The following is a 115,343-nucleotide window of genomic DNA, read 5'->3' on the forward strand; positions in this document are numbered from 1 at the left end:
AGCGTGGATCTGCGCTTATGGGGATCGGTGAAGCGACTGGAGAGAACCGTGCAGCCGAAGCGGCACGCAAAGCCATCATGAGTCCTTTGCTTGAAACTTCCATTGAAGGCGCACGCGGCGTAATCATGAACATCACAGGTGGCGTGAATCTGTCCCTGTATGAAGTGAACGAAGCGGCAGAGATCGTAACGTCGGCTTCCGATCCGGAAGTGAATATGATCTTTGGTGCGATTATTGATGAAGATCTGAAAGAGGAGATCAAGGTTACGGTCATCGCCACTGGATTTGAGGATAAACCTTCTGCTCCGCCAGTACGTAAACCTGCTACAGCATCAGAGCCGGCAGAGACACGTTCACCGAATCTTCGTCCATTCGGAAATCAGCCAAGTAATGATCAGTTGGACATTCCGACATTTTTACGTAATCGTTCCCGCAACAATAACAACGAATAATTAGGTAGTATTATACCTGGAAAACCCGGTGCTGCTTTTGCAGTTGCCGGGTTTTTTGCTGTTTTTTTATATAGTTTAACATACAGGAATGAACAAATTCTGAACAACTCGGCTGCGTCATTCCGACAAAAATAGTTGAAGACAAGCTCCCACATTTAGACAGACTTTGAACAGGAGGCTACGTATACTTGGGAATATGCTCATGAATATCGAGACGATGAAGCATTTAGGTTAATTCAATCCGAAGCATATAGGGCGATTCAATCTGAAGCATTTAGGTTGATTCAATCTGAAGCGTTCAGGGCGATTCAATCTAAAAGCATGTGAGATTCGTTGTAGCCTTTCGTTTCGATAGGTTGGATGCAGGCAGGTGAAGAGCGTGGTTGTGTATGTCGATCTGATCTTTCTAACAAATCTATGCATGGATGGAGCGCTCATTGGACTGACGGCCTGGATGCGCCAAACGAAGCTGGTCTGGTGGAGATGGCTGCTATCGGCTATCGTTGGGGCGTTATACGTCGTGATGATGTTTGTACCACAGTTTGATTTCCTGTTCACGTTTTTGATCAAGTTTGGTTTTTCTCTTGTGATGTTGAGTATCGCGTTTGGATATAAGGGACTGCAAGCTTTTCTGAGGACGCTGGGTACATTTTACGTTATTAATTTTGTGGCGGCTGGAGGCATCCTGGGTGTGCATTATATGCTTCAGAATTCAGGAGAACTGTTCAATGGCATCTGGTTCACAGCATCTGGGGGTATGTCGTTTGATCTGAAGATTGCATTCTGGTTCACTTTCATTGTATTCTTCGCGGTGCTCATTTTATTCAAAATTGTGCAAGGAGCCAAACGTAAATCAGATCGCATGACCACTTACCTTGGTCAAGTCGAGGTTTGCATCGATGAGGTTGTTGTGTCTTGTACAGGCCTTTTGGATACAGGTAATCAGCTCACAGACCCTTTATCACGGATGCCGGTGATGGTTATGGAGGTTTCATTGTGGCAAACGATGCTGCCTGATTCATGGAACAGTAGACTGAAACACGAATCACCGGAAAATCTCATCATGGAACTAGATCAGAAACATTTTCGCTGGCAGGATCGTCTGCGATTGGTTCCTTATCGGGGGATTAATAAAGGAACAGCATTTATGATGGCGGTCAAGCCCGATCGGGTTAAGGTGACAATGGACGGAACAGATTATGTGACGACAAAAGTTCTGATTGGACTGGATGGGGGCATTTTGTCCTCGGATGGGAAATATCAGGCCGTGATTCATCCTGAACTGGTGCAAGAAGCTGCTTCTGCGCAGTCTAAGGCTCAATCCGCAGAACCCACAGAAAAGCCGCTGAATGTGGTATAGGAGGAACCTACATGCTTGTGAAATGGAAATTGGTTGCCCAACTACAATATTATCGTCTGTTATTCCTGTTTGGGCTGAAAAGTGAAGAGATCTATTACATTGGTGGAAGTGAGGCACTTCCACCTCCATTGACACGGGAAGAAGAGGAGTACTTGCTACAGAAGTTATCTTCAGGGGATTCAGCGATCCGAGCCATGTTAATTGAGCGTAACCTGCGTTTGGTGGTATACATTGCACGTAAGTTCGAGAACACAGGTATTAACATCGAGGATCTGGTATCTATAGGTGCAATTGGACTAATCAAAGCTGTAAATACCTTTGATCCAGAAAAGAAAATAAAGCTCGCAACTTACGCTTCGCGCTGTATCGAAAATGAAATTTTGATGTATCTGCGGCGTAACAGTAAAATTCGTACTGAAGTTTCTTTTGATGAACCACTGAACATTGACTGGGATGGAAATGAGCTTTTATTATCCGATGTACTCGGTACAGAAAACGATACAATCTATCGAAATATTGAGGAACAAGTAGATCGAAAGTTACTGCATAAGGCGCTGGAAAAACTGACCGATCGCGAGCGAATGATTATGGAGCTTCGTTTTGGCTTGACGGATGGTGAGGAAAAGACGCAGAAAGATGTGGCAGATCTGCTTGGAATCTCCCAATCCTATATCTCCAGACTTGAAAAAAGAATCATTAAGAGGCTGCGAAAAGAGTTCAACAAAATGGTCTGATCCAGTGGGGAAAGAAGAATGGGTATTACTGGCAAGGGTTCCAACGACGAATAAAAAAGCCTGCCCCGGAGATAATGTACATTAATGTTTCTCCTTGGGAGGTAAATCACGATGACCCGAAACAAAGTCGAGATTTGTGGCGTGGACACCGCAAAGTTGCCTGTTCTCACCAATATTGAAATGCGGGAATTATTTCATTCCCTTCAGCAGCACCATGATCGCTCAGCAAGAGAGAAATTGGTGAATGGCAATCTGCGTCTGGTACTCAGTGTCATTCAGCGTTTTAACAATCGGGGGGAGTTTGTCGATGATCTGTTCCAGGTTGGATGTATCGGCCTGATGAAAGCCATTGATAATTTTGATTTATCCCAGAATGTCAAATTTTCGACCTATGCAGTACCGATGATTATCGGTGAGATTCGCAGGTATCTGCGTGACAATAATCCGATTCGGGTATCCCGTTCCCTACGGGATATTGCCTATAAGGCGCTTCAGGTTCGTGACAGCTTGACGAATAAAAATTCACGCGAACCGACGATATTTGAAATTTCGGAGGCACTGAATGTGCCGAAGGAAGATGTTGTTTTTGCACTGGATGCCATTCAAGATCCGGTATCGCTGTTTGAGCCGATTTATCACGATGGGGGAGACCCGATCTACGTGATGGATCAGATCAGTGATGACAAAAACAAGGATGTGTCCTGGATTGAGGAGATTGCATTGCGGGAAGCGATGCACCGTCTCGGTCAACGGGAAAAGATGATTTTGTCGATGCGCTTTTTCGAAGGGAAAACCCAGATGGAAGTTGCAGATGAAATCGGGATATCTCAGGCTCAGGTTTCACGTCTGGAGAAATCAGCTATACAGCAGATGCAGAAACATGTAAAGTCGTAGGATGACATTAGACAAGAAAGGCGATCAGTCGGAGAACCATTCCATTGATCGTCTTTTTTACGTAAAAGGAAAGGAAGCCCCCTAGTCCAGTGTAATCTTGGCCGAGTTGGCTATTGTAACAAACAAGCGAAAAACAGGACATTTTTCGCCTACAGAACATATATTGGTATAGAGGCATGCTGAACGGACAGATGAGCTGTAAACAGGGGGCGGGTAGAATGAGAGTAAACACAAATGAGTCAACGTCACGAGGTATGAAAATCTCCGATTTTCAAACAAAGGATGTCATAAATATTACGGATGGCAAACGTCTTGGCCAGATCAGTGACCTGGAACTGGATCTTAAACAGGGGCGAATCGAAGCCATTGTTGTTCCAGGATATAGCCGTTTTATGGGGTTGTTTGGAGGAGGGACAGATCTGATTATACCTTGGAGAAATATCGTAAAGATTGGCTCGGATGTCATTTTGGTTAAAATGGATGAGGTGAAAGAACAAGCTTATGATGAGCGTGAGCGAGAAGCCAGATTATATGATGAGCAGCAACAGGGCCGCACGGAGCGTACCGAACGATTGGAACGGCTGGATCGGAGTCAACGGAGAACGATATAAATGAGACAGAATGCACCCGCATTTGGTAAACTGGAAGTTGTGAGGTGATGAAGAATGGAACCCTTTGTATTGAACAAAAATGTCATGAAGGATATAGAAGAGAAAACGTATCATGGTGATCAAGATCCGCTGTTATTATATATTGAACCTTGGAAACGGTTGTTTGAGCGGTTAACGGCGGGATTTACAACCAGACATGGCGGCGTTGGTCAAGAACCGTACGCTACCCTTAATTGTGCGTATCACGTTGGAGATGATGCGGAGGCAGTGCTCCGTAATCGCCGTCTGCTGACGGAGAAGCTTGCTTTTCCGCTGGAGGCATGGACTTGTGGAGAACAGGTGCATGGTAAAGCGGTGGCTGTCATTACAGCTAAAGACAAAGGCAGAGGACTGCTGGATCGTCAATCGGCATTGCAGGATACGGACGGACTGGTTACCAATGTGCCTGGTGTACTGCTGACTTCGTTTTATGCTGACTGCGTTCCCTTATATTTCTATGATCCGGTGAATCAGGCTGTAGGTCTTGCTCATGCAGGATGGAAAGGGACTGTGGCGGGTATTGCCGTCTCTGTGGTGGAAACGATGGAGCGGGAGTATGGCAGCCGGAGAGAGGACATTCGTGCGGCTATTGGTCCCTCCATTGGGGATTGCTGTTATGAAGTGGATGAGGCTGTTATGCGGCATGTTCGGGTTTGGCTGGATGAACCTCAGGGTAATGATGAATACAAGCATTCTGCTTCAAAGCGCATATATACACCTGTTGCGAACGGAAAAACGATGTTAAACTTGAAAGAATGTAATCGACACATTATGATGAAAGCAGGAATATTGCCGGATCATATCGAATGTACAACATGGTGTACAAGTTGTCATCCCGAACTATTTTTTTCCTATCGTAAGGAAAATGGGGTAACGGGGAGAATGGCAAGCTGGATTGGGCTGGAAGAGAGGTGACCCTCTGTGTCATTGGAGGAGCGTATACAACAAGTGAATCAGAAGATTGAAGATGCGTGTAAGCGCAGTAACCGCCCTTTTGAGGATGTAAATGTGATTGCGGTCACGAAATATGTCTCATTGCAAACGACGGGTGCTGTGCTGGATCATGGTCTTGAGCATATTGGAGAAAATCGCTGGCAGGATGCACAGGCGAAATGGGAAGCCTTTGGTCAGAAAGGCACGTGGCATTTTATTGGTCATTTGCAGACGAACAAGGTGAAAGACGTCATCGGCAAGTTTGCGTACATCCATTCACTGGATCGATTGTCACTTGCCAAAGAGCTGGATAAAAAAGCTGCTTCACTTGGAATTAAGGTGAACGCGTTTATGCAGGTGAACATTTCAGGTGAAGAGAGCAAGTATGGTCTGCAACCTGAACAGGCAAGTTCTTTTCTGAAGGATATTCAATCGTTCAACAACCTTAAGGTCATTGGTCTGATGACAATGGCGCCTCATGAGGAAGATCCAGAGTTGACGCGTCCTGTATTTCGAGGTTTGCGTGAGCTGAGAGATGATTTGAATGGACAAGCATTGACAGCTGAGCCCATTACCGAGTTGTCTATGGGCATGTCCAACGATTTCGAAGTGGCCATTGAAGAAGGAGCAACCTGGGTGCGGCTTGGATCAATTCTCGTAGGAAAAGAGGAGGGAACACGATGGGCGTAATGAATAAATTTATGAATTTCCTGGGACTTCAGGAAGAGGAAGAGATTGTAGAGCGGGAGCGTCTTGCTGCACAGGAAGAACACGAACCTGAACAGCAGGAAAATGAAACCTCTGCACTTGATAAACGTAGAAACCAAAGGGGTAATAATGTGGTTAGCATTCATTCCCAGAAAAATGTAAAAGTTGTCCTTTATGAGCCTCGTTCTTATGACGAAGCACAAGAGATTGCCGACCATCTGCGGTCGCATCGTACCGTTGTTGTGAATCTGCAACGAATCCGTCAGGATCAGGCTTTACGTGTTATTGATTTTCTAAGCGGTACGGTATATGCATTAGGCGGCGGTATATCTAAAATTGGCGGCAACATTTTTCTCTGTACGCCAGATACGGTTGAAATTCAGGGAACCATTACGGAGATACTGGCTGACAGCGAGCAAGATTATAACAGAATGAGGTGAGCCTTTTTTGTATCAGATGATTGAAGGTATATTGGGTACGCTATACCAGATTTATTTTTACATGGTTATTGTCTACATATTGATGTCATGGCTTCCCAATGCACGGGAGAGCTTCATCGGTGAATTGTTAGGCAAATTTGTAGAGCCTTACTTAAGTCCTTTCCGCCGGTTTATTCCGCCTCTGTTCGGTGTGCTTGATATTTCCCCGATTGTCGCGTTGCTTGTTCTTCGACTGGCGCTGGTTGGGTTACTCTCTATAGTTCAGTATTTGACATTTTAAGTTAGGGTGACATAGATGAGCGGTGATATGTACGAACATTTTAGCCATGATGAACGGGACTTTGTAGATAAAGCCAACGATTGGGTTGAACGGGCGAGCAAGGTTCATGATATGAAGCTCACCGATTTCCTTGATCCAAGACAGGTGTTTATTCTGCAATCCTTGGTCAATCGTAGCCAAGACGTTCAGGTTCGTTTCGATGGCGGATATGAAGCTGCTGAACGTAAGCGTGCATTGATTGCTCCTGATTATCGTTATCTGGATGAAGAAGATATGGGGATGCAGGTCCTCAGCATTACGTCTGACGATCAGAAAATCTCGGAACTGGAGCATGGGGACTATATGGGTTCCCTGCTCGGTCTCGGGATGAAACGAGGCAAGATTGGAGATATTCAAGTGCTGGAGGATGGCTGCCATACTGTAGTGGCAGCAGAGACCGGCGCTTTTTTATCGCTTCAATTGAATCAGGTGCATCGGTTGCACGTATTTACAGAACTACTGCCATTGAATCAGATGAAATGGTCTGCGACGAAATTGGACACTATAGATATTACCGTTGCCTCGATGCGACTGGATGGTATCTGTGCAGATGTGCACCGATTAAGCCGTAGCAAAATACTGATTCCAATTAAAGCAGGACGCTGTAAAGTGAACTGGAAAGTGGTGGAAGATCCCTCAAAGCCGCTTAAGGCAGGAGATGTGGTATCCATTCAAGGATTTGGTCGTTTTAAGGTGCTTGAACAGGAAGGAATGACCAAAAAGGGACGTTGCCGGGTAAAGATCGGTAAATTTGCTTGATGTTATTGCAGGATAATCCGAATTCTTGTCGAAATGTTAAACGTAAAGGTAAAAAAATATCCGGTGTTTCCGATATACATTAAAGTACAAGATGTGGATCTCTGCAGATCGTGAAAGCAGATTCTGCTATTTCGTAAAAAGTTACCAGTTCAGGTTTCTTTCTTACGGCCCCTTGGGTGGAACCCATATGCTGCAAACCTTCTCTATTGTGAGAAGGAATTTTTACAGGAGGTGGACAGCATGCCATTAACGCCGCTGGACATACATAACAAGGAATTCTCCCGACGCTTGCGTGGGTATGACGAGGATGAAGTCAATGAATTCCTGGATCAAGTCATCAAAGATTACGAAGGCGTCATTCGCGAGAACAAGGAGCTGAGCAATCAGTTGCTGTCCGTTCAGGAGAAGCTGGATCATTTTGCTACCATCGAGGAGACTCTTAGCAAAACGATCATCATTGCGCAGGAAGCTGCTGACGATGTGAAGAATAACGCGAAGAAGGAAGCTCAGTTAATTGTGAAGGAAGCAGAGAAAAATGCAGACCGAATCGTTAACGAAGCGCTTGGCAAGTCCCGTAAGATTGCTTTGGAAGTGGAAGAACTGAAGAAGCAGGCATCCATCTATCGTGCGCGTTTCCGTACGCTCGTTGAAGCTCAGCTTGAATTGCTGACACAGGATGGCTGGGAAGCACTGGAGAGCCGTGAGCAGGAAGTGCGTGACCGTGAGCGGGAGATGAAAGAGATTTATTAGTCTGCCGCCCGGTTGACTTTTGCGGGTAAAGAAGCTATAACTATATTCATATTGAATAGTGATTCCATGACGGGCTCAGTACGTTATGATCTCATCCCTCAGAGAGTTGGTGTCTGGTGCAAACCAACGGATGAGTTATAGCCGAATATCCTCCCGGAGAAGTGACGCTGAAGCGGTGAATGCATTGCCGTGTGTAAGCTGAACCGTAAGCCGTACGTTATAACGGTACCCTGCAGTAGTTTAGCGGGGCTTAAGCGCTGTTGATGACAGAGCATACTCGGGGTAACCTGAATGTGGTTTGTGATGAACAGAATTAGGGTGGTAACGCGAGATGAACCTCGTCCCTTTCCAGGGACGAGGTTTTTTTGTGTTCTAAAACGGTGAGCGGAATCTATGAGCTACGATGGTGTATGTTTAATGTTTTACAATCGATTCATCTTAACAACAGAAAGGAAGTCGAACAGCATGCAACGAGTTGATGTCAAAGAAAAAGCACGTGCAAGAGAACTGCGTGTGTTAGATAAATGGAAAACGGAGAATACGTTTAAACGCTCCATTGAGAACCGGGAAGGCAAGCCGAACTTCGTATTTTATGAAGGCCCACCTACAGCCAATGGTAAACCACATATCGGTCACGTGCTTGGTCGTGTAATTAAAGACTTTGTTGGACGTTACAATACGATGAAGGGTTATCGCGTTGTGCGTAAAGCGGGATGGGATACACACGGCTTACCTGTAGAGCTCGGAGTTCAGAAAAAATTGGGTATCTCCCACAAGTGGGAAATCGAAGATTATGGCGTGGAAAAGTTTATCAACGAATGTAAAGCAAGTGTTTTTGAATACGAGCAGCAATGGCGTGATTTGACGGAAGGGATCGGATACTGGACGGATATGAACAATCCGTACATCACTCTTGACAACAACTACATCGAAAGTGTGTGGAACATCCTAGCGACGATCCATGAGAAAGGTTTGTTGTACCGCGGTCACCGCGTAAGTCCATACTGCCCTTCTTGCCAAACAACATTGAGTTCGCATGAAGTTGCACAAGGATACAAGGACGTTAAAGATTTGAGTGCGACGGCAAAATTCAAGCTGGATGACAGTGGCGAATTCGTATTGGCCTGGACGACGACCCCTTGGACATTGCCTTCTCACGTTGCACTTGCTGTAAACCCGGCAATGGACTACTCTCGTGTACGTCAAAATGATGAAGTGTATATCATGGCGACGAACTTGGTGGAGAAAGTTATGAAAGATAGCAAAGGCGATTATGAGATCATTGGTGCACTGAAAGGTGCAGACTTGGTAGGTAAAACGTACAGCCCGCCATTTAACTACGTAGAGGCCGAGAAAACCAACATCATTCTGGGGGCAGGATTTGTTACAGACGCAAGTGGTACGGGTATTGTTCACATGGCTCCTGCACATGGTGAAGATGACTACCGTGTCTGCCGTGAGAATGGCATCAGTTTTGTGAACATGGTTGACCTGGAAGGCAAGTTTGTAGCACAAGTTACTGATTTTGCAGGTCGTTTTGTGAAGGACTGCGACATCGACATTGTGAGATACTTGTCTGAGCATGGCCGTCTGTTCAGTAAAGAGAAATATGAGCACAGCTACCCGTTCTGCTGGCGGTGTGATACTCCACTTCTCTACTATGCTATGGACAGCTGGTTTATCCAAACAACAGCAATCAAGGATCAGTTGATTGCAAACAATAGTGAAGTGGAATGGTATCCGGGTCATGTGCGTGAAGGACGATTTGGGAAGTTCCTTGAGGATCTCGTGGACTGGAATATCAGCCGTGACCGTTACTGGGGAACACCGCTTAACATCTGGGTGTGTGAAGAGACAGGCGAACAGTTTGCTCCTCATAGCATTGCTGAGTTACGTGCGCGTGCGGTAGGCAATGTGCCGGAAAACCTCGAGTTGCATAAGCCGTATGTAGATGAAGTGAAGGTGCTCAGCTCTTGCGGCAAATACGAAATGAAGCGTACACCTGAAGTCATCGATGTATGGTTCGACAGCGGCTCCATGCCGTTTGCGCAGCAACATTATCCTTTTGAAAATAAAGAAGTGTTTGAGCAGCAATATCCTGCAGATATGATCTGTGAAGGGATTGACCAAACGCGCGGCTGGTTCTACAGCCTGCTCGCGGTATCTACACTTTTGACAGGCAAAGCGCCTTATAAAGCTGTTATGGCAACAGGACACGTACTGGACGAAAATGGCCAAAAGATGTCCAAATCCAAAGGTAATGTTATCGATCCTTGGGAAGTTATCGAGGAGTACGGTACGGACGCATTCCGCTGGGCGTTGTTGTCTGACAGTGCACCGTGGAACAGCAAACGTTTCTCCAAAGGCATCGTAGGAGAAGCGAAGTCCAAAATGGTGGATACGCTGGTGAACACTCATGCATTCCTGACGCTGTACGCAACGATCGATGGATTCGATCCACAGGAACATCCATTCCAAGTGTCTGCTCACAAATTAGATCGCTGGATTCTGTCCAGATTGAACAGCCTGATCCTTGTGGTAGAAAAAGCATTGTCCGTGAACGACTACCTGAACTCTTCCAAAGCGATCGAAGCCTTTGTAGATGAGCTCAGTAACTGGTATATCCGCCGTTCCCGTGATCGCTTCTGGGGAAGTGGTTTGACAGAGGATAAACTGGATGCGTATCGTACCCTTACCGAAGTGCTCGTGACTACAGCGAAGCTGGTTGCGCCATTCACTCCAATGCTGGCTGAGGATATTTACCTCAACCTGACAACGGGCGAAAGTGTGCATATGGATGACTATCCTGTAGCGAATGAAGCATTAATCGATGCGGCTTTGGAGCAAGATATGGAAACAGCTCGCCGCGTTGTTGAGCTTGCTCGTAACGTTCGTAACGAGACTGGTATCAAAACTCGTCAGCCATTGTCCGAGTTGATCGTATCCCTTGACAAAGGCTTTGATCTGGCAAGTTATGAAGAGATCATCAAGGAAGAGATCAACGTCAAAGGAATTCGTACAGAGCATAACGATGCCGAGTTTGTTGATTTCACACTCAAGCTGAACCTTAAAGTCGCGGGTAAAAAATACGGCAAAAACGTAGGTTTCCTGCAAAACTTGTTCAAAGGCATGACGGCGGATGAGACCCGTAAAGTGGTAACGGAAGGTGCATTTAACGTCGTTTCTCCGGAAGGCGAGGAACTACAGGTGACGGATGAGGAGTTGCTGGTTGAGAAACAGGCTAAATCGGGCTTTGCTTCTGCATCCGGTTATGGTTTGACGGTAGCCCTCAACACAGAGATCACAACGGCGCTGGAGCAAGAAGGCTGGGTTCGTGAAGTGGTTCGTGCGGTACAGGATACTCGTAAACGTCTGGATCTGCCAATCGAGAAAAGAGTGCGCCTGACGCTGGATGTGGATGCCGATCTTCAAGCAGCTATTGAAGCATTTGACGATGTTCTGCGTGAAAATGTACTGGTGACTGACGTGACATTTGGTAAAGTGGATGGCATGGAGCAAGTAGAAGCCGGAAACAAAGGCATCGGAATCTTTATTGAAGCGTAATGAACAAGGATAAATAAGGTTAAAATAAATGAGCCGCAGTTAAGGAAGGAAGTTATTCCTGAAGCTGGGCTCATTTGTTTTTGTTTGTTTTTCCACAGATCGGGCAATGATTAAATTGTGCAGTTCTTTTTAAAAAAGTAACACGTTCGTTTGATCTATATTGATGCAAGGATTGGAGCGAAACATGAGCAAACAGGATAAGTCAGCTGAGTCCAGTGCAACAGAAACAGCGGAAATAGCTAAGGTGGACACACCGCATGATAAAATTGAAGAATTACATACGTTAACCAACCGTCTTGCCAATGAGTTGGAGCGTTCACGTATTGCCCAATATACGGAATTGCTAAATCGGCCGTGGAAGCTAATTGGGCTGAATCTCTTGTCCGGTGCAGCCAGAGGTGTAGGAATTGCCATCGGATTTACTTTTTTCGCGGCCACCATTATCTATGTGTTACAGGTTCTTGGTGCATTAAACCTCCCTATCGTCGGAGATTATATTGCTGATATTGTACGAATCGTACAAAGGCAGCTTGATATGAACACGTATTGAAAAATAAGGCCTTTAGATGGCTCACCTATACACTCAATGCGTGTCATCATCCTCTGAGTCGGGTTCAAGTAATCCTAAGCCCTCACCCTTCTCCAGGTATTGTCGGTACTGACGATTACGTACAATCGAAACATCGTGACCGTAAATATCTGTTGCGACAAAGCTTTCGTAAGCCTCAACAAAGCCGTCCAGCTCTTCCGTAGCTTCAATAGCCATCACATCATAGCTGTCGATATCACCGTTTTCCGCCATTGCCGGGGAATTCGAGTTGCCCCAACTCTCCACGATCTGCCAAGCGTCTTCGCCGTCAAAACCATTCTGATCATCCCGCTCGTCCAGACTGGTACGTCCAAATGATGGGGCGAGGAACTCTTCTTCCACAGGCCGATTTTCGGAAACGACAGTTTCCGGTTGATGCTTTTTACAGTACTTTGTATATGGAACGGCCTCCATACGCTCGTAAGGGATCGGTTGCTGGCAGACAGCGCATGTACCGTAATGACCTTCTTCAATCGAGTGCAAGGCGGAATCAATACGTTCGAGTTGAAATTCATCATGCTCCAGCAAGGAGATATCTTTTTCTCGTTCATATACCTCTGTGGCAAGATCACCAGGATGATTATCAATCGGCGACAGTTCACCTGTTTGTAGTTTTAATGAGTCTCCAAGGCCGTAGTGTTCGTTCTCTGACAACCGGTGTTCGATATCCCGTTTATCCGACAAGAGCTGGGAACGCAATGATTGCATTTGCTCGGTTGTAAAATGTGACATGGCTTTCCCCTTTCTATTCCATTTGGAATCCGGTTTTTTCTCCATTCTAGGATGTGCCTTTTGGAGCAGGATTACAGAAGGCAAATGTTATCGGTTTTTCCAATCCGCCTGAGCCAATATTGTTTCGCAAGGTTGCCACGTCATGGACGATCTCTGAATAGCTGTGCTACAATAAATAAGTCTGGCGAATGCTTGGTATCGCTGGAAAAGACAAGAACGGAGTGACAACAAACGTGGTGTATTATATCCTTGCTTTTATCGTATTTCTAGTGGATCAGGGAACAAAGTATCTGATTGCTACCCGGATGGAGCTTAGAGAAGAAATTCCGGTCATTGGTAATTTTTTTGTCATCACTTCCCATCGAAATTCAGGTGCAGCGTTTGGTATCCTGCAGGATCAACGCTGGTTCTTTATTGTGGTGACCATTATTGTGGTTGTCGCCTTGATTTGGTATTTGCAAAAAGTAAAAGATACCCCGCACAAATTGCTACCAGTAGCGCTTAGCCTAGTGCTTGGAGGAGCGATCGGTAACTTCCTTGACCGTGCGTTGACGGGGGAAGTTGTAGACTTTGTGCAGCTTAATTTTGGGAGTTACACGTTTCCGATTTTCAACATTGCTGACTCGGCCATCTGTATCGGGGTAGCTTTGATTATTGTGGAGACATTATTGGAAGGACGTCGTGAAAAAGCGGCCGCGAAGATTGAAGGGAATGAGCATCATGAGTAATTTGAATGAGGAACAACGCAATAACGATGAGCAATTTAATGGCGAGGAACGTATGGAATGGATCGTTGGCGCTGAACATAAGAAGGAACGTGTGGATAAATATATTACAGATGCTGTAGATAACGTGTCTCGCTCGCAAGTGCAACTATGGATTGCAGATGGTGCAGTTACAGTCAATGGTGCTCTGGTGAAGTCCAATGCGAAGCTGTCAGAAGGAGATCAGATCGTATTACAGATTCCCGAGCCTGCTGCGGTGGAGATTATTGCGGAAGATATCCCGCTTGAAGTGGTTTATGAAGACAGTGATCTGATTGTCATTAACAAACAACGTGGACTGGTCGTACATCCTGCACCGGGGCATACATCAGGAACACTTGTGAACGCTCTAATGTACCATTGCAAGGATCTTTCCGGTATTAACGGAGAACTGCGTCCAGGGATCGTACATCGGATTGACAAGGATACGTCAGGCTTGATTATGGCGGCCAAAAACGACCGGGCGCATGCTTCACTAGCTGCCCAGTTGAAGGAGCACAGTGTGAACAGGCGTTATATTGCACTCGTTCATGGGCATCTCAGTCATGATCAAGGTACCATCGATGCACCGATCGGACGGGACACGAATGATCGTAAAATGTACACAGTCACCGAACGTAACAGCAAACATGCAGTGACTCATTTTACAGTGACGGAGCGCATCAACGATTATACCTTGCTCGAGTTAAAGCTCGAAACAGGGCGTACCCATCAGATCCGGGTGCATATGAAATTTATCGGTCATCCTCTTGTTGGTGATCCGACGTACGGGCGGAACAAAGGTATCAAAATGAATGGACAGGCTCTGCATGCGGCAACACTTGGTTTTGTGCATCCTTCCACAGGAGAATACATGGAATTCAGTGCACCGATTCCGCAGGATATGGAAGATGTACTCGCTTCGCTGAGAAGCCGCTGACCTTTGAAGAAAGTACAAATGTTCGGATATTTTGTCCATGGTGTTGAATGCTCAAATGCTTCATATTAAAACATGAGAAATTTGCGTCAAAATGAGGAGATGAACACATTATGAGTATCGATAAATATCAGGAAACGTATATCCAAACTAATTTTGCCGACCGTATCGGCGGCTCCAACTATGGTAAAGACACGAACATCTATAAATTCGAAAAAATCAAACGTGCGAAAGCTTCGGCCAAAAAAGACTTTCCCGATGTCGAACTGATTGACCTTGGGGTTGGTGAACCCGACGAGATGGCTGACGCAGGCATCGTTGCTGCACTTGCTGCAGAAGCGGCTAAACCAGAGAACCGCGGGTATGCCGATAATGGTATTCCTGAATTCAAGACAGCCGCAGCTGCTTACCTGAAAAACGTATTTAACGTGGATGGTATTGATGCGGATACAGAAATCGTACATTCCATCGGTTCCAAACCGGCTTTGGCAATGTTACCTTCTTGCTTCATTAATCCAGGTGATGTAACGATTATGACTGTGCCTGGTTATCCTGTAATGGGCACACACACGAAATATTTGGGTGGAGAAGTATTCAATATTCAATTGACCAAAGAGAACAACTTCTTGCCTGATCTGACAGCTATTCCTGAAGATATCGCTAAACGTGCAAAATTGCTTTATCTGAACTATCCAAATAACCCGACTGGTGCAAGTGCAACAGTGGAGTTCTTTACAGAGGTCGTTGAATGGGCGAAAAAATACAATGTCGTTGTTGTGCACGATGCTCCATATGCAGCATTGACGTATGATGGCAAAAAGCCTTTCAGCTTCCTTTCTGTACCGGGTGCCAAAGATGTAGGTGTGGAACTGCATTCCCTCTCCAAATCTTACAACATGACAGGATGGAGAATTGGCTTCGTAGCCGGTAATCCTCTCGTTGTCAAAGCATTCAGTGATGTGAAGGACAACAACGATTCCGGTCAATTCATCGCGATTCAGAAGGCAGCGGCTTACGGATTGAATCATCCTGAAATTACGGAGAAAATTGCAGAAAAGTATTCCCGCCGTCACGATATGCTGGTTGCAGCACTCAACGAGCTAGGCTTCCAAGCGGAGAAACCAAAAGGTTCTTTCTTCCTTTATGTTGAAGCACCAAAAGGTGTGGTCGGTGGACGTCGCTTCGAGTCAGGAGAAGACTTCTCTCAATTCCTGATTCGTGAGAAGCTGATTTCATCCGTGCCTTGGGATGATGCAGGTAACTTTGTTCGTTTCTCCGTTACATTCATTGCGAGTGGCGAAGAAGAAGAGAAACGTGTTATTGCTGAAATCAAACGTCGTCTGAGTGACGTAGAGTTTGAATTTTAATTCAAACATGCGTTAATATAGACTATAAAGAGTAAAAAGAGACCGGAAACGGTCTCTTTTTATGTCAAAATATATCCTTTATCCTCTTTACAAAAATAACCAAGCAACTTATGATTAAGTCTTTACGTTATTTGTATAGACTAATCCGTTAGAATTGTTGTTGAAGGGAGTTATTGCTATTGTTTTCATCACGGCAAGATACCGCGTCTTCTGCTGTAGGTAATGCTGGAACCGTTTCTGGTTTATTTAAATTGCTAAGGCCAAAACAGTGGACAAAAAATTTGCTGTTATTTGCAGCATTGTTATTTTCATTTGAGGAAATCCGAACGGAGACCATTGTTTCAACAGTGATTGGCTTTCTGTTATTTAGCCTTGTTGCAGGATGTGTGTATATACTGAACGACTATGTAGATCGGGAACGGGATAGGCAACATCCGACTAAGCAATTCCGTCCAATCGCTTCAGGGCAGGTTAATCCTACACATGCAATAGTATTCGGAATGGCTCTCCTTGTGTTTTCCTTGGGAGCTGCTTTTGTGATGAATCCGTTGTTCGGTGTATTGTGCATTGTGTATTTCCTACTGAACGTATCTTATTCTTTTGTACTGAAACATCTCGTTATTCTGGATATGATGACCATTGCGGCAGGTTTTGTGCTTCGTGCAATTGCTGGTGGTGTATTGATTCATGTACCGTTCACCCCTTGGTTTCTGATTTGCACGATGTTGTTATCGCTGTTCCTTGCGATTGGTAAACGGAGAAATGAACTTACATTGCTCGAAGGCAACACAGGATCACATCGTAAAGTGCTGGATAATTACTCGATAACGTTATTGGATCAGTTCAACACGATCGTCACGACAGCAACCATCATCAGTTATTCACTGTTCACCTTTACGTCAGATCGCACTATTCATCTGATGTGGACCATTCCACTGGTGATTTATGGAATGTTCCGGTATTTGTATCTTATCCATATGAAAAATCAGGGCGGATCACCGGACCGGGTTTTATTCGAGGACAAGCCTATCCTGATTACGGTTATTTTGTATGTAGTGAGTGTGATTACGATTTTTGCCATTTTCGAATGATCATAGAGAGATTTAGTATAGAGGGGGATCAGGGTGAAACGAACGAAGGTTGCGATCTTTGATATCGATAAAACGATTATACGCAGTGACTCCATGTTTCAATTTGTATTTTATAGTGTGCGACGTTATCCTTGGCAAGTATGGCGTCTGCCTGTCATTGCATTTCATACCTTCCTATTCAAAGCGGGTATTATGACGGTTGAACGAGTTAAACGTTCCTATTTTCAAGAAATCAAACGTATGTCTGAAAAAGACCTGGAGCATTTTTTCGATACCCACCTCCGAACTTCCATATTTACGGAGGCGAGTGTAGAGATGCAACATCGGAAGGAAGCTGGATATCACGTGTTGCTCGTAACGGCTTCTCCGCATGCGTATATGAAGTATTTCAAAAATTTCCCTTGGGTCGATCATGTGATCGGAACCGAACTTGTTCGTCATGAGAATGGTTATACCTGCACCATTGAAGGTGCCAATTGTAAGGGAGAAGAAAAGGTACGCCGGATTCAAGCTTATTTGGCCGAGAAAAACATGGAAATTGATTATGAGCAATCCTGCTCCTACTCCGATTCTTTATCTGATCTTCCCGTCATGCAGCTTGTGCGTCAGCGGTATTTTGTAAATAAACGTGTTCCTGAGATGGAGGCGTTAACGTGGGGGAAATAGGTTCACGTCACACCGGCAAATGGTTGATGCTGGCTTCTGCTTTCCTGACGGCGACAGGGCAATTGTTCTGGAAGTGGGGATTGACGGAGTGGATCTACATGGGTGTGGGTTTTCTATGTTACGGCATGGGAGCCATTTTGATGATTAAGGCATTCGCACGCGAAAAGCTCTCGGTAGCTTATCCGCTGATGTGTGCCAGTTATGTGTTTGCTTTAATCTATGGATATTTCTTGCTAGGTGAAGAAATTACGGTACAAAAGCTTGCGGCTGTTGTGCTCCTGGGAATCGGGGTGACGTTAACCAGTGTGGATCGATAGTTGGATGATTGCTGTGTTAATCGTGATGACCCTATGCGGAGCAATGGGCGGGGCTGGGTTGAAATTTTACGCAACGAGTCGTAAACGACTACATGTGCTGATCGGACTTGGTTTTTATGGAACAGGTGCATTGCTTAACATTGTATTACTGAAGTTTCTGCCTTTAACCGTGGTATTGCCTGCGAACGCTTTAACCTACGTCTGGACCCTTATTATTGCAAGGTGGGCTTTTAAGGAGACGGTAGGACCAATGAGATGGATCGGCGTTATCTGTATAATGGGCGGACTATGCTTGCTGGTACTCTAGACCGGATTTTATATTTCTAATCTTTATCATTAACTATTGGATGTGAACGCATGAAATTTTTAGATTACATATTTTATGACCGTAGAGTGACTTGGACTGCTTTTGTTTTGTTCGCCGGTTTTGCTCTTTTTTATGGTTTGATGAATGGTTCTTATATTATGTATATCAGTCAAAACGCAGAGATGCTGGGAAAATATACACCGTTTAATACAGCGGTATTTCCACTTAACCTGTTTAATTTTGATCCTTCGATGTATTACGGAGATAACAGTTCTTCGGTTATTCACCCCTTAATATCTTATTTGGCGGTTACGCTCGGAGCTATTTCCAAGCTGCTGGGGGGCAATTGGTTTTTTCTGATTTTACAATCCCTTGTGAATGCAGGTTCAGTTGTTCTGGTTTTTATTTTTCTTAGCCAAAATGAAAAGAAATCTACACATACACCGTTGTTGTTCGCGTTGCTGTTTGGGTTCAGCTCGTATTTAATGTTTACGGCCTTTATCCCGGACTCGTATCCGTATGTGCAGTTTGTTATTCTTCTGTCTGTTCTATACTTGCAGTATTCGCGGGCACAGCAGGACGTCCGTTATGTCCCGAATGCACTACTTGCGACAATTAACTTTGGATTAACTTCGACTAATATCGTACCGTTTGTCGGAGCTGTCTTCTTTAATATGCAGGCATGGCGTAGTAAGGCAGGTTGGAAAAAATATATCGGCATTATGTCACTCGCCGTACTGATGATTGTGGTGTTAACAGCCATTCAGTATGTTGCATTTGGCGGCCGAAGCTGGATAAGCAACTGGTTGTTAGGTATTCAAAATGGGGGCACGAGTTATGCGACACCTTTCCAGTGGGCGGCACATTATAAAGCGTTGGTATTGCTGACCATCAATCCGATGTTATCTCCCCAAGTGTACTTGCTTGATCCGGGTATGGTCGCATTTGTCACAGACCTTACCCGCTCTAATCCGCTTTATGTTCAAATTACGGGTATATTTCTTTTGTTCCTTGCGCTAGCAGGTTTCATTCGTGGTATACGCGAGCGCAGTGTGTGGACGTTAATGCCGTACATTATATTTGCTTTCCTGCTTCACCTTGTTGTAGGATTCGGGCTGGCTGTGTATCAGTATGATATGTACCTGTATGCCGGACATTATTTGTTTGCTTTTTATCTGCTTGGTGGTATGTTTATCAGCAGTCTGCGCTCCGGGTTGGGTAAAAAAGTACTGATTGGACTGCTCGTAGCATCCTTGCTCGTCACGGTTGGCAACAACATCTATCGTCATTTCGAAACCCTGTCGACGATTAAACAATCTTATGAACAGCTGGAACAGCAACGTTCAGCACAGCGATGAGCAGATCGGGAAAGAATTGAAAGAACAGCGTGGCACAGCACATGATGATATCCTGTGTAGTAATACAAAAAGAAAAAGGCTTCTTGAACTTACGTTCAAGAGGCCTTTTTTGCGAAACTTAGGAACTGCTAAATACACAAATCAAGCAATGATTTTCGTTTTTTTCGCATTTTCAGCAGAACGTTTCGTTAAGCTGCTTAATGGTCGTTTTAACAAGAGAGCAAGAATAAGACTAAGCGCTATGAACAGACATAACCACAGGATGTCCTTTATGGCTGTTGACCATAGAATACCACCGACAGCTTCACGTAGCAGACTGATAGCATAAGTGAACGGCATGAACGGATTTAACGCTTGAAAAAAGGGCGAAGTCATGCTGATTGGGAAAGTACCACCCGAACTGGAGAACTGAAACACCATGAAGATAATAGCGATGCCTTTGCCAATATTACCGAATACAGATAAAAGCGTATATGTGATCGTGACAAACACTGCACTCACTAGCATGGCAAATACAATAAACAACCATTGATCTGCGACATACGTTCCCAGAATCCAGATGTCTCCCGCTGTAACACATATCGCCTGCAATAAACCAACGGTTAAGAAAGTAGCTAGGCGACCAAGATACAGTTCATATCCGCGGTATGCGCCCTCCGGGTTTTCTGCTTCCGCACGTAGCAGGGAAATTAACAATGTTGAACCTACCCATAGTGATAATACGGCATAGAATGGTGACATGGCTGAACCGTAATTCGGAATGGGGTACAGGTGTTGTTCCTTAATCTGTACTGGACTCGCGAGGAATGCACTTTCCTCTTCAATATCCCCCCGCAACAATTTGGCAAGTTCGGCAAACTGATTATTGCCCTCGACTTCTCTTAATTTCTCGGCAGCCTTGCGGATTGCACTTTCCAGCTCTGGCAGGTCCTTACGAACAACAGTAGCTACGCGATGTACTCCTTGTTGCACATCGGGCAGTTGATTTTGCACAAAGCTGGACGCTTTGCCAATTTGCTTCTCAGCCTGAGGCAGATCATTACGAACAAAATCGGCAGCCGCATTTAATTTATCCTCCAGCTTGGGCAGATCACGTTGAATAAGGGAAGACACCACATTCCAAGCACGGATAAAGGATTCACTCTTAGTGCCAAGGGTTTGTGAAATCTCATGTACCTTAGCCTGAATGTCGGGTAGATCACCCTGAATTTTTTCCAGCTCCGTTTGACCAAATTGAATGCCCTCCTTCGCTGTAGCGAGAATTGCTGCAATGTCGGGAAGACGCTCCTTTGCTGCTTGCAACGTGTTAGCTGACGTAGAGAGAACAGACTTTAGCTGATCGGTTGCATCCGTAAGCGCAGGAACAATCTGGCTATCAAAGGTGCTTAGGAAGCGATCGATCCCGGTCTTAATGTTTCTATTCATTTCATTTAATCGGGCAACAACATCTGCGGGAGGGATTGTATTCTCACGCAAGGCTGTACTGATGATCCCGGCCAGTTTTATTTGTTGCTGAAGTTGTTCGGATATCGTTTGTAATTGCTGTATCCTTGTTGCCAGTGGATGAGAGGGCAATAGAGCATCGATTTTGCCTAACAGATCAGACATACTGTCCATGATTTTTACTGCAGTGCCTAGACGAGAAGTAAGACGGTCGATGTCATCAGCGCTTGGCAACTTACTCCAATCGGTTCCTTTTAATTGTTCAAACATATCGCCAGCTACGTTTGTTATTTGCTGCACGAACATCAGATTTTGCCGAATCGTTGGCGTAATCGATTGGAAAGCTTCCTGACTGGAACTTGCAAATTGATTTAATCCATTAGCAAACTGCACTGCGTTATCAGAAATTTCGGACACCTTATCCAAATCCTGCTCAGCATCAGAAACGATAGCAAGAGCTTGATTGGTCTTATCCAGGGCGGTTTGAATCACTCCAGAAACTTGTCCGAAGTTGGCATCAACCTCTTTAATGCGGGCGACGGCTTGCTCTATTTCCGGTATTCGATCTTGTAAGGTTACCACCTCTGAAGCAGCCGCTTTAATCTGAGGCCAATATTGCTGTACTTTTAGTACATATCCAGCAGCTTCATTAATTTCAGGCAGTCTTTTCTCTAATTCAACAATTTTTTGAGCCTGTTTTACAATCTCCGGCATGGCTTGGTCAACTTCGAGCACTTTCTGACCAGCTGTCTGGATTTCAGGCAGATTGTTCTCCAGCAAAAAGATGCCACTTTCCATTTTGCGTAGCGTTGGCAACTGTGCATTAATCTCTACGCCAGCTTCCTTCAGCTTGGTAAGCACTGCTTCACTGACGGCTTCAGTAAAATTCTCATTAATCTGCGTTGTAATGGCGGATACGCCCGAACCGGTTATTTTGGGAGCGATGGCATTGACCTTTTCATTGACTGTGTATATGACTTCCGGCCGATCCAGTTTTCCATCCACAATGCCCGTGATCCGTGATGAAAAATCAGCAGGAATGAGCAGGCTGGCATAATACTCACCGGTCTGAACACCTCGGTTAGCTTCGGCTTGATTCACAAATGTCCATCCCAGCTTGTGGTTGTGACTTAAACTATTCATTAACTCATCGCCAATATTAATGGCAGTACCCGTAACCGTGGCACCCTTGTCTTCACTAGTTACGGCGATTTTGATGCCTTGTGTATTACTGTACGGGTCCCAAACGGATTTGACATTTACCCAGTCGTACACACCTGGCAGTAATATGATTGCGACGATCAGAAATACACCTGTGGGTACTTTGAAAATATGTAGCCAGTCTGTCTTGTAAATTTGCCATATGTGACGCATGGTGTCCTCCTTCAAAATAATGAAGGGAGCTATAACAGTGGAGGGATAAGGTCACCTTCCTTATGTTTTTACTCCCTAAGCTATATGTATATCGGAGAAAAGGCGGATTTAATAAATGAACGTGTGTATAAACTTCCCCAATTGAAAGGAGACTGATTCATCAACTTCATAGATTCAGGAGAAGTGTTTGAAAATAGGGGAAAGGTGGTGTTATTTGGATTAGAAACAGGTTGTAATTGTCTATGGATAAATATGCAGGTTTGTTGTATAATTATAAATGACGAATGACATGTGATGTGACATGGATGTTTTGTCGCCTAAATGCTGATTCTAATAAGACGAAGCAGAGGATTTGCACCTGCGATGGTGAGGTGTTGACAGAGGGTTGTCTTTCTGTCATAATTCATGAAGACAAACGGGCATATTGAGATAGAACTCTGTGAGGTTCCTCATATGCACGACATGAATAGCACCTTTAAATCAGTCCCGTGAGACTGGCAAGGTAACGTGAACGATGCATCATTTATTTGCTGCGGCAGATATAATGATGCATCCCGAGAGTAAACTTTCTTCAGCGACGTCTGAAGTTCGGAGACTCCTTGCCAATAAACACGGCAGGGAGTCTTTTTTGTTCTCCTCGTCACGGGGCCATGGTTTCGAAGGAAAATCCTGAGGAGGCTGAACGCATGAGCACAGAGACACATGTCATTATGGATGAAACGGCGATTCGCCGCGCATTGACAAGGATTGCCCATGAAATATTGGAGAAGAACAAAGGCATCGACGATTGCGTGCTGGTTGGAATCCGCACCCGCGGAGTGTATCTGGCCGAACGAATCGCCGCCAAGATCGAAGAGATTGAAGGCGCCAAAGTTCCCTGGGGAGAACTTGATGTAACCCTCTATCGTGATGACCGACTGGATGATAACCAGACGAATCGCAAGGAACTGTTGATTATGACACCTGAATCACTTTCCATTCATAACAAAAAAGTGATTTTGTTCGATGATGTGCTGTACACCGGACGCACAATACGAGCTGCGATGGATGCGCTCATGGACTGTGGAAGACCACAGAACATACAGCTGGCAGTACTTGCAGACCGTGGGCACCGGGAACTACCGATCAGACCTGATTTTATTGGCAAAAACGTGCCGACATCCAAATCAGAAGAGATCGAGGTTGCACTCATGGAGACAGACGGACAGGATGAGGTCAAAATCATACAGAACCGAGGGGAGCAGGCATGATGATTACACAGACAGCGCTGAAAGACCGAAGCTTGCTTGGATTGAAAGACATTAGCCGTGACGAGATCGAGTCGATTTTGAATCGTGCAGCCCACTGGGAAGCACAGAAGGAAAAACTCGTTCCGGTCCTTGAGTCCCGCTTTGTAGCGAACATGTTCTTCGAGAACAGTACCCGCACCCGATTTTCATTTGAAATGGCAGAGAAGCGACTGGGAGCTCAAGTGTTGAACTTCACAGCAGCTGCGTCAAGTGTAGAAAAGGGCGAGTCGATCTACGACACGGTTCGAACACTTGAATCCATGGGGATCGATGCAGGGGTCATTCGCTTGAAACCGGCTGGTGTCTTGCAACAACTGGCTCAGAAGGTCAGTGTGCCGCTAGTGAATGCGGGAGATGGGAATAATGAGCATCCAACGCAGGCGCTCCTTGATCTCTACACGATGCGGAAGGCATTTGGTGAGCTGAAAGGTTTACGTGTCTCGATCATCGGAGATATCATGCATAGCCGGGTAGCACGCTCTAACTTGTGGGCACTGCAAAAGTTTGGTGCAGATGTACGTTTCTGCGCACCGCAAACGATGCAAGCGCCAGAGCTTGCAGAGCACGCACCTTATGTAGGTCTTGAAGAAGCGCTGGATGCTGATGTAGTCATGATGCTCAGGGTTCAACTGGAACGTCATCAACATGGCCTGATCACTTCAGCTGAGGATTATCGCGAACACTACGGATTGACGGAAGAACGGGCATCACGCCTGAAGCCAAGTACGATTATTATGCACCCTGCTCCTGTGAACCGTAACGTTGAAGTGGATGATGCGGTTGTAGAGAGCGAAGCTTCACGAATTTTCCCACAGATGGCAAACGGAGTTCCGATCCGCATGGCGGTTATGGAACGTGCGATGAAGCTGTAACAGGGCCTAGCATAGAGTCATAGGCTGGCGAGACGATGTTCTTGCACACCAATGAAGAGAGAGTAGACGATAAAACATTCATCTAGCGGATCTACCCTGCTGGACAGAACCGAAGCGGAGGGCAATTATGGTACAGGTGATAAAAAACGCAAACGTCTTGAATCAACAAGGGGAACTTGAACGGAAAACCATTCTTATAGAAGAAGGTAAAATTAAAACGATCGCTGGCCCGGAAGATGAAATCGTACGGAACGCCGAGAAGTCAGCAGAGCAGGTAACCGATGCATCAGGCAAGCTGGTGATCCCTGGATTAATCGATATGCACGTGCATCTACGCGAGCCCGGATTCGAACATAAAGAGACGATCGAAACAGGAGCTCGCTCCGCTGCGCAAGGCGGGTTTACAACCATTGCCTGCATGCCAAATACAAGACCGGTAACCGACACACCTGAGGTTGTAGAACTGGTACTGAACAAAGCGAAGGAAGCAGATCTGGTTAAAGTGTTGCCATATGCGGCGATTACCAAAAACGAACTAGGCCGTGAATTGACCGACTTTGCCGCATTAAAAGAAGCGGGTGCGATTGGCTTCACGGACGACGGCGTAGGTGTACAGAATGCGCAAATGATGAAGCATGCTATGAGCCTCGCAGCCAGCATGGATATGCCCGTGATTGCCCATTGTGAGGATGATTCTCTGGTAGTTGGCGGGTATGTCACCGAAGGTGAATTCTCCAAACGCCATGGCATCAAAGGCATCCCGAACGAGTCCGAAGCCATTCACGTAGGCCGCGACATTCTGCTAGCAGAAGCAACAGGGGTACACTACCATGTGTGCCATGTCAGTACAGAACAATCGGTTCGTCTGATTCGTCTGGCGAAATCGATCGGTATCAAAGTTACCGCTGAAGTTTGTCCTCACCACCTGGTGTTGTCAGATGAAGACATTCCGGGCATGGATGCGAATTGGAAAATGAACCCACCGCTACGCTCGCCACGTGATGTGCAGGCTTGTATCGAAGGTTTGCAGGATGGAACCCTCGATATGATCGTGACCGACCATGCACCGCATAGTGAAGAAGAGAAAGCAAAGGGCATGGAGCTTGCACCATTTGGTATCGTTGGATTCGAAACGGCCTTCCCGTTGCTCTACACGAAGTTTGTTCAAACAGGATTATGGACTTTAGACTTCCTGGTAAAACGTATGACGGCTGATCCGGCTCGCGTATTCAGACTGGATACGGGCAAGCTGGAAGCAGGAGCACCTGCCGACCTGACGATGATTGATCTGAATCAGGAGAAGGCTGTTGACCCGGCAACGTTCGCAACAAAAGGCAGAAACACACCGTTCACAGGCTGGAAGCTGAAAGGCTGGCCGGTACAAACATGGGTGGATGGCAAAAGTGTATGGAATAACACGTTAGAGCAATAAAACAGCAACATGCTGACGTAACACATCGTTAAAAAGATACAATGGCACTCATAACAACTATTTTTTAACGAACTAAAAGCTTGATCAGCAAACACTTTTTATGAACAAACTCAAGGCAAGTCAAGCCTTGAGTCAAAATAGACGCAACAAAGAAAAGTTGAATCCTGCTTTTGAACATAGACGCGGGACGTAACTGCGGAGTGGGCAGAAAGAACCCGAAGAAGCGAAGCGCTCGCCTTTATCACCGAATTACTCCATTTGAAAAATGGAATTAAAGTAATTCGGGGATAACAGCGATCGCAGGGTTTTCTAACCATGAAGCTACAGCTAACGTACATCACTTATGTTCAACTCCAAGAATTCAACTTGGATAAACACAGAGGGAGTGAAATGGGATGCAGGGACAGGCAAGATTATTGTTGGAAGACGGCACGCTGTTCACCGGAAAAGCATTTGGTGCGGAAGGTGAAACGACAGGAGAGGTCGTTTTTAATACGGGAATTACAGGCTATCAAGAGGTACTTTCAGATCCTTCATACTGTGGCCAGATCGTAACGATGACGTATCCATTGATCGGTAACTACGGAATTACCCGGGATGACTTTGAGTCGATTCGTCCATACGTGCACGGTTTCGTGGTACGACGCCATGAGCCAACGCCGAGCAACTGGCGTGCAGAGTACAGCGTGGATAATCTGCTGAAAGAATACGGCATCGTAGGAATCAGCGAGATTGATACACGGATGTTGACTCGCCGGATTCGTCACCACGGTACAATGAAGGGAATTCTCACAACAGGATCGAAACCTGTCGAAGAACTGCTGGAGATGATGGGGGACACTACGATTGAGCAATTGCGTAATCAGGTGCCTATGACGTCTACAGAGCATGTGTACAACAGTCCGGGAACAGCAGAACGTATCGTTCTGGTCGACTACGGCGCAAAAACAGGGATTTTGCGTGAACTCAGCAAACGTAACTGTGATGTTGTTGTCGTGCCTCATGACGTAACGGCTGACGAGATTCGTCGCCTGAACCCGGATGGCATTCAATTGTCCAACGGCCCTGGGGACCCGAAAGACGTACCTCATGCCGTGAACATGATCAGCGAGTTGCTCGGTGAATATCCGATCTTCGGTATCTGCCTGGGTCACCAGTTGTTCGCCCTGGCAGCAGGCGCAGACACGGAAAAACTCAAGTTTGGACACCGCGGAGGCAATCACCCGGTTAAGGAACTGGAGAGTGGACGTTGCTTCATCACATCCCAAAACCACGGTTACACGGTAAACGAAGAGTCTGTGAAGAGCACAGATCTTGAAGTTACACATATCAACAATAATGACAAGACCATCGAAGGTCTGAAACATAAAAAGTATCCTGCCTTCTCCGTACAATATCACCCGGAGGCAGCGCCAGGACCTTATGATAACAGCTACCTGTTTGATCGTTTCATCGAGATGATTCGTGAGCACAAGATCACTAACCCGCAAAAGCCGCGTCAAGCCGTATTGGCAGCCGCAGTGAAAGGAGCGCAATAACATGCCGATTAACAAAGATCTCAAAAAAATCCTGGTGATTGGTTCCGGTCCAATCGTCATCGGTCAAGCAGCCGAGTTCGACTATGCCGGTACGCAAGCTTGCCAGGCTCTGAAAGAAGAAGGCGTGGAAGTTGTACTCATTAACAGTAACCCTGCAACAATCATGACGGACACCAATATGGCTGACAAAGTGTACATTGAGCCAATTACGCTGGATTTTGTAACCCAAATCATTCGTCAGGAACGTCCGGACGGCTTGTTGCCAACACTGGGCGGCCAAACAGGTCTGAACATGGCTGTTGAACTCGCACGTGCGGGTGTGCTTGAACGTGAAAACGTGAAATTGCTCGGAACACAACTGACGTCCATCGAGAAAGCGGAAGACCGCGATCTGTTCCGTGATCTGATGCGTGAACTGGAACAACCCGTACCAGAAAGTGTCATCGTTACAACGCTGGAAGAATCGCTGGAATTTGCTGGTGAGATCGGTTATCCAATCATCGTACGTCCGGCCTATACCCTTGGCGGAACAGGCGGCGGAATCTGTGCAAACGAAGAAGAACTGCGCGAAACCGTAGCAGCCGGAATTCGTTACAGCCCGATTGGTCAATGTCTGGTAGAGAAGAGCATCGCCGGTATGAAAGAAGTCGAGTACGAGGTTATGCGTGACAAAAACGATAACTGCATCGTAGTTTGCAACATGGAAAACTTTGACCCGGTAGGCGTTCATACAGGTGACAGTATCGTTGTGGCTCCAAGCCAAACGTTGTCTGACCGTGAATACCAAATGCTGCGTTCCGCTTCCCTGAAAATCATCCGTGCCCTGAATATTGAGGGAGGATGTAACGTTCAGTTCGCGCTCGATCCGCACAGCTTCCAATATTACGTAATCGAGGTTAACCCGCGTGTAAGCCGTTCATCGGCGCTGGCTTCCAAAGCAACAGGTTATCCGATTGCGAAAATGGCTGCCAAAATCGCGATGGGTTACACACTGGATGAGATCGTTAACCCGGTTACAGGCCAAACCTACGCTTGCTTTGAGCCAACACTTGACTATATCGTAAGTAAAATTCCACGCTGGCCGTTCGACAAGTTCACATCGGCGAACCGGAAACTGGGTACACAGATGAAAGCAACAGGCGAAGTGATGGCGATTGGACGTACGTTTGAAGAGTCCATTCACAAAGCGGTTCGTTCCCTGGAGATCGGTGTACACCGTCTGTACCTGAAAGGTGCAGAAACACTGGATGAAACGACGCTGAACGAACGTCTGATGAAAGCAGACGATGAGCGCATGTTCCTGATCGCGGAAGCATTCCGTAGAGGTTATACGCTGCAACAACTGCAGGATCTGACCAAGATCGACTGGTGGTTCCTGGATAAAATCGAAGGGCTCATTAAGTTCGAAGACCGTGTTCGCGCAGAATCCGAATTGACTTCCGAAACGCTCTATCAAGCGAAACGTCTTGGTTTTACGGACCGTGCTATCGCTGAATTGCGTGCCGAAGGTCAACCTGGAGGTACATTGACGACTGAAGCAGAAGTCAGAGCACGTCGTGAAGAGGAGAACCTTCGTCCGGTTTACAAAATGGTAGATACCTGTGCGGCTGAGTTCGAAGCGACAACACCTTATTACTATTCGACATATGAGACAGAAAATGAAGTGTTGCCTTCGGACAAGAAAAAAGTGGTGGTGCTTGGTTCCGGCCCGATCCGGATCGGTCAAGGTATTGAGTTCGACTACTCCACAGTACATGCAGTATGGGCTTTGCAGAAAGCAGGATACGAGGCGGTTATTATCAATAATAACCCGGAGACTGTATCCACAGACTTTAACACTTCTGACCGCTTGTACTTCGAACCGCTGTTCTTCGAGGATGTCATGAACGTCATTGAACAAGAGCAACCGGTAGGCGTTATCGTGCAGTTCGGTGGGCAAACGGCAATCAACCTGGCAGCACCGCTGCGCAATGCAGGAGTAACGATCCTCGGAACGGATCTGGAAAGCATTGATGAAGCAGAGGATCGCAAGAAGTTCGAACGCCTGCTCTCCCGTCTGGAGATTGCACAGCCAAAAGGTAAAACGGTCACTTCCGTAGATGATGCTGTGGAAACAGCTCAATCACTTGGATATCCTGTACTCGTTCGTCCTTCGTATGTCCTGGGTGGTCGTGCAATGGAGATTGTATACTCCGATGCGGAACTCTTGACTTACATGGAGCAAGCGGTAAAAATCAATCCAGAGCATCCGGTTCTGATCGACCGTTACATGCTGGGTAAAGAGGTGGAAGTAGACGCCATCTGTGACGGTGAAACGGTACTGGTTCCAGGCATCATGGAGCATATCGAACGCGCAGGGGTACACTCCGGTGACTCGATTGCGGTATATCCACCGCAGCATCTGTCGGCAGATCTGAAAGAAAAAATTGTAGAGATCACGATCAAAATTGCCAAGGAACTGAAAACCATCGGTCTGGTTAACATTCAGTTTGTTATCCACGAGGGTCAGGTTTATGTTATCGAGGTTAACCCGCGTTCTTCCCGGACGGTTCCTTTCCTGAGTAAAGTAACCAACATTCCAATGGCGAACCTGGCAACACAAGCGATCTTGGGTGTGAAACTGAAAGACCTGGGTTATGTAGATGGTCTGTGGCCGGAAGCGGATCACGTATCGGTAAAAGTACCTGTGTTCTCCTTCGCGAAGTTGCGCCGTGTTGAACCGACTCTCGGACCTGAGATGAAATCAACAGGTGAGGTTATGGGACGTGACCCGAACTATGCGAAAGCTCTGTTCAAAGGTCTGATCGGTGCGGGAATGAAAATTCCAGCAACTGGAGCCATTGTGGTCACTGTCGCAGACAAAGACAAGGACGAAGCAGTACCTTTGCTCGAAGGTTTCTACAGACTGGGATACAAAATCATGGCAACTGGCGGAACGGCAGCTGCGCTTCAAGCGGCTAACATTCCAGTAACCGTTGTGAACAAATTGAGCGAAGGCTCACCTAACATTCTCGATATGATCCGCAGTGGTGAAGCGAACTTTGTGTTCAATACCTTGACTAAAGGTAAAACGCCACAACGTGACGGATTCCGTATCCGCCGTGAAGCGGTTGAGAATGGTGTGGTATGTATGACTTCCCTGGATACCATTCGTGCGTTGCTGATTATGCTACAAACGATCAACTTCTCCTCGGAGGCTATGCCAGCCTTTGTATAATGAATAGTCACTTGATGAAGGACATCAGTCAGCCTGCGGGCTGGCGGGATGTCCTTTATATCGGGCAAAAACGGAAAAAATGAGCACGCGGAAGGGGCGCTGGGATATGAATCACCCGAATTTCAATGAAATGGCTGGACGTCTGATGGTTGCACTCGATTATCCGGGGGCAGATGAGGCACAGAAACTGGTACAGGCTCTTGAGGGTATTCCTTGTTATCTCAAGGTTGGCATGCAGTTGTTCTATGCAGCGGGTCCGGACTTTATTCGGGAATTGAAAGCGAGAGGGTACTCCGTGTTTCTTGACGTGAAAATGCATGATATTCCAAACACCGTGCGTGGCGGAGCCGAAAGCATCACACGTCTTGGAGTGGACATGTTTAATGTACATGCGGCGGGTGGGGCCAGCATGATGCGTGCAGCACGTGAAGGCGCGGAAGCTGCCCTTGCTGCAGATCCTTCGCTGAAAAGACCTGAGATTATCGCTGTGACACAATTGACCAGCACCAGTCTGGAAACGATGAATAACGAGATCGGTATCCCTGGGAGTGTAGAGCAAGCGGTAGTTCGTTATGCCGGGCTGGCTCAGGAGGCCGGGCTGGATGGTGTGGTGGCTTCTCCGCTCGAAGTGCCAGCAATCCGGGTAGCATGTGGCAGTAATTTTCGCACGGTAACCCCCGGTATTCGTCCTGCAGGCAGTGGTCTTGGCGACCAGACACGTGTCCTGACACCAGGTGAAGCTATTAGCAGAGGCAGTCATTACATCGTTGTGGGCAGACCCATTACCGGTGCACCAAACCCGCGTGAAGCGGCAGAGACCATTTTGAAGGAGATGTTGAACGTATGATCGAACTTAGCCAAATTCCAAACCATATCGCTTCTCAGTTGCTAAAAATAAAGGCGGTGGCACTGCGTCCACAGCAACCATTCACATGGACATCCGGCATCAAATCACCAATTTATTGTGATAATCGTCTGACGATGTCTTATCCTGAGATTCGTAACGATATTGCCGAAGCTTTTGCCGCAATCATTCGTGATCAATATCCAGATGCTGAAGTGATTGCAGGTACAGCGACCGCGGGCATTCCACACGCTGCATGGGTAGCTCAGAAGCTGAATCTGCCGATGGCCTATATTCGAGATAAAGCGAAAGGTCACGGCAAGGAAAATCTGATTGAAGGTTTAATCAGCGAAGGACAGAAAGTAGTCGTGATCGAGGATTTGATTTCAACCGGAGGAAGTTCGATTAAAGCGGCAGAAGCTGTACGCGTAGCAGGAGCGACACCACTCGCAGTTCTTGCTATTTTCAGCTATCAGCTGGATAAAGGTGTGAAAGCGTTCGAGGAAGCCGGCATACCTCTACAAACGCTGTCCAATTATACAGTGCTGATGGATGTTGCGTTGGCTCAAGGAACCATTCAAGAGAGCGATTTTGCACTGCTTCAATCGTGGCGTGAAGATCCTTCTTCATTTGGTAAATAATATCATCCCATCAACAATAAACTGTTGCTCAGCAAACGGTATCAAAATTGTAATGATTCCCGTAATGACGGCAAAACTATCGAATAATCAAGAGGCATCCCGTAACTTGGGGTGCTTTTTTGTTATGTTCATCAAAATATTAACTTTTTCACACTGACGTTGTAAAAAGCTTGTAACTTTTAGTGGAGAGCAGTCGTTTATAATTCAGTGTAGCATGGAACAGATTTCTAGATTTAGGGCGCATGAAGGAAATGCGCGGCATAACAAGAGAGGATGAGCGTGATTGCTGGCATGAAAAAGTTATTTTCAAGGAAAAGAACTGCCAAGAGCCAATCGGGTGATAAACGCGAACAGGAACAACCTAAGCTGGAGAAAAGGGCTACATCGGAAGAACCTTCGTACATAACGGAGCCCGAGCCTCTAAGCGCGGAAGCGCTCACGTCAGATGAGGTATCTGCTATGGAGGAGTCAGCAACGGCTATAGCCATAGAGGAAAAACCGCAGAAGACCAAAGCGAAGCCGAGAAAGGAACTGTTGCCTCCGTATGATGGACCCGTGTTGGAGGTACGCAACGTTCATCGTAGCTTTCAGACAGGCAGTCGTATCATTCATGTGCTCAAAGGCATTGATATGGAAGTAAAGCCGCAGCAGCTTGTTATGCTGAAAGGACGGTCTGGCTCAGGTAAAACAACATTGCTGAACATGCTCGGCGGACTTGACCAGCCTTCTAGTGGAGAGATTCTATTCTCCGGACAGCCTCTTCAGGATTGGGGAGATCAACGGCGAACCGCTTTGCGGCGCAGAGAGATTGGATTTATTTTTCAAGCGTATGCACTCATGCCTTTATTATCTGCTTGGGAAAATGTAGAGCTGTCGCTCCGTATGGCGGATGTACCGCGGTCGGAATGGAAAGACAGAGTAGGTCACTGTCTGGATCTAGTTGGACTGAGCAAACGTGTCAAGCACCGGCCTTTTGAGATGTCCGGGGGGGAACAGCAGCGGGTGGCCATCGCTAAAGCGATTGCACACAGGCCTCGGTTGCTGCTTGCGGATGAACCAACGGCGGAGCTGGATTCCAAAATGGGTGCACAGGTTATGGCTGTGTTCCGCAATATCATTGAAGTAGAACAAGTAACGATATGTATGACTACACACGATCCTACAATTTTGGAGGTTGCGGACCATGTTTATGAAATGGCGGACGGCAGATTTCTCACGTAAAGGTGCCGTTCCGAAGAGGGGGAAACGCACAGCGCTTATTGTACTTGGTGCAATACTCGCTGCAACGATGTCAGGCTGTTCATTGCTACCATCTGAGTCGGAGGAAGAGGTGCTCCCACCAATAACACCGCCAACGATCTCCAAAAAACCGGAATATGAAGTCCGTACGGAGACGCTGGAGAAAAAGGTGAGCGGTAGTGGCAAGATGATGAGTCAGCGTGAAGAAAAAGTATATTTTACGCTGGATGGCATGCACATTAAGGAATTGAATGTAAAAACGGGGGATAAAGTGAAGAAAGGACAGGTTCTCGCTGTCCTTGACGTAACAAGTGTGGAAAAGGAAATTCGCGGCAAGCGGCTTCAGATTCGCAAATCGGAAGTACAGATGAAGGAAACGCTGCGCAAGAAGGACGAGATGGACCCGGTGGAGTTTGAAGAAGCGACCATTGCTTTTGAAGAACTTCGTCAGGAGCTTGCTGATCTGGAAGAAAAGCTGGGACAATCCACGTTGACGGCTCCCTTTGGAGGTACCGTGATTGCGGTTCAAGTGGAGAAGGGCGCATCGGTCAAAGCGTATGATCCTATTGCGACCATTGCGGATACGTCCAACCTGGTTGTGGCGGCTACATTTGCCAAGGAGGATCTAGAGAAATTTACGTCTGGCATGAAGGCTGAAGTTGACATCAACGGTGCTGGCAAAGTGGCCGGCAAGATCAAAGCAATGCCTACGGCTGAAGCTTCAAGTAACAATAATAGCAATGGATCAGGTCAGGGCCAAGGAGGCTCACCTCCGGCGAAGGAAACGCTGGATCAATATGTCCTTGTTACTCTGGCGAAGATGCCTAAAAATGTAGAACGCGGTACGCCTTTAACGGTTTCGATCGTAACTCAGCGCACCGAGAACGCGATTGTCATTCCTGTATCTGCTTTGCGCTCCATCGGTTCCAGAACCTATGTACAGGTGATCGAGAATGATGGAAGCAAGCGTGAAGTGGACGTTGAGGTTGGACAGCAGACATCAACCGATGTCGAGATTCTGAAAGGTCTGACGGTTGGTCAGAAAGTTGTGGGACGCTAATGGGGCTGCCATTGCTTCGGCTGCTGTTCCGCAAAATGTGGAACACACGCTGGATGACTTTCAGCACATTAATCGGCTTGATTGTGGCGGTAGCGTTCACCGTCAGTATTCCAATGTATGCCGATGGTGCGTTGAAACGGGTTGTCGCGCAGACGCTGCAGGATAACAGTGAAGGTTTACCAGCAGGATCGCTGTTGATGAGTTACCAAGCACCCGGCGGTGCAAAGACCGATACCAGAGGACTGGATGAGGTGAATCGCTACATTCGCGAGGATGTTCCTCGCGACATTGGATTTCCATTTCATACGTATGTGAATTCGAGATCCATTCGCAGTACAGAGGTCAGTCCTGAAGATCCGACCAAAGTGGATGCAAGCCGTGTGCGGAGTATGACACTGGGTACGATGAGTGGACTGGATGATCAGGTGAATTACTCGGCGGGTGTCAAACCTGGGAATCAGGTCAAGGACGACATCATCGAAGCTGTGATGCTGGAAGAAGGGATGTACCGGAATGATCTTCATGTGGGGGATATTCTGGAATACCCGATCTACAGCGGTCTGAATATTACGTTGCGTGTGAAAATTACGGGTTCCTTCAAGGCCGACAATCCGAATAGTCCGTATTGGGTTCAAGGCTTCGACGGTATGATGAATGGACTTTATGTGAATGAATCGGTTTTTAATGACGTATTACTCAAAGAAAAGGGTATTCCACTACAGAATTCACGCTGGTACTATGCATTTGATCTTAAAGAGGTTCAAACCAGCCAGTTATCTGGCCTCAGCTCTGTGCTGGAACGGCTGGATATTGATCTCTATCAGCGGCTGAAAGATACCAAGGTTGATATTACCTTCGGCGATCTGCTCAAACAATTCCGTAGCCAGAGTCTGCAGCTGCAGACGATGCTGTTTACACTTGCTGCACCGATGATTGCGATGGTCTTTTATTTCATCGCAATGAATGCCAGACAATCCCTGCAAAAGCAGGAAAGTGACATCGCTGTGCTACGTAGCCGTGGAGCCTCGGCTCGTCAGATCTTCTCGCTCTATCTGCTTGAAGGCATCTTCCTGGGCGCGATTGCACTGGTTGTTGGGCCGCTACTCGGATGGTTCATGGCGAAGAGTATCGGCTCGGCAAGTGGATTCTTATCCTTTGTAGATCGAAAATCCATTCCGATTGGCGTATCCAAAGAAGCGATTCTGCTTGGCGTGGCAGCGGTACTGGTTGCTATTATTGCATCACTGATTCCGGCAATTACGTACGCACGGGCAACGATTGTATCCGCTAAAAGGCGCCAGGCACGTACCGATCGTGCGCCGCTGTGGCAACGATGGTTCCTCGATGTGGGGCTGCTCGGTCTAGCGGGATACGGATACTATCTGTTTTATGAACGTCAGATGCTGACGTTCCAGACGGGGATGACGACAGATCAGTTACAGGTGCAGCCGTTTCTGTTCTTTGTACCTGCACTAGCGATCTTTGCGCTTGGCCTGTTTTTCCTGCGTTTGTTCCCATGGATTTTGAAACTGATACAGTTGATCGGACGCAAGTTATTACCAGTTCCAATGTATCTGACGTTGACACAGTTATCCCGTTCATCTTCATCCTATTATCCGCTCATGATTCTATTAGTGCTGACGCTCGGCCTTGGAGTGTATAACTCGGCCGCAGCGCGAACCATTGATTTGAATTCAACAGAACGTACGCTTTACCGTTATGGCTCGGATGTTATTATACAAACGGTATGGGAAGGAACTCCCGAGGTGAAGCCAGGAGGTTCTGGACAAGGCGGCGGATCAGGCGGCGGTCAGCAAGGTGGAGGCAACGGAGGGGCCGGTGGTGGCGCTGGTGGAGGAAATGGCGGTGGTGGAGCTCCAGGAGGTGGCGGCGGTGGCGGTGGCGGTTCATCGCAACCAACCAAAATCATATACTCCGAGCCCCCATTTGAAGTGTTCCGCCAATTAAACGGTGTGGAGCATGCTGCACGGGTACTGCAAACGAAGGGCAACATTATTGTCTCAGGGAAATCCGGCGGACAAGGGATGCTCGTTGGTATCGATAATGTAGACTTTGCCAAAGTAGCTTGGTTCCGTAACGATCTATTCCCTGCACATCCTTACAAATATCTTGATTTGCTTGGTAAATATGAAGGGGCTGTACTGATCTCTTCGAAATTTGCTGACAAGTTCAAGCTCAAAACGGGAGACATGGTCTCCATGGGGATACAAGGTCAAGCGATAGAATTTGTAGTTTTTGGCATTATTCCATACTGGCCTTCACAATACCCGGATCAGATGCCATTCTTCGTGGCTAATCTGGATTATATTTATGATCAGGTTCCGCTAATGCCCTACGAGGTATGGTTAAAAATGAAACCGGATGCCAAGGTAGCTCCATTAATGGAGAAACTCGCGGCAGAAGGCATTGAGCTATCCTCTGTCCGTGATGTGCGGACTGAACTGGTCACTCAGGGAAAACATCCATCCAGGGGCGGGGTATTCGGCATTCTGAGTCTGGGATTCCTTGTATCGGTGATCATCTCGTTAATCGGTTACGTGCTCTATTGGTTCTTCAACCTCTCGGGACGCGTGGTACAGTTTGGTGTCCTGAGGGCTATGGGTCTATCCAGAGCACAGCTTAGCGGTATGTTATTGCTGGAGCAGGTGTTCACCGCTGGGCTTTCGATCTTGCTGGGGATTAGTATCGGTCAGGTTTCAAGCAGGCTCTTCCTGCCATTCTTGCAAACGACCGATAATGTGTCTGCGCAAGTTCCGCCATTCCGCATCGTCTTTGAACAGCAGGATATGTTGCAACTGTACGGCGTAACCGTAGTTATGCTGATTATCGGAGCATCGATGTTGCTCTGGCAGATTCGCAGGCTCAGAGTTCATCAGGCGGTCAAAATGGGAGAGGAGAGGTAAACGTGATCCAATGCGAAGGACTTGTCAAAATTTTTAAATCCAGCGATGTGGAAGTCGTTGCCCTTCAAGGTCTCAATCTGACCGTCAATCAAGGCGAAATGATGGCGATTATTGGCAACAGCGGTAGTGGTAAATCAACGCTGCTTAACATCCTTGGCGGCCTGGACCGCCCTACCGCTGGCACGGCGGTGGTTGGGGACTGGGATCTGCTTAAAATGACGGATGCTCAACTCGTGGAATACAAACGTCACACGGTTGGATTCATCTGGCAAAATAACGGTCGTAATCTGCTGCCCTATCTCACCGCACTGGAAAATGTGGAAACACCGATGATTTTGGGTGGCAAACGTGATCGTAAGTACGCTATGCAGTTACTTGAATGGGTTGGTCTGAAGGATCGTATGCATAACAAACTGCATCAACTGTCGGGCGGGGAGCAACAGCGTGTAGCGATTGCGATCTCCTTGTCCAATCGGCCAAAAATTTTGCTGGCAGATGAGCCTACAGGTTCCGTCGATTCCGAGACGTGTGATACAATCATGAACATTTTTCGCAAAATGAATAAGGAACTTGGCGTCACCATTGTCATTGTTACCCATGACTTGACGCTTGCTGGCAAGGTTGATCGGATCGTTGCGATTCGGGATGGCCTGACCAGTACTGAATTTGTGAAACGCAATCCGAATCTGGATGACGATCAGGGGCTGTCTGAAGCAGGTGCGCCTGACGTTCATGAAGCTTTTGTCATTATTGATCGTGCGGGGCGGCTTCAGGTGCCAAAAGAGTATCTGGAAGCCTTGTCCATTGATAGCCGAGCGACATTGGAGTTTGACGGTGAACGTATTGTTATTACACCGCCAAGATAATTTAAGAGGGGGAACTGGGAGATGAAAAACAGGTTGTGGGGAAAACGTGTGCTGGCCATCATGGCAACAGCAACACTGGCATTGCCACTTATCGCAGGATGTACAGCGAGTGAGAATACAGATAATGAACAGCGTGTGCTGCGTGTAGCGACACTCTGGGGAGGACAGGATGACAGCTATTTCCGTCAGCAATTTACGGATGCTTTCGAACTCACACACAAAAATGTCACGGTAGAAATCGTGCCTGCGGTTGATCAGGGCAGTATGTATGGCTTTGGGAATTCCGAACAAGCAAACGAAATGCCAGATACCATGGAGAGTTTGAAGAAAATTATGACAGGAGATAATCCGGTGGATGTCGTTGTAGCAGATACGGCTACGATCAAGTCGTTGATTCAGGAGAACATGGTTAAGCAACTTGATCCGTTAATGCAGGAAGACAAATTTGACACCAGCGACATTGTGCCAAGTGTGCTTGAAGGGATCAAAGATCTGGGTGACCAGAACATCTATGCGCTGACACCAACCTTCTCTTCTTCTGCTCTGTTTTATAACAAGGGAATGTTTGAAAAAGCGGGTGTTGAACCACCAACGGACAACATGACGTGGGACGATATCTTTAATCTGGCGACTCGCCTTACTAAAGGCGAAGGTAAAGATCATGTCTTCGGAATGTCGTTCAGCACATATAACGGCGGCTCTCCGTACTACTCTATGCAACAGTATTATAATTCGCTGCAGTTGAAAGTTTTTGACGACAAGGCAGAAAAGATGACCGTAGATTCTCCGCAATGGGAGAAAGTGTGGAGTACGGTCAGCAAGCTGGCGATTGATAAAGTCATCCCGAAAGGTGACGAGCCACAAGATCAGCAAACAGAAGGACGCTACAATCCTGTTCAGGGCGACTTGTTCCTTAGTGGCAAAACAGCAATGGCGATCGGGGATTACAATTACATCAATCAATTAATTGATGCGAATAAAAATGCAGATAAAATGAAAGATTTTACGAAAATAGATTGGGATGTAGTTACACCTCCCGTTCATCCAGAAGCTCCTGAAGTCGGAGGCAACATCTATCTTAGCAGTTTGATGGCAATCAACAGCTCCGCTCAGAACCCGGATGATGCCTGGGAACTGATTAAGTATATGAATAGCGAGGATTGGGCTAAGATCAAGGCACGTAGCAGCTATGAATTGGTATCCCGGAAAAGCTTCATTAAACCGAAAGACGGACTTGATTACAATATTCAGGCGTTCTATACGTTGAAGCCGGTGCCGCCAACCAACACGAATCTGGATAAAATGTATCAGAAAATGCCTGGACTGTGGCAGGTAAGTGACAAAGGTATGGAGTACTTTAATCAAGTGTTAGAAAATAAAAAGACACCAAAAGAAGCACTGGGTGAATGGGCAGCCAAAGGGAATGAGATGCTTGCGAAGTTGAAAAAAGATCCTAAAGCAACATTCCAATAAGTTATGCACCAGTAACATCCAAGTAATCTTCGTCTATTACAAAAAATAATGGCCGCTGGAGATTTTATCATCTCTGGCGGCTATTTTTACGAATTTGGGGTATTCTACAATTAACAGCAGTATATGAGCCCTTTGGAAAGGACGAGCAGGATGAAATGGATATATTTCAGCAAGCTGTATGCAACGAAATTTCAAGCAGGTTGCCTAGCAAAAAGACTGGAGCAGGATGGCTGGATTTACGGACACAATGAGCCTGAAGAAGTTGAAGTGTATCGTTCACGTAAAGGTCGGTATGGTGTGCGATTTATTCCCTGAGATTACCCCTTGACTTATGATGGAGTAATAGTGTATATTAATTAAGTCGCTGTTTATTAATTTTAACGACGCGGGGTGGAGCAGCCCGGTAGCTCGTCGGGCTCATAACCCGAAGGCCGCAGGTTCAAATCCTGCCCCCGCAATATAGCTTTACTGGATGGTTTACAGCGACCATCTACACTGTTATATATTATTTGTTCAGGGCCCTTAGCTCAGTTGGTTAGAGCGGTCGGCTCATAACCGATTGGTCACAGGTTCGAGTCCTGTAGGGCCCATATTTTAGAACCCTTGCGATGCAAGGGTTTTTTTCTGTTTTCATAGACTTCTATTTTCATAGATGGGAACGACGTATAGTTTAGCTAAGGAATAAAAACGGTACGATTCTATTTTTTTATTGGCTTCTATACGACTTTTTTTCAATGATGGGATGGATGTCCATGCCAGATGATCATTCTCGCATATACTATCTCAATTCCACCTATAGGAGGTAGATTTCATGACTCAGTTAATTGATGCAAGAACCTCGCAAAATGCGAGTTTGGCTAACTCCATCGCTATTCCGATTCTCGTCATTAACACACCACAGTTGTTTGGACAGATTGGATTGGTGACAACAGCCACAATCGGAGCGAACCCTCGGGTTCAATTCAAAGGAACTGTGACTCTGCAGCTTCCTTTGGCACTCGTTGGTGTAACGATCACGGTAGTTCGGGGAACCGTCTCCACAGATCCTGTCATTTATTCTGCAACGTCCACGTTTAACTTGAGCGTTCTGGCACCACAAGTTATTACATTCTCTGCGGACGATTACAACCCACCAATTACACCACAATTAACGTATACGGCTTTTATCAGCACGAACTTGCTGGGTACCGTTCGTGTAGGTCCAGAGAACTTCGACGGTGTCTTGTACTCTGACTAATGGTTACTCGCTTGTAAGAAATATAAATGCGAATCCAATCTTTTTTGATTTGCTACGAAGTTTATGGATTTCAATTTTATTTGGCGTTGTGCCTGTTTCCATGCGGAGCAGGCTTTTTTTGTAGAGAGGGTAGAAAGGAATGACGCTCTGTATTCGGGGAAGAATAAATAGAGTATAGAAAGTAAAATAAGAAGGATATGATATAATTGTTTTTCTTCATAGAATTAGATGACGTGGTCCTAATAAATAGATAGAAAGCGAGTTTGATATAAGTGATGATGAAGAACGAAGGCCGGTATGTCCGGTTTAGTGAAGCGCCGGTTTGGGATTGGCAGAGGGCTTATTATGAACAGATGGGATTGGAAGCTTGGGAGAATCACCAGGTGCCACAGTATATTACGAGCAATCCATTCATTGCAACAGCCTATGCTGAAATGATTTTCAGCTTTTTACAGGATCTGATGCTCAAAGGTGAACAGCATGAGATGGTTACCATCGTTGAACTTGGTGCAGGAGCAGGAAGACTGGCTCACCAGGTGCTCAACAAGCTGTGTGCTTTGAAGGAAATTGCGGGTATGGAGCTACCGCCTTTCCGTTATGTGATGACAGACCTGGCTATGGAGAATGTGATTGCCTGGAAAGAGCATCCTTCGATGCAAACATACATAGAGCAGGGAATACTGGATTTTGCACGTTTTGATGCGGTGCACGATACAGCGTTGAATCTGGTTATGTCCGAAAAAACAATAAGGCAAGGGGATTTACAACAACCGCTGCTACTCATTGCCAATTACTTCTTTGATAGCATTCCGCAGGACTTGATTTACATTGGGGAGGGGCAAGTGTTTGAGTGTGATCTACTTGTAGAACTTCCACAGCATGTAGCAGAACAGAACCCTGCCGAGATCCTGGAAAATATGACACTGAAATATAACTATCGTCCCGCACCCGAGTATATGGAAGAGACCTACCCATACGCCGAGCTGATTTCGCTGTACCGTGCTGAGCTAGAAGATTCGCATATTCTGCTTCCCTCCACAGGACTAGGATGTCTCGAACGATTAAGCAAGCTTTCCCGGTCAGGTTATGTGTTAATTACGGCGGATAAAGGGGATCATCGGCTGGATTACTGGAAATATGCAGAGCCGCCTGAATTCGCGTTTCATGGCAGTTTCTCGCTCTCAGCTAATTATCATGCGATAAAGGCTGTAATGGAACAGCAGGGTGCTTCTACGTATTTTACGGCACATCATTATAAGGATCTGAACGTTGGCATGATTTTAATGCTGGATGATTCAATCAGCTACGCTAATACAAGGCTGGCTTATCATCGCTTTGTTGAACGCTTTGGTCCAGACGATTTCTTTAGTCTAAAAGAATGGGCAGACCTTAAAGTGGAACAGATGGATCTTAGACAACTTCTGGCTTTCTGGCGATTGGGCGGGTACGATGCCGAGTTTCTGATGGTTGCGTGCTCTCGGTTCAAAGATCTTTTGGCGGATGCGAGCGATGAGGAGATGTTTGACCTTCACTCTGGCATCAGACGGATGTGGTCCTCCTATTATCCAATGGACCATCGGAATCAGGTTGCTTTCGTATCAGGTCAGTTATTATTGGAGATGTTTATGTATGAAGAGGCTAAAACGTTCCTGGAGGAATTGCTGACTGGTGACCTTGACGCACTGAATGCTGAATCTGATGCGCAACAGATAACGGTATTGTATGATCTGGCTGTGTGTTGTTATGAGTTGGAACTGGAACAGGAGGCACTTGTCTACGCTCGCCGTGTAATTCAAATAGATCCGAACCATGAAGAGGCGGCGGCACTTCTGGACGGTTTAGAGGGATCTCTGGATCACAACCAGTATATTAATTGAATGACGTTAAAATGAAACTCTTATCCATTTTTTTACGTATTACTAAAAGAAATTAATTCCAAATTTAAGTAATGATGAGAGGGAGGAGGGAGAGCGATGAAAAAAGTCCTATCAATTTTGTTATTTCCGTTGTTATGGCTTGTAGGGGCTCTTAGCATTCTCAGTGGAAATAGCAACAGTATGAGCGATCTGATCTCACTTAAAAAAGATTTTGACCGGGATTCTAGTAATGATGGACAAGCCATTTTCGATCAGATCGAAGGAATTAGAGGCTAGTTACATAAGACGATAAGCACCATAGTTCAAGTCATACCTGAACTAGTGGGGGATTCTGCTTTTGTTCTAGATTCAACGTACAGGCCCGACAGAAAAGCCCTTATCATTGAAGATGATACACTCCCAAGGATTGGGCGATTAGACTTGGACATTTGCCCTGTCACTTGGGGATAATACGCATATGTTATGGCATACCTTGAAATTCAAAGGAGGCCAATCAAATGAGTCATGTTGGATACGGTTGTGGCAATGTTGGTGGATTTGGCGGAGCGTGGACTTCGACTAGCGCAATTCTCGTTCTCTTCATTTTGCTCGTCATCATCACCAAATCTTTCTGGCTGTAAGATAACGGTCAGACGCGCGTGCATCAGCTCCACCAAGACTTTGGTGGGGCTTTGCTCTTGTTTTACAGTCCAATATGACATGAATGACATTTGACAACTGAAAACAATGTGCTTAAAATCACATAAGGAGACTACTAACAGAGATTGAAGGGATAGCAATGCCGTTTATACGATTCAAAGGATTTACGGGTTCAGAGCTGGAGGAAGTTGTGCCTCAAATTACCGAACAAATGGCCTTAATCACTCATATTCCGCAGGAACGAATGAAAGCAGAACGTCATGATGTACAAGCTTTGACACCTTCCCCGGCATCCATAGAGATTTTGATGTTTCAGCGTGATCAGGAGATACATGATCGAATTGCAGCATCCATGCAGTCTATTCTAGAGAAGGCTGAACTGCCGGATGTGCATATTTTTTTCAATATATTATCCCCTAATTTGTATTATAAGAAAGGCAAGCCGCTAACAGATTACCGATTGGATTAGACGGCGGGTGAGAAGTGAGAAGCTCAGGATACATTTCGGAAAAAGAAAACGAATAAGCTGCTCGAAAGAGAAGCAGCCTGGTAACCCTAAGACGAGCAGTTTTGACCATGCTCGTCTTTTTTATTTATGCAAGGGGCGTCTGATGTCCAGACTTATCGAAGTATTGGAGCGTTTATGAGTTAAGTGATGAACGGTCACGGTAAGAGCGAGTGCAACGAGTGAAAGGGCCACAGCCGCCCAAAGCACCTGTGCTCGCCCTAAATATAGGATCGCGATGATCGTCATGACGAGTCCAATACCAGCCACTGTATAGTTTGAAAATGAGAGCAGGCTACTCGCCTTAGCTATATCTTCGCCTCTCATCAGTCTTGACTGGAGTTTCTTCAGAACCAAGGCTTCCCAGCAGTTGACTATAGCGAGAAGTGCAGCCCCCAGAAACATAACGGCAATATGTAATCTCAGGTAGGGAAGAGAGGACGCGATGCCGATGAGCAACAATGTTTTGGTCACAGGAATACCGATCAGGAGTCTTGAAAATATACAGTGTTTTATCAACTTATGGAATGTGAATTTTGCTACCGCATAAGCTAGCAAGTAAACGCACAGGAGTAGCAGTGCATATCCAATCGATTCCGTTTGTTTGTAGATTAGGCAGGTCAAGGTTGTGATTGAGATCACTTGTATAAGTGAGAGCAGTGTTCTGGCCGCCCAGAACGGATAAAATGCGATGTTCATACCAATGTGTCCTTTCTGCAACGATACATCTATATCATTTATCTTACGGCGCACACTGTAGTAACACCACAAACAAAGTTATCATATTCCCGTCAGTGCATACGAAAAACCAGCTGCGCAGGAGGCAACTGGTCTTTTTACAAATGTATTGTTGTATTACGCCATAGCAAGAGTAAAAGCAGTAAGCAGCATAAACAGACTAGACATTCGCACCATAGTCATGTAAGATTTGCTGGGTTCCGTCTCACCTTGCGCAATCCAGCCATAACGAAGATACCAGCCAAATTTGGGGAAACACAGATTGATGATACACAACACCATAAATATAAAAAAGAGAGTTTTCATCGTCGATCTTCCTTCCTCGTCGGGCTATTAACGGCCCCGCCTTTAAGGTCTGCGCCTGGAAAAAATGTAGACAATCAACGCCGGACGATGATGAATAAACTTTATCTATGTGTTTTTGAGTGTAGGCAGGTTATTGTAAATGGATAAAGATTGATATGATTAAGAACTATTACCCAAGAACTACATTGTTTGAATAACTGTGGTACAATAAAATAGATTGTTTAATATCAACACATACCATCTGGAGTTAAGGATGTGAGATGGGGGAGACACAGGCATGAGTTTATATAATCAACTTCCCATGCAATGGGAATTTATTATCTCGAAATTAAAATCCTCCGTTACCGTAGTTGACGCTACCTCGCCTGAGCTTCCGCTCATGTATGTTAACGAACATTTTACCCGTCTGACGGGATATACGCACGATGAGTCGATCGGGCGGAATTGCCGATTTTTACAGGGTACAGATACAGATCCCGAAACCGTTTCACGCATTCGGGAAGCACTAAGTAAACAACAATCCATTAAGGTTGAAATATTAAATTATACCAAAAGTGGCCAGAAATTCTGGAATGAGCTGAATGTAGATCCCATTTTCAATGAATTTGGTGAGTGTATTTATTTTGTTGGTATTCAATATGACATCACTGAACGGAAATATGCGGAGCAGCAGCTGAAGACGGCAGCATCTATGGCTGAGAAAACAAGCAGGGGACAGCTGGAATTCATCGGCAAGTTGAATCATGAGCTTCGTACACCGTTAAACGGCATCATGGGCATGATCGAGCTTGCGGGAATGGGCAAGGTTACCGAAGAGCAAAAAGAATACCTGGATCTGGCACGTCAGTCCGGGGAGGCGCTCCTGAACATCGTAAACAACAGTCTGGATATGGCGAAGCTTGGCAGAGGCAAAATGGGAGTGGAGCATATTGAATTCCAGCCATTGAAGCTGATTCAGCAAATCGTGAAGACACATGAGCTGGCGGCCATAAATAAACAAATTCGTTTAGTTTGCCATGCTGATCTGAATGTTCCTGATGTGCTTTGGGGCGATCCACTGCGATTAAGGCAGGTATTGGATAATTTGCTGAGCAATGCCATCAAGTTTACGGAGCAAGGGGAAGTGCAGCTTCTCGTGGATGTCAAGCAGCAATCGCATGAGATGACCACGTTGGCTTTCTCTGTACGGGATACAGGGATCGGCATTCCGTCTCATCAGATGGACCAACTGTTTGATGCCTTTACGCAATCGGATATTTCACATGCAAGAAGGTTCGGAGGCAGCGGGCTTGGATTAACAATCTGCAAAGAGCTATTAGAGTTAATGAACGGTAGTATTACTGTAGATAGTGCTGAAGGAAAAGGAACAGAGTTTCAGGTGACAGTGCCTTTTCTAAGTACACAGAGTATTTTTAACGCAGGATAAGATATGCAGGAAGCGGCCGGATGGATCCGGCTGTTTTTTTATGTTGAATATTGTTGTGGAATGGATTGTTTTACGAACTGGCGTTCTGTTATAATGCTATGGATGTTAGTGTTACATGGGGGAGGCGCATCATGAGTAAGAGACGTAGCAGAAGAAGTAAGAGAGGAAGCCGGGGATTCAAAAGTAAAATACTGACCTTAGTCGGCATGGTTGTGATTGCTCTATATGCCTTGGCAGGAGGAGAGTGGCCGCTGGATATTCCTTCTCCGTTCAAAACAACCGACAAGAGTGTAGATCATACGATTACTTTTCCGGCAGAGCGGTATCCCGAAACAGCAAACCATATCCGAAAGGCGATTCAAGCGGGGCATTCCGATGTCTGTACAATTGACCGGAAAGGTGCTGAGGGAAACAGGGAACTGTCACTGAAAGGTGTACTGGTCAAAAAAGGCAAGGATCGGGATGAGTGGCCTATGGCAATGTGTGCAGAAGGCGGTAAGGATGCGGATATCCAGTATATTACGCCAAAGGATAATCGCGGTGCAGGCTCATGGGTAGGCAATCAACTAAGTACATATCCGGATGGTACGCGTGTTAAATTTGTTGTGAAGTAATCCGCATCATTAGTTACCATAAGAAAAACCAGACGTTGGAGGCGTCTGGTTTTTAAATATAAGTTGGCTGTAGTAGAAACACCGAGGTTCTCACCTACAGTGTATCTTTATCTATTAGTGTCTGTCTAAGTTCTCTGTAAGGAGAGCAAATGAATTGAATGTGCTTGCGCACAAGTGCCTAAACGAGTTGCATCGTGCCCAGATGGTGAGAACGAAGGGTTAACAGGCGAGTGACTTGTTCGACTTCATCAAACGGAATCCACACATTTCCCTGTACAGTTCGTAAGGAGAGAATAGAGCTGTCTGCTGAGCGCTCTGGAAAACCGGTTACGGTCTGTCCGCTTGTATTCCGAACCATAATCTGTTGATTGCGCCGAATGGCAATTTCTACCTCTTTTTTCATAAGTCATTGCTCCTGATTTATAAGATGTTCATCGATATGTCGATATTTTCAATGGTTAATTTGTCTTCTTTATCTAGTCTATCAGAACTAGGTATAGATTTCCAGTAGAGAAATGATTAAGCTGATGTAGGTGAATTGACTTAGCAAGTGAAGATACGTTACTGAACATAAACTACAGGGTTATATAAGGTATCAGGAAGAGGAGGGGAACCACATGACGAAACTGTTTGTTGGGCTTGCTCGTTCGGAGCACGAAGCAATTATTATGTTGAATGCCTTAAAGAAAGAAGGCATCCAAGATCAATATTTGGGGGCTGTAGGCAAGGAACAGCTCGATTTGGAGATGATCAGTGAAAAGACGGGGTTACCCAAACCACTAAAAGGTGCTGGAACAGATGGTGCATTTGGAGCGTTGAAAGGCATATTAGCAGGGCTCGGAAAACGAATGGATCAGACCGCATCCATCGGGAAGGCAGTGCGAAGATTAGCGGGCAATGAGATCGGAAGTGAGACGGATGATCTGGTCTTAACGCTGACTGAAGCAGGCATTCCGGAAGTTGACGCACGTTATTACGAAGACTGGCTATTGCAAGGTCATATGCTAATTTTTGTAGAGTGTAGTGAGGAGCAGGTGGAGCGTGTGAAGCCTATTTTACTTTTTTAGTTTAATTTAATGCTGATTTTAGGTTCCTTTAATGTTGGAGAGGTATTCTTATCTCACACCTCCCTTAATATAGATGGTTTACCGGAAGTCCGGGACCGCAACTCGGACTTTCTAGGCACTGTGAGCTGGCGCTTGCAGTGCCTGTTTCATTTTTTTAGGAAAAAGGGTTGCATTATTAATTTATTCATGGTAAGATATTTCTTGTCGCCAAGAAAATATTACATACGCCGGGGTGGCGGAATTGGCAGACGCACAGGACTTAAAATCCTGCGGTAGGTGACTACCGTACCGGTTCGATCCCGGTCCTCGGCATCTTACAGAAAAGATCACATTTGACTTGTTAAACAAGTTGAATGTGATCTTTTTTTTAGAATTAAAAATCAGATTCACAGGAATTTTAGGCACTTTGTCAACCGTTCATCTGACTATTTATAAAAGTTATCGGTAAAATGCCTTCTTTGTGTTTAATTTTACTCAAATATTTGAGAATAGAAACGGGTATTTTGTCGGTACGTACATCCAATATAAAATAAAAATGCAATAAATTAGATGATATTTATAGATCAGCAAGTTAATGTTTAGACATCAACGGAGGAAGATTGTATCTTAAGATCAGTTCATGAGATGGAGGAATGATTATGATAAAGTCATTTGTTAGTAAATTAGTTTTTTTGTTAGGTGCAATGTTAATTTTAACAGGCTTAGTTTTTCAATTAAATGCATCAGCAGAGGATGCTAGTTCCCTAGGGCTGTTAGATGGTAAGCCCGTTAAAACAGGTTCGAGCAATGTAAATATATTCGGTTCAACAACGGCCATTACTGACAACAATATTGAAACCTATTTTGCTTTACCTACTGAAAGAAGTGATTTGAAAGTTGCAGATACACTTGTATACACATTTGAAACACCAGTAAATATTAATAGTTACAAGTTCCATATATTAAATTATGATGGAGGCCCTGTTTCTATTTATTTTATGGATAAGAACGGTGCCGGTCTTTTAGGAAGCATTCCAAATAAATCAATTCCAGGTGACGGAGGGATATATAAGCTTTCTAATGCACTAAAAGATGTAAAACAAATAACCATTACTCAGAAGGGTACAAAAACATATAATGTAGCAGAATTAAATTTTTACAACGAAGCATCAATTCAGTTAGAGGCAACAGGTGGTGATTCCCAAGCATCATTGACATGGAGCCCAATTCAAGAAGCAACGGGGTACGTTGTAAGATATGGGATTGAGTCTGGTGAGTACACTGAAACTGTAACAGCTACAAAAGATGATTACGGTAATTTTATTATTCCTGGTTTGAAAAACGGGACTACATATTATTTTATTGTAAATGCTGTTGTCGATGGTGTTGAATCGGAATACTCCAATGAAGCATCTGCAACACCTCAAGCGCCGGTCGTTGAACCAGAAGAGCCATCAGGTAACCGAGCAATCCTTGTCGTGACTATGACCACAGGTCTTGAAAAAGAATTTGATCTTAGTATGCAAGAAGTAAATAGTTTCATTGATTGGTACGAAACAAAACAAGCAGGAAGCGGAAAAGCATCATACGCAATTGACAAGCACGATAATAACAAAGGTCCATTCAAAAGCCGCAAAGATTATATTCTATTTGATCGTGTCTTGACGTTTGAAGTAAGCGAATACTAGAAGAAGATGCTCCATCAGCTCATGTTGATGGAGCAATTTTTAATTTATGAACTTAGGTTCGTATACTGATGAGTAAAGTTAATCTAATTGTTAACGAATTATCAAAAGAATTTCCTTTGTGTCTTATATAACTTAAAGTTAGAAGCCGTAGGTCAAAACCATACATAATGACAGGAAAAAATTGGAGCCTAACTTGTCACTTTTCCCCACAGTTCATAAACACAACCCCCACATAATACATATCAGAAAGTGGATTCTGGCGTCTATTTATGAAGAGAGGTCACAATGGTGTATACTATCGATAGGCATATATTACCTTTCGCATCAACCAACACAACAATCTATGGACGGAGGACTCAAGTTTATGTTGAAACAGCTTAAGCCATATAAGGTATTACAGGAGCGTAGAATCGAAGAACTGAAATCCGATGCGTACCTGCTGGAACATCAAAAATCGGGTGCTCATATCGTACTGTTGTCCAATAGTGATGATAACAAGGTGTTCAACATCGGTTTTCGGACACCTCCTGAAGATGATACAGGGGTAGCTCATATCCTGGAACACTCCGTGCTATGTGGCTCGAAAAAGTTCCCGGCTAAAGATTCTTTTGTGGAGCTGCTCAAAGGTTCACTCAATACATTCCTCAACGCAATGACGTATCCTGACAAAACCGTCTACCCCGTTGCGAGTCGCAACGATCATGATTTCCATAACTTGATGGATGTGTACCTGGATGCGGTATTAAATACGAATATTTATGAGAATGAAAAAATATTTTTGCAGGAAGGTTGGAATTACAACCTGACTTCACCAGAAGACGAACTGACATACAACGGCGTAGTGTATAACGAGATGAAGGGTGCCTTTTCTTCGCCGGAACGGTTAGTTCGACGAGAGGTGCTGAATTCTCTTTTCCCGGATACAACATACTCCTGTGAATCTGGGGGCTTCCCGGAGGCGATTCTGGATCTCACTTATGAAGGATTGCTTGATTTCCACAAACGGTACTATCATCCGTCCAACAGTTACATCTATCTATACGGGGATATGGATATGGAAGAAAAGCTGCAGTGGCTGGATGAAAATTACTTAGGCAACTATGATCGGATCGAGATTGACTCCGAGATTAAACTGCAATCTTCTTTCCCGAAACGGGTGGATACGGTGAAGTCCTACTCTGCGGGAAGTACGGAATCCGAAGTAGACAATAGCTTTTTGACCTATAATGCGGTGATTGGCACAAGTCTGGATAAGGAATTGAACATTGCGTTTCAGATTTTGTTATACGCACTGCTCAATGCACCGGGAGCTGTTCTGAAGCAAGCCTTGCTGGATAAAGGCATCGCGAAGGATGTCTACGGCTCTTATGATGATAGCTTGTATCAACCCGTGTTCACGGTGGGACTGAAGAAGAGCAACTTGTCCAGTAAGGACGAATTTCTCGGGACGATCAAGGAAGTGCTGGAGCGCGTTGTGAAAGAAGGCTTTGACCCGAAAGCATTGCTTGCCGGAATCAACTCTTATGAGTTCAATCACCGGGAAGCGGACTTTGGCCGGATGCCGAAAGGACTGATCTACGGACTCTCCTCCCTCCAAAGCTGGCTGTATGATAAGGAAGCGCCTTTCACGTATTTTGAAGCGAATGATGTATTTGCAGAACTTCGGTCCAAAATGAAAGACAGTTATTTCGAACAACTGATTGAGAAGTATTTATTACAAAACACACATACATCATTTGTTGCGCTCACGCCGGACAAAGGCTTGAACGCACGCAAGGAAGAGGCGCTGAAGGAGCGGTTGAAGTCAGTGCAGGCTGGACTTCGTCCAGAAGAGGTGCAGGATATGATTAAGCGCACCGAAGCGCTCGCCGAGTACCAGAATACCCCTTCAACCAAGGAACAGCAGCAGGTAATCCCGACGTTGTCCATTGAGGACATTGATACGAAGGCGTCTAAACTGTACCAAACACTGAACAACGTGGATGGCACAACGATTTTGCATCATAACTTGTATACGAACGGTATTGGTTATCTGAGACTGTTGTTTGATATCAAGGAAGTACCGCGCCGCTTGTTGCCTTATGTGGGATTGCTCAAAAACGTACTTGGTTACGTGGACACTCAAAACTACTTGTTTAACGAGTTATCGAATGAAATTCATATCCATTCTGGTGGCATCAACAGCGGGGTTGGTTCGTATGCGAATGCGCATCAGCTTCATGATTTCAAAGCAACCTATGAGTTCAATGCGAAGGTGCTGTATGACAAACTGGGATTTGCTTTTGATATGATCAAGGAGATCGTGTTTACGTCCCGTTTTGACAACTCGAAGCGACTTTTCGAGATTATTTCTCAGGTGAAAGGTAATTTGCAACGCAGTCTGATCAACAGTGGTCATTCCGCAGGAGTTGCCAGATCGTCCTCGAAACATTCAGCCGTTGCTGATTTCCGGGAGGCGGTTAGCGGGATTGCTTATTATCAGTGGCTTGAGGATCTACAGGCGAACTTTGATGCGAAAAAAGAACAGCTGTCTTCCAGCCTGCAAGAGCTGATGGGTTACATTTTCAGACCGGAGAACCTGCTTGTCAGTTACACGGCAGACGATAAAGGATACGAAGGTCTGGAAGAGCAGGTGTCCGCTCTGAAAGCCAAACTGTTCACACATGATGTGGCGAAGGAAGCTTTTACCTTTACGCCTGCAACACATAACGAAGGTTTCCGTTCTCCTTCCGAGGTTCAATATGTCGTTCAAACCGGGAACTATGCTGAAAAGGGCTACGCCTATACGGGCTCATTACGTGTGTTACAGGGTATTTTGTCATTGGACTATCTGTGGAACAATATCCGTGCCAAAGGTGGCGCTTACGGCTGTATGTCCGGGTTCAGACGCAATGGTGACAGTTTCCTGGCTTCCTACCGTGACCCGAATCTGGATAAAACCTACAAAGTATACGAGGAGATTCCGCAGTATTTGAACGATTTCCGTGCCGACGAACGGGAGATGACTCGTTATATCATTGGGGCGATTCAGGATCTGGATACGCCAAGAACGCCTTACAGTGAAGGGGCATTCTCGCTGGAATGTTATCTGTCCAATGTGACGGAAGCTGATCTGCAGCAGGAGCGCAATGAGGTGCTTGGTACGAAAGAGAGCGATATTATCGGGTTTGCCGGATTTGTCTCTGCCATTCTGGAGCAACAGCATCGGTGTGTTATTGGAAATGAGCACAAGATTGAGGAACAGAAGCAACAGTTTGATGAAACGTTGGATCTGATCAAACATTAAGGAGCGGTAACCAGGGTTGCGGCTGTGAAAAGAAAGATTCAATCAATATCTTTAGAAAAAACATCTGTAGATAAAAAGAAGAGACACTTGCAAGGGCTGGTAAGTAAAACAGCTTGGGCAAGTGTCTTTTTTTCTTATTTGGGTCCCTGTTTAAGTGACCGCAAGCATGTTGTAAATTTTAAGCGTACGCAGATCCTCTTTGGATATTTTCAGCTCGTTGTATAGGTCTGGCGTTTCCGGCAGTGGTGTGCGGGAGAAAAGCATTTTCAGCGCAATGGGCATAAACGGTCTGAATGAAACACCTGCCATGAGTCCCCATTTTTTCTCCGACTCCTGGAAGGATGCCAAAATATTAATATACAGATTCTCCAGTGGTGTAGCCTGATTTTTCAAAATGAGTGTAGTCAACGTATCATAATGCTCGGTATGACCCCAGTACATATTTTCACATTCCTGATAATTGTCAAAATCCTTCACATTCATATACATCACCGTACGGTAACGATTGGCGTCCGATTGAGCCATCATGTCGATCACGCAGCGAATGAGACTGTTGTTCCTGCCGTCGTAGAAGTACGAATAGAAGCGGGTGGAGTTTTTGAAAAAGCTGGATTGGACCGTGTTCATCAGCGGAGACGCATGCCTCGGTTCTTGGTAGAGCAACTGCTCAACCTGAATGTTCAGCGCATCTGCAATCTGGTGCAGTGTGACGAGATCCAGCGTAATATCACCGCTCTCATATTTGGAAAGAGTACCTTTGCTCTTGAAAATCTGGTCTGCCAGTTGTTGTACGGTGAGCCCGCGCCATTTGCGGAAGTTTCGTATTTTTTTGCCCACTTCCTGGTTGATGTTGTTCATTGGGGTGCTCCTTATCGAGTTGGATGATCAGAAGTGTTTCCTGAGAATAGACAAATAAGCTGAAAGTCTTTCTTAAAAGCCAAAGCCTATCAGAAATATATCACTTTTTCAATGAAAAGCCTATTCTAAGGAAACATCAAAAGTGTTTTGTTTCTTCTAAGTAGATTCCCTTGCATTTGATGCAACTCCCGCGGCATGGAACAATAGGGTTAGAAGTGATGAACCGAAGAACGGATAGATTCAACATCCATAAATGATGAAATGAAAAGACAGAGGAGTTAACCCTATGACCAAGATGAGCAATACGAACAAGATAGACAATTCTTATAATTTTGATGAGATCATTGACCGCACCGGAACCAACGCCATGAATACGGATGGTTTCCGCCAATATATTTTCAACGCAACGAGTGAGATGAAATTTCCGTTTAAGGATGAGGAGTTCATCCGCATGTGGATTGCCGATATGGAGTTCGCTACACCTCCCGAGATTTTGGATGCCGTGAAAGATCGTCTGGATCGCCGCATTATGGGGTATTCACAAGTTTTTGACCCGAGTTACTACGAAGCGGTAGCAAGCTGGATGAAACGATATTATGACTGGTCTTTCCCGAAGGAGCATCTGGAGACATCGAATGGCATTATTCCCGCGCTCTATGAACTGGTGGAGTATATCTGCCAGCCGGACGAAAAGGTATTGATCCTGACACCGTCCTATGGATTTTTCAAATCGGCAGCAGACCATAACCAGCTTGAGCTGGTGTGCTCGGACATGTTAAATGAAGAAGGGCACTATACGATTGACTTTGACGATTTTGAAGCGAAAGCCAGAGACGAGAAAGTTCGGGTATGCATTTTCTGTAATCCGCATAATCCATCTGGACGCATCTGGAGCACGGAGGAACTGAAGCGAGTAGGCGAAATCTGTTTGAATAATGAGCTATGGATCATATCAGATGAGATTCATTGTGATCTGCTTCGTACGGGAAAAACACATACCCCACTCGCCAAACTGTTCCCGGATACAGACCGAATTATAACTTGTATGTCTCCCAGCAAAACGTTCAACATGGCGGGTCTGATGTTTTCCAATGTCATTATTCCCAACAAGGCACTAAGGGAGATCTGGCAGGCACGTCATTACGGCTTCAAAAATCCGCTAAGTATTGCGGCAACTCAAGCAGCTTATGAACATGGCGATGAATGGCTGAGACAGTTAAAGCTTTACCTGGATGATAACTTTGCGTATGTTGATGATTTTTTAAAAACACATCTGCCGCTTGCCGTTTTTCACATTCCTGAGGCAACGTACCTTGCCTGGATTGATATTACGCCATATGCACCGAAGAATGTCAGCCTGCCTCTGTTCTTTGCGGAGCAAGCAGGCGTATTGCTGGAGGACGGGGGGATGTTTGTGGCAAACGGAGAAGGTTGCATCCGGTTGAACCTGGCTTGCCCTCGCTCTGTCCTGAAGGAAGGTTTGGGTCGAATTAGTCGGGTGCTGGTGGACCAACAGACGGAACAAAAGCAGGCGCAAGAGGAGCTCGCACACGCATAACATCGGTAGGCTTTACGATGAACACGGGTATACAGATCAATATGAAAGGGGCGAAGCAGAACGTATTCTGTTTCGTCCCTTTTTGAGTGTTTCTTTTATTTATCTGAACGGTTTCCTTGCTCATTGTCGTACACTTCTGGTCTGTCGACTACGGTTATGTTAAAATGATGGATAGTCTATGAGTCGCGGGACATGTGACTCTTGCAGGGAAGAGCCCTTCCAAACGGGCTACACGGATATGTATTCATCAGGGGAAAGGAGCCTATATATTATGTTTGGAAATGATTGGGACGAGGTGTTACAGCAGGAGACGGAAGCGGAGTATTTTGACAAGATTCGTTATGCACTTGCTGCTGAATATAAAACACAGACTGTCTACCCGCCCAAGGAAGATTTGTTCTCTGCCTTGAATTTGACCCCGTATCATCGGGTAAAAGCCGTTATTATTGGTCAAGATCCTTATCATGGGGCAGGGCAGGCGCATGGATTAAGTTTCTCGGTCAGACCGGGGGTGCGAGTACCCCCTTCACTGAAAAATATATATAAGGAACTTCAGGCCGATCTGGGTGTGCCTGTTCCAAAGCACGGTTCACTTATTCACTGGGCAGAGCAGGGTGTGTTGTTGCTAAATGCGGTTCTGACGGTTCGGGAGAGTCAGCCGAATTCTCATCAGGCCTTGGGGTGGCAGACGTTCACGGATGCTGTTATTCGTGAGCTGAATGAACGCAATGAGCCTATGGTGTACATGCTATGGGGAAGTCATGCTCAGAAGAAGGGTGCTTTTATTAATAGAGACAAACATCTGGTGCTGGAATCAACACATCCCAGCCCTTTAGCAGCACATCGCGGCTTTCTTGGCAGTCGGCCTTTTTCCAAAGCTAATGAATTTCTCGTCTCCAAAGGTATTAAACCGATCGATTGGACAATACCTGAAAACTAGATATGTTGAACAAATCATTTACACAAGGAACGGAGAGGACAGAAAAAACCTGAAAAAGCGAAGCGTTCGCCTTTATCACCGGATTTTCCCCTTTGGAAAAGGGAATCAAAAAATCTGGGGATAACAGCTACTCTCCAGGTTCTTCTGTCATTGGAGTGTCTGTGTAAATATCTTTGGTTCAACGGATATAGATAGATTGGAGGCGAGCACATTGCGACATTGGATTGGACGAAAAGTAGCAGTATACCGGGCAACAGGAATTCGCGAGCCTCTGAAGGGAACGCTGGTAGAGTGGGATGAAGAAACGGAATGTGTTCGAATTGGACCGAAACGGATTAAAGTATCGTTTGACAATATTGCAATGATCAAACCACTTCCTGACGAAAGCCTGCCTCTGAAGAAAGCACGTTCTGAAGTGCACAAGATCGGATATGTGATGAAAAAGGCAGTGCAGTTTGAAAATGCGATTTATTTCAAGTCACAGATTATGATTTGGCGGCGTGCCAAAATTGTAGCGTTATCCACTACGATTGTAAGACATGACGAAGATCAGGTCGAGCTTGAAGACGGCCGTCTGCTTCGCAAGGACAAGCACATGTTTGTGGTACGTTCGCGGCGCGGCATACGGTAGTCTGGTTGAAATTTAATATGTATTTCATATTGTGATCATACAGCATTAATGTTTCGATCTTATAGTAGGTAGTAACAACCCCTTCTAAATTAATGTGTATGGATTTGGGAACCCGGCCGGCTGCAAACGGCCGGGTATTTTTTTCTCTTTTTTTAGCGGGAGGCGCATGAAAGCAACATGGAGAAGCAAAGAAATAAACGATTTCAAACTTCATATAACGTTTTGCATGAGTTCTGTTAACGTGCTGTAACATAGCAATGACACTTATACTGTATACTAAGGAGATAGAACTCGAAAAGGAGTGAAACCACTTGAAACGGATATGTGTTTTTGCAGGGTCTAACCCGGGAAATCATCCTGATTATATTAAGCATGCTTCCCTTTTGGGGGAACAGATTGCGGGCAGCGGATATGCCCTGGTCTATGGCGGGTCTTGTATGGGTTTGATGGGGGCAGTCGCGGATGCGGCTCTCGAGGCAGGCGGAGAAGTGATTGGGGTTATGCCTACGGGGTTATTCCGGGGTGAGGTGGTTCACGGCGGGCTTACTCAACTGATTGAAGTGGGTACGATGCATGAACGGAAGTCAACGATGGCACAGTTATCCGATGGATTTATCGCACTTCCGGGTGGGATGGGCACGTTTGAAGAATTGTTCGAGGTACTGTGCTGGGCACAGATCGGCATTCATCGCAAACCTGTTGGCCTTTTGAATGTCAACGGTTATTATGAACCACTTATGAAAATGGTGGAGCACAGTGTGCACGAAGGCTTCTCCAACACATCACATCTCAGTTTGTGGAGTCTTGAGTCTGATCCGGCTGAGCTGCTTGCTCAGATGGCTGCCTACAGCCCCAAGGAATTGACTCAGAAATGGTCTGAACTCAGCGGAAAGTAAACACCCAATTGTTAACCTGATGCTTCAAGAGAAAAACTTCCTCATTTGCCCAAGCAAATAACGCTTGCGTACATAGTCTATAGTGTACTTTGATGAAGAGGGGAGTGTCACTCATGAGCGATCTCAAAGGAGCAGGTTACGGCTACTGTGGAGGTTTCGGTGGTGGTGTATGGACATCAACAGGCGCAATCCTGGTGTTGTTTATCCTGCTGGTTATCATCTCCCGCACGTTCGTACTGTAATTCAGACCATTCTTATAAAAGATGCATGCTGACTCATGGCATCATTCGAAGAAAATGGCCTTTCCAAAGAGACGCCGGCGGCTACCGGCGTTTCAGGGGAACGGTTTTTTTGCTTGCGCCTAAAAAAAGACCTCCATCCCATAGCAATGAGATAGAGCTATCTACTTGGAAAACTATACGACGATTTCCGTAGTATCGCTGGGCAGAATGAGTGTTTTCCAGGCAATGTATAGTCCAATAGCGGAAGCGATCAGTGCAAGGATGGCCGCAACAAACGCCAGTTTATCCAGTGTATTCTGTTTGGGATCAATGACGCCGGACTGATTACTTGTTCTGTCAGGTAAAGAGAGTCCTCGAACAGAAGCGCGCGGAATCGTTTGTCGTGATCCGGGAGGTCTTGGCGTACTGATTTTTGATCCGGGTTCTGATCTATTCTTCGCTGAATGGTGTGATGAGCACTTTTGGGCAGAGCAAGATCTGGAAGAGATCGAGTGCTTCCTTGTTCGTGATTTCAACGGTTTCAAAGGGCAACCTCCTTACAGCGGAGTGCAGTTGTCTACGACTGATATTATATTATGTTGGTTTTTAGATTGAGTTCGCAAAAATGAGTGAATCCCCAGCCCTTTAAATGTTAGACCCGTGCTGAATGAACAAGCCAGTATACAATTATACGCTCTCTTAATACGTGTATGACAAATGGTGTATATAGTGAAAGTTCATAGAATCCACTTTTGAATGCAGGAGGGTCTGGATTGAACAAAATCGAAATTATTGCCCACCGTGGTGCATCTGCGGTATGCCCGGAAAACACGATGATTGCGTTTGAGCGAGCGCTAGAGCTGGGGGCAACGGGAATTGAGACGGATGTGCAGATGTCAGCCGATGGCCAGTTGGTGTTAATTCATGATGAAACTTTACAACGGACGGGGGGAAGTGAGGGCTGGGTTAAAGATTTCACTTATGATACATTGCGCACTCTTGATGCAGGCTCCTGGTTTCATGCGGATTTTGCCGGAGAGCCTATACCTTCACTGGAAATGTTGTTTAACCTGGTGCAAGGCAAGAGAATTCTGCTTAATGTAGAGTTGAAAAATGGCATCGTGCCATACAAGGGGATGGAAGAGAAGGTCATTCAGGTTATTCGGGAGTGGAACATGGAGCAACAGGTTGTTCTATCCAGCTTTAATCATGCCTCGCTTGTGAAGTGTAAGCGAATCGCGCCGGACATTCGTACTGCGCTTTTATACATGGAGAAGTTGTATCGTCCTTATGATTATGCGGCTAAACTGGAGGCAACGGGTCTTCATCCGTACAAGCTGGCTGTGGCTAAAGAGGAAGTAACTGCTGCTCTTGCGCAAGGTATAGTCACCTATCCGTTTACCGTGAATGATCCCGGCGATATGGAATTGATGATGGATATGGGAGTACAAGGCATCATCACCGATCTTCCGGATGTACTTGCTTCATTGATGACGGCTCGGACTCGCTCAGCGAATATTGGAATCAAATAAAGGATATGTAAGGTTATCGTATGAGTGCCACACAGGAGCAATGAAGCTCTGTGTGGCCTTTTTTATGCATATTCATGCGAAAATATTCATATCTGCAAGAAAGTTGTCCTTTTTGTCCATTGCCAGACGGGAAGGATTCCCTTACAATGTTCTATGGGAATGAGAATCAATATCAATAGAAGCGGTATTTTTGGAGAGGTGATTGTTATGTACATAAGATTAATAAGCGTCACTCATAACACGGGTGGACAAGTATGAACTTGAATAGTTCTTCCACGCAATCAAATGAGGAGTCACCTACAGCGAAAATCCATACACGCCCATGGGCAGCCACTCTCATTCTAACAGGCGGTATTCTGCTGCTTGCTCTGGGCATGGCGTTGTCTATTTCATTTGGTGCTGCTGATATTCAACTCGGCGTGGTCTGGCAGGCGGTATTTAACTTTAACCCTGACTTGACACCCCATCAGATCATATGGGAGATTCGGTTGCCTCGTATTCTTGGCGGAGCGATGGTGGGTGCTTGCTTTGCTGTTGCCGGAGCGATTATGCAAGGCATGACCCGGAATCCGCTCGCCGATTCGGGACTGCTTGGTCTGAACGCTGGCGCCGGCTTTGCACTGGCGATCTGTTTTGCCTTTTTCCCGGGCCTGCCGTACATGTACATTATTATGTACTCATTCCTGGGAGCAGGACTTGGTGTCCTACTTGTGTATGGTTTCGGTGCAGCATCCAGATCAGGTCTGACGCCGCTGCGTCTCGTGCTGGCTGGAGCCGCGGTATCGGCAATGTTGTCTGCGCTGAGTGAGGGGATTGCGCTCTACTTCAGAATCGGACAAGACTTGGCCTTCTGGACTGCCGGAGGGGTGGCCGGAACGAAGTGGTCTCAGCTTGAAGTGATGTTTCCTTGGGTGCTCGCTGCACTGATCGTGGGCATGATCATCTCTCGTTCAATTACGTTACTCAGTCTTGGCGAGGAGATTGCGGTTGGATTGGGACAGCGTACCGGTGTGATCAAGCTGGTCGGTTTGATTGTAGTACTAATCCTGGCGGGTACTGCAGTATCTGTCGTGGGTGCAGTCGGATTTGTCGGTCTGATCATCCCCCACCTTACCCGGAAGCTGGTTGGGGTCGATTATCGCTGGATTATTCCTTGTTCTGCCGTGATGGGCAGCCTGTTGCTTGTATTTTCGGATCTGGCAGCACGTATGATTAACCCGCCTTACGAAACGCCGATTGGCGCATTGGTAGCCCTCATCGGGGTGCCGTTCTTCCTGTATCTGGCGCGGAAAGAAAGGAGGACACTGTAAGATGAGTTCCTCAACTATGGTTGGTGCAGAGCGCAAAAAGAAAACAAAAGGGATCGTTGTTCTTATTGTGCTTGGTCTTTTGATTATTACAGCTTTTATTATCAGTATGAATACTGGCTTTACCAAGCTTTCACCGCTGGAGGTTTTACGGACGTTGTTTGGCAGCGGTACACCGAAACAGGAGCTGATCCTGTTTGAATTCAGACTGCCTCGTATTGTGATTGCTGTTCTAATCGGGGCGGGTCTGGCGTTGTCGGGCTGTATCCTGCAAGGGGTATCACGAAACGCACTCGCCGATCCCGGGATTCTAGGTATTAATGCTGGAGCGGGGCTTATGGTCATGCTGTTTGTTTCCTTTTTTCCAACGACGACAGCAGCTCCGATCTTTCTGCTTCCGATCCTTGCGCTGATTGGCGCAAGCTTTGCAGCATTTCTAATCTATATCCTTTCCTACAAAAAAGGGGAGGGCATCTTGCCAACCCGTATGTTGCTCACGGGAATCGGGATCGCAGCCGGTATCAGTTCAGCTATGATCGTGTTAACGTTGCGACTTAGTCCCGAGAAATATCAATTTGTGGCCACTTGGCTCGCAGGAAGCATTTGGGGCTCGAATTGGAAGTTTGTTTGGGCACTGTTGCCGTTTATTCTGGTGCTTGTACCGCTTGTATTAGCGAAGGCACGGGTGCTGAATGTATTAAATCTTGGGGATCAGACAGCAAGTGGTCTTGGTGCTCCCGTAGAACGTGAACGGGTAATTTTGCTTGCTGCTGCGGCAATTCTGGCAGGAGCCTGTGTATCTGTGAGTGGCGGCATCGGTTTTGTTGGCCTAATTGGGCCTCATCTGGCGCGTCGTCTCGTTGGGCCAAAACATCAGTTTTTGCTACCCGCATCTGCTCTGGTTGGGTCATTGCTCGTTCTAGTCGCGGATACGCTGGGACGTGTCATTTTGCAACCTTCGGAGATTCCAGCCGGGATTCTCGTTGCAATTCTGGGTGCACCATACTTCCTGTATCTTTTAAGCAGGACGAAATAGAAGGTAATCATCATCATGTTGACGGAGGATTGCCGTAAGGGGGAACTAGGTTTATGCTTCGTCGTTTTTTTGCCTATTATAGGCCGTACAAAAAACTGTTCATTCTGGACTTCACCTGTGCAATTCTGGTTGCGTTGCTGGAGCTGGCTTTTCCGCTAGCTGTGAACCGGGTTGTAGATGATCTGCTGCCAGGTGGACGCTGGGATTGGATTCTATGGGCGTGTCTAGGACTGCTGGGCATTTACTTGCTGAACTCATTCCTGAATTACGTTGTAACCTATTGGGGACATAAGCTGGGGATCAATATCGAGACGGATATGCGTAAAAGTCTGTTCAATCACGTACAGAAGTTATCCTTCCGTTATTTTGATAATACAAAGACCGGACATCTGGTATCCCGCATGACGAATGATTTGATGGATATCGGAGAGATTGCCCACCATGGTCCGGAGGATGTATTTATTGCCGTGATGACATTGGTCGGTGCCTTCAGTATCATGATGAGCATTAATGGGAATCTGGCGATTCTGACGTTTATCATTGTGCCGCTGATTATCTATCTATCTTTGTATTTCGGGAACAAAATGTCCAAAGCCTTCAGCCGAATGTTCGGGGATATTGCCGATTTCAATGCTCGTGTAGAAAACAATATCACGGGTATTCGCGTGGTTCAGGCTTTTGCCAATGAAGAGTATGAAAAAGCACAATTTGCTGTAAACAACGGTCGTTTCCGTCAAACCAAGTTGGTCGCTTACAAAATTATGGCGTGGAACTCTTCCATCAGTTATGTGCTGATGAAGCTGGTATCGTTGTTTGTGCTCGTATGCGGAACGTGGTTTGTCATTAACGGCAGCATGACCTATGGTGAGTTTATTGCCTTTATTATGTTGTCCAATGTGTTCCTGACACCCATTCAGAAGATTAATTCGGTTATAGAGACATATCCTAAAGGCATTGCAGGTTTCAAACGGTATACGGACTTGCTTGATATGGAACCGGATGTCAGGGACCGCCCTAATGCTGTTCCGGTATCTCATCTACGTGGAGACATTCGTTACGAGCAAGTGACTTTCGGTTATTCGGATCAAGAGCCGGTCATTCAGGGTATCGATCTAAGTGTTCGTGCCGGTGAAACGGTAGCTCTGGTCGGTCCGTCGGGTGCGGGGAAAACAACACTTTGCAGTCTGCTGCCACGATTCTATGATGTGCTGGAAGGGCGCATCACGATTGATGGTCAGGACATTCAGCACATGACACTGGATTCCTTGCGCAGTCAGATCGGGATCGTGCAGCAGGATGTATTCCTCTTCGATGGCACGATTCGGGAAAATATTGCGTATGGCAAACTGGATTCATCGGAAGAAGAAATCTGGATGGCGGCTCGTCGGGCCCAGATGGAATCCTTGATTCTGTCCATGCCGGAAGGGCTGGATACACTGATTGGAGAACGCGGCGTGAAGCTGTCCGGTGGACAGAAGCAGCGCTTGTCTATCGCTCGTATGTTCCTGAAGAATCCACCGATTCTGATTCTGGATGAAGCGACGTCTGCGCTCGATACCGAGACGGAAGCTGCGATTCAACAATCACTGGCTGAGTTGTCCGAAGGGCGTACCACACTAGTCATTGCTCATAGGCTGGCGACGATCAAAAACGCAGACCGCATCGTGGTCGTGGCCGAGCAAGGCATCACGGAACAGGGACGTCATGAGGAACTGCTTGCTTCTGGCGGTATTTACAGTCGCCTGCACTATGCGCAGTTTGGTGCATAGGCAGAGTCCGTTGCTTATTGAGTTAAATTTGAGTTAGAAGGAATATGTGTCACATTGAATTATATAAGTGAGCCATCGTCCATGACTTGGAAGGAGTCAGGGCGGTGGTCTTTTTTTATTTTGGAGGGAGGGAAAAGTACGATCATATGGCACCAAAATGGGTAATGATGGGCAAAGCTATGGCTGGAAGTGTATGATAGGTTCAACAGGTACATGATTAGTGGCTTTCATGCATAACATCTGGAGAAACTCTGAGCGTTAGGAGGCAATTGACATGTCAGATCTGACTAAAATACTACTTACCTGTCTCGGTTTTATTTTAATTTTATCGTTGTTATTGCTGGGAATTCGTGAACTAATGGAGAATGACAAAGGTTACGCCCCTCGAAACTTGGCTGGCTGGTTTATTGGACTTTTTATCATCGGCGCCGTACCTCTTACGTTTGCATTGTATACCTACATGGCAGACGAGCGTTTGGACGCAAACATTGGTTTAGGCCTTGCCATGCTGTTCGCCTGGGCATACTGTGCGCTATTGTTGTGTGGTGTGTTAGGCGTGTGGGGAAGGTATTGGTGGCGTGGGAAAAGGAAGTAAGGGGCTTCTGGCGAGTATTGCTGGATCGGGTTTCTTGTATGTAAACAGAAAAGGAGATCTTATATAAGATGACATTACTCATAATTACAAAGGTGATTGGTGGAGAATAGATATATGACGCAGAAGAAGGGCCAGGAGTGGATTGCATTAAAAAATTTACTCGGATAAAATATCGAGATTTGTTTTGAAATGTAATGAGAGTTCTAACCGTGCGGTTTATTTATAGGTAATCCGCAGCAGGTAACATACCATACACATCATTTATTCAATAAAGATTTTTTGTGGATTTGATGAAAACTCCCTTAATACTCGGCTGAGCAATCAAAATATTATTTGTGATTATTCTTCAAAGTTATATCCAGAATTTAAGTCCAACCTATCTATTCAAGACTAAACTACCTGTCACGATGGTATTTTCTTGGTGGGAAAAGACGATGCCCCGAACTACTTAGAGAATGCAATCCAGTACAATTAAGGGACAAGATAACTATGGAGTTTAACAGTGATTTCAAGAGCATTAGTATTTGGAAGTCAAAAGGTCAAACATTCAATATAGCTCTTTATTTATTCTAGAAGGGGGTGGATTGGATGAGTGAGAACAATCCAAAGTTGGCTTCTATGAGCCGATCTAAATTGTATGTAGACTTGACAAGGGCCAAACATAGTAAAGGCATTGTCTATAATTATGAATAGAGAATCCAATATTGAAGGAATGCAAAAATATTTAGTGAAATCATAACTGGCATACTGAGGTAAGGGCTTTAAATGAGTTTGTATCAATTTTTGAGTGATTGGACCAGAAATTAATACTGTTAATTTCTGGTCTGAAACATTTTTACTATAATAAATTAGATTTCTAAAAGCACCTTGTCCTTGTTCATTACTTTTAAATCATGTACCGTTCCTGTCCCTCCCATCCAGTACGTGTTGATGATGTTATCTATGTTGTCTAAGGTGGATTTAAAGTTGGTAAAATTAATAGAGGAATAATTCCTTAAAATGTGTTTAGAAAATATTTCTTTGCCATAGTGTATTCTAATGTCATAATTATCCTTTTTAGTAAATTTTTTACCATCAATTTCATGAGAAAGGACACTGTCATCAAACAAGTCTTCTATATCACATTCAGACTTATCACCAATTAGCGGTATGGTTAAGAGATACAAGTTGTCAATAATATCAACAAAGTTATTATGATTTAAATCTTCTCGTTTTTTCTCATTTAATTTTGTATGTTTAAGGAAATTTCCTATCGGCTTCTTATCTCCACTATGAATCTCATTATCAAACATTAGAATTACAGGGTGAACTGGTAATGTGTTGCTTGTTTTTTTAAAATAACGCAAGAAATTAATATCAGGCTTTTGGGAACCAAAGAAGTCATATATATTCTTTAATGCGGTGCCACCGTCCTGAATTCCCATGAAGTGTTTTAACTTCTTCGTTTTATTTAGGAAGTCTATTTTAAATTCAAACTTCCCGTTACTTTTTTTGGTGATTAAATTAGGATACTCTTCGTAAAGCTTTTTTAACGCTGATTTTAAATAAACGATATCTGTTTTTCCTTCAGTTACAATCAGTGGCTTAGAGTTGGCAAAAAAATATTTATAAAATAGGAATTTTTGATATTGCCGTTCTCTAGAACATAAGCGCTGGAAGTGATGTTTTTCACCATCCAGTTTATTATTATGCCAGGTTAGTTGATTAATAAATGAAAATCTGCCTTCTAATTGATTTAGAGTGGCTAGATTATCATTAATATTAAACTCGCCATATTTATAGAGATGATGCGCCATTGCTCTAGTCTCTTTATAGTAAAAACTACTTACATTTATTTTCTTATTGACAACAAGTCCTGTTACGATTTGTTGTGAATCCCTAAGTTGCAGTCTTGTCTTCTTATCATTTATTTTAAATCCAGCTCGATTGATTTCTTTAGATATTTTTCTATATAATTCAGTTTGTGACTTTAGAAAGTTTTTATCATTTGTTGAAAAGGTTAAATCATCTGCATAACGAGTGTAATCCAATTTATATTGTTTTGCGAGTTTCAATATCCTGTGGTCTAGTATTTCGCAAATTAAGTTTGTAATGACAGGGGAGCTTGGTGCACCTTGAGGTAACTTTCCTTCGTAGCAAGATACTTGTGCTATAACTGTGGCAACTTCTAGAGGCAGTGAAAAGTGGTCATTTTTATTAAAGAATCCCCTTACACGTCCAAAGTGAAAACTATCAAAGAAGTCCTCTAAATCAATATTTAAAACAAAGCGTTTATTCCGATGGTTTTGTGCATTTGTTATTATACCTTTGTTTATTTCAAAAGCATGCGAAATTTTCTCTATATTCCCCCGCTGCTTCTTTTTATTATGATTATATAGAGCCTCTGCAAGTTTTTTTTGAATATCCTTGAGTTCTTCTGATGGAGCATTAATTTTACGAGTTCCTCCATTTTTCTTGTTAATCTCAAATGAAGTATATAAATTGCTGATACCTTTTACATATAATATGTAACTAAGTTTTTTTCGGGGGACTTCTAGGAAATCTGCAAGTTCATTACGTGTTTTAATATTATGAAATTCGCCCACATGAAACTCTCCCTATCTTATAAGTACGTGCGGCTACTCATTATGCGATGAAAACGCGATCATAAGAGAAAACTATACGGATAATACCTAATAGTAGGAGGGAGCAAATAATTCCACCATTTTTGCCAACACTTGCGAAACACAAGTGAAAAATCTAGCCGCACGCTTATAATATTATATATTAAATTTCGGCAAATTAAAACACAAAATGACTTTATCAATAGTTGAGAAGAAAGAATGAAAATTAGTGTATCTGAACTGTGGAGAGTGTCTTTTTTTATTTTTTTACCTCTGTTGTAATGCTGAGGAGAAGTTACGTTTAGCAGGTATGATAGAGTGATTTGAAATAAGTCTCATGTGTGAATGTGTGTTTGAAGGTGTTGTAAGTAGTGAGAAATTTGAATTACTAAGAAACGATTTTTTATATAAACTTGCTATCTGAGTGAGTACTTATATCTATAAAAGGAAGGGTCTTAGAGAAACGTCCCTAAAGAGGGAATATGGCCAGCTATATTCAGAGCTTTCTTACAGTACGAGATAGAAGTTTTTGTATACTATAATTAATAACCTGTCAAGAAAAATTGCTCGTCCGTAGGTTATTTACATTGACTTTTTGTGTCCACAACAATATACTTATTGTGGACACAAAAGAGGGGTGAAGCGATGTCGTCCAAAAAGATGGGGCGTCCACCGTCTGATAATCCCAAAAGTGAATTAATTCGAGTTCGTGCCGATCAAGAGATCTTGAGCAAGCTTGATGCTTGCACCGAAAAGCTCCAAACGACCCGTTCCGATGTTATTCGCAAAGGGATTGAGAAGATTTACGACGAGCTCCAAAAATAAAAAAGAAGCAGCGCTGGTCCCACGAAGAACACGCTACTTCCTATTCCGCAATCACTACGAATGAGCAACTGCATAAATATCCTACCATGTGCAGAACGCTCATTCAAGTGAGGTGTGAGTTAATTTATAGGAGGATACACATGAATTCGATATTGGAAGCACTTTATAACGGACGACTTCGCCCGGATGAGATGATGATGCCGATACATCCTGAATACCAAGCGTTAGGGCGGCAGATTGCAACTCTGACAGAGCAGTGGAAGAATCGTTTAAGCGAGAATGAATTTCTTGAGCTTGAACAGTTATTTGACTTATGTGGTAGATGTGAGGGGATGCATACGGAAGCTGCTTTTGTACAAGGTTTTCGTCTAGGTGCAAACATGCTGATTGAAGTCATGAGTCATCGTGAGGAATCGGTGTTGGAGTTTAACTAGGCTTACCTATGTGAGCGGAGATCAGGTTTACTTTTACAGCTGAATTCTTGGGAAACCTGAGCACACAACATACTCATTTTGCATCATAAAATTGTTTATAACAAAGCCCTCAAACCTTCTCTGTGTTCAAGTAGTTGGGGTGAGGGCTTTAATTATACTTAGAGCTAACAGCATTTAGAATTTACAATTTATCTAGGAAAACAACATTCTAAACACTCAGCCGAACACTTGCCTTCTTAATCCACAATATTCCCCGCCATCTTCAGACGACGTGCAATCTCTTTGAAGTCCTCGTGTGAGATCCCTGGCGCAAACTCTTCTTCCACCGCTGGAGCTTCAGGAATCGGAAAGCCTTGCGGAATGCCCTGAATGACCTCCAGAGGTTGTCCATCTTCGGGATGCGTGCCTTTCCAGATTTGGTCGATGGCATTGAAGTCTTTGTCACTGTAAGTGTAGAGCTTGGTGTGTACACCTTTTTCTTCGTATTTATGAGCCTCGTTGAAGGCTTTGTTATCCAGAGAAGGGATTGGGATCAGTTTGGTCACATTGACACCTGTCGCAATTTCAATCGCTTTAGCATAAGCCACCACATGCACACCGCCGCGTACCAAGAGGAAACCGACAACTTCGCGGGCAGCAGGATGATCGGTCATTTCGTATACTTTCATCTTGTGCGTACGGGCCCCACATTCGAGGAAGAAATTATGCAGCAAATCCTCTACCAGATTACCACTGTTGAAGACATTGGCACCTGTCCACGGATTGCCCATCGAATCAAAAGGCATCGCGCCTTGTGCACCTGCCAGAAAATGATACGATAGCCTTGCATCCTTGACGGAACCGAGCGGCGTCTGATCAGGTTCTTTATATTCGGTTGATCCTCGGAGACAATGATTGATCCCATGGGATACCAGTTCAACATGTCCCAATTCTTCGGCCGTAATACTCATGACGAGGTCGTAGAAAGGCTTCAGTTTTTCTTTGGAGCGAAAATTAAAGGATTGGTAGAGGTAGTTGTTCAGTGTGGACATTTCTCCAAATTTACCACCAAGTAATTCCTGTATAGCTGCTGCTGCATTGGGATCGGGCTTTTCGACGTTGGGAATTTCAATCAAAATTTCATCCAGACGTTTGAACATGCAGATATAACCTCCTCGAATATGGGGTGAAAATCGACTCGGGCGGACGTTGGATTCAGCTTGGGCAGTCAAAGCCCATTACACGGTCTATGGATTTTTTAAACAGATAAACTATGAAATGGGTCTAAAGGGGCATGGCCAGATTGGTTACAACAATTGAATAAGGTGGTGAAAGGTACACCGTTTGGTATTTCCATTTTCAAGAATATTATTTACAATTAGACAAGTTTTTCAGAGTGTTGCGCTGGTCTTTGGTCATGGATTTTGAAGTAGAAAGGAAGGAATACATATGAGATTTAGATGGATACATATCGTATGTTCAATAGTGAGTTTAATGATGTTAACTTACATAAACAGTTCACATGTGGCGGCAAGCGGTGTGGGGAATGATGTTAAGGTGGATGAACAGACAAGGCAAATGCTTATGGAGAAGTATGGTTTAGAGCCTACAGAAGAGTCCCAGGCAGAGCGGCATTTACTTTCCGGGGATTGGGGGATGAGCTTCAGTAATACTTCCGAGGTAGATCCATTGGTTAAACTGATGCCAGTTGTTCCATTTTGGCTGTTGCCAGCGGTCTGGATTTTGCGAATCTGGGTGTAAAATGTAATCCGAACGGGCACGATATCAGCAAACACATTCTCCCAAGGAGTGAAATGCATGAGAGTGCTTATGATAACGATATTAACGCTTGTTCTAGGTTTCGCAGGCATCTCAACGACCATTTCGGCAGCAAGCAGCAACATTCCGGATTATGCGAAATGGGGCATCATCGCCGTGAAGGAAACCCAAACGAAGTACAATGTCGACATTCTGGATTACAAACATATCGGCCGTTCGTCGCTTAGCGCGAATCAGTCCAGAGAGCAGTTCAAGTTGTGGGTTCGAGCCAAAGACGGCAAGCAATTTGCTGTTTATGTTAATGTGGATTTTAATCCGAATACGCAACAGTTAAAAACAGTGCAATTTTCTGAATCAGATCGTCACTAATATTCGATCTTCACCTGAAGAACCAGACTTCCGTCTTGCCCGGAGTATGTCTGGTTTTTTATTTTCCGAAATTCCTTTTTTTGTTATTGAATAAAGAACTTATGTTCGCATATAATAATGAATACAAACAAATGTTCTTATTGGAGGGATGATCATGCTAGGGAAGTATGTTGGCCAGATGGTGGAGCTTGTGTACATGGATCGTGCGGGACAGATTACGCAACGGCAGATTCGAATTAACAGCATGCGAGGCGGAGTAATTCGGGCATCTGATGGCATGGAAGGGGTACCCCGGACTTTTCTGGAGCAAAATATTCTGGCGTGGCGCCCTGTAACGGATCGGAATCGGAAGGGAGAACTGAAGTATGCTGAACGACTTTGAACGTAAAATACTTCGTATTATTGTCAACTATGCAGGTCAGCAACGTAGAATTCCACGTATGGATGAACTGGAAACCAAGACAGGGCGCAACCCGGTGCACATTCGGGAGTCACTACAGGCGCTTGAACAGAAAGGATATATCTCCTGGCCCCAACCATCTACGGTGGAAAGTATACAGATTTTGCAGGCCTGGGAGCAGGAACCCAAGCCTGTGCGAAAAGCACAGCCTTCTGGCAATGCAGTAAAATATTTTACGGATTACTGATTCATTGAGGGGCGAATAGTACGCCTAGGTGTAACAGACTTCTGCAGAAGTTACAGCAAAAACGCCAATCCGTAAGGATTGGCGCTGTATAATGAATGCATTTATCAGAAATTCGGAAGCTGGTCAAGGTTGTTGGTCGGGTCGCCGTCGGCATCGCCGCGAATATACATTTCTCCATCCTTGCCTTTGAATACATTCACACCAGCGATTGTTCCAGCCTTCACTTCGTTCAGAGCTTGCTGATAATCCAGAATACGGCCTGTCGATGTCTGGAAGGCGGTCAAGTCACCGTCACCATTCTTTTGTACTGCTGTGAACGTTTCGCGTGTTGTCTGATCCATCATGTCACACTCTCCTTCTATGACCAAATGGGAATAGGTTTACCCTGTTAGCCTGTCCGAACTCGCGAGAAGTATGCATTCTTTACAACATTCCACATTTCGAGAATAGCTGTGTAATGTATGTAGTGCCTGTGTTGTGGAGTTGTTCTGTTGGACTACAGGCTTTTTCTCATACGGACATGTAGGATATCGGCATCGTAAAAAGGTTCTTCCGAAATCACTTCATAACCGAGTTTATCGTAAAATTTCTGCGCCTGACACTGGGCATCCAGGAGCGAATAGGTTAATCCAAGCTCACGAGCTAGCTCCTCCATCGCTAACAGCAGCACACGTCCATACCCGAACGAACGGTAGGACTCCAGTACAGCAATTCGCTGCATTTTGGCCGTATCTTTGCTGTAATAGATGAGACGCCCTGTGGCAACAGCCTGACCATCGGTATGAAGCAATACATGATGCACATCAGGACTGATAACATCGTATTCATCTATTTCGAGTTCTTCGGGCACTTGTTGCTCAATGACAAAAACCTGACGGCGAATCCCAAGAGCCTGCTTCAATTCTTCTTCTGTCGTGACATAACTAATTTCTGCTGCCAAATTCGATTCCTTCTTTCTGCCCCATGCGCACAACTTCAGACTGCATTATACAAAAAAATGCTTTTCCTGTATAGTTAACTTTGGTACATATTGGGACTTTGAAGGAGGAAGAGAGTCATGGGAATGGTGGCTATTATGACCATTACATTGCTTATGTCGGCGGGAATGATCGCTTTGTTATATTATGTGACCAAGAAGGCATACTCACGCAAATGGGATGAAGAAGAGTGAGTATATACTTCTGATGAGTACGGTCGGTCAAGGACATGGTTGGTCGGAGATTGAACTGACATTAAATATAAATATATTGATACAGGTGATAAATGTTTCTGGTAAAGGCTCTAGATCTGACTCTGCCATTCAAGGCAATAACTCACTGTTTCCCTGAGGGGAGTATACCTCTTGATTTACGGATTTGGAGTAGACGTCCATCCAGACAGGCAGCGATTCATTTTGTTGATTTGGTTGGTGCAATTGCTGAAATTGTACCGTATGCTCGTCCCGTTCCAGCCTGCAACCAGTCAAGGTACAAGCGAGAAGGAGCAAAATAGCAACATGAGTAGCAGTGAGCTTCCAGTATTTATTAAGTTGTTTATTGTTATGGTGTGGATTAAGCGATTGGTCAGTATTTTTATTCATCATCACTATACATTCTCCTCTTGCAGAATATCGTAAGCTTTCCATTATTGTGCTCCAATATGGATGATTTAAAACCAATTTAATGATTGACAATGAACACGTTTACTTGGTATGATACTGTTACTTCATTGAACGAAACCTAATATACATGATCTGTTAGCTCAGCTGGGAGAGCACTATCTTGACAGGGTAGGGGTCAGTGGTTCGAGCCCACTACAGATCATACGCGAGGAGCCTTACGTTGTAAGGCTTCTTTTCTTTTTTCTGAACGGAAATGGATGGTTAAATGGGCTTTTGGGGGAGAATTGGGGGCGAAAATGTGGACATGTTCTATACTTTTTTAAACAAAATTTAAACCAAACCTAAATTCAACGTAAGATTGATCTCTTATTGTTGTAGTAAGCAAACAACATACAACAGAGGAGAGAGAAAATGCACGCTTCCAAAACCCAATCTACTAACAAAAACGTGATGAAAAAGGCCATATTAAGCACATTGGTACTGGCGCTCACAACATCCTCATTTATCCACACTACGTATGCCACCTCTTCGAAGGGGGAGAGCTCGGCTGCGAGTTCTGAGACAACGCAGAAAGCGTTCCAGATGCAACAAGCTTTTCGCATGCGCTCACAACAAGCCATGTCTCAAGATCAATCCCCGATTCAGTACCAGATCACAGCACGTCTGGACGAAAAAGACATGACAATACAGGGTAGCCAGACCGTGACCTACCTGAATACGAGCAAAGATACCCTTCAAGACTTGGTCATGCATACTTATGCAGATGCCAATCGATCCAAAGCAACACAAACGATTATGTATACAGACCAGAATGAGCAAATAGCCAAAGAACACCCGGAGAAGAAAGCATCAGATTTCTTGGGCGGAATGGATATTGTGAAAGTGACGCAACAAGAGGAAAAGCTTCTTTTTGATAACAACAATCAGGCATTACGTGTACAATTGAAGGCACCTTTGGAACCGGGTCAGTCTATTACCTTCCAAGTGGATTATCGGCTCGACATTCCTTATGGCATGCAACGACTATCGTATTACAAGGATCAGGTCAACGGAGCACATTGGTTTCCTGTGATGTCTGTGTATGACGAGACTACACATCAATGGAATAAGACACCGTACAGCACTTCATTCGAGAGTGATTACTATACCTCATCCGATTTCGATGTTGAGTTCAATGTGCCTGAGTCATATCAGGTGGTCATGCCGGGAGATATCACTTCCAAAAACAGTGCTGAACAAGGACGGAAAGTGGTTACAGCGCGCGCAGCGAACACCAGAGAATTTGCTTTTTTTGCTGGCGCCAACTTAAAGGTAGAACGTGAGACGCGTAATGGTCTAACCGTGGAATATTTTTATTCGGGTGATGATCCTGCCAAAAAAGCTGCGGTGGACAAATACATTGATTATGCATTTAAAGTCATAGCGTTCTACAGTGAGAAATATGGTAAATATCCATATCCCGAATTTCGTGTCATCGAGACTTATGTGGATGGCTTTGGCGTGGAGTATTCAAGATTAATACAGATGCCGCAGCGTCCTGCGGGGTTATCACCTGAAGAGGATACCACGTTTATACATGAGATTGCACATCAGTGGTTCCATGCTTTAATCGGGAACAATTCAGAAACGGAATCCTTTTTGGATGAAGGTTTTGCCGAGTTCTCCACGGTGTATTTTTTAGAAAAGCAGGGCAATAAGCTGGGAGGGTTCAGATCGATTCAGCTCGATCCGTCACCTATTGATCTACCCATTGCTTCTACGAATGAACAAGTAGGAGACATGGCTAATTATGTATTTTACCAAAAGGGACGTCAGGCCATTTATCAATTATATCGCTCTGTTGGTGAACAAAAATTTGATGCGTTCATGAAGGAGTATTTTAATCGCTTTGTTTATCAAAACGCTACAATCGATGGATTACTTGGTACTATTGAGGATGTTCTTGGTAAAGAACAGCGTCAGGACATGGAAAAAGCTTTAATGGAGCCAGGATTTGAGCTTAAGCAGGAATATCAAATGTCGGAGAAGGAACTTGCAGCATATATGCATGATGCCTATCAGCCGCAGTATGAAGCAGTGGTGAATAACATTCCAAATCTGCCTTACGAAGTGATGATTCGTTTAATGGAAAAGTCCTTTCGAGGGGAGCCATTAACCATTGTACTTGGAGATCAGGTGAGCAAAGAAGCAGCAAAACAACAGGAACAAGCGACCAGCAAGTTAACTCAGATTTTTGATGTATTTGGCATGAAGTACGATGTAGTTCGGGATCGAAAACAGTTGAAGCAGAAGCTGAAACGTGAGATTGGCAGCAGTAACCTCATTCTTGTTGGTGATGCAAAGTCGAATGGTATGGTTCAAGCTTTGAAAAACAACATTAATGTTCGGGCAAAGGGTATCGGTTTGGACTGGAAAGAGGCCATGAACGCATCTGGACACTCCGGAGCATATGTTATTAAACATCCATACAATCAAAATCGTCTTATGATTCATTACTATTGGAATGGCGACCATCTCAGTACCAAGGCATCAGCGTCCTTTATGGAGAAGATTCTGGAATCTCTAACGCTCTCTAATGACATTTACCAATCCTATGAGCTGGATGGCAACGGTAAATTGAAAGACAGCAAAAAAGTCGAATGATGCATTTAGCCACCATAAAGTAGAAGCATAAAAAGAAATGTTTATAGAGAGTCGCCTAGAAGGTGGCTCTTTTTGCTTGTTCAGTTCCATTTAAGGTTTCTCTTTTAAACTTCTCTGTAGCAGGAATATAAAAGAGAACTAAAGGTGGGAAATGATATGATAAATAACAAATGGCGAAATCTTATGACAACTACAGTGATTGCTTCGATGTTATTAGCGGCTTGTAGCAATGAGAGTGGAGCTCTGCAAACAACAACGACTACGACTACAACTACAGAGAACCAATCCACACAAGATCAGACAAAAACGGTGGATTACGCACAAAACTTTAATAAAACGGAAGTGATGTCTTTCTCCATTGATGTAGATGAGGATGCCTGGCAGGAAATGCTGAACACGGCAACAGAGGAAAACTATATCAAGGCCAATGTAACGATCAATGGAACAACCATAGAAAATGTAGGTATACGAGCCAAAGGAAACTCCAGTTTGAGGCAAGTGGCACAGGACGATTCAACCGATCGGTATAGTTTCAAAATCAAGTTTGACAAATACGTCAAAGGTCAGACCTGGAATGGTCTTGATAAAATGGTCGTGAATAATATGATTTCCGACGCCAGTTATATGAAAGAGTATCTCAGCTATGACATCATGAGTTATATCGGAGTTGATGCACCGCTGTTTTCTTTTGCCAACATTAACGTAAACGGAAAGGCGTGGGGCTTATATTTGGCTGTTGAAGACATAGACAGCGGATATCTGGCACGTGCGAAGAATGGTGAAGGAGAGATCTACAAACCCAATAACGATGGTAATATGGGAGCGGGCGGAATGGGAAACCCAATGGGAATGGGTAACCCGCCAACAGAAGGGGATGCTGGAGGGATGGGAGACCGTCAGCCTCCTGAAGGCATGGAGCCACCAAGCGATCAAGGTGGAGGAACAGGCGATGCCAAATCTCAGACTGCCAACACTCGCGAAGAGGGTGGTCGGGGGTTCGGCAGAGGCGGTGGAATGAATGGTGGCACGAACGGCGTATCCTTAGTGTACACGGATGATAAAGTGTCCAGTTATTCTGGCATTTTTGATAATGCAAGGACCAAAACGACGGAAGAAGATGAACAACGTGTGATTGAAGCACTCAAAAACTTGAATGCGGGCACCGATCTTGAGAAATATGTAGATGTGGATGCTGTGCTCAAATATTTTGCAGCTCATAATGTGGTGGTTAACATGGATAGTTACACATCCAATATGGGGCATAACTATTATTTATATGAGAATAACGGCAAGATCAGTATGTTGCCTTGGGACTACAATATGGCTTTTGGTGGATTCCAGGCAGGTTCCGCATCCGATGTGGTCAATCTTGCCATTGATACACCGTTATCGGGCGTAACGATGGAAGAACGGCCGATTCTAAGCAAGTTGCTGGAGGTTCCTGAGTACAAAGCGAAGTATCATGAATACTTGCAACAAATCGTGGACGGTTATTTTGCCAACGGAAAATTTGAGCAAACGGTAGAGACGTTAAACAATCTGATTACGAATTACGTAAAAAATGATGCGACTGCGTTCGTGACATATGACAAGTATAAAGAAGCTGTTGCTGAATTGACTAAATTAGGAACACTGCGTGCCGAGAGCGTTCAAGGACAGCTTGATGGAACGATTCCTTCCACTACGGAAGGGCAAAAAGCGAGTGCGGATAAACGGATTGATGCATCTTCCGTTGACCTAAACAAATTGGGAGATGGTCTCAAAGGAAACGGCATGAGGGGTGGATTCGGAGGCCCAGGGTTCAATCGTAATTCCGGAAATCAAAATCAACAGAGTGAAAAAACGGAGCAATCTGAAACATCAAAATCGGATACATCCCAATAAACTCAGATGTCATTCCGTTTTCCATTGCTAGGTATTTGAGATTACACGAATGTTTGTGCTTTGGTTTTGCCTTAAAACAATATAGAGAGCTACCTTACAAGGTCGCTCTTTTTTTATTTAAAAAACTATTTACAAAGCAAATTAAATTGTGTACAATCAATTTGTAAACAAGTTAAAAGAAAACATGTTCAAAACATATAACAAAAACTTAAATCGGAAGAGGAGAATTTTAATATGAAAACTCTATATGAAACGACAGTTATTAATACAGGTGGACGCCAAGGGATCGTACAATCCCCGGATAACGTATTTATGATGGATGTAGCTACACCCCCTGAACTTGGAGGTCAAGTCACAACAGCGACTAACCCGGAGCAATTGTTCGCAGCAGGATACAGTGCATGTTTTAACTCTGCGTTGGAATTTCAATTGAAAAAGCACAATGTAACGATTGAACGCAGCACAGTATCTGCAACCGTTGCCTTGGTAGCGGACCCGGCAGATGGTGGTGTAAAGCTGGATGTGGAGCTTGAAGTAAAAATTCTCGGTCTGGATGAAGAAACGGCTCAAAAATTTGTGAAACTTGCTCATGAATATTGCCCTTATTCCAAAGCGATCAAAGGTAATGTTAACGTTAAAGTAGAGCAGGCGTAAGCAGACAAGTTTCGTAACGTTTCCTTTAGAATAAAATAAATGCAATAGACAAAAACCTCCGAAGACTCGGAGGTTTTTTTGCCTTAAACTTGCTTCACGTTGAATTAAAGCCTCGCTCTATAATTCAATAAATGTAATAATGTTGAAACTTTGGATGAATATCGCCGTAAATATTCATAAAAGTGCAAACTTATCGAACTAATTCAAATCCTGTAAATGAATTGAGATCACCGAAAGAGAGGTACATGATATGGATTTTAGAGATTTTAACAAGCCGCCAGACTTATCCGAATCACACACACATCAGCAGCGTCATGAGGAGAAATCACAGCAACTCATCTCTGGTGGAGGAAGAAGTATTTGGTGGGAGATCAGCAATTGGCTGATTCTCGGTGGTATTTTGTTCGTTATCTTTTTAGTATTTAAATACGTTTTCTAAGGAAGGCACACAATTGGGCGTTTCCCCATATGATGCACTATTCATTCAGCATTATGGGAAATGGGGAATCCGTGATGGCAAAGGCAAAAGGAAAGAAAGCTCCCGCGTTAAAAAGTGACAAGATGCGTGTATCCATGAAGCTGGTCACATCCGATGTATGTGAACGCTGCAAGACACCTTGCTTGCGCGGGACGGAATATGCTGCACGTATGAGAGAAGGCGGGGCGGTTGGCAAAGGGGTTCCCTGTATCCTCACTCGCCACGTATCTTCATGATACTTCGTCTAATGACGTAGATATAATATGCGACGCCATAGGTTATCCTAAAAAAAGGATAGCCTTTTTTTGTGTTTACCAGAGCGTGGTAAATATTTTGGATAAAAAATGAAAAATGATGAAAAACAGCGCAACTTTGTGGAGCCGTTCGCAGTATAAATCTACAAACAAGCTAACAGCAAGGGAGGGTATATTGACGGGATGAAATGGAAAAGAGTGCTGCTGTGTGTCATGGTATTCTCCTTGCTGGGCGGGTCTTTATTATTTGCGGACTCTGTGAACGAGAAGATTCGTGTGCTCATTAACGGCAAGGAAGCGTCTGACGGTGGTTATTTGATTGATGGGACGACTTATGTACCTGTTAGAGAGGCTGGAGGCATTACTCGGTGGGACAATAGTAACAAGCGAGTAACGGTGATCAAGCCGAACGTACATATTTTTCTGTTCAAGGGAGACACTGTGTTTGGGAACGTCAATGTGGGCAAATTAAAATTTAATGTGTTCTCACAGGTGGATAGTCTCACAACCGATGTGGCTGCCGTGAAAGTTACAATAACGGACCCGAGCGGTCAGGTTAAGGATATTCAGGCACAAGATCTCGCTACGCAGAAGGACAATTTCTGGTTCCGAACGTATGATTTCACTTATGATTTTAGTCGTGCTGGCAAATATCAAGTCGGTTTTCATATTAAAGAAAATGCAAATAGCAACTATGTTCTGGTCGCCGAAAAAATCATTACAGCCTTGAATGATTAAAGGCGAATAGACGCTATCCTTCTAAATTGACCTAGCTCTGTGAACATGTTACGATATGCAAGGTTACACATTTTCTATTAATGAAGCGAGGTATTACAATGAGCGATCACAAACACGAGCATGGAGATAATTGCGGTTGCGGTCACGACCACGATCATGAACACGAAGAGATCCTTCTCACATTGACTGATGAGAACGGACAAGACGTGGAAATGGTTCTGGTAGAAACATTTGACGTGCAAGATCACGTTTATGCACTTCTGCTGGAACGCAACAATCCTGAAGCTGACGGCATCATCCTGCGTATGGAAGAAGAAGACGAGGAAATGGTGCTGTACAATATTGAAGATGAAGCAGAGTGGAACCGTGTTGAAGCGGCATACAACGAACTGGTTGCTTCCCAAGAATAGTCAATCTTTTGGAATATAACATGAAGGCTCCTTGAATTTCAGGGGGTCTTTTGTTGTTGCTTTGGATTGTCAGGCTGGTGCGGAGACGGAGAGTCACCAAAAATGAAAATCAAAAAGGACCAGGTGGTAGACCCAGTCCTTTTCTGTTCAAGCTGTCTCAGACCTGAATGCCATTCTAGAAAATGGCGTCAGCTTCCACGATGACTTTGACGTTCGTAACGCTACGGTCTTCGGGTCCTTTAACGGGCAGTCCAACCTCAACATGATCAATGATATAATCGATGTTTTCTTGCGTAATGACCTCGCCCGGAAGCAGGATCGGAATACCTGGCGGGTACACATAAATGAACTCCGAGATAATGCGTCCAGCGGATTCCTTAAAAGGAATGACCTCAGTATCTCCGTAAAAAGCATCACGCGGGGTCAGCATCAGCTGAGGGATGTCTGGCACTTTGACAACCAGTTCATGCGCCGGATTGACCTGATAATAAGTACGGGACAAATCCTGTAGCGCATTAAGCAAGATATTCACGCTGTCATCTGTATCACCTGGCGTGATAAGGCACAGAATATTGTACATGTCGCTAAGCTCTACTTCGATATTATAATGCTCACGCAGCCAGTTCTCGGTTTCGTAGCCTGTAATGCCGAGATGGCGCACATGAATCGTGACTTTCGTTGGGTCATAATTGAAAGTGGCTTCTGTGCCTAACAGTTCTTTTCCGAAACAGTATAAGCCATCAATGTCATTGATTGTACGCCTTGCAAACTCAGCAAGATCAATCGCCTTTTGCGCAATCTCATGACCATGGAGCGCCAGGTTGCGTCTGGAGGTGTCCAGCGATGCAAGCAATACGTATGACGTGGATGTGGATGTCAGCAGGCTGAGAATGGTCTGTACACGTTGTGGGTTGACATACCCGTTCTTGGTATTCAGATTCAGCACAGAGCTCTGTGTCATCGAACCACCAAGCTTGTGCACACTTGTAGCAGCCATATCGGCTCCAGCGGCCATTGCAGACAGCGGCAGATCCTCATGGAAATGAATGAGTACCCCGTGTGCTTCGTCCACCAGAACAGGCACTTGATAGCTGTGAGCCAGCTCTACGATGGACTTCAGGTCTGTACATACACCGTAATAGGTCGGGTTAATGACCAATAAAGCTTTGGCATCCGGATGGCGCTCAAGGGCACGACGGATCGATTGGATGGTTACACCGTGATCGATGCCAAGGTTAACATCCTGTGCAGGAGAAACAAATACAGGTTTGGCTCCTGAGAAAATAATGGCAGACAGGACAGATTTGTGTACGTTGCGGGGTACGATAATTTTGTCCCCAGGTCCGCATACCGATAGAATCATCGTCATAATCGCACTGCTTGTACCCTGTACACTAAAATAGGTATAATCGGCTCCAAAGGCATCTGCGGCAAGCATCTGTGCTTCCCGAATGACAGCTGTGGGTTGATGCAGGTCATCGAGTGGTGCGATATTGATTAAATCTATGGAGAAGGCGTTATCGCCTATAAATTCACGGAATTCGGTATCCGCTCCCAATCCTTTTTTATGTCCCGGAATATGAAACTGTACGGGATTGAGTGCCGCGTGATCTTTCAAAGCGGTAAACAGCGGCGTACGGTGGTGATTCATCAGTGCTGTCACAACCCTTCCTAAGTAAAATGGTAAACAAAGATGAGTATAGCAAAATAAGCACTGAATGCAAGCGGTATGAACGACAAATTTTTGAATTGGTGAGATTTGCTTGTCATGCCCCCGGTTACACTATGTGTAGAGGAACGGTAAATGAACCTTGAAAGGGGAAAAAGAATGCAAACCGACATCAAACCAGCCAAGATCTTAAGATCGCCTTTTTTTATTGCGATGTGGCTGACACTTTTTCTAGTGGAGATCATCAAGGGGGCACTGCTGGTCGCCGTTCTCCCCGTATATATGGACAATATTCTGGGGTTGTCTGCTGGCGTTATCGGCGTAGCATTTGCTCTTCAATATCTGGGGGATAATCTGTTCAGAGCCCCTTCAGGCTGGGCAGCAGAACGAATCGGTTTCCGCGCCACGATGGTAACGGCTCTGATCTGTACTTTGATTGCCGTGATCATGATTCTTTTTCTCAAAAGTGCAGTTGGACTATCTATGGCTTGTCTCATTCTCGGAATCGGCACGTCACCCCTGTGGCCCTGCGCAATGACGGGAGTAACTGCAATGTCAGGCCCGCAGAATAAAAATGGAACAGCGATGGGTGCGCTGGAAATGGCGGCTTTGGGAGGCACGGGGCTCGGGCCTGTTGGCATGAACTGGCTACTGGAGCGGACCGATCATGATTACCGTACAATCTTCCTAGTTCTGATGGGATGTGCGATTCTGGTCATTCTGGTCGCTATGATTCTTCCGGGCCGCGTTGTGGCTCAGGGGGAACAAGCAACAGGAGCAGGAGATGCTAGAGAAGACCGAATGTCTGCAAATCAGAAATATCCAGCCAAGCCGAATCTTCTTACTCCGTTTATTCGGTTACAACAGAGCGTAAAGCGTACATTACACCGGGTGCGTAGCACACTCAACGTTAATCCGCTGGTCTATCCTGCGCTGTTTATGCAGTCGTTTGTGATTGGTCTTCTTAGCCCTGTCATTACGCTGTATACACGAACAGATCTGAATATCTCACCGAATCTGTACAGCCTGTTGCTCATTGCAGGAGGAGGAATTACCGTCGTTGCACTGCTTCCTGTTGGCAAAATGGTGGACAAGTTCGGCACGAAGCCGTTCCTGAATATCGGGTTTTTAATGGCGGCAGCAAGTTTGTTTGTTTTCTCGACAGTGACAGCCATTCCTGTTGTTTTTGGCATTGTAATGCTTGTCGGCGTCAGTTATGCGATGATTCTTCCGGCTTGGAATGCATTTGTTGCCACACTGATTCCAGAAGGGGAGCGCGGGGCAATTTGGGGATTTTTCCTTACTTTGCAAGGCTCGGGTATGGTTGTAGGTCCGATTGTGTCGGGGTTGTTGTGGGATCACATCAGTCATCCGGCCCCGTTTATCGCGAGCGCTATTGTGATGGCAGGACTTTTCGTCGTTCACTTTGTCTTGGCGCGCAAGCCTTACCGTACCGCACCTACTGGATAGATGAAGGATAGTAAACTAGGAGATCCCTAGACCCTGATCAGGGTTGAGGATCTTCTTTTTTTGATTTTGTCGTGATGCCTGGGAGGTGTCAATTAGTGCAAACGAAGTGAGATATCTCAGCTACACAACACAATGATCATGATTTCGACACTTGTACGATTGGAGCAGAAGAAATTCGGAATTTTTCTGTGCCTTTAGAAAATTAACAGCCTTTTCCTTTCGCGTCCGTTATACGGTGAATTTCCGGGGGCTTGCCCCTGTGCACCTGCGGAAAGCTTCAATTCAGATTCGTATTCCGTGAAAAATAGTCAAATAACCAAGTACCCTTACATAAAATGAAGTATAAAATAGGGTAAGCCGATGTAACACAAGCGCTTGAAACATGAGGCCGGAGCAGATCCGGTACAGATGGAGGGAGTGCCGTGAACAAGAGTTATGAAGTTGAATATTGCAATCTGGAGCTGCGGTTCAACCGTCGGCATATCCAAAATCTAATCAAAGACCTAATTCGTGAGGGGTATTCACTATATTGGAGCGAGGACGAATCCTTCTTTATCCTGTCAGTCCGCACCGGACGTAAGCTGGTAAAGCTCCGTTTTCAACAAACACGCAGTGGGAACTATAAAATGACAGGAGATTATCTGATCAAGGATGCCAAGCTCGCAGAGTGGTTGGAGAAACTGATTGGCGATACACGCGGGCATGCTGTGGTGAAACGCTTCAAAGATCAGCAAATGACGGTGGAGAATATTCTGTTTGGTGAAGTCATTCGTCTGGTGGAAGTGTCGGGATTTAAGCAACGGGTTATTTTTCAAAAAGAACCTGCGCCTACGGCGGAAGAGATGGAAGAAATGTTCCTCTCGCGCGAAGGCGAAGAACGGCTGATGCTGCTGCGTATGGAGATCGATGATGAACTGGAGCGCCTGTATAATGCTGTACAGATCGATAATACAGAGAAGGCCAATGCCTGCCGTGAAGCACTGCAGCGATTGTCCGGGCATCTGCTGATGCTGGAAGGATGAGACAAAGCGTGTTTGAGCATCGTTTTTGTTGAAAGGGGCTGTTCCCAAAGGTCATTAACGGACTAGGGGCGGCCCCTTGATATGTAGAGGGAATGTTAGTTTTGGATTCTGAATCTCTGGACTTGTACTTTTCCGCTCGTCTACGGACGCTGAGGATCAATAATGGAATAGTCCGAACTGTCTACATGAGTATCAAATTCCACAATCCCTTGTTCCAGGATTAGATCTGCCTCATCTGGGGTGATCGGAATGACCCACAACAGAGGGACTGTCTCCTGACCAATTTGAATAAGTTCGAGAGCTTCCTTTTCTCCCCGCAATTCGTCAATAAGTAAGGCAGTCGCATTCCATTCTGTGGGTGCTAGCGTACTTGATTTCATCACACGCGGGATATCCGAATCTGGAGCATTTTCGATATGATGCGTAATGATATCTGCCAAGTAGGTGTTGACACGTTCTACACTTACACCGCCTAAATCGGAAGGTAGCGCAAGCATCCACTCTGCGGAGACTTGTTCCCCCGAAGGTCGGATAGCTTGAGATAAACCTACAGTAACAAATCGGGAGATCTCTGATTGCGACGTTGCAGGGAAATAATAGATTTCCACATGGACGTTGCGCTCTGTTTTAGAAAGTACGATTCTGCTCTCAGGCATACCCCATTCATTCATATACGTTCCCAAAAGAAAAGTTCTACGGATATCCAGTGAAAACCGTTCTTCGTTTGAAAGCTGCTCATAGCTCATTCACAAGTTCCTCCACTCTGATGGTGATTCATTACTCTTACTATAATAACGTATTTTATGAAAATACGATGAACACCTTTGCTGATTACAGCGATTTCCCGCTATCCTGCTCGGGTGGAGGGTTCACTTTCATACATAAAACCGTTAAAATGGGTGTATTGTTGAGATTTTTTTTCAATAAAATTAATTGGAGTAAAGGATGGAGGACCAGATGACAAAACAACAAATCGGCGTAATCGGCCTGGCAGTCATGGGTAAAAATTTGGCCTTTAATATTGAAAGCAGAGGATTTTCAGTATCGGTATTCAACCGTTCCCCAGAGAAGACACATGACCTGCTGAAAGAAGCCGAGGGTAGAAACCTGACAGGTGCATTCTCCATTGAAGAATTCGTAGCCTCCCTGGAATCCCCGCGCAAAATTCTGATCATGGTACAAGCAGGTAAAGCTACAGATGCTACTATCGAGCAATTGCTTCCTCATTTGGATGAGGGCGACATCATCATCGACGGCGGAAATGCCTATTTCCCTGACACGGTTCGCCGCAGCAAAGAACTGGAAGACAAAGGCATTCGCTTTATCGGTACAGGCGTATCTGGCGGTGAAGAAGGTGCACTGAAAGGACCTTCCATTATGCCAGGCGGACAAGAAAGTGCTTATAAACTGGTGGAACCGATCCTGACGGCGATCTCGGCCAAAGTCGGTGACGACCCATGTTGTACATATATCGGACCAGACGGTGCCGGACACTACGTTAAAATGGTGCATAACGGTATCGAATACGGTGACATGCAATTGATTGGTGAAGCCTATCACCTGCTGAAATCGGTACTGAATGTATCGGTAGAGGAATTGCATCAAATTTTCACAGAGTGGAACCAAGGCGAACTCGACAGCTACCTGATCGAGATCACAGCGGATATCTTCTCCAAATACGATCCAGAAACAGGCAAACCAATGGTTGATGTTATTCTGGATGCCGCTGGACAAAAAGGAACAGGCAAATGGACAAGCCAGAGCGCGCTTGATCTCGGCGTACCACTGTCCATGATTACGGAATCCGTATTCTCCCGTTTCTTGTCGGCGATGAAAGACGAGCGTATCGCTGCAAGTAAAATCCTGAGCGGACCTAAGGCAGAAGCGTTCTCCGGTGACAAAAAAGCGTTCATCGAGAGCGTGCGCAAAGCGCTGTTCGCAAGTAAAATCGTATCTTACGCTCAAGGCTTCGCACAGATGCGTGCCGCATCTGACGAATATGGCTGGGATCTGAAATACGGCAACATCGCGATGATCTTCCGCGGGGGTTGCATTATCCGTTCACAGTTCCTGCAAAACATCAAGGAAGCATACGACAAAGATGCAGCCCTGAAAAACCTGCTCCTTGATCCATACTTCCAAAACATCGTGGAATCCTACCAGGATGCATGGCGTGAAGTGGTAGCCGTTGCGGTGAAACAAGGTATTCCGGTACCAGGCTTCTCCAGCGCGTTGTCTTACTACGACAGCTACCGTACAGAACGTTTGCCGGCAAACTTGCTGCAAGCACAACGTGACTACTTCGGCGCACACACATTCAAACGTGTCGACAAAGAAGGAAGCTTCCATCACAACTGGATGGAGTAGTATTCGAATCATAGCATGTAAAGAGGGACTTGGAGGATCGATTTAAACCGACAACCACCAGGTTCCTCTTTTTTCATACGATAAGAGAAACTAAAAGTCTGTTGAGTAACATTAATGAATGAAGATCATTGGGAGAGGAGGGACAGTATATACGGTCGTGGCTCGAAAGGAAGCTTGGTACAAGCATGGCCTTCCCCCGTTCGCAGGGCTGTGTTATGATAGGACAAAAGTGCTCACGAAATGCTTGAATTAAAGGAGTGTACACCTTGAGCAAGTCTAAAAATATTATTCTCATTGGCATGATGGGAACGGGCAAATCAACTGTTGCTGATATGCTTTCTCATGAGCTGGGATACCGGTTAATCGATGTGGATGCCGCGGTTGAACAGGAGGAAGGCTGTACCATCCCGGAATTGTTTTCGGGCAAGGGAGAAGCGTACTTTCGTGACGTAGAGAACCGGGTGTTGTGCACGGTCCTTAAAAACGAAGGACAGGTCATTGCAACTGGAGGCGGGGTCGTACTTCGTACGGACAACTGTGAATCGATGTCAGCGAATGGCTGGGTTGTTGCCCTAACCGCAGACCCTGAGGTCATTGTGGAACGTGTGAGCGGGTGTGATAACCGTCCACTACTTGCAGGTAATGCCGAGGAACGCATTCGCACGATAATGGAAGAACGCAAAGATGCATATCGTTTTGCGGATTACACGGTGGATACTACTGCGTTGTCTGCGGCCGAAGTGACTCATTTAATTTTAGCGCATTACCGCGTCTAAGCTTGTTATCATCGAAGTTGAACGAGAGAGGAAGATTGAAAAACGGGCCATGTGGGCCCGTTTTGGGAAAGGCAGAGTGTGTGCTCCATTGGAAATTAACACTTTGAAAGGTTCGCCAGCGATAACAATGGCCCTAACTTTTTAATCTTCTTGTTGCCACTCCAGCATACCGCCGACCATATTGGTACAGCCGTTGTATCCAAGCTGTTGCAGATATTCACAAGCTCGTTCACTGCGATAACCGCTACGGCAGATGATCACGATCTCACCGGACTTATCAATCTCCGACAAGCGATCTGGAATCTGTCCCAGTGGAATATGTTTGGCACCGGCAATCATGCCTTGCGCGACCTCTTCGTCCTCGCGGACGTCTATCATCTGTAGCTTCTCCCCCGCTTGTAAACGGCGACGTAGCTCGGATGGTTGAATTTCTGCGATTTGTGTCATATTCAGGTCCTCTTTTCTATATGGACTTAACGCCTATAATGATACCCAAGGGAACCAGGGGATGTCAATTTGGCCTTACAGAGACTCACTAAAACCATTTATGCAGCTTCACTATTACAATCAATAAAAGGAGAATATCATCCATGGACGTTATTGTTAACCCTACCCCTAATTTGAACGGGGAAATCGGAGCTTTGTCCTCCAAAAACTACACCACCCGTTACCTGCTGGCCGCTGCGCTGGCGGAAGGAACAAGCACGATTCATTTTCCGGCACATAGTGAGGACAGCGATGCGATGCGCAGATGTATTCGCGATCTGGGCGCTGTGCTGGAAGAAGACGACAGCAAAATCGTCATTCAAGGTTTCGGAAGCCACCCCCGTGATGTACGTGAATTAAACGTAGGCAATGCCGGGGCAGTACTTCGTTTCCTGATGGGGGTTACCGCACTATGCCCTGAGGTAACTTTTGTGAATACATACCCTGATTCACTGGGTAAACGGCCGCATGATGATTTGATTGATGCACTTGGTCAAATGGGGGTACAGGTAGAGCATCAGCAAGGACGACTGCCGATTACAATTAAAGGCGGTCAGGCCAAAGGCGGACATATTCGCGTGTCTGGTTCTGTAAGCTCTCAGTATTTGAGCGCCTTGCTGTTTGTTACTCCGTTGCTTGCTGAAGACAGCACAATTGAGGTTCTGAATGATTTGAAATCCAAAGTGGTCATCGGTCAGACGCTGGAGGTTCTTGAACAAGCAGGGATCATCATCCACGCAAGCGATGATTACATGTCCTTCCGTGTACCTGGCGGACAGGCATACAAGCCAACAACGTATACTGTGCAAGGGGATTACCCTGGCTCGGCTGCCGTACTTGCTGCCGCAGCAGTTACACAGTCTGATGTGAAAATTCTCAGGCTGATGGAGCAGAGCAAGCAAGGGGAACGTGCCATCGTCGATGTGTTGCGTATGATGGAAGTGCCGCTCACTCATGAGAATGATGTGGTTCATGTTCAAGGAAATGGCCGATTGAAGGCGGTTGAATTCGACGGAGATGCGGCTACGGACGCCGTATTGGCTATGGTAGCGGCAGCAGTATTTGCGGAAGGGACGTCACGGTTTTATAATGTAGAGAACCTGCGTTACAAGGAATGTGACCGAATTACGGATTATTTAAATGAACTCCGCAAGGCCGGAGCGAACGTCGAAGAGCGTCAGGCTGAGATTATCGTACACGGGCGTCCGGAAGGTGTCGAGGGCGGGGTAGAGATTAATGCTCACTATGACCACCGTGTCATTATGGCGCTTACTGTCGTGGGTCTGCGAGCCAAGCAGCCTATCCGAATTCGGGATGCACACCATGTAGCCAAGTCATATCCGCAATATTTTGATCATTTGCAGGCGCTTGGCGCCTCGGTTCAGTGGGTAAAAGAGTAAATTAACACGTTAAGCAGAAAAGGATGGTGCTTGAACATGGAATTTAACAACCCTACTCGAGAAGAAATTGGACACATTTTGCGCAATGCAGGCAACATCGCTGTTGTCGGCTTATCGGACAAATCAGATCGTACCTCGTATATGGTCGCGGAAGCGATGCAGAGCAGAGGATACCGCATTATCCCTGTTAATCCGCAAGCACAGGGAGAGATTCTTGGCGAGAAGGTGTATGCCACACTCGCAGATATCCCCGAGCCTGTAGATATTGTTAATGTTTTTCGGCGTGAGGAGTTCTGCGCGGAAGTCGCTCGTGAAGCTGCTGCGATCAAGGCCAATGTATTATGGCTTCAACTCGGCATTCATAACGATGAGGCTGTCCAGATTGCGGCAGAGAACGGCATGACTGCAGTCACCAATCGTTGTATCAAGGTAGAAGATTCCATCGTTCTGCGCGGCGCTGGCCGCGGCTAAGAGGCCATGCTGTCGTCATGAATTCGTTCTTGGCATCGCATATCCAATTCAGGATTGTAATGAACATCCCGCGTCTTTTCTAAGACACGGGATTTTTCCTGTTAAACATGATGCTTTTGCTTTGACAAAATGCTGTGTAAAGCTTACCATCTAGGATAGAAAGGAGAGGTCGCCATGAATTGGCTCGGATCCTTGCAGCAGCTCGGAAGAGCGGTTATGCTGCCTACAATGGTCCTGCCCGCTGCTGCCATTTTGCTCAGTGTGGGCAGTCTGCCCTGGGACGCCTGGGGAATGAGAGTTGTTGGTGATGTGTCTACCGTGGCCGGACACGGTATTTTTTATTTTTTGCCGTATTTGTTCGCTGTCGGTGTGGCGCTGGGGCTCTCCAATCAGGCCGGTCAAGCTGGACTTGCAGCGCTGGCTGGTATCGTTATCTATGATCAGGTTACCCGAAATTTCGGGGATGGCACGGTGCAACCTGCATCATTAATTGGAATTATACTCGGTGCGTTAGCCGGTGGAATGCATAATCGGTTCAAAAGTATCAAACTGCCTGAAATCTTGCAATTTTTCGGCGGATCAAGGTTTGTTTTGCTTATCGTCGGACTCTGTTCGGCTCTTTTTTCCTGCTTTATGTTATGGCTTGCTCCGGTTCTGCAACATGGCCTGAATTCCATTGCAACATGGGAATACAGTCTTGGCGGTTTCGGATTGTTCATCTATGGTGTGTTATACAGGGTGCTGGTTGCTTTTGGGCTTCATCATCTGCTGAATAACGTATTCTGGTTCCAGCTAGGAACCTATGAAACGCCGAGTGGCAATATTGTGCAAGGGGATTTACCACGTTTCTTTGCTGGTGATCCGTCAGCTGGATTTTTTATGGCTGGACTTTTCCCGATTATGATGTTTGCTATCCCTGCGATTGCATTTGCCATTATTCAAGAGGCCAGGGAAGATTTAAAACCAAAAATCAGAAAAACGTTTCTGACTTCTGCATTGGTTTGTTTTTTAACAGGGGTGTCCGAGCAGATCGAGTTTGCTTTTCTTTTCGCGGCGCCGTATCTGTTTATCGTACATGCAGTGATGTCCGGGGTGGCTATGTGGCTAAGTTATTGGCTAGATATAAGGCATGGTTTCTCATACTCGGCTGGCGTTATTGATTACATACTCAATTTCCATCTGTCTGAGAATGCTTGGAAGCTCATTCCGATTGGCATACTATATGGGTTGGTCTATTATTTTCTGTTCCGCTGGGCGATTCGTACGTTCAAAATTCCGACACCAGGGCGAGAAGAAGGGTCTATGCTGGAAGATTGGGTTGGAAATATCCCTTATCAAGCCCCGTTGATTCTCGAAGCATTGGGCGGGAAAAGCAACATCGTGCAGGTGGAGGCATGTATTACACGCCTGCGTCTGACGGTTCACGATGATCGGTTGATCGATACGGGTGCAATGAAGAATCTGGGTTCTGCTGGACTGATCAAGCTCGGCGGTGGTAACGTGCAGGTTGTATTCGGCACCTATTCCGAACTGATTCGGGAAGAGATTGCGAAGTTGCTGGAACGGGATTTGCAACAGGTACTGTTCGCAGCACCTGTGCAGGGGAAAATGCTCCCGATTGAGGAAGTTCCAGATCAGATTTTTGCAGCCAAGCTCGTTGGAGACGGTGTTGCTTTTGTACCGGAGCGAGGAGAACTGGTGTCGCCTGTCTTTGGAACGATCATGCATTTGTATCCGACGATGCATGCCCTAGGCATTTCTACACGAGAGGGACTGGAGGTTCTGCTTCATATCGGGATCGATACCTCACAGCTGAAAGGGCATTTTGAAGCGTTTGTGCAAGAAGGCGATACGGTTGAGCCTGGACAACTGCTGATCAAGTTTGATCTAGCCGTACTACGTGAACAAGCTGCGTCACTCACGACTCCAATGGTCATTACGAATCCGGATCGTGTAAAATCATGGAGTTTTGCTCCATTCAAGCAAGTGAAGAAAGGTCAGGCATCCGTCATGTCCGTGGTGCTCTATGACAGGAACGTTGGAGGGGTAGAATGAAGATACAAGGCATCAATGGAGCTGCAGGCATCGCCATCGGCAAAGCATTTGTCCTGCCCAGCTGGGAATGGGATCTACCCGACCAGAAGATGGATTCGGTGGATCTTGCCCAGGAATTCGAACGGCTGTACGAGGGGATACGAACATCGAAGGATGAGATCGAATATATCAAAAATGAGTTCAAAGAAGTTGTAGGACCTGAGGAATCCAGCATCTTTGATGCGCATCTGGCGATTCTGGAAGATCCGGTTTTCATGAATGAGATCCGCGGCATTATTGAGCGTCAGTATAAGGCGGCAGAGGTGGCGGTAAAAGAGGCGATAGACCACTTTGTCACCATGTTTGACCTTCTGGAAGATGAATATATGAAGGAGCGGGCGATCGATATCAAGGATGTCGGTAACCGCCTGCTTAAACATCTTCTGGGTGCACCTGAGATTACGTTACCTTCAGATACACAACCTTACATTCTCGTTGCTAAAGAGCTGTCACCGTCTCAATTGGCGCATTTAAATCCAAGCTATGTTTTGGGTATTGTTACGCTTATTGGAGGTAAAACGTCTCACTCGGCCATTATGGCACGTGCACTCGGGATTCCTCTCGTTTCCGGATTGGAAGCGAGTCTTGGCATGCCGGTCGAAACAGGGGACATGCTTGTCGTTGACGGTGATAATGGGTTGGTATTCACAGACCCGGATCGCAAAACCATTGAACGTTACACGATGCTTCGCAACAAGGAGATGCAGAAAAAAGAACAGTTGCAGGTGCTTGCCACCGTAGATGCGGTGACCAAGGATGGATCTGTGCTGAAGCTTGCTTCCAACATCAGCTCCGTGAAGGAGCTTGATCTGGCTTTGAAACACGGAGCCAAAGGTGTAGGTTTGTTCCGCACTGAATTCCTGTATATGGATCGTTCGACCTTCCCTGGAGAGCAGGAACAGTATGAGGTGTACCGGCTTGTTGCCGAGAAAACAGCTGGACAGGCGGTTGTGATTCGCACACTCGACATTGGGGGCGACAAGGAGCTCGATTATTTTGAATTACCGGAAGAAGATAATCCGTTTCTGGGCTATCGAGCCATTCGAATCAGTTTGGATCGCAAGGATCTGTTCAAAACGCAGCTGACGGCCATTCTACGCGCAAGCGCAGCGGGCAATGTGAAAATTATGTATCCCATGATCTCATCGGTTGAGGAGTTGCAACAAGCCAACGAAATCCTTCGGGAAGCGATGGCTGATCTGGATGAACGGGGCTTGGCCTACGATGCAAATATTCAGGTAGGCATCATGATTGAGGTCCCTGCTGCCGTGATGATTGCAGATCTGCTTGCGGAAGAAGCAGATTTCTTCAGTATCGGAACGAATGATCTGGTACAGTATGTGCTAGCAGTAGACCGAATGAATGAACAGATTGCTCATATGTATCATCCGTATCATCCGGCTGTGCTGCGTATGCTACGAGCGACCGTAGACGCAGCACATACGGCTGGGATTGACGTTAGTGTGTGTGGTGAGATGGCAGGGGACGAGCGCTCCATTCCGCTATGGCTGGAACTCGGGATTCGTCATCTCAGCATGTCTCCGCAATCCTTGCTGCGCGTGAAGCATAGAGTTTTGAATACTACGGCTGCTGATGCGAAGGAGGAGGCACGCAAGTGTTTTACCCTCAGAACGAGCAGTGAAATTGAACAGCGTTTGCAGATATTTAATGATGCGAGCGGCAGTCCTGACGATCAGAGCGGATCAAACGCATCTTAAAGTAAACTGACTGCACGCATTAGTAGACGAGCAATACCTTTAAATTAATATATTCACTTTTGTACCACTTTTTCCAAAAGATATAAAAACCGCCATGCATAGGATTGCATGGCGGTTTTTACTTTATTTTCGTTTTAGCTCGCTTTTATTTGGTAGCTTTTGCAGCGAGTGCATCACAGAAAGCTTTTCCATAAGGAGGGAGATCCGGTGGACGACGAGCGGAGATGATATGCCCATCCACGACAACGGCTTCATCTTTCCATATCGCACCTGCATTCTCCATGTCGTCCCGAATGCCTGGCGTTGAGGTTACGGTGACTCCGTTCAAAATTTTGGCAGAGATGAGTACCCAGCCTGCATGGCAGATTTGCCCGATCGGCTTGTGGTCTGCATGCATCTCTTTTACAAGCTCCAGCACTTTGGGGTAGCGCCGTAGTTTATCTGGAGCCCATCCTCCCGGCACCAGTATTCCATCATAATCGGAACTGCTGAGCTCACCGAAACTGTATTCAGCGGTAGCAGGAACACCATATTTGCCGACGTATGTTTTTCCTTTTTGCTCGCCAGCCAGATGCACTTCGGCACCTTCTTCACGGACGCGGTATACCGGGTACCACAGCTCCAGATCTTCAAATTCTTCATCAACCAGTGCGATGACTTTTTGACCTGATAATCTCATATATGAACTCTCCTTCGATAATGAATTTGGCAGATCGCGTCTTATATTGTACCAGATTTGCTAATTGGCTTCCTAATTTAAGTATGTTTAAGTACAAGTTCTCATCTGGATAGAACGATTTCAAACCAACCCGAGCCTTCATTCGACAACCTTCATCTGGTGACAGTGGTAATTTGTGCAACCTTTAGTTTACAGCAGGATTTAGGCGGAAATAGGTCGAATGGTACATACATAGAGAGTAAAGAACGAATGAGGTGATGGTTGTGCGCAAGTCGTGCAGATGTGGACATGTAATGGAATTGGAATTAAGAACGGTCGTATACGCCAAGAAGGTAGAAATTCGTAATGTACCTGTTTTTGCGTGTGCAGACTGTGTATCATACGAGGTGTTGCAGCCGGTGAAACCGGATTTGACAGAATGTATTAGCAAACTGGGTGAACAGCCCGTGAAGCAGGATGTCTCTTTTGGGGAACAGAATGAACTGGCTGACCTGCTTCACGAGCAGCTTCTGGCCTGGCCGGAGGCCACGGATCAAGAAATGGAATACCGAATGAAAGAGGCGGTAGAGGCACGAATCAATCTATTGCTCGATATTATGAGCTACGCACACAAAGCGGAAGACAAGGCGTGGATTGAGGATACGGAGCGCAGACTGGCACAGTTGTCGGGTTTTGTATGGCAGGCGCATTTCTCAAATGCCGTCTAGTTTTGACGTGTAGAATGCTTGTTTTCATGAAAATTGGATTTTTTGCTCACTTTTTGTTAAGATATCGAAGAGTGAAAACGCTCAACAAGGCGTTATTGCTGATTAAGGGGGATGTATAACGAATGGCTGACATGACTAAAATGACAAGTATTGAACAGCTAAACTCCGCTGTGCAGGCGACGGAGGATCAACCCTTGCTTCTGTTCAAGCATAGTACCCGCTGTCCAATCAGCGCACATGCTTATCAGGAGATGAATGATTATCTGCATAACTCTCCGAATGAAAGCGTGAAATATGGCATCATCTATGTGGTGGAAGATCGTCCGGTATCTAACGAAGCAGCTGAGAGACTGGGTGTTAAGCACGAATCTCCCCAAGTTATTTTGGTCAAAAAGGGAAATCCAGTATGGCATACTTCCCATTCAGAGATTACCAGTAAGATGCTTGCTAACACTTTAAGTGAGTCCTAGAGCCTATTTTAATTGATTAATGCAATAATTTGTCGTAATATAAATCTTAATGAAAATGGAATGAAAATTTACTGGTAATGGAGCGAAGTACTGTGACGGTAACCATTTATGATGTGGCACGTGAAGCTGGAGTGTCTATGGCAACGGTATCACGGGTAGTCAACAATAACCCTAATGTCAAACCGCAAACGCGGAAAAAAGTATACGAAGCAATTGAACGACTCGGATATCGTCCGAATGCGGTAGCCCGTGGTCTGGCGAGCAAAAAGACAACGACAGTTGGAGTCGTTATTCCGGACATTTCGAACTCCACCTTTGCGGAGATTGCCCGCGGAATCGAAGATATTGCGAATATGTACCACTACAATATCATTCTGTGTAATGCGGACAAAAAGAAAGAAAAAGAAATTCGTGTTATCAACACCCTGCTGGAGAAACAAGTGGATGGACTGCTCTTCATGGGCGGTACGGTAACGGATGAACACATTCAAGCGTTCCAGTCTGCAGCAGTTCCAATCGTATTGTGCGCAACAAGTGATGAGAAGGGCACATTCCCTTCTGTTGATATTGATCATGAAGCAGCTGCGTTTGATGCTGTCAACACACTCATTCGCCACGGTCACAAAGAGATCGCGATGATCAGTGGAACGTTGCAGGATCCGGCTAACGGGTTTGCACGTTTCCAAGGGTACAAGAAGGCACTGGAAGCAGCGGGTATTGAATATCAAGAGGATCTGGTACGCATCGGTAACTATCGTTATGAATCCGGTGTGGAAGCGATGAAATACTTCCTTGGACTCAAGAAAAAACCGACTGCGATCTTTGCTGCAACAGATGAAATGGCGATTGGTGCAATTCACAGCATTCAAGACGATGGATTGAAAGTACCGGATGACTTCTCCATCATTAGTGTGGATAACATTCGTATGGCTTCCATGGTGCGTCCACAGTTAACAACTGTTGCACAGCCGATGTATGATCTGGGCGCGGTAGCGATGCGTTTGCTGACCAAACTGATGAAGAAAGAAAATGTGGAAAATCCAAGAGTGATTTTGCCGCATGAAACCATTCTTCGTCTGTCTGTAAGTCACGCGGGTTAATTGACTATTTTATTAAGTAAGCGAAAGGGAGATTCAATTCTCTCTACATAGATATTGATTGTGCAGGAGCTCCGGAAACGGAGCTTTTGTGCTTAAAACGGCTTGGGTAATGACATGATCTCACATACAGAACGGGAACAGGGAGGATACAACAGTGCGTGAAACGATAGGAATTATGGGTGCTATGGATGAGGAAGTGGAACTTCTGCTTCAGGGCATGAAACAACTTGAAACGGTGAAGCAGACAGGGATTACGTATGTCGCCGGTGAGTGGCTTGGCAAGCAGATTGTGGTATGCAAGTCAGGCGTAGGGAAAGTAAATGCGGCGGTAACTACGCAGATTCTGATTGATCGTTTTCAGGTGAATCGAGTGATTTTTACAGGTGTAGCAGGAGCAGTTCATCCCGAATTGAACATTGGCGACATGGTTATTTCTTCAGTGTGTGTGCAGCACGACATGGACGTAACGCCACTAGGATTCGAACGTGGAGTGATACCGTACCAGGAGACATCGGCATTCCCGGCAGAGCCTGCGTTAATCTCGCTTGCTGAAGAAGCGTGCAAGGCGCAGGGCGCTCAATATCGGATTGGCAAGGTGTTGTCGGGTGATCAGTTTATTGCCAGCAAGGAAACCGTAAACATGCTCTATACAGAGATGGACGGAGCTTGTGCAGAGATGGAAGGGGCTGCAGTGGCTCAAGTATGTCACATGAACCGTGTACCCTTCGTTGTGCTACGCAGCATGTCTGACAAGGCAGACGGTTCTGCACATGTGAATTTTGCCGAGTTCACGGTGCAGTCTTCTCAGCGTTCCCATCGTATTGTTGAGCACATGCTTGAACATATGTGATTTGAGAAACGTGACTTACTCGCAATGAGACACGAATAAACCGAAATGAGACACCAATAAACCGCCTCACAGATGCATTTTCCGTTTACGATGGAGAATGATCTGTAAGGCGGTTCTTTTATGTATTCAATTCGCGATTCGTACCTTTTATCTTTTTCTTTAATACATAAACCGATGACGAAAGCGGACACGGTCAAACTGTTCCTCCGAGGTCATGGGTACTTGACTGCCGATCCGAACCATAAGACAATTCGCAGGATGGGAGCAGATTTCAGGATCATCTGTCGCGTACCAGGTCATATCAATGTTTTGCATAAGCCGCTCCATCATTTTGCGATAATCCCATACCGATAGTCCGCTGCCTTTCAAGTCCCAGTGCCAGTAATACTCTGTCGTGAAAATAATATAGTTCTCCATATACGTATCTTGCATCGCAGTAAGGAGCATTTCACGGCCTACACCAAGAGAGCGATACTCGTCTGCGACTTCGATGGCTCCAAGCTCGATCAGGTCTGTCATGTTGCCCTCGGACCAGCGTTCACACTCATCTGCGTAGTGAAAAGTAACGTATCCGATGATGATATTATTCTCATGGGCAATTATAATTCGCCCTTCGGGTAAGGCTGCAATCTCGGCAATGGCTTCTTGTTGCTCTGTTGGGCGCCGAAAGGCATCCAGATCGGAGTGAAACGTCAATTCCATAATCTGTTCAGCGGGCACGGGCCCCTCAACCGTAATTCGGTGGTCGGACTTGAAAATGGAACGTATATGATGCTTCTTGATATGCTCCATGGTTCATACCCCTCTCTCCCCCTACTTATAGCAAAAAACCAAAAAAATGAAAAGCCGTAGACGATGTTTGATCCAATTTGCTATAATTGCGTTGACAAAAAATGTTCACAATTCAACACCGTTTGAGTGCATCGGTTGGGTCAGGCAAGTACATGACGAGAAGTTCTCTCTACTAATGTAAGCGCTAACTGGAAGTTCAGTCAACACAAAGGCAATACGAATGAACCCTGAAGGGAATCGAAATGTCGAGTTGAAGGAGGCTGGCAAGCATGAGTCAAGCACATAATGAGATGCTGCAAACGGTGGTGTCTGAATCGAATCTGGGTGATTATACAGAAGCAAGAAGCCGGTTCGATTGGGAAACGGTAGAAAGGCACTTTACGTGGCACGCCAGCGGCAAAGTGAATATGGCACATGAGGCGATTGATCGCCATGTCCTGGAAGGCAGAGGTGGGAAGACAGCCTTGCTCTACAGCGATGCTTCTCGTGAGGAAGCTTACACTTTCGCAGATTTGAGCGAGCAGTCGAGTCGTTTTGGTAATGTGTTGCGTAAATATGGCGTAGCTAAAGGAGATCGTGTTTTTATTTTTATGCCACGAAGTCCTGAGCTGTATTTCAGTTTGCTGGGAATTTTGAAAGTGGGCGCTGTAGCGGGTCCTTTATTCGAGGCCTTTATGGAAACGGCGGTGAAGGATCGGCTGGAGGACAGCGGAGCGGTAGCGCTTGTGACAACGCCGGAGCTTCTGGGACGGATCAAACGTTCCGAATTACCAGAGCTGAAACATATTTTTGTTGTTGGTGGCGGCCCACAGTCTGAGGATGGACTGATTGATTTTGATGCAGAGATGTCTGTGGCTTCAGATGATATGGAGGTAGAATGGCTGACGCGTGAGGATGGACTGTTGATTCATTACACCTCGGGTTCAACAGGGAAACCGAAGGGTGTGTACCACGTTCAGAATGCGATGATTCAGCATTATTATACAGGTAAAGTTGTACTTGACCTGCGAGAAGATGATATATATTGGTGCACTGCCGATCCAGGTTGGGTAACAGGCACGTCGTATGGCATTTTCGCCCCTTGGCTTAACGGGGTAACAAATGTGATTCGTGGGGGACGTTTTAGTCCGCAGGACTGGTATAGCACAATCGAGAAAAACAAAGTAAGTGTATGGTACAGTGCCCCTACGGCGTTCCGTATGCTTATGGGCGCAGGGGACGAGACGATTGCCCAACATGATTTAAGTAGCTTGCGTCATGTCATGTCGGTAGGGGAACCGCTGAATCCGGAGGTCGTACGTTGGGGCTGGAAAGCGTACGGTCAACGAATTCATGACACATGGTGGATGACCGAGACGGGAGCACAGTTAATCTGTAACTACCCCGGTATGCCGATTAAACCAGGTTCCATGGGACGTCCTTTACCGGGTGTTGAAGCAGCTATTATCGATGATCGTGGACAAGAGCTCCCTCCATACAGTATGGGGAATCTGGCGATCCGCACACCTTGGCCGTCGATGATGGAAAAAATCTGGAATAATCCAGCGAAGTATGAGGAGTACTTCAGACTGACAGGCTGGTATGTATCCGGGGATTCAGCGTACATGGACGAAGACGGATACTTCTGGTTCCAGGGACGCATCGACGATGTCATCAACTCTTCAGGTGAGCGCATTGGACCATTTGAAGTGGAAAGTAAACTGGTAGAGCACCCAGCGGTTGCTGAGGCTGGCGTGATCGGTAAACCGGATGTGACACGCGGAGAGATCATTAAAGCGTTTGTCGCGCTTCGTGAGGGGTATGAGGCGACGCCGGAACTGAAGGAAGAAATCTATCGGTTTGTAAAAGAGGGCCTGTCCGCTCACGCTGCACCGCGTGAGATCGAATTCAAAGAAAGACTGCCGAAGACTCGTTCAGGCAAGATTATGCGCCGTGTGTTGAAGGCATGGGAACTTGATCTGCCAACAGGTGACTTATCCACCATTGAGGACTGAGTAGCTAGCATGTAGAATTAAAAAGGACATGAACATAAACAAAGCCGCATGTCAGTGTATTTACACTGGACATGCGGCTTTTTCATTCGTTTACGATATTGGTTTGTCAACGGGTTTGCCACCCGTATTAAGGCTGATAGTGTATCGCTTCCGAGGATGCGGACTCTCCTACACTGTTGCTGGCAGATACTTTGAACCAACCCCCCGTTGATGACGGTACACCATAAACCATACTGGTGCCTGAAGTGGTGCCAATCTTGGTGAAGGGGTCCGAACCTGTCTCGCTATAGAAGACAGCGTAGCTCTGCACGCCGTCCGTTTCCGAGTTCGGTGCCCACTGAATACGAAGCCCTTGGGAGAGCGCTGATACGCTCACTTGGCCTGGTGTGCTTGGAGCCGCCGTTGGTGCATTGTTGTTACTGACGGTTTCTCCAGGGGTTACCACCGTACCAGGTACCTCAATAGGCTCTTTGACTTCTGTATCAGGCGCACCAGCGCCTGCACTGCTCACCGTCGCACTTGGAGCAGATTCCTTGCCAGCAACGTCTACGGCAGTAACATAGAATGCAAAGTTGCCACTAGCTGTTGCGTAAGCTGAGAACGATCTGGACTCACCTGTCAGTACAACCTGGCCTTGATTCTGGAATCCGGCACCACCGACTGAACGATAGAGACGATACCCAACAACATCACTTTCAGGTGTAGCATTGAATGTGATGGATGCCCGTTCTCCCGAGATGGAGATGCGGACATTGCCAGGTGCATCTGGAGCTTTGCCGTTATCCTTGCGTGGATCAACCTCAGTTGGCAGATCAGCACCGGCATCCTCAGGCAGATAATATGCAAGCGACTCATGACGACTCATCCGTTTAAATGCATTTTGCAATTCTTTGATGAGATCGGAGATCGGTTTCTTACGCTTGACAACCGTTTTTTCCTTCAACATATCCGCAGGTGTTTCATCACGTGGAATGTAATTTACACCGTTGTAGGTAATATATTTCGCTTTAGCGACAGCATCATCACGGTCCTTCGGAATAAATTTGCTATTGAAAATGTCAGTAACAAATTTATCGGTCAGGGATGTTGGTAGCTTGCCACTGTATGCTGAGACCGTTCTGGTTTCAATACCAGAAGGTTTTTTGAATGAATTAGTAACAAACAGATCCTTCTGTGTTTCGACGACTTCATTCATAATTTTGGCCCAAAGCTGCTGAGCACGTTTGCGTTGTGATTTGTTTTCGAGTGTATTAATCGGCTGTTTATAACCAACCCACACACCGAGCGTAACATCTGGTGTATATCCCTCAAACCAGACATCGGCGTAGTTCTGGGTTGAACCTGTTTTACCGACAATAGGCACACTTGATCTGTACTTGTAGTTTTCCCGTACTTTATCGGCTGTACCTTCTGTTATAACGGTACGTAACATGTCCGTCATAAGATAGGCCGTCTGTTCCGAAAATGCCTGTACAGGCTCGCTTTCGTGTTTGTATACAATATTGCCTTTGGAATCCACAATTTTGCTGATCATATAAGAATCGTTGTAGACCCCTTTGTTAGCAATTGCACCGTAGGCATTTGTTAGTTCTTCCACAGTTACACCATATTGAAGTCCGCCGAGAACACCGGTCTGGGCCTGGTAATCCTGCTTCTGGATCGTTGTAATGCCAAGCTTTTTCGCAAAAGTCCAGGCTTTATCGATGCCAACTTCCTCATTAAAAAGCTTCAGAGCCGGAATGTTCAATGAGTAGTTCAATGCTCTACGAGCGGTTACCAAACCTTGGTAACGGTTGTTCGCATTCTTGGCGATATGGTATCCGCTAGGGCCGTCTTTCAAAATAATTGGCGCATCGTCGATGACGGAGGCCGGTTGAATAAGACCTTCCTCCAGAGCTGGCAGATAAGCCGCAATAGGTTTCATCGTAGAACCGGGCTGACGAATCATTTGAGTCGCATAGTTCATCTGTTCATCCTGGAAGCTTCGGCCTTCAATCATACCGAGGATTGCTCCTGTTTTATGATTGATCAGCATCGCTGCAGTCTGCTCTTTTCCCTTGACAGGATCATCTGCTGAGAAGTTGCTGTTATCTTCGGCAATCGTACGCATCGTTTTGTAGATGTTCTTGTTAATTGTTGTATAGATGCGATATCCGCCTGTGCGAAGCTGTGACTGAGCCTCTTCCAGCAGGGCACTGTTTTCCTTTTGCGATGCCTCGACGTCTGTACTTTTGCCTGTTGCCTTAGTTTTGTCGGCATTCATCTGCTGCATGATAATCTGTGCTGCTTGACGTTCCGTTTCCATCATAAGGTATGGATAAGTGTTATAGGCTTTAATGGTTTTCGGAGCAAGCGAGCTTTTGATATCAAAGGCAAGTGCATTGTTGTATTCCGATTGCGTGATTTTGCCAAGTTCCAGCATGCGGCGCAGAACCAGTTTTTGACGATTGATTGCGCGATCAAATTTATCCTCTACAAAATCGCCTTTACCGTTAAAGGCGGAGTAGGAAGAGGGAGACTGAGGTAATCCAACCAAATAAGCGGCCTGAGCTATATTTATTTTTTCGAGATCATTGATATTAAACAATCCCTTGGCGGCTGCTTTGATTCCGTAAACGTTGTATCCGCTGGAACCATTGCCGAAAGGCACCTTGTTCAGGTAAGCGGTCATAATCTCGTCTTTGGTTAGAAAACGTTCCAGTCGAAGGGAAAGCAAAATTTCCTTTACTTTACGATCTTCCGTACGGTCCAAATTCAGAAATACACGTCTAGCCAATTGCTGCGTAAGCGTACTGCCACCCGTTTGTACTGATTCTTTCAGCACTTTTTGTTTCACGGCACGCAGTGTTCCGCTCATGTCTACACCTTTATGTTCGTAAAAATGATTGTCTTCAATCGAGATCACGGCATCAATAACTTTTTTGGGGATCTGGTCAAAGGTGACCGGACGTCTGTCTTCTTCCGTGCGAAGTTGACCAATCGGACTGCCGTCAGAAAAGTAAGCAAAGCCTGTGATGGAGTTTTCGCTGACTTTTTGTTCAATCAGGGCCCTTGACCGGACAGGTTCGTCTTTGACGATCGAACTGACGTAACCCATTAAAGCACCGCCAACGAATAGTATGCCCATAAATCCAAGGACAACCATCCACATAACGAAGCTACCTAGTTTGCGTGCAAAGCTACGCTTGCGTACAGGCGGATCTTCAGGCTTTTTCTTAGTAACATCAACCATTCAGTGTCTTCCTCCTTTTAACAGCACTAATTATAGCATAAAAAGACCCGTTTGCATGCCTGAGAAATACAAGTAATGGTCGAAATTTGCCAATCTGGAATGGATTATGATATATAGCATGTGATATCGAACAGCATTTCATGAGTTGCAAAAGTAAGGAAAAAGGCTGGAACTGCATGTAAGCAGGCCAGCCTTGAAGTCTATATAGAAAAGAGTGTTTGAAGAAAAATATAGTATCTTAGGCTCATTAGGTTCTGAAACGCTGGATAAGTTCCAACAGTTCTTGTGTGAGGTGTGCCAAAGAAGCGGATGCAGCAGTGATTTCCTCCATAGATGCAAGCTGTTTCTCCGAAGCTGAGGCAACCTGGCTTGCGTGCGCTGCTGTTTCAAGACCAATCGTTTTAAGTTGCTCAAGTGATGAATCGACCTGTCGGGACTCACCTGACATCTGTTTGGCAATGGTGGAGACTTGTGCAATTTGTTGATTCACGTCGGCGATCTGTGATGAGATGGATGAGAATAGCTCACCACTCTCGTTCATTACATCGGCAATGTGAGTCACCTCGGTGCTTCCTTTTTCCATATTTTCAACGATAGCCGAAATCTCTTGTTGAACGGATTGGATCAACGCGGCAATGTCAGCAGCCGATTGTCTGGATTGCTCAGCTAAATTGCGAATCTCTGCAGCTACAACGCCAAAGCCGCGTCCGTGTTCCCCCGCTCGCGAAGCTTCAATAGAAGCGTTGAGGGCGAGAAGATTCGTTTGTCGGCTTACTTCGGTAATCATACCCGTTATATGACCAATCTCTTCCGAGCGCTTTTTAAATTGCTCCAGTGCAGTCATGGAGGATTGGACAGAAGTGTTTGCACTCTCCACCATATGGATAGCTGCCTGCATTTTGTCTGTTCCGTATGAAGTTCGTTCCGTCACTGATTTTGATGTACTACTTACTTCGGAAACAGCCTCAGCTATTCTTCCGATGCCCGTGGATATTTCGTTCATCGAGCGGGAGGAATGAAGTAACTCCTGAACTTGCTTCTCCGCTTTGTTTGCAACTTCCATTCCGGTAAGTGCCATCTGTTCGGCGGCTTTGCTTGTATCCTCTGCCCCGGCGGTTAATTGTTGCGAAGTTGAACCGACCGATAAGGCATGTTCAGATATAACAGAGATCGTATGGCGTAATGTATTCATCATGTTATTCATGTGAATGGCCATGACTCCAAATTCATCCTTCGATTTAACAGGCAACTTTTGTGTCAGATCACCATGCGCGAGTTGTCCTGCGACAACATTTACACGGTTCAATTGCTTTACTATGGATATGATGGTGTACGCGACCACGCTTGCCAGTAGAAGTACCGCCAATATAGCGATAAGTACAGACCATTTCAAGCTATCGTAAAAAGGCTGGAGTATCACGCTTTTGGGTAATGCAGATACTAGATGCCAGCTAGAATCGGAGCCTTGAAGCTTGGCAGGTTCGGCAATAAATAATTCTGGTTTGCCATTGTCAACCGCAGTGTAGAACCCTGTATCATTCGACTGGATCCGCTGAATAAGTGCTTGGGTACTGGAAGAGAGCTCGGCATTCTCTTTGGTCAGTTCCGGTCTTGAGCCGTGCGCAGCAACGTGCCCTTCACTTGTAATCAGCATGGCATAGCCTTGGTCTGGATTCAGAGATGCAATATTTTGCTGGAAACCTTCAATCGTAAAATCGGCCCCAACGATGCCAAGAAAGGTATTGTTCTCATCAAGTAAAGGCAGAACGATGGATACGAGCAAGGTCTCTTTACCAGCAACTTTGTACGTAGTGGGCTCGGACCAATAGATGGTTTTGGTCGCTTTCGGCTGTTGATAGTATTTACTGGTTTCACTGTTTCCCTCATAAGTAGTGAGCGGTTCAAAATGCAAGGGGCTTCCATCCCGGATAACGTAAGGGATAAAACGGCCTGTTTCATCATCGTATTTATCCTTATTCACATGTTCTGCATCTTTGCCGTCAAAGGCATTAGGCTCCCATCCAGTATAAAAACCAAAAACCTTTTCGTCCTTTTTCAAGTATTCTTCCAAAAGCCTTACGATATCTTGACGGCTCAGCGTCCCATTTTTTGAAGCGTCCAGCAGGGTTGTACTCAAACTGTCGAGCGTATTTTTTACCTGGTTGATGTAAGTCATGAATTCGCTAGTAGCTGCACTTGCTGAGTGTTCGGCTACAGCTTCACCATATTGTAGGCTTTTGTCGTATATGGCTTTGGTGTTAAAGGCAATTAATGCGCCGATCGAGCAGAGGAGCACTAATCCGAGCAGTAATCCTAGCTTTACCGCAAGCTTGGTATTTCGAAAAAATGACATGTGTAGCCCCCTAAGTTATCTTTCTTTTTTGTGCGTGTTTCGATAAACATATTATCGTTATGTAGAGGCTAGTAATGAAGAGGGGGTCTGGGGAAGGAGTGAAAAAACAACAAAAAAGCAACTGCCGAGGAAATCTCGAACAGTTGCTTTTTTGTTGTGATGCAACGATTAACGGTTGTAGAACTCGACGATTTGTTTTTCATCGATGTCTTGGGACAATTCAGCACGCTCAGGCAAGCGGATGAATTTACCTTCTACAGCTGCTTCGTTGTATTCAACGTATGCTGGAAGATGCGAACGGTTTTCCAAAGCTTCCTTAACGGAAGTCAGACCGCGGCTTCTTTCACGCAAGCCGATTACATCGCCAGTGCTTACTTGGTAAGAAGCGATATCGACTTTTTTGCCGTTTACAGTTACGTGACCGTGTGCTACCAATTGACGCGCTCCAGCGCGGGAGTTAGCAAAGCCAAGACGGTAAACGAGGTTGTCAAGGCGGCACTCAAGCAAGAACATGAAGTTCTCACCGGCAATACCTTGCATTTTTTGCGCTTTGGAGAACAATGTGCGGAATTGTTTTTCACCCAAACCGTACATGTGGCGCAATTTTTGTTTTTCTTGCAACTGCATACCGTAGTTGCTCATTTTTCTGCGTTGGTTAGCTCCGTGCTGACCTGGAGGGAAAGGGCGTTTCAATTCTTTGCCTGTTCCGCTCAGGGAAATGCCGAGGCGACGGCTTAATTTAAATTTAGGACCAGTGTAACGTGCCATGTTTAAAGTAGCTCCTTTTTAGTTAAAGTTCATATAGGGCTCTGTTTGCGCTCCAATTTGTTGATGCGGGCTTGGCCTCGCATAGAACGATCAGGAAAGTTCAGCCGCTGTCCTGAAAGCAACAAAAAGAATGAGGGTGACACAACCGGTAATGCCCAAATTTAAAGACCGTATTAGTAGTCTTCATCAACAATTTATTCTACATTCTGAAAGGAGTAAAGTCAAGTAATACATAAAGCCAGAAAAACGTCTAAATTTGTCGATAGGTCATTAGGCCTAAAATAATGGGACAATTTTCTGAAATATGAGTGCAAAAAAGCTTCAAACAGAGTAAAATAGATGGTATCTTAACTTTAAACAATCTTATGTATCAAGGTTTTCGCTAATATTTTGCAGATTTGCGATAATTGATGCAGATTAATGCATCCCCCAGGATGCAAAAACGGTGCAAAGGAGCGCCTGACATGTTGGAACATCTAAGAAGTTTACCTACCAGTCTGAAGTTGCGAAGCGCGGGCGATTCCACATCGTTTACAGTGCTTCCATCTCATGATGACCATGCGTTGTGGATGCAAAAAATGGATATCACACCTTTTGACTTCTCATATTTAAGCAGTTTGTTAGGACAAGCCTTCACGGATTGGACAAGCCAGAAAGATTCTGTGCCAAGTGGGCCAATTGCTGCATACAGTGTTTGGAATACGGAAGGAGAGTGCATAGGAGAGAACTCCGGCCAGATTACCGATTCGGATATCAATGTACGTTCGATGGTTTTGGAGTGTGCTGAAAAGGAACAGACGTTATCTAGACGCGGAATTAGTAAACATGGGGAGTATCTGCTGATTGCCGAGCCTCTGTTTTCAAGAATCAATAAAGATATATTTGCTGTGTTTGTTGCGCTGGTCTTTGAATCCCACCGATCCGAAACGTCAGAAGCTGTGGTTCGATCTGAGGCATTGCATTACCGCACCTGCTTTTACCGAAGATTTGAATACATATTTATGACGGACTTGTTGCACTCACATGAACAAACCGCTCGGGAGGAACACCGAAGATCCATTCTTTTTCAGATCGTACAGCGTATGCATGACAAAATGGATGTCGGGGCGATATTGGACGAAGTATTTGTCAGTATGGACTACCTCTATCCTTCCACACACATTATGCTCTATATGTCTCAGGACCAGAGAAGCTTTAATCCTCGTATTAAGCCACTCCTTATTCAGGAGCGTGGAGAAGATATCTGTGTTCGCTCATTTATGGAGGGCAGACTGATTGTCTCCCGGTCTGATGAGTTGGACAAACGAATCATTGAGGTGGGCTTGCCGCTCAAAGGCAAACAGGGCATATACGGAGTGTTTCATATCGAAATGAACGAGGAATTGATGGAAGACTCCGATTTGCAACTGATTGCGATGATGGCGGATACAGCAGGGACAGCGTTCGAAAATGCAAAACTTCATGAGCAATCCCATATGTTGATTCAGGAACTTCGTGTAATCAATGATTTGACACAGCGCCTTAACAAAAGCCTGCAATTGATGGAAATCTATCAGTTTTCCGAGCAAGAATTTAAAAATATCTTTCAGGCCGACTATTGCTGCATTTTGCAATTGAATGACAGTACGAACAGGTTTGAGGTGATGGCGACCAATGTAAAAGAGATTCGGCAGAGAACGTATCCTATGGATTCTGGTATTGCGGGTTACATGTATCAGACTGAAGAGCCATTAATCATATCTGACTATACGCAGTTTGATAAGGTGACTTCCAGTTTCATGGAATTAACAGGCGCGATGTCTCTGATTGCAGCACCAATTCGCGTGGATGGACAGGTGAAGAGTGCTATTTTGCTTGCCCATGTGCGGGAACATTTTTTCTCCTATGAGAACTACAGGTTGCTACAAATGTTATCGATTCATCTGGGCCTTGCTTTAACCAATGCTACCCTGCATGCTGAGGTGCGCCGGTTGGCCAATCTGGACATGTTGACCGGACTGTACGTAAGGCATTACCTGGACAATATTATTCACGAACGTCAGGCTCATGATTACTGCGGCTCATTGGTTGTCGTGGATATCGATCAGTTCAAACAGGTGAATGATACCTTTGGGCATCAAACCGGGGATCAAGTATTAAAACAAGTCAGTGATATTGTTACAAGTTCGGTTCGAGCCGAGGATATTTGCGCAAGGTGGGGCGGTGAAGAGCTGGCTATCTACATGCCTCAGATCGGAATTCAGCAAGCGCTTGTGTATGCGGAACGAATCCGTACCCGAGTTGAGGCCGAGACGAGACCGTCTGTTACGGTGTCAAGTGGCATTGCTGAATGGAACTGGATGGATGAGAAAGTAAGTGTAGAGTCCCTGTTTTACCGTGCAGATATGGCGCTGTACAGCGCAAAGAACGGGGGCCGGAATCGAATTGTCATAGAGGAACAGGAAGGTATACGATGAGAGAGAACATTCCGGTTGCGGAGTCGTTTCTCTCCTTTTTTTGTTTTTTTATGGGACCGGTATGTGGATCAAAGTCCATGTGGTTTGTCTGGTCGCATAGTAAGGAAGTATAAGCACATATTGTGAGGGCAATCTATGGAGAAAATGACTGAAAGGTGGAATAGACATGTTGAACCGCCAGTCTACGTTTTCTTTATCGCTAATCCTTTGCCTTGTGCTAGCCATTGTTCCGGGGTGCGGGATGCTCCAGCATGATCGGACGCCTGAAGAAATATTTTCTCTGGCATTATCCGGCATAGCGGGGAAAGAGACGTTGACGTTTGAAGGACAGGCTGGATTGAGACGAGAAAACAGTGGAATGTTTGAAAATCAATTTAAATTTGAAGGCAAGCTGGAAGACCATGACCGGCTGACATTGCAGACCCGATTACCAGGTGCCGTGACTGCAGCGGATTCAGGAGTAAGTTTGAATGCGGTGAAAAATAATGGCCAACCGAGCGGATTCAGTGCCTCTTTTCAACGTAAAAAAGGACAATGGAATGCTTTAACAGCGCAGCATGAACCATTACGTGGCTCCTTATCCCGTTTTAACCCCATTGCGCAATTAGAAAAGATCGATCGTATGAAGAAAACGATTCAGTCCGAATATGGTTCGGGGCGCCAAACACGCATATTGCGGATTGAGCTTGCGCCAGAGGACGCCAAAACCTGGGCTACAGACCAACTGACAGATGAGATGAATTCCATTCGGGCAGAGTACATGCACAAGGCGAGTCAAGTGAAAGGTGCGAGTAAGCAGAAACTTGAGCAGGAATTGCAAAAGGTATGGCAGCAGGGTGAGGACACGATGCAGAAGTTGATTCAAAAGGCTGAGGTGCATACGGTCTATCATCTGACGGTTGATCGCAAAACCAGCTTACCAATGCGCCTTTCCTCTGAGAGTCAGGTGAAATACACGGATAACAGTAGCCGAAGCAATGTAGAAGCACTGGTAACCGATGTGAACTTTAAATCATATCAATAAATAAAACCTGTGACTGCCTGCTGACGGGATGTCTGGTGCGTGCTACAATAGTAACGTAATTTACCGTTGTTCAATTCATTGAATGGCAGATGACAGGAGGATTAATCGAATGAAGGACCCTAGAATTCAGAAGCTTGCAGCGAACCTCGTAGGTTATTCTGTTGATGTACAGCCTGGCGAAAATGTATTGGTTGAGATGATTGGATCAGAACGTGATTTGATCAATGCCATTATTGAAGAAGTGGGCAAAAAAGGCGGTAACGTTTTTGTACAGTTGACAGATCGAACCGTTCAGCGTGTGATGTTGCAAAATGCTACGGAAGAGATGATGAAAACGTGGGCAGAGATTGATTTGAACCGTATGAAACAAATGGATTGTTATATCGGCATCCGTGCGGGAGAGAACGTGAATGATCTGTCCGATGTGCCGGAAGAAAAAATGAAACTGTACAACTCCCTGTATTCCCATCCGGTACATAGCGAACAGCGTGTCAAACATACAAAATGGGTGGTGCTTCGTTACCCTAACGCAAGCATGGCGCAACTCGCGAACACCAGCACGGAAGCATTTGAAGACTTCTATTTTGACGTATGTAACCTGGATTATGCAAAAATGGACAAAGCCCAAGACTCACTTGCAAGCCTCATGAAACGTACAGATAAAGTGCGGATTACGGGGCCAGGCACGGATCTGAGCTTCTCCATTAAAGATATCGGTGCAGAGAAGTGTTCCGGACAAAAAAATATTCCGGATGGTGAAGTATACAGCGCACCCGTACGCAACTCCGTTAATGGAACAATTAGTTATAATACACCGACGCTGTATAACGGAATTACGTTTGAGAATATCAAGTTTACATTCAAAGACGGTAAAATCGTAGAAGCATCCAGCAATGATACGAAACGCCTGAATGAAATTCTGGACTCAGATGAAGGTGCGCGTCATATCGGTGAGTTTGCGATTGGTTTCAACCCGCACATTCTACATCCGATGAAAGATATTTTGTTTGATGAAAAAATTGCAGGTAGCCTGCACTTTACGCCAGGTCAGGCATATGAAGAAACAGATAACGGAAACCGCTCATCCATTCACTGGGATCTCGTATTGATTCAGCGTCCAGACTACGGCGGTGGCGAAATCTATTTCGATGATGTGCTGATTCGTAAAGATGGCATCTTTGTCATTCCTGAGCTGGAATGTTTGAATCCGGACCAGTTGAAATAGGAACTGTATTTTGCAGTTGCTAGGAAAGCGGATTCACGGTATCATGTAGTGGTAATTAATAGATGATACCAAAAGTGAAAAGACGGAGGGATTCCTATGTCGAGTAATAACGCGGCTGTAGTGGAAATTGCTCAAACAGCAGGCAAGTTTACTTCTTCAATCGTGCTTCATTCAGAGAACAAGTATATTGACGTAAAAAGTATTCTTGGGTTGTTTACAACGCTGATTAGCACGCACAGTTATGAACTGCACGTTCATGGCCCGGATGCAGATGAAGCGAAGGCAGCAATGTCTGAAGTATTTGCAAAGCATGGCCTGAATGTAAACATCGCATCTGAATAACATCATTAAGAACACCTCTGCCTTCGGGCAGGGGTGTTTTTAATCATAGCAGAACACAATGTCCGTTAGAGTGAATTAGACAAAGCGAGAAAAGGCTGTAACAGAGCTCACAACTCGTGCGGTTATTTTGGTCAGGTTCTTGTATTAGCTCTTCATTTCGTCTAATATTAGAGGTAGAACGTCTTTACGCGATTTTGGGACATAGGGGGGAAATGATGCATGACTTCATCTGATCTGCAGGACCAGCTGAACCTGAAAGCAATCAATCTTCTTCAAGAAGATGCAGATAAAATACAGAAGCTTATTGAAGTACAGATGGAGAATCTGGCTACCCGCTACTGCCCTCTCTATGAGGAAGTATTGGATACACAGATGTATGGGTTCTCCAAGGAAGTTGATTTTGCTGTCCGTGCAGGACTCCTTCCAGAAGGTACAGGTAAGCAGATGGTTAGCGCGCTTGAGCGGAACTTGGCGATTTTATATGAAGCTTTGAACAAAAAGAATGAGCAATAGCCTGCAATCGCGCGGGTCAGAATAGAAGGCATGCACATTCCGTTGCATGCTTTTTTTGTATGTGTTGATGTATATGTCTAGTGTTGCAGTAGGCGTAAAAAGACAGCCGGGGAAGTAGTCCCTCGGCTGTCTCTTGATGTACGCAGGAGTGGTATAACGTTAATCAACAGTTCTGTTATACCAGGAAGAATGAGACACCTAGAATGACATACACAACAAGCAGAAGCAGACCTTCATACCAGTTGGTGGAGCCATCCTGTGTGATCGATTTGGCAATAAAAACAGACACACCGATGGCGACCAGTTCAATGGTGGTAAACACGATATCCATCGTACGACCCGTAAAATAGCTTACAAAGATCAGCACTGGTGCTACGAATAGTGCGATTTGCAAACTGCTGCCTACGGCAATTTCAACAGCGGCACCAATTTTATTTTTCATCGCAAGCATGATGGCCGCACTGTGTTCGGCTGCATTACCGATAATGGCCACGAGGAAAGCACCAACGAACAGCTCACTTAGTCCAAACTCTGAAGTAAATACCTCAAGTGTGCCAACCAGCCATTCACTGACAAAGGCGACCATAACGGTAGCGATCACGAGATAGAGGATCGACTTTTTCTTCGACCATGCAGGAGCATGCTCATGAGGCAATTCTTCGTCCTGGTCATCCGTTACATCGGCAAGATAGCTTTTATGCGTGACCATAGAGAAGATAAGCCACGCAATATAAGCCAGGATAAGCAAGCCAGCCACAATGAGACTGAGTGTATTCGTATCCCGCTGTGTGATAGAGTGGGTGTTCAGGAATACGGCCGGGACGAACAGGGCAATGATGGCAACGATCATCAGGGAGCCGTTGAGCCCCGCAAGCGAAACGTTGTAATTCTGTGTTTTATACTTTAGTCCGCCGGCAAAAATGCTGAGTCCCAGCACGAGTAGCAGGTTACCGATAATGGACCCGGTCAGACTGGCTTTGACCATGTCGAACAAGCCCTCTTTTACGAGGAAAATCGCAATAATGAGTTCGGCTGCATTGCCAAAGGTTGCATTTAGGAATCCTCCTAATCGTTGACCGGCATAGTGGGCTACACTTTCGGTCGCTTTACCTAAAAAACCGGCCACAAAAATAACCGAAATGGCAGATATCACGAACTGCAGAATCGAATCCCATTTCAAGAAGTGGGCGATGGCACTGAGCGCAAAAAATGCAATCAGCAAAAAGGATGAAATCCGGTTTCTCACAAAAAACACCTCGGTTATATACATATTTTGTTTTGAAATTCACGATATGTACCTATGCGATTAATTTCATATTTCAATATAACCAAAGGGGGGCAGGTTGTAAACGCATGTTTACAGTTAAATTTGCTTTTTAGGGTGGAAAGGATTTAAAATACGAGTAACGAAGTGAAGGAGGATGTGGCATGGCAGAACAACTTCAAATGGAGAGCGGAAACATCCGGATTGCCGATGACGTGGTTGCGAAAATTGCTGGAATGGCTGCAATGGAAACGCCTGGAATCGCCGCAATGTCTGGAGGTTTGTCAGAGGGCTGGGCGAAGCGTCTCAGTGGTAAAAACGTACAGAAAGGCGTAGGCGTGGAAGTCGGTCAGCTGGAAGCAGCCATTGATCTGCGTATCATCGTCCTGTATGAAACTCCGATTCATGAAGTTTCCCGTATGCTCCAGCAGAATGTAAGAGAAGCGGTAGAAACGATGACCGGACTACGTGTAGTCGAAGTTAATGTGAAGGTTGAAGGTGTCTCTTTCAAAGGCGACGACCTGTAAATCTTTAGACTCCACGTAAGGTATGAACAAATCTATGTTTTGTTCCTTATCTTTATACAAAAAAACACAAAAAAGACTTTGCATCCATCAGATGCAAAGTCTTTTTTCATTCCATTAGCGAACTCGGCGAATCGAATCCCGTGAACGAAGTGCCGGGGAGGTGCGTGTCTGCACCGTTACCGATTTCGTTTTTTGTTCCTTAATTGCTTCTAGGTTATTGGTCCGTGAAATACTTAGCACAATACCCATCGCCACCATCATGACAAAGAGTGAAGTCCCCCCATAACTGATAAACGGAAGTGTAACTCCCGTTACAGGTATCGTTTGAGTTACCCCGCCAATGTTGATGAAGGCCTGGATCGCAATAAGCCCCATGATACCTATACCCACCAGCGTTCCGAAAGGATCAGGACAACGTAGGGAGACGATAATGCCTCTCCAGATAAAGTACAGATAAATGAGCAGGAACAATGCACTCCCGATGAAACCGAGCTCTTCTCCGATGACGGAAAAAATAAAGTCATTATAGGCATTTGGCAAATAATGCAACTTCATGGTGCCTTGTCCAATACCCGAACCTGTAATACCGCCGTCCCCGATGGCAACCAGAGAACGGTAGAGGTTGAGACTTCCGCCATTGATATCAGACTCTGGATTAAGGAAGGCTTGAATACGACCAATTTTGTAGTTTTGCTCTGCTGTCACTGTTGTTGTGCTGTCCAGCGCAGGAGTGTCCGGAGACATGGAGGAAAAGAGGGCACTGGCTCCAAAGGCAAGTGCACCACCAAGCGCAACCAATAAAATAGAACCCAGGATGTGCTTCATGTTAGCTCCACCAGCGTAAATGACAAGACCGCAGGTAGATACCAGAATGAAACAGGTACCAAAGTCAGGTTGCAACATGATCAATCCTGCAATAAATCCGACGATGAACAGGACAGGAAAATATCCGGTCTTGAAATCACGGAAACGTTCACCTTTTTTGGTGATGAGTGCAGACAAATATAAAATAATTGCAATTTTGGCGAACTCTGCAGGCTGCAAACTGAATCCAAACACGCGAATCCAGCTTCTTGCACCATTTAACACGGCACCGGATACCAAGACAACTAAGAGTAGTGCGGTGGTGAACAGGAAAAACGGTGCATAGAGCTTTTTGTACTTGTTAAAGCGGATATTCATGGCAAAAAACATGCCAACCAGACCGATCATCGCCCACATAAGTTGTTTTTTCGTGAAGTAAAGGGCATCGTTGTTAAAACTTTCGCTTGCGATTGCGATGCTGGAACTGGAGCTAAATACCATCACCAGTCCAAAGCCCACCAACAATAAAGTGAGGATTAGCAGTTGAAAATCCGGCGTGCCTCTCTTCGTTCTCGTCTGGGCCGTTTGTTGTTTCATAATCTGGCCCGCCTAAGCTTCGAGCAGTTCTTTGAGCTGCTGCAATTTTTGGGTGGCCAGCTTCACGACTGGCTGCGGAACGGAAGAGTCGTAATCGAGTCCATGGGGGAAAGTAGCTTTGCCCAGATAAACGGCTTCAACGGCCAGAACCGTATCGGGTTTCTCCAGTTTGCCTTCTACCGCGCGCGTATTAATGCGTACAAAGTATTCTGAGTTGGTTTGTTCATCTTCGATTTTGTAGTCATATGTAGCACGGTAATATTCCCATTGCCACCGGACGAATCCGACT

The 115,343-nt window shown here is 45.5% G+C and carries 109 protein-coding genes, 4 tRNA genes and 1 other annotated feature (2 of these 114 cut by a window edge); of the genes, 90 read left to right on the forward strand and 23 right to left on the reverse strand.

The genetic code is table 11. The annotated features are described in order from the left end of the window. The 13 genes from ftsZ to J2T16_RS11590 form a co-directional block, all read left to right on the forward strand. A protein-coding gene (gene ftsZ, locus J2T16_RS11530) for a cell division protein FtsZ (RefSeq protein WP_090923751.1) crosses the window boundary here: on the forward strand, positions 1–452 show its end. It extends 658 nt beyond the left edge of the window; the window shows 452 of its 1,110 coding nt (coding positions 659–1,110); its start codon lies off the left edge, out of view; it ends in the stop codon at positions 450–452. A gap of 379 nt (positions 453–831) precedes the next feature. Continuing rightward, positions 832–1,812: a sigma-E processing peptidase SpoIIGA gene (spoIIGA, locus tag J2T16_RS11535; protein WP_154958063.1), complete on the forward strand. Its 981-nt coding sequence runs from the start codon at positions 832–834 to the stop codon at positions 1,810–1,812. A gap of 11 nt (positions 1,813–1,823) precedes the next feature. Beyond that, positions 1,824–2,546 carry an RNA polymerase sporulation sigma factor SigE gene (sigE, locus tag J2T16_RS11540; RefSeq protein WP_090923750.1) on the forward strand — a complete coding sequence of 241 codons (723 nt, stop codon included), beginning with the start codon at positions 1,824–1,826 and terminating at the stop codon, positions 2,544–2,546. Positions 2,547–2,657: 111 nt separating this feature from the next. Then, on the forward strand, positions 2,658–3,440 hold the full coding sequence (gene sigG / locus J2T16_RS11545; protein ID WP_110898501.1) for an RNA polymerase sporulation sigma factor SigG: 783 nt from the start codon (positions 2,658–2,660) through the stop codon (positions 3,438–3,440). Between the two features lie 218 nt (positions 3,441–3,658). Further along, a complete protein-coding gene (locus tag J2T16_RS11550) occupies positions 3,659–4,051 on the forward strand; it encodes a YlmC/YmxH family sporulation protein (protein ID WP_260510909.1) in 393 nt (130 codons plus the stop codon). Positions 4,052–4,105: 54 nt separating this feature from the next. Continuing rightward, positions 4,106–5,005 (forward strand): peptidoglycan editing factor PgeF, encoded by a 900-nt coding sequence (gene pgeF, locus J2T16_RS11555; RefSeq protein WP_499018357.1) that lies wholly within the window; start codon positions 4,106–4,108, stop codon positions 5,003–5,005. Between the two features lie 6 nt (positions 5,006–5,011). Further along, entirely contained in the window at positions 5,012–5,713 is a 702-nt protein-coding gene (locus J2T16_RS11560) for a YggS family pyridoxal phosphate-dependent enzyme (RefSeq protein WP_090923747.1), read from the forward strand. After that, on the forward strand, positions 5,704–6,171 hold the full coding sequence (locus tag J2T16_RS11565) for a cell division protein SepF (RefSeq protein ID WP_090923746.1): 468 nt from the start codon (positions 5,704–5,706) through the stop codon (positions 6,169–6,171). The genes J2T16_RS11560 and J2T16_RS11565 overlap by 10 nt, the downstream gene beginning before the upstream one ends. Positions 6,172–6,187: 16 nt before the next feature. Next, a complete protein-coding gene (locus J2T16_RS11570; protein ID WP_090923796.1) occupies positions 6,188–6,451 on the forward strand; it encodes a YggT family protein in 264 nt (87 codons plus the stop codon). A gap of 15 nt (positions 6,452–6,466) precedes the next feature. Beyond that, positions 6,467–7,249, forward strand: coding sequence for a YlmH family RNA-binding protein (locus tag J2T16_RS11575; RefSeq protein ID WP_154888129.1), 783 nt, complete (start codon positions 6,467–6,469; stop codon positions 7,247–7,249). 240 nt (positions 7,250–7,489) lie between these two features. Beyond that, a complete protein-coding gene (locus tag J2T16_RS11580) occupies positions 7,490–7,999 on the forward strand; it encodes a DivIVA domain-containing protein (RefSeq protein WP_090923744.1) in 510 nt (169 codons plus the stop codon). A 57-nt stretch (positions 8,000–8,056) separates the two neighbouring features. Then, positions 8,057–8,348: a binding site (T-box leader), on the forward strand. A gap of 116 nt (positions 8,349–8,464) precedes the next feature. Next, positions 8,465–11,563 carry an isoleucine--tRNA ligase gene (ileS, locus tag J2T16_RS11585; protein ID WP_499018358.1) on the forward strand — a complete coding sequence of 1,033 codons (3,099 nt, stop codon included), beginning with the start codon at positions 8,465–8,467 and terminating at the stop codon, positions 11,561–11,563. A 184-nt stretch (positions 11,564–11,747) separates the two neighbouring features. Continuing rightward, positions 11,748–12,113 carry a DUF5665 domain-containing protein gene (locus tag J2T16_RS11590; protein ID WP_221788972.1) on the forward strand — a complete coding sequence of 122 codons (366 nt, stop codon included), beginning with the start codon at positions 11,748–11,750 and terminating at the stop codon, positions 12,111–12,113. Between the two features lie 33 nt (positions 12,114–12,146). Here J2T16_RS11590 and J2T16_RS11595 read toward each other — a convergent pair whose 3' ends face one another. Then, on the reverse strand, positions 12,147–12,884 hold the full coding sequence (locus J2T16_RS11595) for a TraR/DksA C4-type zinc finger protein (RefSeq protein ID WP_499018359.1): 738 nt from the start codon (positions 12,882–12,884) through the stop codon (positions 12,147–12,149). Positions 12,885–13,117: 233 nt separating this feature from the next. Between J2T16_RS11595 and lspA the strand changes: the two genes are divergently transcribed. The 8 genes from lspA to J2T16_RS11635 all read left to right on the forward strand — a co-directional run bounded on the left by lspA (position 13,118) and on the right by J2T16_RS11635 (position 19,670). Beyond that, positions 13,118–13,612 (forward strand): signal peptidase II, encoded by a 495-nt coding sequence (gene lspA / locus J2T16_RS11600; protein WP_090923795.1) that lies wholly within the window; start codon positions 13,118–13,120, stop codon positions 13,610–13,612. A gap of 52 nt (positions 13,613–13,664) precedes the next feature. Further along, positions 13,665–14,567 (forward strand): RluA family pseudouridine synthase, encoded by a 903-nt coding sequence (locus J2T16_RS11605; RefSeq protein ID WP_260510938.1) that lies wholly within the window; start codon positions 13,665–13,667, stop codon positions 14,565–14,567. Positions 14,568–14,677: 110 nt separating this feature from the next. Then, complete coding sequence (locus J2T16_RS11610; RefSeq protein WP_090923739.1) at positions 14,678–15,931, forward strand: LL-diaminopimelate aminotransferase; 1,254 nt, start codon at positions 14,678–14,680, stop codon at positions 15,929–15,931. A 179-nt stretch (positions 15,932–16,110) separates the two neighbouring features. Further along, positions 16,111–17,022, forward strand: a complete 912-nt coding sequence (locus J2T16_RS11615; RefSeq protein WP_154888140.1) for a decaprenyl-phosphate phosphoribosyltransferase — start codon at positions 16,111–16,113, stop codon at positions 17,020–17,022. 33 nt (positions 17,023–17,055) lie between these two features. Beyond that, the gene (locus J2T16_RS11620; protein ID WP_154957753.1) at positions 17,056–17,688 is read left to right on the forward strand and encodes an HAD family hydrolase; all 633 of its coding nucleotides are present in this window, start codon (positions 17,056–17,058) and stop codon (positions 17,686–17,688) included. Positions 17,689–17,714: 26 nt separating this feature from the next. Continuing rightward, on the forward strand, positions 17,715–18,005 hold the full coding sequence (locus tag J2T16_RS11625) for an EamA family transporter (RefSeq protein ID WP_090923793.1): 291 nt from the start codon (positions 17,715–17,717) through the stop codon (positions 18,003–18,005). A 4-nt stretch (positions 18,006–18,009) separates the two neighbouring features. Next, the gene (locus J2T16_RS11630; RefSeq protein WP_090923794.1) at positions 18,010–18,312 is read left to right on the forward strand and encodes an EamA family transporter; all 303 of its coding nucleotides are present in this window, start codon (positions 18,010–18,012) and stop codon (positions 18,310–18,312) included. 50 nt (positions 18,313–18,362) lie between these two features. After that, positions 18,363–19,670, forward strand: coding sequence for a DUF6080 domain-containing protein (locus J2T16_RS11635; protein WP_499018360.1), 1,308 nt, complete (start codon positions 18,363–18,365; stop codon positions 19,668–19,670). A 141-nt stretch (positions 19,671–19,811) separates the two neighbouring features. Here J2T16_RS11635 and J2T16_RS11640 read toward each other — a convergent pair whose 3' ends face one another. Next, complete coding sequence (locus J2T16_RS11640) at positions 19,812–22,487, reverse strand: YhgE/Pip family protein (RefSeq protein ID WP_499018361.1); 2,676 nt, start codon at positions 22,485–22,487, stop codon at positions 19,812–19,814. Positions 22,488–23,173: 686 nt separating this feature from the next. Here J2T16_RS11640 and pyrR point away from each other — a divergent pair. From pyrR to J2T16_RS11740, 20 genes are all read left to right on the forward strand, one after another. After that, positions 23,174–23,737 carry a bifunctional pyr operon transcriptional regulator/uracil phosphoribosyltransferase PyrR gene (pyrR, locus tag J2T16_RS11645; protein ID WP_154888148.1) on the forward strand — a complete coding sequence of 188 codons (564 nt, stop codon included), beginning with the start codon at positions 23,174–23,176 and terminating at the stop codon, positions 23,735–23,737. Next, positions 23,737–24,648 carry an aspartate carbamoyltransferase catalytic subunit gene (locus J2T16_RS11650; protein WP_418792763.1) on the forward strand — a complete coding sequence of 304 codons (912 nt, stop codon included), beginning with the start codon at positions 23,737–23,739 and terminating at the stop codon, positions 24,646–24,648. The genes pyrR and J2T16_RS11650 overlap by 1 nt, the downstream gene beginning before the upstream one ends. Before the next feature lie 127 nt (positions 24,649–24,775). After that, positions 24,776–26,080: a dihydroorotase gene (gene pyrC, locus J2T16_RS11655; RefSeq protein WP_499018362.1), complete on the forward strand. Its 1,305-nt coding sequence runs from the start codon at positions 24,776–24,778 to the stop codon at positions 26,078–26,080. 395 nt (positions 26,081–26,475) lie between these two features. After that, positions 26,476–27,618 carry a glutamine-hydrolyzing carbamoyl-phosphate synthase small subunit gene (gene carA / locus J2T16_RS11660; RefSeq protein ID WP_090923731.1) on the forward strand — a complete coding sequence of 381 codons (1,143 nt, stop codon included), beginning with the start codon at positions 26,476–26,478 and terminating at the stop codon, positions 27,616–27,618. A gap of 1 nt (position 27,619) precedes the next feature. Continuing rightward, positions 27,620–30,835, forward strand: coding sequence for a carbamoyl-phosphate synthase large subunit (carB, locus tag J2T16_RS11665; RefSeq protein WP_499018363.1), 3,216 nt, complete (start codon positions 27,620–27,622; stop codon positions 30,833–30,835). A 106-nt stretch (positions 30,836–30,941) separates the two neighbouring features. Then, the gene (gene pyrF, locus J2T16_RS11670; RefSeq protein ID WP_154888154.1) at positions 30,942–31,682 is read left to right on the forward strand and encodes an orotidine-5'-phosphate decarboxylase; all 741 of its coding nucleotides are present in this window, start codon (positions 30,942–30,944) and stop codon (positions 31,680–31,682) included. Further along, the gene (pyrE, locus tag J2T16_RS11675; protein ID WP_499018364.1) at positions 31,679–32,320 is read left to right on the forward strand and encodes an orotate phosphoribosyltransferase; all 642 of its coding nucleotides are present in this window, start codon (positions 31,679–31,681) and stop codon (positions 32,318–32,320) included. The genes pyrF and pyrE overlap by 4 nt, the downstream gene beginning before the upstream one ends. 273 nt (positions 32,321–32,593) lie before the next feature. Next, on the forward strand, positions 32,594–33,541 hold the full coding sequence (locus J2T16_RS11680) for an ABC transporter ATP-binding protein (RefSeq protein ID WP_261769239.1): 948 nt from the start codon (positions 32,594–32,596) through the stop codon (positions 33,539–33,541). Further along, entirely contained in the window at positions 33,504–34,619 is a 1,116-nt protein-coding gene (locus tag J2T16_RS11685; protein ID WP_154888156.1) for an efflux RND transporter periplasmic adaptor subunit, read from the forward strand. Before J2T16_RS11680 ends, J2T16_RS11685 begins: the two co-directional genes overlap by 38 nt. Then, positions 34,619–37,543 carry an ABC transporter permease gene (locus J2T16_RS11690; protein WP_154888158.1) on the forward strand — a complete coding sequence of 975 codons (2,925 nt, stop codon included), beginning with the start codon at positions 34,619–34,621 and terminating at the stop codon, positions 37,541–37,543. The genes J2T16_RS11685 and J2T16_RS11690 overlap by 1 nt, the downstream gene beginning before the upstream one ends. A 2-nt stretch (positions 37,544–37,545) precedes the next feature. Continuing rightward, positions 37,546–38,409, forward strand: coding sequence for an ABC transporter ATP-binding protein (locus tag J2T16_RS11695; protein ID WP_090923725.1), 864 nt, complete (start codon positions 37,546–37,548; stop codon positions 38,407–38,409). Positions 38,410–38,430: 21 nt separating this feature from the next. Then, positions 38,431–39,882, forward strand: coding sequence for an ABC transporter substrate-binding protein (locus tag J2T16_RS11700; RefSeq protein WP_090923724.1), 1,452 nt, complete (start codon positions 38,431–38,433; stop codon positions 39,880–39,882). Between the two features lie 150 nt (positions 39,883–40,032). Next, a complete protein-coding gene (locus J2T16_RS11705) occupies positions 40,033–40,197 on the forward strand; it encodes a hypothetical protein (RefSeq protein WP_167375813.1) in 165 nt (54 codons plus the stop codon). A 69-nt stretch (positions 40,198–40,266) separates the two neighbouring features. After that, positions 40,267–40,340: transfer RNA gene (locus J2T16_RS11710), tRNA-Met, on the forward strand. A gap of 58 nt (positions 40,341–40,398) precedes the next feature. Then, positions 40,399–40,472: transfer RNA gene (locus J2T16_RS11715), tRNA-Ile, on the forward strand. 221 nt (positions 40,473–40,693) lie between these two features. Then, positions 40,694–41,119 (forward strand): hypothetical protein, encoded by a 426-nt coding sequence (locus tag J2T16_RS11720; RefSeq protein ID WP_154888160.1) that lies wholly within the window; start codon positions 40,694–40,696, stop codon positions 41,117–41,119. 275 nt (positions 41,120–41,394) lie between these two features. Next, a complete protein-coding gene (locus J2T16_RS11725) occupies positions 41,395–42,996 on the forward strand; it encodes a tetratricopeptide repeat protein (protein ID WP_499018365.1) in 1,602 nt (533 codons plus the stop codon). A 96-nt stretch (positions 42,997–43,092) separates the two neighbouring features. Further along, entirely contained in the window at positions 43,093–43,272 is a 180-nt protein-coding gene (locus tag J2T16_RS11730) for a hypothetical protein (protein WP_499018366.1), read from the forward strand. A 221-nt stretch (positions 43,273–43,493) separates the two neighbouring features. Continuing rightward, positions 43,494–43,616, forward strand: a complete 123-nt coding sequence (locus J2T16_RS11735; protein ID WP_090923721.1) for a sporulation protein YjcZ — start codon at positions 43,494–43,496, stop codon at positions 43,614–43,616. A 158-nt stretch (positions 43,617–43,774) separates the two neighbouring features. Then, positions 43,775–44,104, forward strand: a complete 330-nt coding sequence (locus J2T16_RS11740; RefSeq protein ID WP_090923720.1) for a DUF1904 family protein — start codon at positions 43,775–43,777, stop codon at positions 44,102–44,104. 120 nt (positions 44,105–44,224) lie between these two features. Here the strand turns inward: J2T16_RS11740 and J2T16_RS11745 are convergent, their stop codons facing one another. Both J2T16_RS11745 and J2T16_RS11750 read right to left on the reverse strand, forming a co-directional pair. Next, complete coding sequence (locus J2T16_RS11745) at positions 44,225–44,839, reverse strand: hypothetical protein (RefSeq protein WP_499018367.1); 615 nt, start codon at positions 44,837–44,839, stop codon at positions 44,225–44,227. 156 nt (positions 44,840–44,995) lie between these two features. After that, positions 44,996–45,184, reverse strand: a complete 189-nt coding sequence (locus J2T16_RS11750) for a DUF6199 family natural product biosynthesis protein (RefSeq protein ID WP_154957743.1) — start codon at positions 45,182–45,184, stop codon at positions 44,996–44,998. 277 nt (positions 45,185–45,461) lie between these two features. On the opposite strand from J2T16_RS11750, the gene J2T16_RS11755 reads away from it, so the two are divergent. Next, positions 45,462–46,610, forward strand: coding sequence for a sensor histidine kinase (locus J2T16_RS11755; RefSeq protein ID WP_336120499.1), 1,149 nt, complete (start codon positions 45,462–45,464; stop codon positions 46,608–46,610). Positions 46,611–46,741: 131 nt separating this feature from the next. Beyond that, positions 46,742–47,224 carry a NucA/NucB deoxyribonuclease domain-containing protein gene (locus tag J2T16_RS11760; RefSeq protein ID WP_499018368.1) on the forward strand — a complete coding sequence of 161 codons (483 nt, stop codon included), beginning with the start codon at positions 46,742–46,744 and terminating at the stop codon, positions 47,222–47,224. 178 nt (positions 47,225–47,402) lie between these two features. Here the strand turns inward: J2T16_RS11760 and J2T16_RS11765 are convergent, their stop codons facing one another. Continuing rightward, the gene (locus J2T16_RS11765) at positions 47,403–47,627 is read right to left on the reverse strand and encodes a hypothetical protein (protein WP_145331980.1); all 225 of its coding nucleotides are present in this window, start codon (positions 47,625–47,627) and stop codon (positions 47,403–47,405) included. Positions 47,628–47,841: 214 nt separating this feature from the next. On the opposite strand from J2T16_RS11765, the gene J2T16_RS11770 reads away from it, so the two are divergent. The 4 genes from J2T16_RS11770 (at position 47,842) to J2T16_RS11785 (ending at position 53,244) form a co-directional block, all read left to right on the forward strand. Continuing rightward, entirely contained in the window at positions 47,842–48,291 is a 450-nt protein-coding gene (locus J2T16_RS11770; protein ID WP_336120497.1) for a general stress protein, read from the forward strand. 226 nt (positions 48,292–48,517) lie between these two features. Then, positions 48,518–48,603, forward strand: a tRNA-Leu gene (locus J2T16_RS11775). A gap of 326 nt (positions 48,604–48,929) precedes the next feature. Continuing rightward, positions 48,930–49,958, forward strand: coding sequence for a fibronectin type III domain-containing protein (locus J2T16_RS11780; protein ID WP_260510916.1), 1,029 nt, complete (start codon positions 48,930–48,932; stop codon positions 49,956–49,958). Between the two features lie 364 nt (positions 49,959–50,322). After that, positions 50,323–53,244, forward strand: coding sequence for an insulinase family protein (locus J2T16_RS11785; protein WP_499018370.1), 2,922 nt, complete (start codon positions 50,323–50,325; stop codon positions 53,242–53,244). A gap of 150 nt (positions 53,245–53,394) precedes the next feature. On the opposite strand, the gene J2T16_RS11790 is transcribed toward J2T16_RS11785, so the two are convergent. Continuing rightward, a complete protein-coding gene (locus J2T16_RS11790) occupies positions 53,395–54,102 on the reverse strand; it encodes a helix-turn-helix domain-containing protein (RefSeq protein WP_499018372.1) in 708 nt (235 codons plus the stop codon). 286 nt (positions 54,103–54,388) lie between these two features. Here J2T16_RS11790 and J2T16_RS11795 point away from each other — a divergent pair, with 286 nt between their 5' ends. The 5 genes from J2T16_RS11795 to J2T16_RS11815 all read left to right on the forward strand — a co-directional run bounded on the left by J2T16_RS11795 (position 54,389) and on the right by J2T16_RS11815 (position 58,369). Next, positions 54,389–55,660, forward strand: a complete 1,272-nt coding sequence (locus J2T16_RS11795; RefSeq protein WP_499018373.1) for a MalY/PatB family protein — start codon at positions 54,389–54,391, stop codon at positions 55,658–55,660. 271 nt (positions 55,661–55,931) lie between these two features. After that, a complete protein-coding gene (gene ung, locus J2T16_RS11800; RefSeq protein ID WP_499018374.1) occupies positions 55,932–56,600 on the forward strand; it encodes a uracil-DNA glycosylase in 669 nt (222 codons plus the stop codon). A 211-nt stretch (positions 56,601–56,811) separates the two neighbouring features. After that, a complete protein-coding gene (locus J2T16_RS11805) occupies positions 56,812–57,231 on the forward strand; it encodes a hypothetical protein (RefSeq protein WP_090923709.1) in 420 nt (139 codons plus the stop codon). 311 nt (positions 57,232–57,542) lie between these two features. Beyond that, positions 57,543–58,127, forward strand: a complete 585-nt coding sequence (locus J2T16_RS11810) for an LOG family protein (RefSeq protein WP_339831467.1) — start codon at positions 57,543–57,545, stop codon at positions 58,125–58,127. Between the two features lie 113 nt (positions 58,128–58,240). Continuing rightward, positions 58,241–58,369: a hypothetical protein gene (locus tag J2T16_RS11815; protein ID WP_260510917.1), complete on the forward strand. Its 129-nt coding sequence runs from the start codon at positions 58,241–58,243 to the stop codon at positions 58,367–58,369. A gap of 173 nt (positions 58,370–58,542) precedes the next feature. Here the strand turns inward: J2T16_RS11815 and J2T16_RS11820 are convergent, their stop codons facing one another. Beyond that, positions 58,543–58,893, reverse strand: a complete 351-nt coding sequence (locus J2T16_RS11820) for a hypothetical protein (protein ID WP_499018376.1) — start codon at positions 58,891–58,893, stop codon at positions 58,543–58,545. 228 nt (positions 58,894–59,121) lie between these two features. On the opposite strand from J2T16_RS11820, the gene J2T16_RS11825 reads away from it, so the two are divergent. The 5 genes from J2T16_RS11825 to J2T16_RS11845 all read left to right on the forward strand — a co-directional run bounded on the left by J2T16_RS11825 (position 59,122) and on the right by J2T16_RS11845 (position 64,587). After that, a complete protein-coding gene (locus J2T16_RS11825) occupies positions 59,122–59,880 on the forward strand; it encodes a glycerophosphodiester phosphodiesterase (RefSeq protein WP_499018377.1) in 759 nt (252 codons plus the stop codon). Between the two features lie 254 nt (positions 59,881–60,134). Further along, complete coding sequence (locus J2T16_RS11830) at positions 60,135–61,190, forward strand: FecCD family ABC transporter permease (RefSeq protein ID WP_090923705.1); 1,056 nt, start codon at positions 60,135–60,137, stop codon at positions 61,188–61,190. A gap of 1 nt (position 61,191) precedes the next feature. Beyond that, positions 61,192–62,223, forward strand: coding sequence for a FecCD family ABC transporter permease (locus tag J2T16_RS11835; protein ID WP_499018378.1), 1,032 nt, complete (start codon positions 61,192–61,194; stop codon positions 62,221–62,223). Between the two features lie 53 nt (positions 62,224–62,276). Then, positions 62,277–63,992, forward strand: a complete 1,716-nt coding sequence (locus J2T16_RS11840; protein WP_499018379.1) for an ABC transporter ATP-binding protein — start codon at positions 62,277–62,279, stop codon at positions 63,990–63,992. A gap of 274 nt (positions 63,993–64,266) precedes the next feature. Further along, positions 64,267–64,587 (forward strand): hypothetical protein, encoded by a 321-nt coding sequence (locus tag J2T16_RS11845; protein WP_499018380.1) that lies wholly within the window; start codon positions 64,267–64,269, stop codon positions 64,585–64,587. 848 nt (positions 64,588–65,435) lie between these two features. On the opposite strand, the gene J2T16_RS11850 is transcribed toward J2T16_RS11845, so the two are convergent. Next, positions 65,436–67,172 carry a retron Ec67 family RNA-directed DNA polymerase/endonuclease gene (locus J2T16_RS11850; protein ID WP_499018381.1) on the reverse strand — a complete coding sequence of 579 codons (1,737 nt, stop codon included), beginning with the start codon at positions 67,170–67,172 and terminating at the stop codon, positions 65,436–65,438. Positions 67,173–67,835: 663 nt separating this feature from the next. On the opposite strand from J2T16_RS11850, the gene J2T16_RS11855 reads away from it, so the two are divergent. Then, positions 67,836–68,015 carry a CopG family transcriptional regulator gene (locus tag J2T16_RS11855; RefSeq protein ID WP_499018382.1) on the forward strand — a complete coding sequence of 60 codons (180 nt, stop codon included), beginning with the start codon at positions 67,836–67,838 and terminating at the stop codon, positions 68,013–68,015. A 140-nt stretch (positions 68,016–68,155) separates the two neighbouring features. Then, on the forward strand, positions 68,156–68,449 hold the full coding sequence (locus J2T16_RS11860; RefSeq protein WP_499018383.1) for a DUF6809 family protein: 294 nt from the start codon (positions 68,156–68,158) through the stop codon (positions 68,447–68,449). A 236-nt stretch (positions 68,450–68,685) separates the two neighbouring features. Here the strand turns inward: J2T16_RS11860 and J2T16_RS11865 are convergent, their stop codons facing one another. Then, complete coding sequence (locus J2T16_RS11865) at positions 68,686–69,588, reverse strand: manganese catalase family protein (RefSeq protein WP_499018384.1); 903 nt, start codon at positions 69,586–69,588, stop codon at positions 68,686–68,688. Positions 69,589–69,877: 289 nt separating this feature from the next. Here J2T16_RS11865 and J2T16_RS11870 point away from each other — a divergent pair, with 289 nt between their 5' ends. From J2T16_RS11870 to J2T16_RS11885, 4 genes are all read left to right on the forward strand, one after another. Further along, positions 69,878–70,189 (forward strand): hypothetical protein, encoded by a 312-nt coding sequence (locus J2T16_RS11870; protein ID WP_499018385.1) that lies wholly within the window; start codon positions 69,878–69,880, stop codon positions 70,187–70,189. Positions 70,190–70,246: 57 nt separating this feature from the next. Then, positions 70,247–70,576, forward strand: a complete 330-nt coding sequence (locus J2T16_RS11875) for a DUF3889 domain-containing protein (RefSeq protein ID WP_090923692.1) — start codon at positions 70,247–70,249, stop codon at positions 70,574–70,576. A gap of 154 nt (positions 70,577–70,730) precedes the next feature. Continuing rightward, positions 70,731–70,958, forward strand: a complete 228-nt coding sequence (locus tag J2T16_RS11880; protein WP_090923691.1) for a hypothetical protein — start codon at positions 70,731–70,733, stop codon at positions 70,956–70,958. Then, positions 70,942–71,223, forward strand: coding sequence for a hypothetical protein (locus J2T16_RS11885; RefSeq protein ID WP_499018386.1), 282 nt, complete (start codon positions 70,942–70,944; stop codon positions 71,221–71,223). The genes J2T16_RS11880 and J2T16_RS11885 overlap by 17 nt, the downstream gene beginning before the upstream one ends. A gap of 104 nt (positions 71,224–71,327) precedes the next feature. Here the strand turns inward: J2T16_RS11885 and J2T16_RS11890 are convergent, their stop codons facing one another. The 3 genes from J2T16_RS11890 to J2T16_RS11900 all read right to left on the reverse strand — a co-directional run bounded on the left by J2T16_RS11890 (position 71,328) and on the right by J2T16_RS11900 (position 72,805). After that, complete coding sequence (locus J2T16_RS11890; protein ID WP_090923789.1) at positions 71,328–71,564, reverse strand: DUF3892 domain-containing protein; 237 nt, start codon at positions 71,562–71,564, stop codon at positions 71,328–71,330. Between the two features lie 155 nt (positions 71,565–71,719). Continuing rightward, on the reverse strand, positions 71,720–72,163 hold the full coding sequence (locus J2T16_RS11895; RefSeq protein WP_154888259.1) for a GNAT family N-acetyltransferase: 444 nt from the start codon (positions 72,161–72,163) through the stop codon (positions 71,720–71,722). A gap of 360 nt (positions 72,164–72,523) precedes the next feature. Next, on the reverse strand, positions 72,524–72,805 hold the full coding sequence (locus J2T16_RS11900) for a hypothetical protein (protein ID WP_499018387.1): 282 nt from the start codon (positions 72,803–72,805) through the stop codon (positions 72,524–72,526). Positions 72,806–72,952: 147 nt separating this feature from the next. On the opposite strand from J2T16_RS11900, the gene J2T16_RS11905 reads away from it, so the two are divergent. From J2T16_RS11905 to J2T16_RS11940, 8 genes are all read left to right on the forward strand, one after another. Further along, a tRNA-Val gene (locus J2T16_RS11905) sits at positions 72,953–73,025 on the forward strand. Positions 73,026–73,234: 209 nt separating this feature from the next. Further along, positions 73,235–75,466: a M1 family metallopeptidase gene (locus J2T16_RS11910; RefSeq protein WP_499018388.1), complete on the forward strand. Its 2,232-nt coding sequence runs from the start codon at positions 73,235–73,237 to the stop codon at positions 75,464–75,466. 183 nt (positions 75,467–75,649) lie between these two features. Continuing rightward, positions 75,650–77,350 (forward strand): CotH kinase family protein, encoded by a 1,701-nt coding sequence (locus tag J2T16_RS11915; RefSeq protein ID WP_499018390.1) that lies wholly within the window; start codon positions 75,650–75,652, stop codon positions 77,348–77,350. A 234-nt stretch (positions 77,351–77,584) separates the two neighbouring features. Further along, entirely contained in the window at positions 77,585–78,004 is a 420-nt protein-coding gene (locus J2T16_RS11920; protein WP_090923686.1) for an organic hydroperoxide resistance protein, read from the forward strand. 250 nt (positions 78,005–78,254) lie between these two features. Further along, positions 78,255–78,443 (forward strand): hypothetical protein, encoded by a 189-nt coding sequence (locus tag J2T16_RS11925; protein ID WP_123062398.1) that lies wholly within the window; start codon positions 78,255–78,257, stop codon positions 78,441–78,443. A gap of 74 nt (positions 78,444–78,517) precedes the next feature. After that, entirely contained in the window at positions 78,518–78,718 is a 201-nt protein-coding gene (locus J2T16_RS11930; protein WP_090923786.1) for a hypothetical protein, read from the forward strand. A gap of 201 nt (positions 78,719–78,919) precedes the next feature. After that, on the forward strand, positions 78,920–79,474 hold the full coding sequence (locus J2T16_RS11935; RefSeq protein ID WP_090923685.1) for a stalk domain-containing protein: 555 nt from the start codon (positions 78,920–78,922) through the stop codon (positions 79,472–79,474). Positions 79,475–79,572: 98 nt separating this feature from the next. After that, entirely contained in the window at positions 79,573–79,884 is a 312-nt protein-coding gene (locus J2T16_RS11940) for a DUF1292 domain-containing protein (RefSeq protein WP_221789029.1), read from the forward strand. Between the two features lie 175 nt (positions 79,885–80,059). Here the strand turns inward: J2T16_RS11940 and J2T16_RS11945 are convergent, their stop codons facing one another. Next, positions 80,060–81,535, reverse strand: a complete 1,476-nt coding sequence (locus J2T16_RS11945; RefSeq protein WP_090923785.1) for an aminotransferase class I/II-fold pyridoxal phosphate-dependent enzyme — start codon at positions 81,533–81,535, stop codon at positions 80,060–80,062. 177 nt (positions 81,536–81,712) lie between these two features. On the opposite strand from J2T16_RS11945, the gene J2T16_RS11950 reads away from it, so the two are divergent. Next, entirely contained in the window at positions 81,713–83,023 is a 1,311-nt protein-coding gene (locus J2T16_RS11950) for an MFS transporter (RefSeq protein ID WP_221789030.1), read from the forward strand. Between the two features lie 422 nt (positions 83,024–83,445). Further along, the gene (locus J2T16_RS11955; RefSeq protein ID WP_090923682.1) at positions 83,446–84,045 is read left to right on the forward strand and encodes a YkzI domain-containing protein; all 600 of its coding nucleotides are present in this window, start codon (positions 83,446–83,448) and stop codon (positions 84,043–84,045) included. Between the two features lie 140 nt (positions 84,046–84,185). Here J2T16_RS11955 and J2T16_RS11960 read toward each other — a convergent pair whose 3' ends face one another. Continuing rightward, positions 84,186–84,791, reverse strand: a complete 606-nt coding sequence (locus tag J2T16_RS11960; protein WP_221789031.1) for a suppressor of fused domain protein — start codon at positions 84,789–84,791, stop codon at positions 84,186–84,188. A gap of 211 nt (positions 84,792–85,002) precedes the next feature. On the opposite strand from J2T16_RS11960, the gene gnd reads away from it, so the two are divergent. Together gnd and J2T16_RS11970 are read left to right on the forward strand one after the other, a co-directional pair. Beyond that, positions 85,003–86,412: an NADP-dependent phosphogluconate dehydrogenase gene (gene gnd / locus J2T16_RS11965; protein ID WP_221789032.1), complete on the forward strand. Its 1,410-nt coding sequence runs from the start codon at positions 85,003–85,005 to the stop codon at positions 86,410–86,412. Between the two features lie 266 nt (positions 86,413–86,678). Continuing rightward, positions 86,679–87,188: a shikimate kinase gene (locus tag J2T16_RS11970; RefSeq protein WP_260510921.1), complete on the forward strand. Its 510-nt coding sequence runs from the start codon at positions 86,679–86,681 to the stop codon at positions 87,186–87,188. A 141-nt stretch (positions 87,189–87,329) separates the two neighbouring features. Here the strand turns inward: J2T16_RS11970 and J2T16_RS11975 are convergent, their stop codons facing one another. Next, complete coding sequence (locus tag J2T16_RS11975) at positions 87,330–87,635, reverse strand: rhodanese-like domain-containing protein (protein ID WP_221789033.1); 306 nt, start codon at positions 87,633–87,635, stop codon at positions 87,330–87,332. Positions 87,636–87,778: 143 nt separating this feature from the next. On the opposite strand from J2T16_RS11975, the gene aroA reads away from it, so the two are divergent. The 4 genes from aroA to ptsP all read left to right on the forward strand — a co-directional run bounded on the left by aroA (position 87,779) and on the right by ptsP (position 93,357). Further along, complete coding sequence (gene aroA / locus J2T16_RS11980) at positions 87,779–89,074, forward strand: 3-phosphoshikimate 1-carboxyvinyltransferase (protein WP_154888272.1); 1,296 nt, start codon at positions 87,779–87,781, stop codon at positions 89,072–89,074. 36 nt (positions 89,075–89,110) lie between these two features. Beyond that, the gene (locus tag J2T16_RS11985) at positions 89,111–89,545 is read left to right on the forward strand and encodes a CoA-binding protein (RefSeq protein WP_090923677.1); all 435 of its coding nucleotides are present in this window, start codon (positions 89,111–89,113) and stop codon (positions 89,543–89,545) included. A gap of 174 nt (positions 89,546–89,719) precedes the next feature. After that, positions 89,720–91,600 (forward strand): glucose PTS transporter subunit IIA, encoded by a 1,881-nt coding sequence (locus J2T16_RS11990; protein ID WP_154957729.1) that lies wholly within the window; start codon positions 89,720–89,722, stop codon positions 91,598–91,600. After that, the gene (gene ptsP / locus J2T16_RS11995; protein WP_090923675.1) at positions 91,597–93,357 is read left to right on the forward strand and encodes a phosphoenolpyruvate--protein phosphotransferase; all 1,761 of its coding nucleotides are present in this window, start codon (positions 91,597–91,599) and stop codon (positions 93,355–93,357) included. The genes J2T16_RS11990 and ptsP overlap by 4 nt, the downstream gene beginning before the upstream one ends. Before the next feature lie 145 nt (positions 93,358–93,502). On the opposite strand, the gene J2T16_RS12000 is transcribed toward ptsP, so the two are convergent. Continuing rightward, complete coding sequence (locus J2T16_RS12000; RefSeq protein WP_221789036.1) at positions 93,503–94,036, reverse strand: type 1 glutamine amidotransferase domain-containing protein; 534 nt, start codon at positions 94,034–94,036, stop codon at positions 93,503–93,505. Between the two features lie 293 nt (positions 94,037–94,329). Between J2T16_RS12000 and J2T16_RS12005 the strand changes: the two genes are divergently transcribed. From J2T16_RS12005 to J2T16_RS12020, 4 genes are all read left to right on the forward strand, one after another. Continuing rightward, positions 94,330–94,743, forward strand: coding sequence for a hypothetical protein (locus tag J2T16_RS12005; RefSeq protein WP_154957727.1), 414 nt, complete (start codon positions 94,330–94,332; stop codon positions 94,741–94,743). Positions 94,744–94,865: 122 nt separating this feature from the next. Further along, positions 94,866–95,213: a bacillithiol system redox-active protein YtxJ gene (gene ytxJ, locus J2T16_RS12010; protein WP_090923672.1), complete on the forward strand. Its 348-nt coding sequence runs from the start codon at positions 94,866–94,868 to the stop codon at positions 95,211–95,213. A gap of 92 nt (positions 95,214–95,305) precedes the next feature. After that, positions 95,306–96,313: a catabolite control protein A gene (gene ccpA, locus J2T16_RS12015; protein WP_090923671.1), complete on the forward strand. Its 1,008-nt coding sequence runs from the start codon at positions 95,306–95,308 to the stop codon at positions 96,311–96,313. A gap of 175 nt (positions 96,314–96,488) precedes the next feature. Further along, positions 96,489–97,163 carry a 5'-methylthioadenosine/adenosylhomocysteine nucleosidase gene (locus J2T16_RS12020; RefSeq protein WP_154958055.1) on the forward strand — a complete coding sequence of 225 codons (675 nt, stop codon included), beginning with the start codon at positions 96,489–96,491 and terminating at the stop codon, positions 97,161–97,163. A gap of 159 nt (positions 97,164–97,322) precedes the next feature. Here the strand turns inward: J2T16_RS12020 and J2T16_RS12025 are convergent, their stop codons facing one another. Then, positions 97,323–97,955 (reverse strand): GNAT family N-acetyltransferase, encoded by a 633-nt coding sequence (locus J2T16_RS12025; protein ID WP_145331936.1) that lies wholly within the window; start codon positions 97,953–97,955, stop codon positions 97,323–97,325. Positions 97,956–98,224: 269 nt separating this feature from the next. Between J2T16_RS12025 and acsA the strand changes: the two genes are divergently transcribed. Then, on the forward strand, positions 98,225–99,949 hold the full coding sequence (gene acsA / locus J2T16_RS12030; RefSeq protein WP_336120343.1) for an acetate--CoA ligase: 1,725 nt from the start codon (positions 98,225–98,227) through the stop codon (positions 99,947–99,949). 127 nt (positions 99,950–100,076) lie between these two features. Here acsA and J2T16_RS12035 read toward each other — a convergent pair whose 3' ends face one another. The 3 genes from J2T16_RS12035 to rpsD form a co-directional block, all read right to left on the reverse strand. Then, positions 100,077–103,181: a transglycosylase domain-containing protein gene (locus tag J2T16_RS12035; protein WP_221789040.1), complete on the reverse strand. Its 3,105-nt coding sequence runs from the start codon at positions 103,179–103,181 to the stop codon at positions 100,077–100,079. A 247-nt stretch (positions 103,182–103,428) separates the two neighbouring features. Further along, positions 103,429–105,534 (reverse strand): methyl-accepting chemotaxis protein, encoded by a 2,106-nt coding sequence (locus J2T16_RS12040; RefSeq protein WP_336120342.1) that lies wholly within the window; start codon positions 105,532–105,534, stop codon positions 103,429–103,431. A gap of 168 nt (positions 105,535–105,702) precedes the next feature. Further along, positions 105,703–106,302, reverse strand: coding sequence for a 30S ribosomal protein S4 (gene rpsD / locus J2T16_RS12045; RefSeq protein WP_154888288.1), 600 nt, complete (start codon positions 106,300–106,302; stop codon positions 105,703–105,705). A gap of 464 nt (positions 106,303–106,766) precedes the next feature. Between rpsD and J2T16_RS12050 the strand changes: the two genes are divergently transcribed. The 5 genes from J2T16_RS12050 (at position 106,767) to J2T16_RS12070 (ending at position 111,862) form a co-directional block, all read left to right on the forward strand. After that, positions 106,767–108,758 carry a sensor domain-containing diguanylate cyclase gene (locus tag J2T16_RS12050; RefSeq protein ID WP_336120341.1) on the forward strand — a complete coding sequence of 664 codons (1,992 nt, stop codon included), beginning with the start codon at positions 106,767–106,769 and terminating at the stop codon, positions 108,756–108,758. Between the two features lie 166 nt (positions 108,759–108,924). Further along, entirely contained in the window at positions 108,925–109,782 is an 858-nt protein-coding gene (locus J2T16_RS12055) for a hypothetical protein (RefSeq protein ID WP_221789045.1), read from the forward strand. Positions 109,783–109,891: 109 nt separating this feature from the next. Beyond that, entirely contained in the window at positions 109,892–111,007 is a 1,116-nt protein-coding gene (locus J2T16_RS12060; RefSeq protein ID WP_090923663.1) for an aminopeptidase, read from the forward strand. Between the two features lie 96 nt (positions 111,008–111,103). After that, positions 111,104–111,349 (forward strand): HPr family phosphocarrier protein, encoded by a 246-nt coding sequence (locus J2T16_RS12065; protein ID WP_090923662.1) that lies wholly within the window; start codon positions 111,104–111,106, stop codon positions 111,347–111,349. A gap of 219 nt (positions 111,350–111,568) precedes the next feature. Then, positions 111,569–111,862 (forward strand): Fpa/YlaN family protein, encoded by a 294-nt coding sequence (locus J2T16_RS12070; protein ID WP_090923661.1) that lies wholly within the window; start codon positions 111,569–111,571, stop codon positions 111,860–111,862. 175 nt (positions 111,863–112,037) lie between these two features. On the opposite strand, the gene cax is transcribed toward J2T16_RS12070, so the two are convergent. Then, positions 112,038–113,108: a calcium/proton exchanger gene (cax, locus tag J2T16_RS12075; RefSeq protein WP_090923660.1), complete on the reverse strand. Its 1,071-nt coding sequence runs from the start codon at positions 113,106–113,108 to the stop codon at positions 112,038–112,040. Between the two features lie 182 nt (positions 113,109–113,290). Here cax and J2T16_RS12080 point away from each other — a divergent pair, with 182 nt between their 5' ends. Continuing rightward, the gene (locus tag J2T16_RS12080) at positions 113,291–113,653 is read left to right on the forward strand and encodes an Asp23/Gls24 family envelope stress response protein (protein ID WP_090923659.1); all 363 of its coding nucleotides are present in this window, start codon (positions 113,291–113,293) and stop codon (positions 113,651–113,653) included. Between the two features lie 114 nt (positions 113,654–113,767). On the opposite strand, the gene ftsW is transcribed toward J2T16_RS12080, so the two are convergent. Next, positions 113,768–115,054 carry a putative lipid II flippase FtsW gene (gene ftsW / locus J2T16_RS12085; protein ID WP_090923658.1) on the reverse strand — a complete coding sequence of 429 codons (1,287 nt, stop codon included), beginning with the start codon at positions 115,052–115,054 and terminating at the stop codon, positions 113,768–113,770. A 12-nt stretch (positions 115,055–115,066) separates the two neighbouring features. Continuing rightward, on the reverse strand, positions 115,067–115,343 hold the 3' portion of the coding sequence (locus J2T16_RS12090; protein ID WP_090923657.1) for a YugN family protein. It continues 71 nt past the right edge of the window; the window shows 277 of its 348 coding nt (coding positions 72–348); its start codon lies beyond the right edge, outside the window; the stop codon is at positions 115,067–115,069.

This window comes from Paenibacillus intestini, from assembly GCF_030803945.1.
GTDB lineage: Bacteria > Bacillota > Bacilli > Paenibacillales > Paenibacillaceae > Paenibacillus > Paenibacillus polysaccharolyticus.

Excerpts from the sequence above, each read along its gene's own strand:
- ptsP (WP_090923675.1), top strand. The coding sequence starts at position 91,597 with ATGAAGATACAAGGCATCAATGGAGCTGCAGGCATCGCCATCGGCAAA.
- carB (WP_499018363.1), top strand. The coding sequence starts at position 27,620 with ATGCCGATTAACAAAGATCTCAAAAAAATCCTGGTGATTGGTTCCGGT.
- J2T16_RS11550 (WP_260510909.1), top strand. The coding sequence starts at position 3,659 with ATGAGAGTAAACACAAATGAGTCAACGTCACGAGGTATGAAAATCTCC.
- gnd (WP_221789032.1), top strand. The coding sequence starts at position 85,003 with ATGACAAAACAACAAATCGGCGTAATCGGCCTGGCAGTCATGGGTAAA.
- J2T16_RS11885 (WP_499018386.1), top strand. The coding sequence starts at position 70,942 with ATGCTGAACGACTTTGAACGTAAAATACTTCGTATTATTGTCAACTAT.
- J2T16_RS11575 (WP_154888129.1), top strand. The coding sequence starts at position 6,467 with ATGAGCGGTGATATGTACGAACATTTTAGCCATGATGAACGGGACTTT.
- J2T16_RS11780 (WP_260510916.1), top strand. The coding sequence starts at position 48,930 with ATGATAAAGTCATTTGTTAGTAAATTAGTTTTTTTGTTAGGTGCAATG.
- J2T16_RS11755 (WP_336120499.1), top strand. The coding sequence starts at position 45,462 with ATGAGTTTATATAATCAACTTCCCATGCAATGGGAATTTATTATCTCG.
- J2T16_RS12035 (WP_221789040.1), bottom strand. The coding sequence starts at position 103,181 with ATGGTTGATGTTACTAAGAAAAAGCCTGAAGATCCGCCTGTACGCAAG.
- J2T16_RS11740 (WP_090923720.1), top strand. The coding sequence starts at position 43,775 with ATGCCGTTTATACGATTCAAAGGATTTACGGGTTCAGAGCTGGAGGAA.
- J2T16_RS12040 (WP_336120342.1), bottom strand. The coding sequence starts at position 105,534 with ATGTCATTTTTTCGAAATACCAAGCTTGCGGTAAAGCTAGGATTACTG.
- J2T16_RS11875 (WP_090923692.1), top strand. The coding sequence starts at position 70,247 with ATGAGAGTGCTTATGATAACGATATTAACGCTTGTTCTAGGTTTCGCA.
- J2T16_RS11685 (WP_154888156.1), top strand. The coding sequence starts at position 33,504 with ATGTTTATGAAATGGCGGACGGCAGATTTCTCACGTAAAGGTGCCGTT.
- J2T16_RS11870 (WP_499018385.1), top strand. The coding sequence starts at position 69,878 with ATGAGATTTAGATGGATACATATCGTATGTTCAATAGTGAGTTTAATG.
- pyrC (WP_499018362.1), top strand. The coding sequence starts at position 24,776 with ATGGTACAGGTGATAAAAAACGCAAACGTCTTGAATCAACAAGGGGAA.
- J2T16_RS11940 (WP_221789029.1), top strand. The coding sequence starts at position 79,573 with ATGAGCGATCACAAACACGAGCATGGAGATAATTGCGGTTGCGGTCAC.
- J2T16_RS11930 (WP_090923786.1), top strand. The coding sequence starts at position 78,518 with ATGGCAAAGGCAAAAGGAAAGAAAGCTCCCGCGTTAAAAAGTGACAAG.
- J2T16_RS12070 (WP_090923661.1), top strand. The coding sequence starts at position 111,569 with ATGACTTCATCTGATCTGCAGGACCAGCTGAACCTGAAAGCAATCAAT.
- aroA (WP_154888272.1), top strand. The coding sequence starts at position 87,779 with ATGGACGTTATTGTTAACCCTACCCCTAATTTGAACGGGGAAATCGGA.
- J2T16_RS11610 (WP_090923739.1), top strand. The coding sequence starts at position 14,678 with ATGAGTATCGATAAATATCAGGAAACGTATATCCAAACTAATTTTGCC.
- J2T16_RS11770 (WP_336120497.1), top strand. The coding sequence starts at position 47,842 with ATGACGAAACTGTTTGTTGGGCTTGCTCGTTCGGAGCACGAAGCAATT.
- J2T16_RS11750 (WP_154957743.1), bottom strand. The coding sequence starts at position 45,184 with ATGAAAACTCTCTTTTTTATATTTATGGTGTTGTGTATCATCAATCTG.
- sigE (WP_090923750.1), top strand. The coding sequence starts at position 1,824 with ATGCTTGTGAAATGGAAATTGGTTGCCCAACTACAATATTATCGTCTG.
- J2T16_RS11705 (WP_167375813.1), top strand. The coding sequence starts at position 40,033 with ATGAAATGGATATATTTCAGCAAGCTGTATGCAACGAAATTTCAAGCA.
- J2T16_RS11935 (WP_090923685.1), top strand. The coding sequence starts at position 78,920 with ATGAAATGGAAAAGAGTGCTGCTGTGTGTCATGGTATTCTCCTTGCTG.
- J2T16_RS11605 (WP_260510938.1), top strand. The coding sequence starts at position 13,665 with ATGGAATGGATCGTTGGCGCTGAACATAAGAAGGAACGTGTGGATAAA.
- J2T16_RS12025 (WP_145331936.1), bottom strand. The coding sequence starts at position 97,955 with ATGGAGCATATCAAGAAGCATCATATACGTTCCATTTTCAAGTCCGAC.
- J2T16_RS11735 (WP_090923721.1), top strand. The coding sequence starts at position 43,494 with ATGAGTCATGTTGGATACGGTTGTGGCAATGTTGGTGGATTTGGCGGA.
- J2T16_RS11690 (WP_154888158.1), top strand. The coding sequence starts at position 34,619 with ATGGGGCTGCCATTGCTTCGGCTGCTGTTCCGCAAAATGTGGAACACA.
- J2T16_RS11580 (WP_090923744.1), top strand. The coding sequence starts at position 7,490 with ATGCCATTAACGCCGCTGGACATACATAACAAGGAATTCTCCCGACGC.
- J2T16_RS11835 (WP_499018378.1), top strand. The coding sequence starts at position 61,192 with ATGAGTTCCTCAACTATGGTTGGTGCAGAGCGCAAAAAGAAAACAAAA.
- J2T16_RS11845 (WP_499018380.1), top strand. The coding sequence starts at position 64,267 with ATGTCAGATCTGACTAAAATACTACTTACCTGTCTCGGTTTTATTTTA.
- J2T16_RS11625 (WP_090923793.1), top strand. The coding sequence starts at position 17,715 with ATGCTGGCTTCTGCTTTCCTGACGGCGACAGGGCAATTGTTCTGGAAG.
- J2T16_RS11640 (WP_499018361.1), bottom strand. The coding sequence starts at position 22,487 with ATGCGTCACATATGGCAAATTTACAAGACAGACTGGCTACATATTTTC.
- J2T16_RS11975 (WP_221789033.1), bottom strand. The coding sequence starts at position 87,635 with ATGACACAAATCGCAGAAATTCAACCATCCGAGCTACGTCGCCGTTTA.
- J2T16_RS11950 (WP_221789030.1), top strand. The coding sequence starts at position 81,713 with ATGCAAACCGACATCAAACCAGCCAAGATCTTAAGATCGCCTTTTTTT.
- J2T16_RS11860 (WP_499018383.1), top strand. The coding sequence starts at position 68,156 with ATGAATTCGATATTGGAAGCACTTTATAACGGACGACTTCGCCCGGAT.
- J2T16_RS12050 (WP_336120341.1), top strand. The coding sequence starts at position 106,767 with ATGTTGGAACATCTAAGAAGTTTACCTACCAGTCTGAAGTTGCGAAGC.
- J2T16_RS11725 (WP_499018365.1), top strand. The coding sequence starts at position 41,395 with ATGATGAAGAACGAAGGCCGGTATGTCCGGTTTAGTGAAGCGCCGGTT.
- J2T16_RS11830 (WP_090923705.1), top strand. The coding sequence starts at position 60,135 with ATGAACTTGAATAGTTCTTCCACGCAATCAAATGAGGAGTCACCTACA.
- pyrF (WP_154888154.1), top strand. The coding sequence starts at position 30,942 with ATGAATCACCCGAATTTCAATGAAATGGCTGGACGTCTGATGGTTGCA.
- ung (WP_499018374.1), top strand. The coding sequence starts at position 55,932 with ATGTTTGGAAATGATTGGGACGAGGTGTTACAGCAGGAGACGGAAGCG.
- rpsD (WP_154888288.1), bottom strand. The coding sequence starts at position 106,302 with ATGGCACGTTACACTGGTCCTAAATTTAAATTAAGCCGTCGCCTCGGC.
- sigG (WP_110898501.1), top strand. The coding sequence starts at position 2,658 with ATGACCCGAAACAAAGTCGAGATTTGTGGCGTGGACACCGCAAAGTTG.
- J2T16_RS11865 (WP_499018384.1), bottom strand. The coding sequence starts at position 69,588 with ATGTTCAAACGTCTGGATGAAATTTTGATTGAAATTCCCAACGTCGAA.
- pyrR (WP_154888148.1), top strand. The coding sequence starts at position 23,174 with ATGAGCACAGAGACACATGTCATTATGGATGAAACGGCGATTCGCCGC.
- J2T16_RS11945 (WP_090923785.1), bottom strand. The coding sequence starts at position 81,535 with ATGAATCACCACCGTACGCCGCTGTTTACCGCTTTGAAAGATCACGCG.
- ytxJ (WP_090923672.1), top strand. The coding sequence starts at position 94,866 with ATGGCTGACATGACTAAAATGACAAGTATTGAACAGCTAAACTCCGCT.
- J2T16_RS12060 (WP_090923663.1), top strand. The coding sequence starts at position 109,892 with ATGAAGGACCCTAGAATTCAGAAGCTTGCAGCGAACCTCGTAGGTTAT.
- J2T16_RS11785 (WP_499018370.1), top strand. The coding sequence starts at position 50,323 with ATGTTGAAACAGCTTAAGCCATATAAGGTATTACAGGAGCGTAGAATC.
- J2T16_RS12080 (WP_090923659.1), top strand. The coding sequence starts at position 113,291 with ATGGCAGAACAACTTCAAATGGAGAGCGGAAACATCCGGATTGCCGAT.
- J2T16_RS11855 (WP_499018382.1), top strand. The coding sequence starts at position 67,836 with ATGTCGTCCAAAAAGATGGGGCGTCCACCGTCTGATAATCCCAAAAGT.
- acsA (WP_336120343.1), top strand. The coding sequence starts at position 98,225 with ATGAGTCAAGCACATAATGAGATGCTGCAAACGGTGGTGTCTGAATCG.
- J2T16_RS11590 (WP_221788972.1), top strand. The coding sequence starts at position 11,748 with ATGAGCAAACAGGATAAGTCAGCTGAGTCCAGTGCAACAGAAACAGCG.
- J2T16_RS12000 (WP_221789036.1), bottom strand. The coding sequence starts at position 94,036 with ATGAGATTATCAGGTCAAAAAGTCATCGCACTGGTTGATGAAGAATTT.
- J2T16_RS11565 (WP_090923746.1), top strand. The coding sequence starts at position 5,704 with ATGGGCGTAATGAATAAATTTATGAATTTCCTGGGACTTCAGGAAGAG.
- carA (WP_090923731.1), top strand. The coding sequence starts at position 26,476 with ATGCAGGGACAGGCAAGATTATTGTTGGAAGACGGCACGCTGTTCACC.
- J2T16_RS11920 (WP_090923686.1), top strand. The coding sequence starts at position 77,585 with ATGAAAACTCTATATGAAACGACAGTTATTAATACAGGTGGACGCCAA.
- J2T16_RS11680 (WP_261769239.1), top strand. The coding sequence starts at position 32,594 with ATGAGCGTGATTGCTGGCATGAAAAAGTTATTTTCAAGGAAAAGAACT.
- J2T16_RS11795 (WP_499018373.1), top strand. The coding sequence starts at position 54,389 with ATGACCAAGATGAGCAATACGAACAAGATAGACAATTCTTATAATTTT.
- J2T16_RS11990 (WP_154957729.1), top strand. The coding sequence starts at position 89,720 with ATGAATTGGCTCGGATCCTTGCAGCAGCTCGGAAGAGCGGTTATGCTG.
- J2T16_RS11720 (WP_154888160.1), top strand. The coding sequence starts at position 40,694 with ATGACTCAGTTAATTGATGCAAGAACCTCGCAAAATGCGAGTTTGGCT.
- J2T16_RS12065 (WP_090923662.1), top strand. The coding sequence starts at position 111,104 with ATGTCGAGTAATAACGCGGCTGTAGTGGAAATTGCTCAAACAGCAGGC.
- J2T16_RS11700 (WP_090923724.1), top strand. The coding sequence starts at position 38,431 with ATGAAAAACAGGTTGTGGGGAAAACGTGTGCTGGCCATCATGGCAACA.
- J2T16_RS11960 (WP_221789031.1), bottom strand. The coding sequence starts at position 84,791 with ATGAGCTATGAGCAGCTTTCAAACGAAGAACGGTTTTCACTGGATATC.
- J2T16_RS11915 (WP_499018390.1), top strand. The coding sequence starts at position 75,650 with ATGACAACTACAGTGATTGCTTCGATGTTATTAGCGGCTTGTAGCAAT.
- J2T16_RS11730 (WP_499018366.1), top strand. The coding sequence starts at position 43,093 with ATGAAAAAAGTCCTATCAATTTTGTTATTTCCGTTGTTATGGCTTGTA.
- J2T16_RS12020 (WP_154958055.1), top strand. The coding sequence starts at position 96,489 with ATGGGTGCTATGGATGAGGAAGTGGAACTTCTGCTTCAGGGCATGAAA.
- J2T16_RS11900 (WP_499018387.1), bottom strand. The coding sequence starts at position 72,805 with ATGATGAATAAAAATACTGACCAATCGCTTAATCCACACCATAACAAT.
- J2T16_RS11635 (WP_499018360.1), top strand. The coding sequence starts at position 18,363 with ATGAAATTTTTAGATTACATATTTTATGACCGTAGAGTGACTTGGACT.
- J2T16_RS11630 (WP_090923794.1), top strand. The coding sequence starts at position 18,010 with ATGATTGCTGTGTTAATCGTGATGACCCTATGCGGAGCAATGGGCGGG.
- J2T16_RS11765 (WP_145331980.1), bottom strand. The coding sequence starts at position 47,627 with ATGAAAAAAGAGGTAGAAATTGCCATTCGGCGCAATCAACAGATTATG.
- J2T16_RS11790 (WP_499018372.1), bottom strand. The coding sequence starts at position 54,102 with ATGAACAACATCAACCAGGAAGTGGGCAAAAAAATACGAAACTTCCGC.
- J2T16_RS11745 (WP_499018367.1), bottom strand. The coding sequence starts at position 44,839 with ATGAACATCGCATTTTATCCGTTCTGGGCGGCCAGAACACTGCTCTCA.
- J2T16_RS11570 (WP_090923796.1), top strand. The coding sequence starts at position 6,188 with ATGATTGAAGGTATATTGGGTACGCTATACCAGATTTATTTTTACATG.
- J2T16_RS11880 (WP_090923691.1), top strand. The coding sequence starts at position 70,731 with ATGCTAGGGAAGTATGTTGGCCAGATGGTGGAGCTTGTGTACATGGAT.
- J2T16_RS11760 (WP_499018368.1), top strand. The coding sequence starts at position 46,742 with ATGAGTAAGAGACGTAGCAGAAGAAGTAAGAGAGGAAGCCGGGGATTC.
- pgeF (WP_499018357.1), top strand. The coding sequence starts at position 4,106 with ATGGAACCCTTTGTATTGAACAAAAATGTCATGAAGGATATAGAAGAG.
- pyrE (WP_499018364.1), top strand. The coding sequence starts at position 31,679 with ATGATCGAACTTAGCCAAATTCCAAACCATATCGCTTCTCAGTTGCTA.
- J2T16_RS11840 (WP_499018379.1), top strand. The coding sequence starts at position 62,277 with ATGCTTCGTCGTTTTTTTGCCTATTATAGGCCGTACAAAAAACTGTTC.
- J2T16_RS11910 (WP_499018388.1), top strand. The coding sequence starts at position 73,235 with ATGCACGCTTCCAAAACCCAATCTACTAACAAAAACGTGATGAAAAAG.
- J2T16_RS11890 (WP_090923789.1), bottom strand. The coding sequence starts at position 71,564 with ATGGATCAGACAACACGCGAAACGTTCACAGCAGTACAAAAGAATGGT.
- J2T16_RS12055 (WP_221789045.1), top strand. The coding sequence starts at position 108,925 with ATGTTGAACCGCCAGTCTACGTTTTCTTTATCGCTAATCCTTTGCCTT.
- ileS (WP_499018358.1), top strand. The coding sequence starts at position 8,465 with ATGCAACGAGTTGATGTCAAAGAAAAAGCACGTGCAAGAGAACTGCGT.
- J2T16_RS11815 (WP_260510917.1), top strand. The coding sequence starts at position 58,241 with ATGAGCGATCTCAAAGGAGCAGGTTACGGCTACTGTGGAGGTTTCGGT.
- ftsW (WP_090923658.1), bottom strand. The coding sequence starts at position 115,054 with ATGAAACAACAAACGGCCCAGACGAGAACGAAGAGAGGCACGCCGGAT.
- J2T16_RS12005 (WP_154957727.1), top strand. The coding sequence starts at position 94,330 with ATGGAATTGGAATTAAGAACGGTCGTATACGCCAAGAAGGTAGAAATT.
- J2T16_RS11925 (WP_123062398.1), top strand. The coding sequence starts at position 78,255 with ATGGATTTTAGAGATTTTAACAAGCCGCCAGACTTATCCGAATCACAC.
- J2T16_RS11985 (WP_090923677.1), top strand. The coding sequence starts at position 89,111 with ATGGAATTTAACAACCCTACTCGAGAAGAAATTGGACACATTTTGCGC.
- J2T16_RS11595 (WP_499018359.1), bottom strand. The coding sequence starts at position 12,884 with ATGTCACATTTTACAACCGAGCAAATGCAATCATTGCGTTCCCAGCTC.
- J2T16_RS11650 (WP_418792763.1), top strand. The coding sequence starts at position 23,737 with ATGATTACACAGACAGCGCTGAAAGACCGAAGCTTGCTTGGATTGAAA.